At 69.4% G+C, this 113,356-nt stretch carries 103 protein-coding genes, 2 tRNA genes and 3 pseudogenes (1 of these 108 cut by a window edge); 70 read left to right on the top strand and 38 right to left on the bottom strand.

Annotation, left to right across the window (positions count from 1 at the left end):
* Nucleotides 1-1,281, top strand: partial view of a bifunctional FO biosynthesis protein CofGH gene (locus ABZS61_RS10585; protein WP_356417778.1) — the 3' portion only. 1,302 nt of this gene lie to the left of the window's left edge; the window shows 1,281 of its 2,583 coding nt (coding positions 1,303-2,583); its start codon lies off the left edge, out of view; it ends in the stop codon at nucleotides 1,279-1,281.
* Nucleotides 1,282-1,308: 27 nt separating this feature from the next.
* Here the strand turns inward: ABZS61_RS10585 and ABZS61_RS10580 are convergent, their stop codons facing one another.
* On the bottom strand, nucleotides 1,309-2,244 hold the full coding sequence (locus ABZS61_RS10580) for an SDR family oxidoreductase (RefSeq protein ID WP_356417777.1): 936 nt from the start codon (nucleotides 2,242-2,244) through the stop codon (nucleotides 1,309-1,311).
* A gap of 212 nt (nucleotides 2,245-2,456) precedes the next feature.
* Here ABZS61_RS10580 and ABZS61_RS10575 point away from each other — a divergent pair, with 212 nt between their 5' ends.
* Both ABZS61_RS10575 and ABZS61_RS10570 read left to right on the top strand, forming a co-directional pair.
* Entirely contained in the window at nucleotides 2,457-2,930 is a 474-nt protein-coding gene (locus tag ABZS61_RS10575) for a carboxymuconolactone decarboxylase family protein (RefSeq protein WP_356417776.1), read from the top strand.
* A 131-nt stretch (nucleotides 2,931-3,061) separates the two neighbouring features.
* Nucleotides 3,062-4,177: an ADP-ribosylglycohydrolase family protein gene (locus ABZS61_RS10570; protein WP_356417775.1), complete on the top strand. Its 1,116-nt coding sequence runs from the start codon at nucleotides 3,062-3,064 to the stop codon at nucleotides 4,175-4,177.
* Nucleotides 4,178-4,271: 94 nt separating this feature from the next.
* Here the strand turns inward: ABZS61_RS10570 and ABZS61_RS10565 are convergent, their stop codons facing one another.
* The 4 genes from ABZS61_RS10565 to ABZS61_RS10550 form a co-directional block, all read right to left on the bottom strand.
* Nucleotides 4,272-5,855, bottom strand: a complete 1,584-nt coding sequence (locus tag ABZS61_RS10565; protein WP_356417774.1) for a sodium:solute symporter family protein — start codon at nucleotides 5,853-5,855, stop codon at nucleotides 4,272-4,274.
* A 592-nt stretch (nucleotides 5,856-6,447) separates the two neighbouring features.
* Nucleotides 6,448-6,654: a DUF397 domain-containing protein gene (locus tag ABZS61_RS10560; protein WP_356417773.1), complete on the bottom strand. Its 207-nt coding sequence runs from the start codon at nucleotides 6,652-6,654 to the stop codon at nucleotides 6,448-6,450.
* Between the two features lie 257 nt (nucleotides 6,655-6,911).
* A complete protein-coding gene (locus ABZS61_RS10555) occupies nucleotides 6,912-7,769 on the bottom strand; it encodes a helix-turn-helix transcriptional regulator (RefSeq protein WP_356417772.1) in 858 nt (285 codons plus the stop codon).
* A 219-nt stretch (nucleotides 7,770-7,988) separates the two neighbouring features.
* A complete protein-coding gene (locus ABZS61_RS10550; protein ID WP_356417771.1) occupies nucleotides 7,989-8,702 on the bottom strand; it encodes a GPP34 family phosphoprotein in 714 nt (237 codons plus the stop codon).
* 164 nt (nucleotides 8,703-8,866) lie between these two features.
* On the opposite strand from ABZS61_RS10550, the gene ABZS61_RS10545 reads away from it, so the two are divergent.
* The 3 genes from ABZS61_RS10545 to ABZS61_RS10535 all read left to right on the top strand — a co-directional run bounded on the left by ABZS61_RS10545 (nucleotide 8,867) and on the right by ABZS61_RS10535 (nucleotide 14,766).
* On the top strand, nucleotides 8,867-11,707 hold the full coding sequence (locus ABZS61_RS10545; RefSeq protein WP_356417770.1) for a D-alanyl-D-alanine carboxypeptidase: 2,841 nt from the start codon (nucleotides 8,867-8,869) through the stop codon (nucleotides 11,705-11,707).
* Nucleotides 11,708-11,927: 220 nt separating this feature from the next.
* Complete coding sequence (locus tag ABZS61_RS10540; RefSeq protein WP_356417769.1) at nucleotides 11,928-13,748, top strand: MFS transporter; 1,821 nt, start codon at nucleotides 11,928-11,930, stop codon at nucleotides 13,746-13,748.
* Between the two features lie 130 nt (nucleotides 13,749-13,878).
* On the top strand, nucleotides 13,879-14,766 hold the full coding sequence (locus tag ABZS61_RS10535) for an adhesin (protein ID WP_356417768.1): 888 nt from the start codon (nucleotides 13,879-13,881) through the stop codon (nucleotides 14,764-14,766).
* A gap of 18 nt (nucleotides 14,767-14,784) precedes the next feature.
* Here ABZS61_RS10535 and ABZS61_RS10530 read toward each other — a convergent pair whose 3' ends face one another.
* The gene (locus ABZS61_RS10530) at nucleotides 14,785-15,534 is read right to left on the bottom strand and encodes an ATP-grasp domain-containing protein (protein WP_356417767.1); all 750 of its coding nucleotides are present in this window, start codon (nucleotides 15,532-15,534) and stop codon (nucleotides 14,785-14,787) included.
* Nucleotides 15,535-15,618: 84 nt separating this feature from the next.
* Between ABZS61_RS10530 and ABZS61_RS10525 the strand changes: the two genes are divergently transcribed.
* Nucleotides 15,619-16,512: an aminoglycoside phosphotransferase family protein gene (locus tag ABZS61_RS10525; RefSeq protein WP_356417766.1), complete on the top strand. Its 894-nt coding sequence runs from the start codon at nucleotides 15,619-15,621 to the stop codon at nucleotides 16,510-16,512.
* Between the two features lie 4 nt (nucleotides 16,513-16,516).
* On the opposite strand, the gene ABZS61_RS10520 is transcribed toward ABZS61_RS10525, so the two are convergent.
* Complete coding sequence (locus ABZS61_RS10520; RefSeq protein ID WP_356417765.1) at nucleotides 16,517-17,017, bottom strand: GNAT family N-acetyltransferase; 501 nt, start codon at nucleotides 17,015-17,017, stop codon at nucleotides 16,517-16,519.
* A gap of 266 nt (nucleotides 17,018-17,283) precedes the next feature.
* Between ABZS61_RS10520 and ABZS61_RS10515 the strand changes: the two genes are divergently transcribed.
* Nucleotides 17,284-17,718 carry a hypothetical protein gene (locus tag ABZS61_RS10515; RefSeq protein WP_356417764.1) on the top strand — a complete coding sequence of 145 codons (435 nt, stop codon included), beginning with the start codon at nucleotides 17,284-17,286 and terminating at the stop codon, nucleotides 17,716-17,718.
* 57 nt (nucleotides 17,719-17,775) lie between these two features.
* Here ABZS61_RS10515 and ABZS61_RS10510 read toward each other — a convergent pair whose 3' ends face one another.
* Nucleotides 17,776-18,153: a helix-turn-helix domain-containing protein gene (locus ABZS61_RS10510; protein WP_356417763.1), complete on the bottom strand. Its 378-nt coding sequence runs from the start codon at nucleotides 18,151-18,153 to the stop codon at nucleotides 17,776-17,778.
* A gap of 106 nt (nucleotides 18,154-18,259) precedes the next feature.
* Between ABZS61_RS10510 and ABZS61_RS10505 the strand changes: the two genes are divergently transcribed.
* Nucleotides 18,260-18,622 (top strand): DoxX family protein, encoded by a 363-nt coding sequence (locus ABZS61_RS10505; protein WP_356417762.1) that lies wholly within the window; start codon nucleotides 18,260-18,262, stop codon nucleotides 18,620-18,622.
* 25 nt (nucleotides 18,623-18,647) lie between these two features.
* On the opposite strand, the gene ABZS61_RS10500 is transcribed toward ABZS61_RS10505, so the two are convergent.
* A complete protein-coding gene (locus tag ABZS61_RS10500) occupies nucleotides 18,648-21,587 on the bottom strand; it encodes a BTAD domain-containing putative transcriptional regulator (protein WP_356417761.1) in 2,940 nt (979 codons plus the stop codon).
* Nucleotides 21,588-21,672: 85 nt separating this feature from the next.
* Between ABZS61_RS10500 and ABZS61_RS10495 the strand changes: the two genes are divergently transcribed.
* Together ABZS61_RS10495 and ABZS61_RS10490 are read left to right on the top strand one after the other, a co-directional pair.
* Nucleotides 21,673-22,026, top strand: a complete 354-nt coding sequence (locus ABZS61_RS10495; RefSeq protein ID WP_356417760.1) for a hypothetical protein — start codon at nucleotides 21,673-21,675, stop codon at nucleotides 22,024-22,026.
* A 200-nt stretch (nucleotides 22,027-22,226) separates the two neighbouring features.
* A complete protein-coding gene (locus ABZS61_RS10490; protein WP_356417759.1) occupies nucleotides 22,227-22,604 on the top strand; it encodes a hypothetical protein in 378 nt (125 codons plus the stop codon).
* 17 nt (nucleotides 22,605-22,621) lie between these two features.
* Here the strand turns inward: ABZS61_RS10490 and ABZS61_RS10485 are convergent, their stop codons facing one another.
* Nucleotides 22,622-23,866: an MFS transporter gene (locus tag ABZS61_RS10485; RefSeq protein WP_356417758.1), complete on the bottom strand. Its 1,245-nt coding sequence runs from the start codon at nucleotides 23,864-23,866 to the stop codon at nucleotides 22,622-22,624.
* A 29-nt stretch (nucleotides 23,867-23,895) separates the two neighbouring features.
* Nucleotides 23,896-24,495 (bottom strand): XRE family transcriptional regulator, encoded by a 600-nt coding sequence (locus ABZS61_RS10480; protein ID WP_356417757.1) that lies wholly within the window; start codon nucleotides 24,493-24,495, stop codon nucleotides 23,896-23,898.
* Here ABZS61_RS10480 and ABZS61_RS10475 point away from each other — a divergent pair.
* The gene (locus ABZS61_RS10475) at nucleotides 24,494-25,027 is read left to right on the top strand and encodes an N-acetyltransferase family protein (RefSeq protein ID WP_356417756.1); all 534 of its coding nucleotides are present in this window, start codon (nucleotides 24,494-24,496) and stop codon (nucleotides 25,025-25,027) included. The two genes, ABZS61_RS10480 and ABZS61_RS10475, sit on opposite strands and share 2 nt — an antisense overlap.
* A gap of 321 nt (nucleotides 25,028-25,348) precedes the next feature.
* Here ABZS61_RS10475 and ABZS61_RS10470 read toward each other — a convergent pair whose 3' ends face one another.
* Complete coding sequence (locus tag ABZS61_RS10470) at nucleotides 25,349-25,585, bottom strand: hypothetical protein (RefSeq protein ID WP_356417755.1); 237 nt, start codon at nucleotides 25,583-25,585, stop codon at nucleotides 25,349-25,351.
* Between ABZS61_RS10470 and ABZS61_RS10465 the strand changes: the two genes are divergently transcribed.
* Complete coding sequence (locus tag ABZS61_RS10465; protein WP_356417754.1) at nucleotides 25,584-26,042, top strand: hypothetical protein; 459 nt, start codon at nucleotides 25,584-25,586, stop codon at nucleotides 26,040-26,042. The genes ABZS61_RS10470 and ABZS61_RS10465 overlap by 2 nt on opposite strands.
* Nucleotides 26,043-26,094: 52 nt before the next feature.
* Here ABZS61_RS10465 and ABZS61_RS10460 read toward each other — a convergent pair whose 3' ends face one another.
* On the bottom strand, nucleotides 26,095-27,438 hold the full coding sequence (locus tag ABZS61_RS10460; RefSeq protein WP_356417753.1) for a lipase family protein: 1,344 nt from the start codon (nucleotides 27,436-27,438) through the stop codon (nucleotides 26,095-26,097).
* Nucleotides 27,439-27,908: 470 nt separating this feature from the next.
* On the opposite strand from ABZS61_RS10460, the gene ABZS61_RS10455 reads away from it, so the two are divergent.
* Together ABZS61_RS10455 and ABZS61_RS10450 are read left to right on the top strand one after the other, a co-directional pair.
* Nucleotides 27,909-28,319 carry a hypothetical protein gene (locus ABZS61_RS10455; RefSeq protein ID WP_356417752.1) on the top strand — a complete coding sequence of 137 codons (411 nt, stop codon included), beginning with the start codon at nucleotides 27,909-27,911 and terminating at the stop codon, nucleotides 28,317-28,319.
* Nucleotides 28,320-28,519: 200 nt separating this feature from the next.
* Nucleotides 28,520-28,936, top strand: coding sequence for a hypothetical protein (locus tag ABZS61_RS10450; RefSeq protein WP_356417751.1), 417 nt, complete (start codon nucleotides 28,520-28,522; stop codon nucleotides 28,934-28,936).
* A gap of 926 nt (nucleotides 28,937-29,862) precedes the next feature.
* Here ABZS61_RS10450 and ABZS61_RS10445 read toward each other — a convergent pair.
* From ABZS61_RS10445 to ABZS61_RS10435, 3 genes and pseudogenes are all read right to left on the bottom strand, one after another.
* Nucleotides 29,863-29,955: pseudogene (locus tag ABZS61_RS10445) on the bottom strand (MerR family transcriptional regulator); the annotation flags it as partial.
* 1,204 nt (nucleotides 29,956-31,159) lie between these two features.
* A complete protein-coding gene (locus ABZS61_RS10440; RefSeq protein ID WP_356417750.1) occupies nucleotides 31,160-31,627 on the bottom strand; it encodes an ArsI/CadI family heavy metal resistance metalloenzyme in 468 nt (155 codons plus the stop codon).
* Nucleotides 31,628-31,683: 56 nt separating this feature from the next.
* Nucleotides 31,684-33,075 carry an NAD(P)-binding domain-containing protein gene (locus tag ABZS61_RS10435; RefSeq protein WP_356417749.1) on the bottom strand — a complete coding sequence of 464 codons (1,392 nt, stop codon included), beginning with the start codon at nucleotides 33,073-33,075 and terminating at the stop codon, nucleotides 31,684-31,686.
* A 136-nt stretch (nucleotides 33,076-33,211) separates the two neighbouring features.
* Here ABZS61_RS10435 and ABZS61_RS10430 point away from each other — a divergent pair.
* Nucleotides 33,212-33,453 (top strand): annotated as a pseudogene (locus ABZS61_RS10430) (metalloregulator ArsR/SmtB family transcription factor); the annotation flags it as partial.
* A gap of 149 nt (nucleotides 33,454-33,602) precedes the next feature.
* On the opposite strand, the gene arsB reads toward ABZS61_RS10430, so the two are convergent.
* Together arsB and ABZS61_RS10420 are read right to left on the bottom strand one after the other, a co-directional pair.
* Nucleotides 33,603-34,733 carry an ACR3 family arsenite efflux transporter gene (gene arsB / locus ABZS61_RS10425; protein WP_356417748.1) on the bottom strand — a complete coding sequence of 377 codons (1,131 nt, stop codon included), beginning with the start codon at nucleotides 34,731-34,733 and terminating at the stop codon, nucleotides 33,603-33,605.
* Nucleotides 34,730-35,038, bottom strand: a complete 309-nt coding sequence (locus ABZS61_RS10420) for a metalloregulator ArsR/SmtB family transcription factor (RefSeq protein ID WP_356417747.1) — start codon at nucleotides 35,036-35,038, stop codon at nucleotides 34,730-34,732. Before ABZS61_RS10420 ends, arsB begins: the two co-directional genes overlap by 4 nt.
* A gap of 94 nt (nucleotides 35,039-35,132) precedes the next feature.
* Between ABZS61_RS10420 and ABZS61_RS10415 the strand changes: the two genes are divergently transcribed.
* The 4 genes from ABZS61_RS10415 (at nucleotide 35,133) to ABZS61_RS10400 (ending at nucleotide 41,083) form a co-directional block, all read left to right on the top strand.
* On the top strand, nucleotides 35,133-35,555 hold the full coding sequence (locus ABZS61_RS10415) for an arsenate reductase ArsC (protein ID WP_356417746.1): 423 nt from the start codon (nucleotides 35,133-35,135) through the stop codon (nucleotides 35,553-35,555).
* A 253-nt stretch (nucleotides 35,556-35,808) separates the two neighbouring features.
* Nucleotides 35,809-36,540 carry a ferritin-like domain-containing protein gene (locus ABZS61_RS10410; RefSeq protein WP_356417745.1) on the top strand — a complete coding sequence of 244 codons (732 nt, stop codon included), beginning with the start codon at nucleotides 35,809-35,811 and terminating at the stop codon, nucleotides 36,538-36,540.
* A 1,483-nt stretch (nucleotides 36,541-38,023) separates the two neighbouring features.
* Entirely contained in the window at nucleotides 38,024-38,833 is an 810-nt protein-coding gene (locus ABZS61_RS10405; RefSeq protein WP_356417744.1) for an ATP-binding protein, read from the top strand.
* 318 nt (nucleotides 38,834-39,151) lie between these two features.
* Nucleotides 39,152-41,083, top strand: a complete 1,932-nt coding sequence (locus ABZS61_RS10400) for a S8 family peptidase (protein WP_356417743.1) — start codon at nucleotides 39,152-39,154, stop codon at nucleotides 41,081-41,083.
* A gap of 146 nt (nucleotides 41,084-41,229) precedes the next feature.
* On the opposite strand, the gene ABZS61_RS10395 is transcribed toward ABZS61_RS10400, so the two are convergent.
* Both ABZS61_RS10395 and ABZS61_RS10390 read right to left on the bottom strand, forming a co-directional pair.
* Complete coding sequence (locus ABZS61_RS10395) at nucleotides 41,230-41,772, bottom strand: GNAT family N-acetyltransferase (RefSeq protein WP_356417742.1); 543 nt, start codon at nucleotides 41,770-41,772, stop codon at nucleotides 41,230-41,232.
* Entirely contained in the window at nucleotides 41,769-42,542 is a 774-nt protein-coding gene (locus ABZS61_RS10390) for a GntR family transcriptional regulator (protein WP_356417741.1), read from the bottom strand. The genes ABZS61_RS10395 and ABZS61_RS10390 overlap by 4 nt, the downstream gene beginning before the upstream one ends.
* A 488-nt stretch (nucleotides 42,543-43,030) precedes the next feature.
* Here ABZS61_RS10390 and ABZS61_RS10385 point away from each other — a divergent pair, with 488 nt between their 5' ends.
* The 14 genes from ABZS61_RS10385 (at nucleotide 43,031) to ABZS61_RS10320 (ending at nucleotide 54,438) form a co-directional block, all read left to right on the top strand.
* Nucleotides 43,031-43,180, top strand: coding sequence for a hypothetical protein (locus ABZS61_RS10385; protein WP_356417740.1), 150 nt, complete (start codon nucleotides 43,031-43,033; stop codon nucleotides 43,178-43,180).
* 118 nt (nucleotides 43,181-43,298) lie between these two features.
* A complete protein-coding gene (locus ABZS61_RS10380; protein WP_356417739.1) occupies nucleotides 43,299-43,607 on the top strand; it encodes a hypothetical protein in 309 nt (102 codons plus the stop codon).
* A complete protein-coding gene (locus ABZS61_RS10375; protein ID WP_356417738.1) occupies nucleotides 43,604-43,891 on the top strand; it encodes a DUF6303 family protein in 288 nt (95 codons plus the stop codon). Before ABZS61_RS10380 ends, ABZS61_RS10375 begins: the two co-directional genes overlap by 4 nt.
* Nucleotides 43,888-44,892, top strand: a complete 1,005-nt coding sequence (locus tag ABZS61_RS10370; protein ID WP_356417737.1) for a DUF2637 domain-containing protein — start codon at nucleotides 43,888-43,890, stop codon at nucleotides 44,890-44,892. Before ABZS61_RS10375 ends, ABZS61_RS10370 begins: the two co-directional genes overlap by 4 nt.
* Nucleotides 44,889-45,227, top strand: a complete 339-nt coding sequence (locus ABZS61_RS10365; RefSeq protein WP_356417736.1) for an RRQRL motif-containing zinc-binding protein — start codon at nucleotides 44,889-44,891, stop codon at nucleotides 45,225-45,227. The genes ABZS61_RS10370 and ABZS61_RS10365 overlap by 4 nt, the downstream gene beginning before the upstream one ends.
* Before the next feature lie 73 nt (nucleotides 45,228-45,300).
* Nucleotides 45,301-46,872, top strand: a complete 1,572-nt coding sequence (locus ABZS61_RS10360; RefSeq protein ID WP_356417735.1) for a hypothetical protein — start codon at nucleotides 45,301-45,303, stop codon at nucleotides 46,870-46,872.
* Between the two features lies 1 nt (nucleotide 46,873).
* Nucleotides 46,874-48,961, top strand: a complete 2,088-nt coding sequence (locus ABZS61_RS10355; protein ID WP_356417734.1) for a hypothetical protein — start codon at nucleotides 46,874-46,876, stop codon at nucleotides 48,959-48,961.
* Nucleotides 48,962-49,150: 189 nt separating this feature from the next.
* Complete coding sequence (locus ABZS61_RS10350) at nucleotides 49,151-49,618, top strand: hypothetical protein (RefSeq protein WP_356417733.1); 468 nt, start codon at nucleotides 49,151-49,153, stop codon at nucleotides 49,616-49,618.
* Nucleotides 49,619-49,702: 84 nt separating this feature from the next.
* The gene (locus ABZS61_RS10345) at nucleotides 49,703-50,428 is read left to right on the top strand and encodes a DNA methylase (protein WP_356417732.1); all 726 of its coding nucleotides are present in this window, start codon (nucleotides 49,703-49,705) and stop codon (nucleotides 50,426-50,428) included.
* Nucleotides 50,425-51,315, top strand: a complete 891-nt coding sequence (locus ABZS61_RS10340) for a bifunctional DNA primase/polymerase (protein WP_356417731.1) — start codon at nucleotides 50,425-50,427, stop codon at nucleotides 51,313-51,315. The genes ABZS61_RS10345 and ABZS61_RS10340 overlap by 4 nt, the downstream gene beginning before the upstream one ends.
* Nucleotides 51,312-51,662, top strand: coding sequence for a hypothetical protein (locus ABZS61_RS10335; RefSeq protein WP_356417730.1), 351 nt, complete (start codon nucleotides 51,312-51,314; stop codon nucleotides 51,660-51,662). Before ABZS61_RS10340 ends, ABZS61_RS10335 begins: the two co-directional genes overlap by 4 nt.
* Entirely contained in the window at nucleotides 51,659-52,918 is a 1,260-nt protein-coding gene (locus ABZS61_RS10330; RefSeq protein ID WP_356417729.1) for a DUF3631 domain-containing protein, read from the top strand. The genes ABZS61_RS10335 and ABZS61_RS10330 overlap by 4 nt, the downstream gene beginning before the upstream one ends.
* A 174-nt stretch (nucleotides 52,919-53,092) precedes the next feature.
* Nucleotides 53,093-53,290 (top strand): helix-turn-helix domain-containing protein, encoded by a 198-nt coding sequence (locus ABZS61_RS10325; protein ID WP_356417728.1) that lies wholly within the window; start codon nucleotides 53,093-53,095, stop codon nucleotides 53,288-53,290.
* Nucleotides 53,290-54,438, top strand: coding sequence for a tyrosine-type recombinase/integrase (locus tag ABZS61_RS10320; protein ID WP_356417727.1), 1,149 nt, complete (start codon nucleotides 53,290-53,292; stop codon nucleotides 54,436-54,438). Before ABZS61_RS10325 ends, ABZS61_RS10320 begins: the two co-directional genes overlap by 1 nt.
* Before the next feature lie 66 nt (nucleotides 54,439-54,504).
* Here the strand turns inward: ABZS61_RS10320 and ABZS61_RS10315 are convergent.
* A tRNA-Arg gene (locus ABZS61_RS10315) sits at nucleotides 54,505-54,580 on the bottom strand.
* Between the two features lie 572 nt (nucleotides 54,581-55,152).
* Here ABZS61_RS10315 and ABZS61_RS10310 point away from each other — a divergent pair.
* The 9 genes from ABZS61_RS10310 to ABZS61_RS10270 all read left to right on the top strand — a co-directional run bounded on the left by ABZS61_RS10310 (nucleotide 55,153) and on the right by ABZS61_RS10270 (nucleotide 68,381).
* Entirely contained in the window at nucleotides 55,153-55,734 is a 582-nt protein-coding gene (locus ABZS61_RS10310) for a hypothetical protein (RefSeq protein WP_356417726.1), read from the top strand.
* A 399-nt stretch (nucleotides 55,735-56,133) separates the two neighbouring features.
* Nucleotides 56,134-56,352: an FxSxx-COOH cyclophane-containing RiPP peptide gene (gene fxsA, locus ABZS61_RS10305; RefSeq protein WP_329210061.1), complete on the top strand. Its 219-nt coding sequence runs from the start codon at nucleotides 56,134-56,136 to the stop codon at nucleotides 56,350-56,352.
* A complete protein-coding gene (locus ABZS61_RS10300) occupies nucleotides 56,349-57,653 on the top strand; it encodes a radical SAM protein (protein WP_356417725.1) in 1,305 nt (434 codons plus the stop codon). The genes fxsA and ABZS61_RS10300 overlap by 4 nt, the downstream gene beginning before the upstream one ends.
* An 8-nt stretch (nucleotides 57,654-57,661) precedes the next feature.
* Nucleotides 57,662-58,723, top strand: a complete 1,062-nt coding sequence (locus tag ABZS61_RS10295) for an HEXXH motif-containing putative peptide modification protein (protein WP_356417724.1) — start codon at nucleotides 57,662-57,664, stop codon at nucleotides 58,721-58,723.
* Between the two features lie 121 nt (nucleotides 58,724-58,844).
* Nucleotides 58,845-60,272, top strand: coding sequence for a TIR-like protein FxsC (locus tag ABZS61_RS10290; RefSeq protein ID WP_356417723.1), 1,428 nt, complete (start codon nucleotides 58,845-58,847; stop codon nucleotides 60,270-60,272).
* Nucleotides 60,269-64,531: an FxSxx-COOH system tetratricopeptide repeat protein gene (fxsT, locus tag ABZS61_RS10285; protein WP_356417722.1), complete on the top strand. Its 4,263-nt coding sequence runs from the start codon at nucleotides 60,269-60,271 to the stop codon at nucleotides 64,529-64,531. Before ABZS61_RS10290 ends, fxsT begins: the two co-directional genes overlap by 4 nt.
* Before the next feature lie 223 nt (nucleotides 64,532-64,754).
* Nucleotides 64,755-65,381: an RNA polymerase sigma factor gene (locus ABZS61_RS10280; RefSeq protein WP_356417721.1), complete on the top strand. Its 627-nt coding sequence runs from the start codon at nucleotides 64,755-64,757 to the stop codon at nucleotides 65,379-65,381.
* Nucleotides 65,378-66,514 (top strand): CU044_5270 family protein, encoded by a 1,137-nt coding sequence (locus tag ABZS61_RS10275; protein WP_356417720.1) that lies wholly within the window; start codon nucleotides 65,378-65,380, stop codon nucleotides 66,512-66,514. The genes ABZS61_RS10280 and ABZS61_RS10275 overlap by 4 nt, the downstream gene beginning before the upstream one ends.
* A 202-nt stretch (nucleotides 66,515-66,716) precedes the next feature.
* Nucleotides 66,717-68,381, top strand: coding sequence for a class I adenylate-forming enzyme family protein (locus ABZS61_RS10270; protein ID WP_356417845.1), 1,665 nt, complete (start codon nucleotides 66,717-66,719; stop codon nucleotides 68,379-68,381).
* 12 nt (nucleotides 68,382-68,393) lie between these two features.
* Here the strand turns inward: ABZS61_RS10270 and ABZS61_RS10265 are convergent, their stop codons facing one another.
* Entirely contained in the window at nucleotides 68,394-69,671 is a 1,278-nt protein-coding gene (locus ABZS61_RS10265) for a M6 family metalloprotease domain-containing protein (protein WP_356417719.1), read from the bottom strand.
* Between the two features lie 266 nt (nucleotides 69,672-69,937).
* On the opposite strand from ABZS61_RS10265, the gene ABZS61_RS10260 reads away from it, so the two are divergent.
* The gene (locus ABZS61_RS10260) at nucleotides 69,938-70,600 is read left to right on the top strand and encodes a TetR/AcrR family transcriptional regulator (RefSeq protein WP_356417718.1); all 663 of its coding nucleotides are present in this window, start codon (nucleotides 69,938-69,940) and stop codon (nucleotides 70,598-70,600) included.
* Nucleotides 70,601-70,792: 192 nt separating this feature from the next.
* Nucleotides 70,793-72,325, top strand: coding sequence for an MFS transporter (locus ABZS61_RS10255; RefSeq protein ID WP_356417717.1), 1,533 nt, complete (start codon nucleotides 70,793-70,795; stop codon nucleotides 72,323-72,325).
* Between the two features lie 73 nt (nucleotides 72,326-72,398).
* Here the strand turns inward: ABZS61_RS10255 and ABZS61_RS10250 are convergent, their stop codons facing one another.
* Entirely contained in the window at nucleotides 72,399-72,911 is a 513-nt protein-coding gene (locus ABZS61_RS10250) for a MarR family transcriptional regulator (RefSeq protein ID WP_356417716.1), read from the bottom strand.
* 168 nt (nucleotides 72,912-73,079) lie between these two features.
* Between ABZS61_RS10250 and ABZS61_RS10245 the strand changes: the two genes are divergently transcribed.
* The gene (locus ABZS61_RS10245; RefSeq protein ID WP_356417715.1) at nucleotides 73,080-73,862 is read left to right on the top strand and encodes a class III extradiol ring-cleavage dioxygenase; all 783 of its coding nucleotides are present in this window, start codon (nucleotides 73,080-73,082) and stop codon (nucleotides 73,860-73,862) included.
* Here the strand turns inward: ABZS61_RS10245 and ABZS61_RS10240 are convergent.
* Nucleotides 73,810-74,391, bottom strand: a complete 582-nt coding sequence (locus ABZS61_RS10240; RefSeq protein ID WP_356417714.1) for an N-acetyltransferase family protein — start codon at nucleotides 74,389-74,391, stop codon at nucleotides 73,810-73,812. The genes ABZS61_RS10245 and ABZS61_RS10240 overlap by 53 nt on opposite strands.
* Before the next feature lie 147 nt (nucleotides 74,392-74,538).
* Here ABZS61_RS10240 and ABZS61_RS10235 point away from each other — a divergent pair, with 147 nt between their 5' ends.
* Nucleotides 74,539-75,540 (top strand): sigma-70 family RNA polymerase sigma factor, encoded by a 1,002-nt coding sequence (locus tag ABZS61_RS10235; protein ID WP_356417713.1) that lies wholly within the window; start codon nucleotides 74,539-74,541, stop codon nucleotides 75,538-75,540.
* 114 nt (nucleotides 75,541-75,654) lie between these two features.
* Here the strand turns inward: ABZS61_RS10235 and ABZS61_RS10230 are convergent, their stop codons facing one another.
* A complete protein-coding gene (locus tag ABZS61_RS10230; protein WP_356417712.1) occupies nucleotides 75,655-76,647 on the bottom strand; it encodes a YafY family protein in 993 nt (330 codons plus the stop codon).
* A 61-nt stretch (nucleotides 76,648-76,708) separates the two neighbouring features.
* Here ABZS61_RS10230 and ABZS61_RS10225 point away from each other — a divergent pair, with 61 nt between their 5' ends.
* Nucleotides 76,709-78,265 carry an MFS transporter gene (locus tag ABZS61_RS10225; RefSeq protein WP_356417711.1) on the top strand — a complete coding sequence of 519 codons (1,557 nt, stop codon included), beginning with the start codon at nucleotides 76,709-76,711 and terminating at the stop codon, nucleotides 78,263-78,265.
* Between the two features lie 111 nt (nucleotides 78,266-78,376).
* Here ABZS61_RS10225 and ABZS61_RS10220 read toward each other — a convergent pair whose 3' ends face one another.
* Nucleotides 78,377-79,123: a DUF6227 family protein gene (locus tag ABZS61_RS10220; RefSeq protein ID WP_356417710.1), complete on the bottom strand. Its 747-nt coding sequence runs from the start codon at nucleotides 79,121-79,123 to the stop codon at nucleotides 78,377-78,379.
* A gap of 122 nt (nucleotides 79,124-79,245) precedes the next feature.
* Entirely contained in the window at nucleotides 79,246-80,301 is a 1,056-nt protein-coding gene (locus tag ABZS61_RS10215; protein ID WP_356417709.1) for a P1 family peptidase, read from the bottom strand.
* A 306-nt stretch (nucleotides 80,302-80,607) separates the two neighbouring features.
* Between ABZS61_RS10215 and ABZS61_RS10210 the strand changes: the two genes are divergently transcribed.
* The 6 genes from ABZS61_RS10210 (at nucleotide 80,608) to ABZS61_RS10185 (ending at nucleotide 86,007) form a co-directional block, all read left to right on the top strand.
* Nucleotides 80,608-81,639 carry an MFS transporter gene (locus ABZS61_RS10210; protein ID WP_356417844.1) on the top strand — a complete coding sequence of 344 codons (1,032 nt, stop codon included), beginning with the start codon at nucleotides 80,608-80,610 and terminating at the stop codon, nucleotides 81,637-81,639.
* The gene (locus tag ABZS61_RS10205) at nucleotides 81,636-83,960 is read left to right on the top strand and encodes a molybdopterin oxidoreductase family protein (protein ID WP_356417708.1); all 2,325 of its coding nucleotides are present in this window, start codon (nucleotides 81,636-81,638) and stop codon (nucleotides 83,958-83,960) included. Before ABZS61_RS10210 ends, ABZS61_RS10205 begins: the two co-directional genes overlap by 4 nt.
* 6 nt (nucleotides 83,961-83,966) lie before the next feature.
* The gene (locus ABZS61_RS10200; RefSeq protein WP_329210093.1) at nucleotides 83,967-84,569 is read left to right on the top strand and encodes a 4Fe-4S dicluster domain-containing protein; all 603 of its coding nucleotides are present in this window, start codon (nucleotides 83,967-83,969) and stop codon (nucleotides 84,567-84,569) included.
* Nucleotides 84,566-85,303: a Rieske (2Fe-2S) protein gene (locus ABZS61_RS10195; RefSeq protein ID WP_356417707.1), complete on the top strand. Its 738-nt coding sequence runs from the start codon at nucleotides 84,566-84,568 to the stop codon at nucleotides 85,301-85,303. Before ABZS61_RS10200 ends, ABZS61_RS10195 begins: the two co-directional genes overlap by 4 nt.
* Entirely contained in the window at nucleotides 85,300-85,713 is a 414-nt protein-coding gene (locus ABZS61_RS10190; RefSeq protein WP_356417706.1) for a hypothetical protein, read from the top strand. The genes ABZS61_RS10195 and ABZS61_RS10190 overlap by 4 nt, the downstream gene beginning before the upstream one ends.
* Before the next feature lie 90 nt (nucleotides 85,714-85,803).
* A complete protein-coding gene (locus ABZS61_RS10185) occupies nucleotides 85,804-86,007 on the top strand; it encodes a hypothetical protein (protein ID WP_351181067.1) in 204 nt (67 codons plus the stop codon).
* Nucleotides 86,008-86,029: 22 nt separating this feature from the next.
* Here ABZS61_RS10185 and ABZS61_RS10180 read toward each other — a convergent pair whose 3' ends face one another.
* The 3 genes from ABZS61_RS10180 to ABZS61_RS10170 form a co-directional block, all read right to left on the bottom strand.
* A complete protein-coding gene (locus ABZS61_RS10180) occupies nucleotides 86,030-86,491 on the bottom strand; it encodes an MscL family protein (protein WP_356417705.1) in 462 nt (153 codons plus the stop codon).
* Between the two features lie 113 nt (nucleotides 86,492-86,604).
* On the bottom strand, nucleotides 86,605-87,195 hold the full coding sequence (locus ABZS61_RS10175) for a hypothetical protein (protein ID WP_356417704.1): 591 nt from the start codon (nucleotides 87,193-87,195) through the stop codon (nucleotides 86,605-86,607).
* A gap of 349 nt (nucleotides 87,196-87,544) precedes the next feature.
* Nucleotides 87,545-87,739, bottom strand: coding sequence for a hypothetical protein (locus ABZS61_RS10170; protein ID WP_356417703.1), 195 nt, complete (start codon nucleotides 87,737-87,739; stop codon nucleotides 87,545-87,547).
* Between the two features lie 323 nt (nucleotides 87,740-88,062).
* Here ABZS61_RS10170 and ABZS61_RS10165 point away from each other — a divergent pair, with 323 nt between their 5' ends.
* Together ABZS61_RS10165 and ABZS61_RS10160 are read left to right on the top strand one after the other, a co-directional pair.
* Nucleotides 88,063-91,314 carry a GH92 family glycosyl hydrolase gene (locus ABZS61_RS10165; RefSeq protein ID WP_356417702.1) on the top strand — a complete coding sequence of 1,084 codons (3,252 nt, stop codon included), beginning with the start codon at nucleotides 88,063-88,065 and terminating at the stop codon, nucleotides 91,312-91,314.
* A gap of 244 nt (nucleotides 91,315-91,558) precedes the next feature.
* Nucleotides 91,559-91,735: pseudogene (locus ABZS61_RS10160) on the top strand (IS30 family transposase); the annotation flags it as partial.
* A 75-nt stretch (nucleotides 91,736-91,810) separates the two neighbouring features.
* Here ABZS61_RS10160 and ABZS61_RS10155 read toward each other — a convergent pair.
* The 4 genes from ABZS61_RS10155 to ABZS61_RS10140 all read right to left on the bottom strand — a co-directional run bounded on the left by ABZS61_RS10155 (nucleotide 91,811) and on the right by ABZS61_RS10140 (nucleotide 96,379).
* Nucleotides 91,811-92,665 (bottom strand): S-methyl-5'-thioadenosine phosphorylase, encoded by an 855-nt coding sequence (locus ABZS61_RS10155; RefSeq protein WP_356417701.1) that lies wholly within the window; start codon nucleotides 92,663-92,665, stop codon nucleotides 91,811-91,813.
* An 88-nt stretch (nucleotides 92,666-92,753) separates the two neighbouring features.
* Nucleotides 92,754-93,107 (bottom strand): FmdB family zinc ribbon protein, encoded by a 354-nt coding sequence (locus ABZS61_RS10150; RefSeq protein ID WP_356417700.1) that lies wholly within the window; start codon nucleotides 93,105-93,107, stop codon nucleotides 92,754-92,756.
* A gap of 66 nt (nucleotides 93,108-93,173) precedes the next feature.
* Complete coding sequence (locus ABZS61_RS10145; RefSeq protein ID WP_356417699.1) at nucleotides 93,174-94,454, bottom strand: MFS transporter; 1,281 nt, start codon at nucleotides 94,452-94,454, stop codon at nucleotides 93,174-93,176.
* Nucleotides 94,455-94,795: 341 nt separating this feature from the next.
* A complete protein-coding gene (locus tag ABZS61_RS10140) occupies nucleotides 94,796-96,379 on the bottom strand; it encodes a potassium/proton antiporter (RefSeq protein ID WP_356417843.1) in 1,584 nt (527 codons plus the stop codon).
* 243 nt (nucleotides 96,380-96,622) lie between these two features.
* Here ABZS61_RS10140 and ABZS61_RS10135 point away from each other — a divergent pair, with 243 nt between their 5' ends.
* Nucleotides 96,623-99,367 carry a penicillin acylase family protein gene (locus ABZS61_RS10135; protein ID WP_356417698.1) on the top strand — a complete coding sequence of 915 codons (2,745 nt, stop codon included), beginning with the start codon at nucleotides 96,623-96,625 and terminating at the stop codon, nucleotides 99,365-99,367.
* 58 nt (nucleotides 99,368-99,425) lie between these two features.
* Here ABZS61_RS10135 and ABZS61_RS10130 read toward each other — a convergent pair whose 3' ends face one another.
* Nucleotides 99,426-100,007: a 5-formyltetrahydrofolate cyclo-ligase gene (locus ABZS61_RS10130; protein ID WP_356417842.1), complete on the bottom strand. Its 582-nt coding sequence runs from the start codon at nucleotides 100,005-100,007 to the stop codon at nucleotides 99,426-99,428.
* 104 nt (nucleotides 100,008-100,111) lie between these two features.
* Between ABZS61_RS10130 and galU the strand changes: the two genes are divergently transcribed.
* The 7 genes from galU to ABZS61_RS10095 all read left to right on the top strand — a co-directional run bounded on the left by galU (nucleotide 100,112) and on the right by ABZS61_RS10095 (nucleotide 105,612).
* Nucleotides 100,112-101,014 (top strand): UTP--glucose-1-phosphate uridylyltransferase GalU, encoded by a 903-nt coding sequence (gene galU / locus ABZS61_RS10125; protein ID WP_356417697.1) that lies wholly within the window; start codon nucleotides 100,112-100,114, stop codon nucleotides 101,012-101,014.
* Nucleotides 101,015-101,019: 5 nt separating this feature from the next.
* Entirely contained in the window at nucleotides 101,020-102,330 is a 1,311-nt protein-coding gene (glp, locus tag ABZS61_RS10120) for a gephyrin-like molybdotransferase Glp (protein WP_356417696.1), read from the top strand.
* A 131-nt stretch (nucleotides 102,331-102,461) separates the two neighbouring features.
* Entirely contained in the window at nucleotides 102,462-102,962 is a 501-nt protein-coding gene (gene moaC, locus ABZS61_RS10115) for a cyclic pyranopterin monophosphate synthase MoaC (RefSeq protein ID WP_356417695.1), read from the top strand.
* Complete coding sequence (locus ABZS61_RS10110) at nucleotides 102,959-103,531, top strand: MogA/MoaB family molybdenum cofactor biosynthesis protein (RefSeq protein ID WP_356417694.1); 573 nt, start codon at nucleotides 102,959-102,961, stop codon at nucleotides 103,529-103,531. The genes moaC and ABZS61_RS10110 overlap by 4 nt, the downstream gene beginning before the upstream one ends.
* 17 nt (nucleotides 103,532-103,548) lie before the next feature.
* The gene (locus tag ABZS61_RS10105) at nucleotides 103,549-104,169 is read left to right on the top strand and encodes a GNAT family protein (protein WP_356417693.1); all 621 of its coding nucleotides are present in this window, start codon (nucleotides 103,549-103,551) and stop codon (nucleotides 104,167-104,169) included.
* 124 nt (nucleotides 104,170-104,293) lie between these two features.
* Nucleotides 104,294-105,451 (top strand): gephyrin-like molybdotransferase receptor GlpR, encoded by a 1,158-nt coding sequence (gene glpR, locus ABZS61_RS10100; RefSeq protein ID WP_356417692.1) that lies wholly within the window; start codon nucleotides 104,294-104,296, stop codon nucleotides 105,449-105,451.
* Nucleotides 105,452-105,538: 87 nt separating this feature from the next.
* A tRNA-Ala gene (locus tag ABZS61_RS10095) sits at nucleotides 105,539-105,612 on the top strand.
* A gap of 90 nt (nucleotides 105,613-105,702) precedes the next feature.
* Here ABZS61_RS10095 and ABZS61_RS10090 read toward each other — a convergent pair.
* Nucleotides 105,703-106,026, bottom strand: a complete 324-nt coding sequence (locus ABZS61_RS10090; RefSeq protein WP_356417691.1) for a hypothetical protein — start codon at nucleotides 106,024-106,026, stop codon at nucleotides 105,703-105,705.
* A 350-nt stretch (nucleotides 106,027-106,376) separates the two neighbouring features.
* On the opposite strand from ABZS61_RS10090, the gene ABZS61_RS10085 reads away from it, so the two are divergent.
* Entirely contained in the window at nucleotides 106,377-107,162 is a 786-nt protein-coding gene (locus ABZS61_RS10085; protein ID WP_356417690.1) for an SAM-dependent methyltransferase, read from the top strand.
* Here ABZS61_RS10085 and ABZS61_RS10080 read toward each other — a convergent pair.
* Nucleotides 107,159-107,647, bottom strand: a complete 489-nt coding sequence (locus ABZS61_RS10080; RefSeq protein WP_356417689.1) for a GNAT family N-acetyltransferase — start codon at nucleotides 107,645-107,647, stop codon at nucleotides 107,159-107,161. The genes ABZS61_RS10085 and ABZS61_RS10080 overlap by 4 nt on opposite strands.
* A gap of 49 nt (nucleotides 107,648-107,696) precedes the next feature.
* On the opposite strand from ABZS61_RS10080, the gene ABZS61_RS10075 reads away from it, so the two are divergent.
* Nucleotides 107,697-108,512 (top strand): exodeoxyribonuclease III, encoded by an 816-nt coding sequence (locus ABZS61_RS10075; protein WP_356417688.1) that lies wholly within the window; start codon nucleotides 107,697-107,699, stop codon nucleotides 108,510-108,512.
* A gap of 4 nt (nucleotides 108,513-108,516) precedes the next feature.
* On the opposite strand, the gene ABZS61_RS10070 is transcribed toward ABZS61_RS10075, so the two are convergent.
* On the bottom strand, nucleotides 108,517-109,161 hold the full coding sequence (locus ABZS61_RS10070) for a MerR family transcriptional regulator (protein WP_356417841.1): 645 nt from the start codon (nucleotides 109,159-109,161) through the stop codon (nucleotides 108,517-108,519).
* A 169-nt stretch (nucleotides 109,162-109,330) separates the two neighbouring features.
* Here ABZS61_RS10070 and ABZS61_RS10065 point away from each other — a divergent pair, with 169 nt between their 5' ends.
* The 4 genes from ABZS61_RS10065 (at nucleotide 109,331) to ABZS61_RS10050 (ending at nucleotide 112,966) form a co-directional block, all read left to right on the top strand.
* Nucleotides 109,331-110,851: an NAD(P)/FAD-dependent oxidoreductase gene (locus ABZS61_RS10065; RefSeq protein ID WP_356417687.1), complete on the top strand. Its 1,521-nt coding sequence runs from the start codon at nucleotides 109,331-109,333 to the stop codon at nucleotides 110,849-110,851.
* A complete protein-coding gene (locus ABZS61_RS10060) occupies nucleotides 110,848-111,789 on the top strand; it encodes an alpha/beta fold hydrolase (RefSeq protein WP_356417686.1) in 942 nt (313 codons plus the stop codon). The genes ABZS61_RS10065 and ABZS61_RS10060 overlap by 4 nt, the downstream gene beginning before the upstream one ends.
* Nucleotides 111,786-112,670: an SDR family oxidoreductase gene (locus ABZS61_RS10055; protein WP_356417685.1), complete on the top strand. Its 885-nt coding sequence runs from the start codon at nucleotides 111,786-111,788 to the stop codon at nucleotides 112,668-112,670. The genes ABZS61_RS10060 and ABZS61_RS10055 overlap by 4 nt, the downstream gene beginning before the upstream one ends.
* Nucleotides 112,671-112,756: 86 nt before the next feature.
* A complete protein-coding gene (locus ABZS61_RS10050) occupies nucleotides 112,757-112,966 on the top strand; it encodes a hypothetical protein (RefSeq protein WP_356417684.1) in 210 nt (69 codons plus the stop codon).
* Nucleotides 112,967-113,356 lie beyond the last annotated feature (390 nt).

The following is a 113,356-nucleotide window of genomic DNA, read 5'->3' as shown; positions in this document are numbered from 1 at the left end:
CGCACCATCGACACCGAGGGCCGCACCGGCGACCGCCGCAACGACTTCGACGAGGTGTACGGGGACTGGGAGGCGCTCCGCGAGGCCGCCGCCCCCGGCATGGTCCCGTCCCGCATCGACACCGACGTACGCCAGGCCCTGAGCCAGGCCGCCGCCGACCCGACGAAGCTCACCGACGACCAGGCGCTCGCCCTGCTGCACGCGGACGGGCCGGCGCTGGACGAGCTGTGCCGGATCGCGGACGCCCTGCGCCGTGACGTGGTCGGTGACGACGTCACGTACATCGTCACCAGGAACATCAACTTCACCAACGTCTGCTACACCGGCTGCCGCTTCTGCGCCTTCGCCCAGCGTCGTACCGACGCCGACGCGTACACGCTCTCCCTGGACCAGGTCGCCGACCGCGCCGCGCAGGCCTGGGACGTCGGCGCGGTCGAGGTCTGCATGCAGGGCGGGATCCACCCGGACCTGCCGGGCACCGCGTACTTCGACATCGCGCGGGCCGTGCGCGAACGCGTCCCCGGCATGCACGTCCACGCGTTCTCGCCGATGGAGGTCGTGAACGGCGCGACCCGCACCGGCATGTCCCTCCGCGACTGGCTGATCGCCGCCAAGGAGGCCGGGCTCGGCTCGATCCCCGGCACCGCGGCCGAGATCCTCGACGACGAGGTCCGCTGGATCCTCACCAAGGGCAAGCTGCCCACCGCCACCTGGCTGGACGTCATCAGGACCGCCCACGAGGTGGGTCTGCGGTCCTCCTCGACCATGATGTACGGGCACGTCGACCAGCCCCGGCACTGGCTCGGCCACCTCCGTACACTGGCCCGCCTCCAGCAGGAGACCGGCGGCTTCACCGAGTTCGTGACGCTGCCCTTCATCCACACCAACGCCCCGGTCTACCTGGCCGGAATCGCCCGCCCCGGTCCCACCGACCGAGACAACCGGGCCGTCACGGCAATGGCCCGGCTGCTCCTCCACCCGCACATCACCAACATCCAGACCAGCTGGGTGAAACTCGGCACCGAGGGCGCGGCCGAGATGCTGCGCTCGGGGGCCAACGACCTCGGCGGCACGCTGATGGAGGAGACCATCTCCCGCATGGCGGGCTCCAGTTACGGCTCGTACCGGTCCATCCAGGACCTCGTCGCCATCGCCGACCTCGCGGGGCGGCCGGCGAAGCCGCGTACGACGCTGTACGGCGAGGTGCCCGAGGAGCGCATCGAGGCCGCGGCGGCGTCGGACGGGCACCTGCCGGAGCTGCTGCCCGTGCTGGAGGGCTGATGCCCTTCCGGTCGGCGTACGGGTCCGTCACCGGTATCCCGTCGCGTCGGCCGGCCTGCCCGCATCGACGACCTCGACCAGATAGCGCCAGCAGTCGGGGCGGGAACCGTCGAGGTCGGTGAAGCCGTACTCCTGGGCGAGCTGCCCGCTGGACAGCGACTGTCCGTTCCAGCGGGCGAGGCGGGCGTCACCGGCCAGAGCGGCGACCGCCCGCCCGACGTACGACGGGCCTTCCGAGACGCAGAAATGCGGCACCTCGGTCAGTGCGTCGCGCCAGTTCTCCTCGGCCACGCCGAAGGCGTCGAGCATCATCTCCGAGCGGAGCCAGCCCGGGGTGAGTGCCACCGCTGTCCCGCCATGGGGCTCCAACTCGTGGGCCAGCACGAACGCCATGCGCAGCACGCTGTTCTTGACCAGGTCGTAGAAGTATGAGTTGCGATAGTTCGCCCCGTTGTACGCGGCCGTCCCGTCGGTCATCTCGACCACGAGACCGCCCGGCTGCCGCACCAGCAGGGGCAGCACGAAGTGGCTGGTGATCGCGTGCGTCTCCACGCCCAGCCGGAGCAGGCGCAGTCCGTCGTCGAGGTCGTGCTCCCAGACCGGCTTGTCGAACGCGAACAGCCGCTCGCCGCCCCAGACGTCGTTGACGAGCACGTCGATCCGCCCCTGCTCGGCGTCGATGCGCTCGGCCAGCGCACGGACCTGCTCGGGCACCAGGTGGTCGGTCGGCACGGCGATGCCGGTTCCGCCCGCGGCGGTGACGAGCTCGGCGGTCTCCTCGATCGTCTCGGGCCTGTCGTACTCCGAGCGCCGTTCCCGAGTGGTGCGGCCGGTGACGTAGACGGTCGCACCTGCCGCGCCGAGCTGGACCGCGATGCCGCGGCCGGCGCCCCGGGTGGCCCCCGCGACCAGGGCGATCCTTCCTCGGAGTGCCGGTTCCGATGTGGTCGATGTGTCGGACATGAATCCCCTTGAGGTCCTGATCTGCCGGTGATCTGCCTGTACGGCCCGGTCCGGACAGGTCATCGAAGACCGGAGGAACCATCCTCGACGCGAAACCCGACACCTTGTGTCCTCATTCTTCGGTGTCCGGCATCACATTCGGGCATGTCACATCCCGTCGGGCCGAATCCGTCACAGGGGTGCAGACATCAGCAACGGCACAGGAGTACACGATGAACGCTCGCCTGAACCTTTTCGGCAACCCGGACGTGGCCACCTTCCTGAAGCACATCAACTCGGCGGGGAAGGTGATCTCGGACTCGCCGCTGCCGGCCGCGACGCAGGAACTGGTGAAGATCCGCGCCAGCCAGATCAACGGCTGCGGGTTCTGCACCGACATGCACACCAAGGACGCCGCGCACGCGGGGGAGACCCCGACGCGGCTCCACCTCGTCGCGGCCTGGCGGGAAGCCACGGTGTTCACCGACGCCGAGCGCGCCGCCCTGGAGCTGGCGGAGCAGGGCACCCGCATCGCCGACGCGGCCGGTGGCGTCACGGACGAGGCCTGGGCGAACGCCGCCAAGCACTACGACGATGCACAGCTCACCGCACTGGTGTCCCTGGTCGCCGTCATCAACGCGTACAACCGGATCAACGTCATGGTCCAGCAGCCCGCCGGTGACTACCAGCCCGGGCAGTTCGGATAACCCGGACAGTGCGGCGCCCCCGGCCGGCGCCGCACTCTCCCTACATACCGTTCCAGCCCTGAACCAGCTCTTCCAGTTCGATTACAGTGCTTGCGCAGTCGCACGCCGGTGAACGGACGGGAAGGGGCACGGTGAACACAGGGACCACAGCTGTCTGGGGCCGTGCAGAGCAGCAGGACTTCCGCAGCCGGGTGCGAGGGTCCCTGCTCGGCGGCGCCATCGGCGACGCGCTCGGGGCGGGTGTCGCCGGGCTCACCCTGGAGCAGATCCGCGCGGCCCACGGTGTGGACGGCATCGTGGACCTCGTCCCCGCGCACGGCAGGCGCGGGGCCGTCACCGCCGTCACGCAGCTCACCCTCTTCACCGTCGACGGGCTGATACGCGCCCAGGTCCGACGTGACACCGGCGCCTGGCACCCGCCCACCGACGTGCACCGCGCGCATCTGCGCTGGGCGGCCACACAGAGCGCCTGGGGGCCCGACGAACGCCGCAAGGACAACGGCTGGCTCGCCCGGGAGGAGTGGCTGTACACACGCCGCGCACCCAACCGGGAGTGCCTCGTCGGTCTCGGCGACGCCACCATGGGCACGCTCGCCGTGCCCAAGAACCCCTCGGCCCGTGACTCGGCCGCCCTCACCCGCTCCGCGCCCTTCGGGCTGCTCGTCGGGTGGGAGTCGCACCTCGTCCTCCAGCTCGCCGTCGAGTGTGCTGCCCAGACCCACGGCCACGCCACCGCCCAGTTGGCCGCCGGAGCCCTCGCGGTCCTGGTCCACGGGCTGGCGCGCGGCGAGACCCTGGACGGTTCGGTCCAGCACGCCCTCGCGCTGCTCGCCGACCGGCCGGGCAACGAGCAGGTCTCCGAAGCACTGCGGCAGGCCCTCGGTTCCGTACGGCAGGGCATTCCCGGGCCGGCCCTCATCGAGGCGCTCGGCGACACGGACTCCGCGGAGGAGGTCCTCGCCGTGGCGCTGTACTGCGCCCTGGTCGGCGAGGACGTACGGCACGGGCTGCGCCTCGCTGTGAACCACTCGGGGCCGTCCGCGGCCACCGGAGCCGTCTGCGGGGCCCTTCTCGGGGCGCTGCACGGCGAGACGGCGCTGCCGCCGGCCTGGCTGGCCGAACTCGAGGGGCGCTCGACCGTCCTCGAACTCGCCGACGACTTCGCGATGGAGATGACCCAGGGGCCCGCCCTGCACAGCCCGACCGCGGTCGCTCCCGGCTGGCTGACCCGCTACCCGCGGGACTGAGGGGAGCGGGAAGCGCGCACGACAGGGTGCGGACAGCAGTGGGCGGGCGCCGCCGCGCCCGCCCACCGTTCGTGCGTCCCTGCCGGAACGACGGTCAGTCCTTCACCGCCTCAGGGACCGCCGTGCCGTCAGGGCCTGTCTTCTGCGCCGGAACCGCGGCCGCGCCGGCTTCGCCGTCCGGGCCCCCGCCATCCGTGTTGATCATCTCGATCAGCGCGTCGCGCTCCGGGGTGTCCTCGGGCTTGATGAACCCGATGACGATGTAGAGCACCAGCGAGATCGCCAGCGGCAGCGCCACCTGGTACTGCAGGGCGACGTCGGTCTTCACCGAGCCGTCGAAGTTGTAGTTGGTGAGATAGAACGCGAGCAGGCCGGCTGCCCAGCTCGTGAGCGCGGCCGTCGGCCCCGACCTGCGGAACCTGCGCAGCAGGCCCAGCATGAACGGAATGGCGATCGGGCCCATCAGACCGGCCACCCACTTGATGACGACCGAGATGATGTCCTTGAACGTCGGCGAGTTGATCTGCGTCGCCAGTGCCATCGACAGGCCGAGGAAGGCGAGCGTGGACAGCCGCGCGGCCAGCAGACCGCTGCGGTTGCTCCAGGTGCGGGCCGCCTTGGAGAAGACCGGCGCGATGTCCCGGGTGAAGACCGCCGAGATCGCGTTGGCGTCGGAGGAGCACATGGCCATCGTGTGCGAGAAGAAGCCGACGACGACCAGGCCGAGCAGACCGTGCGGCAGCAGCTGCTCGGTCATCAGGGCGTAACTGTCCGAGGCATCGGGCTTCTTGGCCTCGACGAGCAGCGGTGCCACCCACATCGGGAAGAACAGGATGACCGGCCAGACCAGCCACAGGATCGCGGACAGACGTGCCGAACGGGTCGCGGAGCGTGCGGAGTCCGTGGCCATGTAGCGCTGGGCCTGGTTCCACATGCCGCCGTTGTACTCGAAGGTCTTGATGAACAGGTACGCCAGCAGGAAGGTCGTGGTGTACGGGCCGGCCGTCGGGTCCGTGTGCCCCTCGGGCAGCTTGTCCCAGACCGTCCACAGGGAGCTGAAGCCGCCCAGCTCGTTCATGACGATCACCAGCATGGCGATCCCCGCGAAGAGCTGGATGATGAACTGCCCGAGCTCGGTGAGTGCGTCGGCCCACAGCCCGCCGACCGTGCAGTAGACGGCCGTGATGGCGCCGGTGATGAAGATGCCCTGGGTCAGGGAGATACCCGTGAAGACGGAGAGCAGCGTGGCGATGGCCGCCCACTTGGCGCCGACGTCCACGATCTTCAGCAGCAGACCGGACCAGGCCAGGGCCTGCTGGGTCTGGACGTTGTAGCGGTTCTTCAGGTACTCGAGCGGCGATGCGACGTGCAGTCGCGAGCGCAGCCGGTTGAGCCGGGGTGCGAAGAGCTTCGCGCCGATGCCGATGCCGATGGCGATCGGCAGCGACCAGGTCACGAAGGACGTGACGCCGTACTGGTAGGCGATGCCGGCGTAGCCGGTGAACATCACCGCGCTGTAGCCCGACATGTGGTGCGAGATGCCCGACAGCCACCACGGCATCTTGCCGCCGGCGGTGAAGAAGTCGCTGACATTGTCCACGCGCTTGTGCGACCAGAGTCCGATCGCGACCATCACACCGAAGTATCCGATGAGCACGGCCCAGTCGAGACTGTTCATGTGCCCCCTCCAGGGGTCCGCCTTGTGAACGGGAACGCACTTCGTCAGTACGGCCGTTCAGCGGGGCCCCCGTGCGGGAACGGGGACTTCGGGGATTGAACCGCCTGTTCGGGTCCTCGGTCAAGGTTTTTCGTGATCAGGGATGTGAACACGGATCAGTAAGGCGAACGATTTTACTTGTTCTTGACCTTGCGGGGCGTTGTAGTGACCGTGACCGCGGCCACACGATGAGCGGGCACTTCGTCAGGCTGTGCAGAGACAGGACCGAAGCAGGAGCGCAGAGAACGCAGAACGACCGCACGGGATGCGGGTCCCGTGCGGCCGGAGAAGGAGGAGAGCTGAAGAACCGGGGTCCGACACGCTGAAGGTCTTGCATGCCGAAGGCCTTCGAGCGCTGACGTGCGTGCTGACGTGCTGTACATCGATCGGCCGCGCGAACGTGGGGGCGGCCGAGACGTGGAAGCAGGTCGCGATGTGGAGCGGGCCGAGGCGTGGAGCGGGGCCGAGCCCCCTCGGCCAGGACGGCGGACCAGTCGAGAGGGCTCCTGTCAGTGGTGTGCGGCGACCGGCGCAGGCACCGGTCGGGCGCCGGTCAGGCGCCGACGGCACCCTCTGCCACATCACGCACGAACGCGTTCCACGCACCGGGGACGAAGGTGAGCGAAGGGCCCTCGGGGGCCTTCGAGTCGCGTACGGCAATGGCCTGCGTGACGGGGGACTTGACCTCGACGCATGCTCCGTTGCCGCCGGAGTACGACGACTTCGTCCACATTTCCGTAGCACCCTGAAGAATAGCCATGTTCACTCCGGTTCAGAGAGTTGTGTGAGGGACACCAACGTCGTTCCTGTTGGCGTGATCGACGCTACTCGCCAACATCGCTGAGTGGCGCGGCCGTTCACTCGACCGGATGGCATATTCCATGCAGGTCTTCCGGGGTGAGGCGGTGGCGGTGTATTCTCCCGCCGCCCCCTCCCTTACATCCCTGCATCTCTCGCAAATCAGACTTTGTGGCCGTGTCTGATTCCGGCGGGTCCCCGGTGGGGCCCGATGGTTGTTCAGCGGGTGTACTCCTTGGCGATGCCGCTGATGAATTGGCGGGTCTGCTCCACATTCAGCGCCTGGGCCCGCAAATGCTCGTACATGACGCTGTATCGCTGCACGTCATTCGCTTTCTCCAGATACAGGTCACTGGTGACGCCTTCGATGTACACCACGCTGGAGTCCGCGGCGTCCGGGAATTCCAGAATGGCGTACTGCCCGTTGATGCCCGGATGTGCTCCCATTTCGAACGGCAGCACCTGCACGGTCACGTGCGGGAGTTGAGACTGTTCGATGAGGTGCTCGAGCTGCTCGATCATCACCTGCTTGCCGCCGACCAGCCGGCGCAGCGCGGACTCGTCGATCACCGCCCACAGCCTCAGGGGGTGTTCGGGGGCGTTGATGCGGTCCTGGCGCCTGGCCCGGACGTTGACCCGCTTCTCGATGTCGGACGGCGGTGCCTCGGGGAGTGCGCCGGTGATCAGCGCCTCCGCGTACTGCCTGGTCTGCAGCAGGCCGGGGACGACCTGGGGCTCGTACACCCGGAGCGATTCGGCATCCGTCTCCAGGCCGATGTAGACGCTGTACGGGATGTCGCCGAACGCGTGCCACCAGCCCTGCTGACGGGAGTCCTTGGCCATCTGCATGAGCGAGTCGACGACCCGGTGGTCCTCGACCTCGTACACACCGCAGAGGTCCCGGACATCGCGCTGGCTGATCGAACGGCGGCCGTTCTCCAGGCGGCTGATCTTCGACTGGGAGACCAGCAGCCTCTCCGCCACCTCCTCGGCCGTCATGCCCTTGATCTCGCGGAGACGGCGCAATTCCTGGCCCAACCGGCGTCGCCTGACGGTGGGATTGACGTTGGTCGGCACGGAAACGGCACCTCCGGCTATGCAGCTGTTTGTAGCTGTGCGTATCTACTGCTCAGCAGATTGCCACCCCTGGCCGTGGGCGCGCTGGAAAACGGCCACACACAAGCGCGCGGGGCAGCCGGTGGATCCGGCTGCCCCGCGCGTGGTGCGGCTCCCGAACCGGGTCTGTGGGGACGTCGGTGCGGCGGTATTCGGTTCTCCGCGCAATGCTCCGCGCGGTCAGTGCACGGAGGTGTGCGCCATGCTGCCGCGATGCGCTTGCGGCTGCAACGGCACGCCTGCCGCTTGCTGATTACGGCGCGGCTGTACGGCCACGCCGTTCTGGACGTCCATCACGGCGTGCGCCACGAGGCCGCCCATGGGGTCGTGTCTGATCAGGTCCCGGAGCCGGGAGCGCGAAGAGCGCCCCTCGTTCCCGGGGTACAGGTGCTTGCCGAGTCCGACCGCATGGGCCAGCGCGGCGAGCGCCGCGGTCCGCGGGTCCGGCGGTACACCGGTGCGGATCGCACTGTCCAGCCGGTTTCTGATGTCCCGGCTGATTGCCGTGTCCGTCGCCTGGTAGCGAGTCGTCGGCAGCACTCCGCACATCTGGCCCGCCACGGCATGCACCATGCCGCACCGCTCCAGATGAGCGAGGTAGATCTGGCGAAGCCCCAGTCGGGGTCCGCCGATCCAGTGGACGGCCCGGACCGGGCTGCCGCGACGGCGCAGCAGTTCCAGTGCGGAGTCCAGAGTCGGATCTCCTGTCGGCCGTGGCATCACCACGGCGATACGATCCCCGTCAGGGGCTATCCGTCCTGCCAGAGCCAGCTCTACTAGCTGTGCCCCGGCCAGGCCGAGGTCGAGCGACTGCGGCTGCGCTGTGGTACCCGTGGTCGGGTCCAGAGCGAGCAACAGAAGCTCCTCCGGAATTGTTCTGCGGCTCCTGCCCATCCATGCCTCCCCGCGTGGATGAATGACAGGGTGACCCCTCTCACATTGGTCTGTCGAGGGCGCCTGGTTGCTTTGTGAGGGAACCGTTAGGTATGTCGTTCTCGTCTAGCGGCCCAGCCAAGGGTTCACACAGGACACTGGTAGATGGTTCGGACAGTGCGGGCATGTCCCCGCGGCGCATGAAGGAGGCATCGGTGGCGGGCGAGTCCCCCGACAATTCGGAGCAGCGGAAGTCGTCGGGGACGACTGAGGGACGCGATCCGCGTCTCGCCGTGTTCCGCGAACCGGACGCTGCGGCGGAGACCGGGAGTACGACGGGCACCGCGACGGACACCGCGACAGCGGTCTTCCGCGCGCCGTTCCCCGCGGATGCTGCCGACGATCCGGCCGGTGCGTCGGGCGATGCGTCTGCGGACGCGTCTCCGGACGGGGTCGCGGACACATCGGCGGCTGCCGGAAGCGAGACGGATGCGGCCGCAGCGGACGCTCAGGACTCCGCCGGCTCCGGGGCCGGTGCGGGCTCAACGGGCTCCGTGGAGGGCGTGAAGGCCCCTGTGGAGGACTCCGAGCCCTCTGAGGCGGCCGAGGACGTCTCTGCGGCTGACGGGGCGGCTGTGCCCCCCGGGACGGACGAGGCGGGTGCCGCCGAGACCGAATCCGCGCTCGAGGACTCCGCCGACGCCGGGGCTTCGGACGACGAGGACTCCGACGCCGATTCCGCACCGGCCTCCGAGACCGGTGCGGGCAGCGATGCCGGGTCGGAGGCGCCGACCGAGCCGTCCGAACCCGAACCCGCGCAGGAAACTCGCACCGAAGCCGAAGCCGAAGCCGAAGCCGAAGCCGAAGCCGAAGCCGAAGCCGAAGCCGAAGCCGAAGCGGACGTGGAAGCCGAAGCGGACGTGGAAGCCGAAGCCGAAGCCGAAGCCGTTTCCGGGGCCGACGCCGAGCTGGAGTCCCGCTCCGAGGCCGAGGCTGACGCCGACGGCGCCTCGGGAACCGCTGATGAGACTGCCTCCGAGCCCTCCTCCGCGGCCGAGCCGAATGACTCGCGGCTGCGCGCCGCCGTCGCGGCGTGGGTCGCGAGCGGGGGCGACGAGGACTCGGCGCCCAAGGACTCCGCGCCGGAGGGCTCGGAGCCCGAGGACTCCGCGCCCGAGCCGGACGCGAAGCCCGCATCGGGCGAAGCGTCCCAGGCGGTGACCGGGTCGGACACGGACGGGGCGGCGGACGTCAGCGCCACCTCCGACGCGCCCCGGGTGCCCAGGACCCGAGCGGAGGCCACACCCGAGAAGTCCGAGAAGGCGGAGACGTCCGACAAGGCCGCGCAGGGCGAGGAGGCCGAGTCCGAGGACCCGGCCGTTCCCGCGGAGCCCGCTGAGGACAAGCGAGGAATCGATCAGCCGACCACCGCCTTCAAGGCGCTGCGGCCCGGCCGCGTCGACCAGCCGACGACCGCGCTGAAGGTCCCCCGGGACACGGAGAGGGAAGCCCCCGAGGCCCCCGCCGAGCGGACCAGCACGTTCGTACCGCTGCGGTCGGACGACGCGGGCCCGCCCCCCGCACCCGCCCCCCGCCGGTCCGATGCGTCCGCGTCCGCGCCCCGCATCGGACCCACGGTCACCCCGGACCTCACCCCGGGCCGCACGGCTGATCCCGGCCGTCCGGCCGGCGCCGTCCCCGGGCTCACCGAGGCGGAGCGCACCCGGCAGCAGCCCATGCCGCCCCTGCCACCGCTCGACCTGCTCGCCGAGCTGACGAACACCCCGCCGCCCCCGCAGACCCCGGTCCGCACGGCGGTCCGGCGGGTCAAGATCTGGACGCCGCTGCTGCTGCTCGTCGTGATCGTCTTTGCGATCGCGCAGGCGGTGCGTCCTCTTCCCGATCCCACGCTGGAGCTCTCCGCCGACCCCACGTACACCTTCGGCGGCGAGAAGCTGGATATGCCGTGGCCGGAGGAGGGCCAGGGCGCCGTGGAGGTCGAGGGCGTCGGCCCCATCGGCTCGTACGGCACGGAGAAGCCCGCTCCGATCGCGAGCATGGCGAAGGTGATGACCGCCTACGTGATCCTGCAGGGGCACCCGATCACCGGCAAGCAGACCGGTGATCAGATCGAGGTCGACAAGCAGGCCGGTGACGAAGCGAGTCTCGAGAACGAGTCGCGGGTGGCGATCAAGGAGGGTGACAAGTACACCGAGCGCCAGATGCTCGAGATGCTGATGATCCCGTCGGGGAACAACGTGGCCCGGCTGCTGGCCCGCTGGGACGCCACCACGGAGAAGGCGTTCGTCGAGAAGATGAACGCGGCGGCCGAGGACCTCGGCATGACCAACTCGACCTACACGGACCCGAGCGGCCTCAAGTCCTCCACGGTGTCCACGCCCGCCGACCAGATCGCGCTGGGCAAGGCGGTCATGAAGAACGACGTCTTCCGGGAGGTCGTGAACCTCCCGCAGGCGGATATCCCGGGTGTCGGCCGGATCTACAACAACAACTACATCCTGCTGGAACCCGGTGTCAGCGGTATCAAGACCGGTTCGTCGACCCCGGCGGGCGGCAACCTGCTCTGGACGGCCGACACCGTCGTCGACGGCAAGAGCCGCCGCATCATCGGCGCCGTCATGGGGGCGAACCTCGAGGGCACGCTCGACGCGAAGCTGGAGCGCGCCCGGCAGAACAGCCTCAAGCTGATCAGGGCCGCCCAGAAGGGTGTCGACTCCGCCACCGTCGTCAAGAAGGGCCAGGTCGTCGGGTACGTCGACAACGGCTTCGGCGTACAGACCCCCGTGGTCGCCACCAAGGACCTGAAGGCGGTGGGCTGGGGCGGGCTCGAGGTCGATCTCAAGATGACCGACGGTGGCACGGCCCCGGCGCACACGGCGAAGGCGGGCACGGTCGTCGGCGAGCTGACGGTCGGTACCGGCCCGGGGAAGGTCTCGGCCCCCGTCGCCCTCCAGAGCGAGATGACGGAACCCGCCTTCGGCGACAAGCTGACCCGGATCACCTGACGGCAGTCCTGCCCGTGCCCCTGCACTGCCGCGCACGACGGCGGGCAGGGGCACGGAGCCGGAGGTACGGGGCAGGAATGGGGCAGCGCGGAGAAAAACGTGCGTGCTAGCGTCCCGGAAGCAACGGTCGGGCGCCGGGACGCGTCCTTCCGGGTACGGATGAGGCCCGTGCAGTACATCGACGGTTCGGCTGGCCCGGGCGAGGACGGGGAGAGTCGCAGTGACGACGGCTGAGCCGACACGGGCGAACGACAGTACGGCTGCCGGAGATCTGCGGGTCCGGATTCCGGCTCCGCGCGACGGCCGGGACGGGCCCGACACGTCCGTGCGGGACCGCCTCCTGCGCCACCCGGTCCTGCTGACGACCGCGGTCGCGGCCCTCGTACACCTGCTGTGGTTCTTCTTCTTCGCGAACAGCGGCGGCGACATCGCCGCCCAGGACGCCTGGGCGGAGTTCGTCGGCCGCCACCCCGGCACCGCCTACAACCTCGCTTGGTACGGGGGCGTCCACCCCGTCTCGTACAGCGTGGTGTCGCCCTACCTGATGTCGGTGCTCGGCGTCCGGACGACGATGATGGTCGCCGGTACGGTCTCCTCGGCGCTCACCGCGCTGATCCTGGTCCGGGTGCCGGCCGTCCGTAACCCCCTCGCGTGTGCGCTCGCCGGTGCGTTCGCGTACCTGTGCAACGCCCTGAGCGGGCGGGTGACCTTCGGGCTCGGCATGATGTTCGCGCTCGGTGCGGTCGCCGCGGTCTTCTGCTGGCCGCACCGGTGGCGCTACAGGCGGTGGGCGAAGGCAGTTGCCGCCGCGCCGCTCGCCGCACTGGCGACTGCGGGCAGCCCGGTCGCCGGGCTCTTCCTCGGTGTGGTCGCCGCGGCACTCTTCCTGAACAAACGGCGCCCCGGGGCGTACGCGATCGGCCTGCCTCCCGTCGTGGTCGTGGTCCTGTCCGCGTGGATGTTCCCCTTCTCGGGTACGCAGCCGATGTCGATCGGGACGCTGTCCCTGCCGTTCCTCTTCGCCGTCCTGGTGTTCCTCCTCGTGCCCCGGGACTGGACCACCGTGCGCACGGCCGCAGCGGTGTACGGCGTCGGCACGCTGCTGACGTTCGTGATCGACTCGCAGATCGGCTCGAACGTGTCGCGCATGGCGATGCTGTTCGCCGGTGTCGTGCTGCTCGCCGCCCTGCCCTACACGGCGCCGCGCACCCGACGCTGGTACGCGCTGGTCATCGCCTTCGCGGGCCTGAACTTCTGGATCGGTTTCAAAGGCGTCGACGACATCGTCCGGACCGCTCCGGCCGCGTCCTGGAACCGCGAGCTGGCCCCTCTGATCAACCAGCTCCAGAAGGCCGGGGCGGAGCGGGGCCGGGTCGAAGTGGTACCCGCCAGCAGCCACCGGGAGGCTTCGGCGCTCGCGCCGTACGTGAATCTGGCCCGCGGCTGGATCCGGCAGGCCGACATGGAGCGCAACCCGCTCTTCTACGACGACACCCTGAACGCCGTGAACTACCGGGAGTGGCTCGACCGCTGGGCCGTGCACTATGTCGTCCTGCCGACGGGGAAGCCGGACTCCAACGGTGCGCTGCAGGAGGCGGAGCTCGTCCAGAAGGGCCAGCCGTATCTGAAGGCGGTCTGGAGCGACGCCAACTGGAAGCTGTTCCGGGTCCTGGACCCGGTGCCGCTCGCGGATCCGCCCGCGACGGTGGAGCGGGCCGGCGACGACGCGCTGACGATCCGGGTGCAGTCGGCGGGCCGGGTGCTGATCCGGATTCCGTACTCGCGCTGGCTCGCCGTCGTGGACGACGAGGGCAAGGGTGTGGAGCGTCCGCAGGAGACGGCGGCCTCCAAGCAGCGTTCGGAGGAGGACGACGAAGCCCCGAAGGACTTCACCAACGCGCACGGCTGCCTGATCAAGGTGGAGGAGGACCCGGACGGCGACGAGTGGACGGAGCTGCTCGCGCCGCGGCCCGGGGTCTACCGGCTTGCCGCGCCGTACCAGCTGAAGCCGGGCACACCGTGCCCGGAGGAACTGCGCTGACGGGCTCGCGCCAGGCGCCCGGCCGAGCAAATAGTGCGGGAACTCTCCCTCTGCGGGCGCAGCACTGGCAAGGTGTGCTGCCATGAGGTGCCAACATTGCGGGGGCGAACACATAGGTCCGTTGCCGGGGATGGTCTGTCCCCGGTGCGGTTCAGTGGCGCGTTCGGCCGGGAGCGGTTCCTGGGTCGCCCAAGAGACCCTGATGGGCCGGGTCTCCACCCTGCCCAGGAGGCGGAAAGTCCTGCTCGCGGCCGGAGTTGTGGTCGCGGCCGGAAGTCTGGCCACCGCCGTGTCGCTGCTCGCGACGGGGGGCGGAGGGGGGCGCCCGGAGGCTGCGGGCCGGGCCGGCGCCGTACCGGCTCCGATCGGCGGCGGAGCTCCGAGCCGGATCGGCCCGGGAGGCGACGAGAGCCCGGACGCCCCCGTGACGGAATCGCCGAGCTCTCCGGGCTTCCCGGAATCCTCGGGACCTGCGGGAGATCCGAGCAGTCCTGGGGAGGCGGGCGGGTACCGCTACACCGCTTGGGCGGGCCCCGGCTGCACGACGGGCGACTACGCCGAACACGGCCGTTTCGAGAACGGCGACGCGGGCTGGTACACCGTCGAGTCGGGTGGTTTCAAGGACAGTTCGTGCGACGGCCGGTTCAGTGCGGTCCCGATGTCCGGCAATCCGACCGAGGACCGGGGCGGCAGTGCGGTCTGGTCCTGGTATCTGGGCGAGGGCTTCAGCCAGTGCACGCTGACCGTTTTCGTGCCGACGAGCGTCCGCGACAACGATGTGGCGGGGAACCCCACCGTGTACCGGGTTCTCTCCGACCCCGGCGACGCGGACTCCGCCTATACGGGCTTCGCCGTGCGGCAGCCGGAGCACCGGGGTGAGCCCGTCGACGTGAAGAGCTACCCGGTCAAGGGCGACACCTTCGCCGTCCAGCTGATCGACCGGGGCCGGGACTGGGGCGATACGGACCTGGTGGGCGCGCACCACGCGGCGGCCCAGTTGAAGGCCTCGTGCCGCTGAGCCGGGCCGCCGTGCGGGTCACCGCACGAACGCGCTGTCTCGTGCGCTGAGTTGGGCGACCGGACCGGCGGCCCGGAGGACGACGTCCAGGGCGCGGTCCGGATCGGAGGCGTAACAGCCGCTGGCCCACGCCGCGTTGGCCTCCACGACGGCCCACTGCCCGCCGTCGGTGATGCCGGCGTCGACGACGATCGCGGACGGCAGCGTGTGTCCGGCGGCGGCGAGCAGCTCGGCGCCGAACGCGAGCGCCCCGGCCGGCAACGGAGCCGGGCGGAGCCGGCCGCCCTCGGCGTACTGGCTTCCGCAGACCACGTGGCCGTCGAGCAGATACAAGCGGTATTCGGCGGCGAACACGATGACATCGCTCACCAGCACCACGGTCCCGGGATCGACCGCGTCCGGTCCGGGCAGCCGGGACCCGTCCGCGTACACCAGGGCCGGAATGCTCTTGTCGTTGGGCGACTTGACGAACGCGGGGCGGCGCAGCCCGTACGCCTCACGGATGGGCACGGCCCGGATCTCACGCCGGGTGAACGCCGCGGGCAGCCGGGCCAGCCAGTCGGCGGGGGCCTCCAGCGGCGCGATGCCCAGCGCGGCTGCCACGGCGTCGGCGAACGACGGTCCGGCATGCAGATGGGCTCCCCCGTCGCCCAGCCCCTCGGGCACGTCGAAGTCCGGCAGCTGCACGGTCGGCATGCCGCGCCGCCGGGCGGTGTCGCCGAGGGTCCGCGCCGAGGCGGTGAGACGAGGGGGGAGTACGAGGGTCATGGGCACCGATCATTCAGCAGCGCCCACGTGTCGCCCACCGGATTTCGCTTGACGCTCGCCGCCGCAGCCCGCTTGCATCGCCTGATGCACGTCAATGAGGTGAAGACCGACGCGGCGCTCGTACGCCGGCTGCTCGCCGCGCAGTTCCCCACCTGGGCGCATCTTCCCGTCGAGCCGGTCCGCGCCGGCGGGACGGTCAACGCCATCTACCGGCTGGGTGCGGACATGGCCGTGCGGCTGCCCCGCATCGAGGGCGGGTCGAGGGACGTGGCCACGGAGCACCGCTGGCTGCCGCACCTCGCCCCGCACCTGCCCTTCGCCGTACCCGAACCGCTGGCCGAGGGCGCGCCCGCCGAGGGCTATCCCTGGGCGTGGTCGGTCTGCCGCTGGCTCGACGGCGAGAACCCCGAGGCCGGCAGCGGATCCGTCCGGCTCGCGGCCGAACTGGCTCATTTCGTCGGTGCGTTGCGGAGTGCGGACGCGGAGGGCGGCCCGCCCGCGTTCCGCAGCGAGCGGCTCGACTCGCGCGACGCGGCCACCCGGGACGCCCTGGACGCACTGCACGGAGTCATCGACACCTCCGCGGCGGAAGCTGCCTGGGAGGAGGCTCTGCGCGCCCCCGGCCGACAGGGTGCCGCCACCTGGGTCCACGGGGATCTCCAGCCCGGCAACGTCCTGATCTCCGGCGGCCGGCTGGCTGCCGTCATCGACTTCGGGTGCATGGGACTGGCGGATCCCGCGGTCGACCTGATCGCGGCGTGGTACCTGCTGACGGCCCAGGCGAGGCGGGCCTTCCGCACGGCACTGGAGGCGGACGACGCGAGCTGGGCGCGGGGCAGGGGCTGGGCGCTGTCGATCGCGCTCATGGAACTCTCGTACTACCGGACCACGAACCCGGTGATGGCGGCGACCGCGCGGCATGTGGTCGGCGAGATCCTCGACGACCACAGGCCGGCTGAGACCGGCTCGACTGCGTGAGCACTCACACGGCGCGCTCCATGCACACCAGATCGTCCCGCTCGTCCCAGGACTCGGTGACGGCGAAGCCGAGCCGTTCGTACAGGGCGATGGCGCCTGTCCGCCACTTCCATACGGACAGCCCCACCGTGGTCACGCCGTCCTCCGCGCATCGCGCGAGCGCAGCACCGATCAGCTCCGAGGCGATGCCTCGGCCCCGGAAGGACGGGAGGGTCCAGAGCCGCTTGACCTCGGATCGGTTCTCGACGGGCGCAGTCACCACCAGGCAGCCCACTGTGTCGCCCCCGCTCAGTGCGACCAGCACGACATCGTTCGCGAACGCGGTCCGCGGATCCAGGATCTCCGCTCGATAGCGGTCCGGCAGCGCTCCCGCATCGGGAACGGCCTCGCCCTTCTCCTCCTCGGTCCGCAGGTGGTAGGCCGCCAGCAGCCCGGACAGTCCGGCCTCCGCGGACGGGCCCCTTCCGGGCCAGGGAAGGATGGCAAGCTCGCGTCGTTCAGTCATGAACCCAGCATCACGGGACCGGTACCGGGGACCGGACGGCGGATGGGGACGGCGGACGGGGGGCCGTCACGGGGTGCCCGTGGAGGCCGGGGGAACGCGTGTGCCAGGGTGTGCCGACAGCTCACGCCGGCCGGGCCTCGCGAGGTGGTCCGGCCCGCGGCTGATTCCCCGGTTCCGGGCCCCGCGGTGGCGTCCGGGGCCGGGCTGCCGAACTCCGGCGGGATTATCCCGTCCGGTCCGGCATCCAACCTCGTAGGAGTACCCCCGTGAACGCAAAGCGCCGTCGATTGCTGCTGGCCGCCGTCGACACCGTGCTCGAGCCCGAGGAGCGGGTCGAGGTGACGTCCATCGTGAACCTCAGTTCGGTCTCCGTGCGTCGGACAGCGGCGTTCGCGGCGGCTTCGGCGATCATGAGCGGTGGTGGCATGGCCGTGGTCCCGGTACCGGTCCCGATGTATCTGGCGATGACCGACCGCCGCATCTTCGTCTTCCGGGCGAACCCGACGTTCGCCCGGCCCGAGGAGCACCTGATGACGATTCCGCGCGCCGGTCTCGTCCGCTCGGAGATCAAGGAACGGCTGCTCAACTCGTCCTTCGTCGTGTCGTCGCCGGACAACGAGCAGGGCTTGAAGATCGTCTTCCCGCTCGCCGGCCGCAAGGAACGGAACGCGATAGCGGCGGTCCTGCCCCTGGCAGGCTGACCGCCTCCCCGGAACGGGGCCTCACGGAAGAGGCCGGCGGCCGGGCGGAGTGACGCCTCAGGGATGCCCCGAGTCGTAGTCCGCCTGGCTCAGCTCGATGCCGGGGTTGTTGTCGACGGCCCACTCGGCCAGCTTCACCGCGGGTTCGATCAGCGTGCGGCCCATCGCGGTGAGCTCGTACTCGACGCGCGGCGGGACCTCGGGGAACGCCGTGCGGGTGACGAGGCCGTCGCGCTCGAGGTGCCGGACCGTGCGGGTCAGCATGCGCTGCGAGATTCCCGGGATCCGCTGCTGGAGCTCGGTGAAGCGCATGCGCTCACCGTCGAGGGTCGCCACCACCAGCAGGGTCCACTTGTCGCCGATGCGGTCCAGGATTCCTCGGATCGCACGGCCGCCGTCGCCGCGGATGAGGCAGCTGTTGCGGTACTTCGACATCGGCGCCCCTTGTTCGCAACGCACACCGGTGTGCCTTTTGTAAGGCTTTCCATAGTCACCGATCATGTGCTTGCTTACAAGTCGTCACCATGACGGAGGACCGAAGATGGAGATCGCCTACTGGATCGTCGCAGGGCTGCTGGGAGTCTTCTACCTGTATGCGGGCGGCAAGAAGGTCGCGCAGACCAAGGAGCAACTCGCGCCCATGATGGGCTGGGTGGACACGGTCCCGATGCCGCTGGTCCGGAGCATCGGAGTCGTCGAGATCCTGGGCGCCGCCGGCCTCGTGCTGCCGCCGCTCACGGGGATCGCACCCGTCCTCGCGGTCCTGGCCGCGCTCGGCCTCCTCGTGCTGCAGGTGCTGGCAACGGGACTGCACCTGTCCCGGGGCGAGGTCAGGGAAACCGGTCTCAACGTCGCCCTCGTCGTGCTGGCCGGTGTGGCCGCATGGCTCGCCACGACCTGGTGAGGTCCCCCGGTGGCCAGGCGTACGTTCAGCGCCGCGGTGCGCGGGATTCGTGCACGTCGAGCACGGCCTGGAACTGCCGGCGCGCCTCCAGCACGTGGCCGGTCGCCAGGTAGGCGTGGCCGAGACGGCTGCGGATGTCCATCTCCAGCCAGTGGTAACTGGGGTCGGTGAGCGGGGACAGCAACTGGTGCTGAAGGAGAGCCTGGTGGTGGAGTGCGATGGCCGCGCTCGGGTTTCCCTCGCCCCGCTCCGCCGTGCCCAGCCGTGTCAGGCTGCGTGCGCAGAGGAAGACGTCCCCGACCTGCTCACCCAGTTCGACCGCCTGACGGAACCGGCTCCTGGCCTCACCGTAGTGGCCGAGGCGGAGGTGGACGTCGGCGGCGCAGGTCAGGGTCCTGCCGAGGACGCGCGGCCTGCCGTCCCTCTCGGCGTGCGTGTGGGCGTCGGCGAAGCAGGCCAGCGCCTCCTCGTTGCGTCGCCGGAACTGGTGGGCGAGGCCGAGGGTGACGAGTGCGATCGAGGCGATCCAGTCGTTGCGCAGGGTCCGGGCCAGGTCCACCGCCGCCGTGAGATGGCGCATCGCCCGGTCGTCCTCTCCCACGCTCAGGTCGACGGCCCCCAGCGCGGCGAGAGCCCGGGCCTCCTCGAACGGGTCGTCGCGGCGCCGGCTGAGGTCCAGTGCCTCGGTGATGCTGGTGCGGGCCCGCCGGTACCGGCGCTGGTACACCCCGGTGTAGCCCAGGCAGTTCCGCAGCGCGGTGGCCATCCGCTCGTCCGTGGCCTCGTCCGCGTGCGTGAGGGCGATCTCCAGGGCTGTCCGGCTCTCGTGGTAGCGGCCCTGCCGTACGAAGTAGTCGACCAGCGCCTCGGCGATCCAGCAGGCGTAGTCGGCCTCACCGAGGGCGGCGGCGTGTCCGACGACGTCGGCGAGCTCTCCACCGGCCGCGTCCAGCCAGGTCTCCGCGTCCTGCCAGTGCTCGAACGGTGAGTCGGCGGGCTCGAACGGTGAGCCGGCGGGCTCGGGTCCGGTGGGGAAACCGGCCGGGCCGAAGTCGCTGGTGCTCCTGGCAGCGTCCAGGAAGAGGCGGAGTGCGGCCCGGCGTGCGGTGACGGCCTCGGCGGGCTCGCCCTCCGCGAGGCGCCGTGCGTGCACGCGGACCAGGTCGTGCAACCGGTAGCGGCCCGGGCGGGAATGCTGCAGAAGGCTCGTGTCGACGAGGCCTTCCAGGATCCGCTCGGTGTCGAGCGACGATCCGTCGAGCATGGTCGCCGCCGTCAGCACGTCGAACTCGACCGTCGGCGCCATGCCCAGGGCGCGGAACCCGCGCTGCTGCTCGGGTGCGAGCTGGTCGTACGAGAGGCGGAAGGCGGCCTCCACGCTGCGGTTGCCGACGCTCAGTTCGCCGAGCCGGTGCTCGTCGCCCGCCATGCGGCTCACCAGGTAACCCACCGTCCAGGCGCCGCGGTTCTGCAGCCGCGACCCGGCGATGCGCAGGGCCAGCGGCAGCCCGTCGCACAGCCCCACCAGCTGACGCGTCGCCTCCGGCTCGCTGCTCGTGCGGTCCTCCCCGATGATGTGCGTGAGCAGGGACACGGCGTCCCCGCTCCCCAGGGGTTCCAGGGTGATCCGGCGGTCGGCGTCCAGTTCCGCCAGCCGCCGCCGGCCGGCCACCAGCACCCTGCTTCCCGCTCCTGCGGGCAGCAGTGGGCGTATCTGGTCGGCGTCCAGGGCGTCGTCCAGCACGAGCAGCAGTCGCAGCGGGCTGGTCGTCGCGCGCCAGACAGCGGTGAGTTCTTCGAGGTCGTCCGGCAGCTCACCCGTGGCCGCGCCGAGCGAGCGCAGCAGGCGCTGCAGCGCTCGTTCCGGCACCTGCCGCCGCTGTGTGCTGTGCGCGCGCAGGTCCACGAACAGGCAGCCGTCCGGGTACCGGTCGCTGAGCTCACGGGCCGCGCGTACGACGAGCGCGGTCTTGCCGACCCCGGCCGCACCGTCCACCGTCATGATCGATACGGATCCGGGCGGAGCGGGCGCGATCAGCTGTGCCAGCGCCGCCTCCCGCCCGATCAGATGGCCGGCGTCGCCCGGCAGGTCGTTCACCGTGCGGCGGAACGAGGGCTGGGCTGCGGGAGCGGTGGAACGCCCCGTGGCCGGTCCGAGGAGGCGGTCGTCGTCCTGGTGCAGCACGGCGTCGTACATCCGGCGCAGTTCCTCGCCGGGATCGACGCCGAGTTCGTCGCGCAGGCGCCCCCGCATGCCCTGGAAGGAGTTCAGGGCTTCCGCCTGGCGCCCGCTTCCGTACAGGGCGCGCATACGCAGCGCCAGTACCGACTCGTTGAGGGGGTCGGACGTGGACAGCGCGGCGAGTTCGTCCAGCGCGTCGGGGGACCGGCCGAGCAGCACCAGGCACTCGAGCCTCTCCAGCCGGAGCGAGAGCCGTCGCTCCAGCAGCCGGCGGCGCTCCGCCTGCGCGCGCTGTCCCGGCAGGCCGGTCAGGGGCTCGCCACGGAACAGGGCGAGCGCCTCGGAGTACCGGTCCATCGCGGTGCTCACGTCGCCGGACACCTTCGCCCGCCGCGCCCTGCCTGCCCGTTCGTCCAGCTCGGTCACGTCGAGCCGGACTCCGTCGCCGCCGAAGCTGTACCAGCCCTTGCCGCTGCGGATCACCGATCCCGCCGGTCCGGCGCCCGTCACGTCGAGTGCCTTGCGCAGTGGGTGGATGTGGCTCGGTAGAACCTTGTGGCCGGATCCCGGCACCTGCCCGTCCCACAGGTCGTCGAGCAACTGCTCATGGCTCACCCGCGTGCCCACGCGCAGCACCAGCGCGGCGAGCACGGCCCGGCGCCGGACCGGTCCCAGGTCCACCGGTGTTTCGCCCCGCCAGGCCAGGAGTGGCCCGAGCAGGTCGATCCGGAGCTCTTGAGGAGTTCCCCCGTCCACCGAGAAGCCTCCGCTCACGTACGTCATCGGAATTTCATCAGCATTGCAGCACCCCTGGCCATGGTGGCGTGTACGAGATCGCACAACCCGCACAACTGAAGGGGGAGTTGCAGTGACCGAAGTGGAATTGGTGGCCACCGCGTTCGCGACAGGGGCGGCGGCAGGGCTCACGGGCTCCGCCCGCGGAACCGTCCACGACCTCTACGCCGGGCTGAGGGAAGCGGTCCGCCGGAGGCTGGCCGGGGCCGCGGCCGGGGCAGAGGGAATGAGTGGGGGCGGCTACGGCGTACGGGTGCTGGACGCGTACGAGACGGACCCCGATGTGTGGCGGACCCGGTTGCTCCAGGTGCTGGCGGGTTCCGGCGTGGAGGCGGACGAGGAGATCCTCGCGGCGGCCCGCGCCGTGCTCCGCGCGGAGCGCCCGACGGGGCGCATCCCCGTGCCGGACAGCCCGGTCTGTCCCTGACCGGGACGACCTCTGCGCAGAGCTGCGACTCAGCGGCGGAAAGCGTGATCGTTCAGCGGCTTACCGGCCGACGGCAATGGCGAGAGGGTGGTCGCCGGTGCAGTGAGCGAAGAGGGGCGTGAGGCCGCGTGCGGCGCAGGGAGCAAGGCGTTGAATTCCGGGTCGGTACCGCGCAGTCGGCTGTGCCGCTCGTCCTGGGGATGGCCCTGGCGACAGGCTTGCTCTGCCTGGGTCTGCGGTGGACGGCCGACCCGATGACGGCCGCGGAACTGCGCGACTGCGCGTACGCGGCCGGAGCGGGCGTCCTCGGCGCCATGGTCCTGACCCGCTCCACGGGTGTACGGCTCACCGTCGAGCACCTGGTGACGTTCTCGCCCTTCGGCCGACGGGAGCGCCGTATCCGCTGGGCGGACGTCTCGGGCATCGACGTACGCCGCACCTTCGGGGTGTCGTCGGTGAACATCTCCCTGGTCACCGGCGAACGCCTGACCCTGCCGGCTCCGATGTCCTTCCTCGATCGTCGTTTCGACGGCCGGGTGGGGGAGTTGGCCCGCTGGTGGGAGACCCACCGTCATTGAGTGTCAGCCTTCCGGCGTCAGCGCCCGTGCCGGGGACCGACCGCGGGGACGCGTGGCGAGTCACGGTGGGCCCGCCGGATCCCGGTGTGCCCGACGAAGGCGGCGGCGAGCAGCACGGCGAGGGCGGTGAGCGAAGTCCCCTGCCAGCCGATGGCTGCGAGGAGGGGCGCGGCCAGTGCCGTACCGATGGCTCCGACGATGAAGTAGAGCACCAGGTAGACGCTGCTGAGGCTGCCGCTGCGGTCGGGGTCGATGGCCATGACACGGCTCTGGTTGGCTGCCTGGGCGGCGAAGCAGCCGGCGTCGAAGAGGGCGAGTCCGAGCGCGGTGACCGGCGGGGTGTCCAGGCCCGTGGCGAGCAGGGCGGTCCCGGCCGCGGCGACCAGCATGCCGGCGGTGATCACCATGCCGGGTGAACAGCGGTCGGCGAGCCGCCCGGTGAGCGGGAGAAGGGCGAAGCCGAGGATGCCCGCCAAGCTGTACAGCCCGATGTCGGTGGCGGTCAGCGAGTGGGGAGGCCGGCCGAGCGCGAGGACGAGAGTGACCCAGACGAGGTTGAACGCGAAGTACCACAGGCCGCCGGCGGCCACCGCACGGCGCAGGTCGGGGTGCTGCCGCAGCAGGAGGGGGAGCGCGCCGAGGGCGGCCAGGTACCCGTGGCGCAACGGTGGCCGCTCGGACGGAAGGAGCGTCGAGGCGGCGAGCGCGCCGAGCAGGGCGAGCGCGGCGAAGACGAGCAGCATCTGTCGCCATCCGAGTACGTCGGCGAGGGTGCCTCCGACCAGACGGCTGAGCAGGATGCCCGCCGACATTCCGGCGGCCACGGTGGCCACGGCGGCGGCGCGGCGTTCGGGCCGGGCGTGGCGGCCGACGATGCTGCCGGCCTGGGCCGCGACGCCGGCTGCGGCTCCGACGAACACGTAGGCGGCCAGGAGCCCGCCCGCGCCGGTGGCGGTCGCGGCCGCGACGAGGGCGGCGGCCAGAGCGGTGAGCTGGCCGGCGATCAGGCGGTTGGGGGCGAGACGGTCGGCCAGGGGAAGCAGCAGCGCGAATCCGCTCGTACAGCCGATGAGCGCGGCGGTCGGCACGAGGCCGATCACGGAGAGCGGGACGCCGAGCCGGGCGGCGACGTCGGTGAGCGCGGGCTGGATGGCGTAGTTGTTCGCGATCGCCGTCCCGGCGATCGCGGCGAGGAGGAACGTGCGGCCTCGGCTCATCCCGCCGGGTACGGCCGTCGGCCCCGGGTGTGTCCCGTCGGTCATGGCCGTCGGTTGCCGGCGTGTCCCGTCGGTCATGGTCGCTGGTCCCGGGTGAGGACGACGGCGTAACGACACTCGGCGTCACTGTTGTTGGCGAAGACGCAGGGGGTGGGCTCGCCCAGTTCGATCGTGTCGCCCGTGCCGAGTTCGTGCACGGCGTCGCCCTCGTGGAAGGTCAGGCGCCCGTCGAGCACCCAGACGACCTGCCGGACGAACGCGAAGGCCGCCGCCGGATAGGGCACCCGGGCGCCGGCGGGCAGGCGGATCTCGACGATCTCCGCGGGGAAGTGCGGTCCGGTGATCTGACGGCGCCGGTAACCGGTGGCGGGATCGCGCCACTCGGCTGCGTCGGCCGCGCGGCGCAGCCCGGCGGTTCTGCCTGCTGTCCCGTCGGTGGTTCCTTCGGCGAGGGCGAGCAGGGAGGAGACGCTGAGCTGGAAGGCGGCGGACAGTTTGCCGAGCACGACGGCGGTGGGGCTGCTCTCGCCGCGCTCGATCCTGCTGATCATGGCCTGGGAGACGCCGGAAGCCTCCGCGAGCTGGGCGAGGGTCCACCGGCGGCGGTCCCGTTCGGTACGGACGCGGGCAGCGATCAGACCCACCAGAGCATGGCTGTCTATCATGTTGGACATGAATCCAATATACGAAACCACCAGGGCGGTGGTGGTCCGACCGGCGTACTCCGGCGACGCGGAAGCCGTCCTCACCATTCGTAACCATGCGATCGAGCACTCGACGGCCCTGTGGACACAGACCCCGCAGTCTCCTGCCGAAGGGGCCGCCTGGCTCGCCCTCCACGTGGAGCGCGGATCGGCGGTCGTGGCCGAAGTGGACGGCGAGGTCGCCGGGTTCGCCGTCTACGGCCGGTGGCGCGAACTCGACGGATTCCTCCACACCGTGGAGGACTCGGTCTACGTTCGCGAGGGCAGGCACGGGCTCGGCGTCGGCACTGCGCTGATGACCGCTCTCATCGCCTCGGCGCACGAGGCCGGCCATCGCGTCATGATCGCGGATATCGAGGCCGGCAACGCCGCGTCGATCCGGCTGCACGAACGGTTCGGGTTCCAGCACGTCGGCACGGTGCGGGAGGCCGGAATCAAGTTCGGGCGGTGGCTCGACCTGACGATCATGCGGCTGCCCCTGAACCCGGATTCCGAGTCCTGACGGGCGGGGCGGCATAGCCGGCACTACCTCCGAGCCGGAGCCGGAGCCGGAGCCGGAGCCGGAGCCGGAGAGCCCGAGCCGGAGTTGGCGCAGGATCGGGCCGCGGAAGTCGAACGGTCCGCGCGACCGGCGGACCCAGTTGACCACTGGAGCACGATCGTTACCCGTTCCCTCTCCTGTGGCGCGGCCTGCCCAGGCTAGGTTCGCGACGCACCTCAAGGGCGGAACGTCAGGGGGAGACGGCATGCGGCTCAGACGCGGCGTCATCACAGGCATGACCACCGCGGCCCTACTGGCCGTCGCGGCCACCGGCTGTGACGATCAGGACGCCTCGCGAAGCCGCTCCGGACCCGCCGCGTCCACGGCTGCCGCCGCCCCGAGTTCCTCGTCGACGCCGGATTCCTCCTCGGCCCCGGAGCGAAGCGGTTCCCCCGATCCTTCGGCGCCCTCCTCGCCGAGTCCCGAGCGGACGGCCACCAGCGTGAACGGCGCGCCCACCTCACCAGGTCCGGCGCCCGCGGCCGCCACCGCGACCCCCGTGCCGACGTTGCTGTCCATGTCCATGGCCACGCCCGGCGGCAGAATCGGCCTCGTGCGCGGCGGAGCGCCTCAAGAACTGACGTTCACCCTCCGCAACGGCAACAGCCGCGCGTACAGCCACCTGCGCCTGGTCTTCCAGATGGAGATCCTGGTGGACGGAACCCCGGCCGCCGAACGCCCTCCGCAGGACGGATTCACGCTGGAGCGGTGGGACCGGACGACAGGGACGTGGCGCCGCGAGGAGCTGCGGATCGCCAACGACGCGCCGCCCCACAGCTCGTACACCGGCGGATTCGCCCTGGCCCGGGACGCCGTGCGAAGCGAGCGGTACCGCTTGCGCGCACTGGACGCCGGGCCGGTCGGAAGCACCCCGCTGATGGTGAATCTGATCGACACCGGCGCACCCGAGGGAGCACCGCTCCACCGGGTACGCCCTGCGTCGTTCAGCATTCCCCACACCACGCGCCGGGGCTGATCGCGGCAGCCGGGCCGTGGGCGGCGGGGCCGCGCTGCGGCGGCCCGGCCGGTCACTTCGCGACGGTCGGGATCTCCGGCGCCAGTGAGTTGCCCGCGGGAATCCTGCCGCAACTGGTGGGGGCGGTCCTGCCCGCGAAGCGGTCGTCCATCCAGGACATCGCGCGCGGCGCCCAGTACAGCATGGAACCCACGTGGCTGAGCAGGTTGTACTGCTCGTACTTGATCGACTTGTTGCCGGTGGCGCAGTACTGCCGGGCCAGCGCCCGCACGTCGCCGGCGACCATGACACCGTCCCCTGTGCCGATACCGGCCGGGTTGCCGAGCGTGCCCTCGAGCACGCCCGCGTTCCCCTGTCCGATGAGCCCGGGGACGGTCGGAGTGGCGGCCTGACCGAGGTTGATCTTGTTGACCGCATCGACGAAGGCGGGAATGGAGTTCGGGTCCTTGTACTCCGGTTTCGTCATGTCCTTCCAGGTCATCCCCGGGTAGCGGCCCAGCGCATCGACGATCGAGCCGTATTCGAGCTCCTCGTAGACCTTGAGGCCCTTCTCGCTGAGGTACGGCTTGATGTCGATGCCGTACGAGCGCGTGACGCCGATGACCGCCATCGGGATCACGCCGTTCCACACCAGGGCGCCGTCGACGTACTTCAGGTTGTGCGCCGGATCGACGAGCAGCCCGCCCTCGGTGAAGCCGACCAGCTGCCGGTTCACCTCGGGGGCGTACTCGGGGGCCAGGGCCGCCGCCCAGTTGGTGGCGATGGCCCCGCCGGAGTAGCCGAACAGGCCGAACCGCGTGGCGCTGTTCAGGCCCGTCCCCTCGGCGCGCGTGCTCGCGCGGATCGAGTCGAGCGTGTTCGTCCCGTACCCCGGGCCGGCCGCGAAGTCGGCGCTCTGCCCCTCGGTGTCCGGGATGACGACGTCATAGCCCCGGAGGAGCAGGGGCGCCAGAACGATGGTCTCGACGTTGGCGATGACGCCACCGAGGGAGACGTCGCCGGCGATGGCCCGGGAGGGCCCGTCCTCCGGGTCGAGGGAGTCGTAGAACGACTGGTACGACACGGCCTTGCTGCCGTCGCTGCGGTGACCGCGGACCACCGTGGTCACGTTCGCCGAGGGCCGGCCCTGGGCGTCGGTCGAGCGGTAGAGCAGCTGGATGGCCTTCACCGGCGTCGGGATGCCGACGATGTGGTAGTCCAGCGTGCGCTTCTTCAGTACGTCGCCGGGCCGGTACGAGGACAGCGGCTTGCTGCCGTCGTAGCGGTAGAACGGGTCGGACGCCGTGGCGTTCGCCTGTTCCCCCGCGGTGGGCGCGGCCATCGCAGCCGGCGCCGTACCGACGGTGAGGGCGGTGACGGCGGCGGTGGCCAGCAGGCTGACGGTGATCCGGTTCATGACTCCCCCGATGCGTGCAGCAGGACAGGTGTTATTACTCCGCGGTAAGTTACTGGTGGTAAACGTCGCCTGTACATAGGCGCGTCAACAGAGCTTTCAGGTCCGGCACCGGAGCGGGGCCGACGCACCCGCTGTCGGACGGCCGACCGCGCGGTGGAGGCCCAAGGCCTGAGTCGATGCGGCAGGGCGGCGGCCTGATGTCAGACGTGAATGCCACGGGCCCCGGCAGGATTCGACGTTCTGACTCCCGCTTTTTGGGCGAGTTGGGGCGAGTTGGGGCCTGACCTGTGGAACGCGGACCTCGGTGCCTGCTGACCATGACTTCCGCCGGCAGCCCCAGTTCCCCGTGAGCCCCCGATCGATCTGACGCGGTCGGGCACGGGGGACTTGTGATCCGTGGCCGCCTTACTCATGCAGAAGTGAGTACGTGGACTCTCGTCGCTTCCAGGGTGAGCCGGGACGCTTGAGCCATGTCGCAACGACCTCTGAAACTCGTCCCCCAGCTGATGGCGATCCTCGCGCTGGCTGTGATGACGCTAGCCGTGTGGGCTGCCTGGCTGGGCTGGGACCAGCACCGTGACGTGCAACCTGATGGTTCGGAGACCGGCCCGTACGAGGCGTGGCAGGTGATCGGGCTGGTGCTGACGTTGCTGGCGCCGGTGTACTGGGCGGCATCCCGGCGCTACATCGCGGGCGCCGTACTGGGCGTCACGGCCGGCCTCACCGTCGCCGCCTTCTACGACTGGTCGGACGACTCGAGCGGCTTGTTCCTGGTCGGCGTGGTGATGGTCATGGTGGGGAGCCTCGTCGTGACCGGAGGCGCTTCCGCCGTGATCGCCTCCGTGAGAACAGGGGTCGCCCCAGCTCGACAGCCGTCCTGAAAGCCGTCGTCGCAGCGATGTGACAGCGCGGCTCACTCCCCACACCCACCGCAGGTGGGCGGCCCCTGACCAGGTAACTCGGTCAGGGGCGTTCTTGTGCGCGTCGCCCGCCGACGACCGTTGTTCCTGGCTTTCCCGTCCGAACGCGGCACGTACGGGCTCGTCACCGGCGTGGTGGGCGGCTCGGCTAACCTGCGCGAGTGCGTGCCGAAGAGATCTCCACCTGGATGGTGGACCGCGATGCTTCCATCAGCACAGTTGCGCTTGCTGCGGCGTTCGACGCCTATCTCTGCACCCTCCCCTGGGCGGGGCAAGGCATCGACTGGCGGGGGCTGCCGTGCCGGTCCCTCGCGCTCGACGGCGTCTCAGACGATGAGGCAGTGTGTTGGGCAAGAGCAACGCCGCTGGGAACCCATGACCACGTCCTGGTGATCGATTCTGCGACCGAGCCCGGCGTCATCTGTGCATTCGATGATGCCGTCCGTGACTTCGAGTTGCTGTCGAACCGCCCAGAGCTCTACATGTGCGGCTTGGACCAGTCTGGTGGGTCCCCCGAGCCGAGGTTTGAGCACTTCATCGAGCGCCGTTCGTTCATGACCCTCAACGCAAAGCTGTGAGGTATCGAGGCAAGCCAGAGGCTCCCTTGTGTCTGGTTGGCGACCTTGGCCAACCGGGCGGAACCCTCGTCCAACGGTTCGCCGACGTACGGCACCGACCGCCCCGGTCGGGGCTTGTTGGTGTCAGCCGTGGATGTCACTGCGGACGTCTGGCCCGCCTCGGCGCGCGGGAGGCCCGGCCGACGACTCCACATCCGGCCGATGAGAGCGCGTCCGCGCACACACGTCCTCCCCAGTCCTCTCGGCTCTTCGGTGCTTGAGCGCCGCCCCGTCCCGCCTACGGAATCGGTTGCAGTGACCTCAGGACGTGCGGCGATACTCCGGCATGAGCAGATTCGCGCAGGTCATCGTGCTGGCAATAGACGCGGAAGAAGTCATGAAGCCACTCACTCAGGATGACGAGAAGCGCACCTGGCGAGGCCGGTTCGTGCCGATAGAGGGCCAGTGGCCGGGCCCTGGCCCTGGTTGGGCTACGGAGTTCGAACGGATGCGACCGCGGTTTGGGCTACTGCGACATCTGGAGTCTCTCCCGTGGCCCTGCCCAGAAAGTGTGCAGGTCCTGATCCACGACCAGGACGACGAATGCTTCGGTCTCTGGATGATCCATGACGGCAGGCTGGTAGAAGTACCTCTTCCCCGCACGGAGCGATTCCATGAACTGGCGCCGCCCACCGAGGAGTTTCCGCCTGACCCGGGCTGCCTGCTCCGGACCGACCAGGGCCGTGACCTGCCTGAGCAGACTCCGAGTGACCGCCGGGATCTGAGATCGGCTTGGTAGAGACGCGAAGCCTGATCAGCATTGCGACCGTGCTGACCACATGGCAACGCTCATTGACCCACCATCCACCCCAGCTCCCATCCCGTCCGCCGCCTTCGACCCACACACCGTGGAGCGGGCGTGGTTGAGGGCGTCAAAGTGGAGCGCGCCGGGTGGTGCCGAGCATCTCGGCGGCCCGGCCCATGGCGCAGGCGGGGTAGGCGTCGTCATCGAGACGCCCGAAGGGGTCGTCTGCCGTCACCTCTCGGTGGAACACGTTGAGGGGCCCGGGTGCCATCTGGCACCCGGGCCCCGAAGGAACTCCTACACCATCTGCCGGCCCTGATGCTGCACCGGCCTTCTGTGTCCGCCCGCCCGACCTGAGCTCTGTCGGGGGTGCGGGGATCGCGGTTGCGTGACCGGAGACCACCTCACTATCGATGTCCTGCGGTACCCGGACTCGCGTGGCGTCCGGGCGATCCTGATGGCGCCTGGTCCCTCCGTTCTTCCCTCGTTGATCAATGTTTACCAAGCGGGGGACTGCGTACTGCTGTTACTGCTGTGGCCTCTCCTGGCGCCACTTCCGGCAGCCAGCCCCGTTGCCCATCCTGCGTCTGCTCTGGCTTGGAACCCCACTGCCGAACCTCCCGGTGCGCGCGCCCGCAGCCGACGCCTTCACCGAGGTGCTGCTCACTACTTCACTGCGGATCCTGCAACCACTGCGGTACTGCCCGTGGCGGCCCCTGATGACTTCGGGCCACCCGGTCCGGTCGTCAGTCCCGTCGCCGTCCTGCTACACCCCTGGCTTCGGAACTCCACCACCGCACCGTCCTGCGCACTGCACTTTCTTTTTCTGCTGCCCGGCAGTTCGTCTCTGCCAGGCCCTGCGGTCTGTCTGGGTTACGAGAGAAACCATAGCCACACCCCCACCCAATGTCTACTCCCGCCGGTATAGGTTTTCGTGTCCTCGGTGGAGAGGTAATCGATGCTGTTCGGACTGTTTGCTGCCGTCTCAGGATTTGCAGCACGGGTAGGGCTCGGCACTGCGGCCAGGTCCGGCCCTCTCCGCATCCGACGCCAAGGCCGCTGTCCGGCTCGCTGCCGGCCGCTCTGTCCACGCCGGTACCAGCGGCCAGACCTTGCGTGCAGGGCACGTCCCAGCGTTTGCCCTGCGCCGCCGAGGCCGAGTGCCATGCTGCCTGGCCCGCCGTGTACCCGCGCGGGCGGAAAGGGTGAGGGCTGTGGCGAGCATCCAGAAGGCCCGGCTGCGTGAGACCGCGGTCGCGGAGCCTCGGGCGTGCGGAGACGGTGGCGGCGCGGTCGGCCAGAGGGCCTTGAGTGCGAACGCGTGGGCGGGAATGGTCGCGCCGGCGAGGACTACCGCACGTACCGCAAGACGGGCAGTACGGCGCGGGGCCACGACCGGTCCCCCGTGCCGGTCGTGGCCCCGCGGGCATCGAGGTGGGTCACGGGCAGCAGCCACCGGCATCGGCCGGCGCGGCCGCGCCTGCTTCGGTGACGGCCGGGCCCGCGCAACAGGTGCTGTTCTTCCGCTTGGCCATTGAGCCGGCATCTGCCTTGACGACGTAGACCTCCCACGGTTCCTGGCCGGGGCCATGCACCCAGACCTTGTCCTGGAGGGCGTAACAGCAGGTGGTGTCGGTCTCGATGTCGGTCGCCAACCCTTCGTCCTGGAGCCGGGAGGTGGCGGAGCGGACTGCTTCGGCGGTGTCGACTTCGACGCCGAGGTGGTCCAGCCGCGTCTCCGTGTCCGCTGTGCCCTGGACGAGGACCAGCTTGAGCGGTGGGTCGGCAATGGCGAAGTTGGCGTACCCCTCGCGCAGTTTGGCTGGCTCGGTCGCGAAGAGCTTGCTGTAGAAGGCGATCGAAGCGTGGAGGTCGGGGACGCGCAGAGCGAGCTGTATGCGTGACATGACGTTCCTCCTGACACAGGGGAGCGCCCCGGCCGGGGTGGCCGGTGCGCGGTGGTTCAGGACCCGCAGCACCCGCCGGACGCCGTGTCCTCAGAGGCTGCGACCGGCACGGAGATGCCGGCGCCGATCTGCACGAGGGCGGGGTCCGGAGCGCAGCAGCCGCCTTCGTCGACCTGGGCGGCGGCGGGGTCGTCGAAGAGTCCGGCGCCGCCGCACACTCCGGTCTCCGGGAGGGTGAGTTCGACACGGTCGGCGGACTCGGTGTCGCCGGCGATGGCGGCGGTGACCGAGCGGACCTGCTCATAGCCGGTCATGGCGAGGAAAGTGGGGGCGCGGCCGTAGGACTTCATGCCGACCAGGTAGACGCCCTGCTCGGGGTGGGACAGCTCGCGGTGGCCGTGGGGATAGACCGTGCCGCAGGAATGCTGGTTCGGGTCGATGAGCGGGGCGAGTTCCACCGGCGCCTGCAGACGCTCGTCCAGGTCGAGGCGGAGCTCGGACAGGAACGACAGGTCGGGGCGCAGGCCCGTCAGGACGATGACCTCGTCCACCGGATCGAGGCGCCGGCCGTCCTCGCCGACGAGGGTCAGACGGTCGTCGAGGGTCTCGACGACTTCGGTACGGAAGCCGGTGACGGCGTCGGCGTATCCGTGGTCGACTGCGGCCTTGGCGGCCAGGCCCAGGGCCCCGCGGGCGGGGAGCTGGTCGGCGCTGCCGCCGCCGAAGGTGGAGCCGCTGATGCCACGGCGCAGGATCCACACCGAGTGCGTACCGGGGGCGTCCTTCGCCACGTCGGCGAGGGCGGCCAGGGCGGTGAACGCGGAGGCGCCGGAGCCGATGACGGCGGTGCGCTTTCCCGCGTACCGGGCCCGGACCGCCGGGTCCTTGAGGTCGGGGATGCGGTAGGAGATGCGGGCGGAGGCGGCGTGTTCGCCCAGAGCCGGGAGGCCGTCGGCGCCGATGGGGCTGGGGGTGGACCAGGTACCGGACGCGTCGATCACGGCACGGCCCAGGATCCGCTCCTCGGCGCCGTCGGCGCGCTTGATGCGGATGGTGAACGGCTGCTGCTCGCGGTCGGCGTCGACGGTCCGGTCGCGGCCGAGGCGGGAGACGCCGGTGACGGTGGCGCCGTAACGGACCTTGTCCCCGAGGGCATCGGCGAGCGGCTGGAGGTACTGCCCGGTCCAGTCGGCGCCCGTGGGGTAGGCGCCCCCTTCGGGTTTGGCCCAGCCGGTCGGTGCCAGGAGCTTTTCAGCGGCCGGGTCGGTCAGTTCGCTCCAGGTGGAGAAGAGCCGCACGTGCGACCAGCCGCGTACCGCGGTGGCGGCGGTCGGCCCGGCTTCCAGGACAAGCGGTTCGATGCCTCGCTCGACGAGGTGCGCGGCGGCCGCCAGCCCGGCGGGGCCTGCGCCGATGACGACGACCGGAAGGTCTGCAGCGGTGGTCATGGCGATGATGTCCTCCGGGAGAGGCGACCACATCGGGCCGCTGTTTCGATTGCTGTCTATGTCTTCACCTTGGCACTTGCATCGATGAGTGTCAACATAGACACATGTCGAATTCGGGTGGGTGCAGCGTCCGGTCCTGGACGCTGATGCTGTGGTGCCGTGCTGCCCCCGATCACTGCCGCCGAGTTGTCACCAGGCGACGCGGAGAAAGTGGCCGCGATGTTCAAGGCGCTGTCCGACCCGGTGCGGCTGCGGCGGTTCTCCAGGGCCGCCTCGCATCCCGGTGGCGAGGCGTGCGTGTGCGACATCCAGGACGTCGGCGTTTCCCGGCCGACCGTGTCCCACCATCTGAAGAAGCTGCGCAAGGCAGGGCTCCTGACCTCCCATCACTTCCCGAAATGACGAGCCATGTGAAGGGCTATCTCACACTCCGGGGTGCGATCCGGGCGTGTGCCGCGCTCCGTGTCCCTGGCAGATACCGAAGGTGGGGCTGTTCGTCCCTGCGGCGCGGCAGTCGAGGCAGTGCATCAGGATTCTCCTCCTGATGTGTTGAGGGCTGCAGGGGCGAACTTCTTGCGCCAGGCCAGTGCCACGTACACGAGCCCGATCAGGACGGGGACCTCGATCAGCGGACCGACCACACCGGACAGCGCCTGGCCGGAGGTGACGCCGAAGGTCGCGATGGCAACTGCGATGGCCAGCTCGAAGTTGTTGCCTGCCGCGGTGAACGCGAGGGTGCTCGTACGGTCGTAGGCGAGGCCGATGCCCTTGCCGAGGAGGAAGGAGCCGAAGAACATGATCGCGAAGTACACCAGCAGGGGGAGGGCGATGCGTACGACGTCCAGGGGCTGAGAGGTGATCGTCTTTCCCTGGAGTGCGAACAGGACGACGATCGTGAACAGCAGCCCGTACAGCGCCCAGGGGCCGATCTTGGGCAGGAACTTCGTCTCGTAGGACTCGCGGCCTGTCTTCTTCTCGCCGATGCGGCGGGTGAGGAAGCCGGCCAGGAGCGGGATGCCGAGGAAGACGATGACGTTCAGCGCGATGTGCCACACGGGGACGTCGAGGCCCTGTCCGTCGCCCAGGCCCAGCCACTGAGGCAGCAGGTCCAGGTAGAACCAGCCCATCACACCGAACATGATGATCTGGAACACGGAGTTCAATGCGACGAGGACGGCAGCAGCTTCGCGGTCGCCGCAGGCGAGGTCGTTCCAGATGACGACCATCGCGATGCAGCGGGCAAGGCCGACGATGATCAGTCCCGTGCGGTACTCGGGCAGGTCGGGCAGGAAGATCCACGCCAGGGCGAACATGACGGCGGGGCCGACGGCCCAGTTGATGACCAGCGAGGACACCATCAGCTTGCGGTCGCTGGTCACGCGGTCGAGCTTGTCGTAGCGGACCTTGGCCAGCACCGGGTACATCATCACGAGCAGGCCGATTGCGATCGGCAGGGAAATCCCGCCGACCTCGATCTTCGCCAGCGCGTCGTTCATACCCGGGACGAGGCGCCCCAGGCCCAGACCGACAGCCATGGCGATGAGGATCCACACCGCGAGGTAGCGGTCAAGGGTGGAGAGCTTCTTGACGATCGAGTCGTCCGCTGCGGCCTCCGGCGATGTGCCGGTGGGGGCGGTGGTGGGCTCGGCGGAGGTCACGGGCAGGCCCTCTTGTTCTCGGAAGCGGTGCGAGCGGACTCGGCGAGGGCCGCGAACTGCTCGGAGAGGCCGGCGAGGATCTCGGGGCGCAGCTTGTAGTAGGTGAAGCGGCCGCACGGCTCGGTCTCCACCACGCCTGCTTCGCGCAGGACCTTCATGTGGTTGGACAGGTTGGTCTGCTTCGCGCCGGTCTCCTCGACCAGGTGCGTCGTACAGAGCGTCTCGCGCGCCAGCAGGGTCACGATCTGGAGGCGGAGCGGATCGCCCAGCACCCGAATCAGATCAGGATCGACTGAAGTCAGCATGCGCTGATACTGTCACATCACCGCTTGGTGATATCAGCGAGGGCTGAAGTCATGGGTGGTTGGTCCCGCAGTGCGAGGAGAGGGAACGATCATCATGGCCGAGTCTTCCGGCAAGCCATCCGTCCTGTTCGTCTGTGTCCACAACGCCGGACGCTCCCAGATGGCCGCCGCTTGGCTGACTCACCTGGCCGGGAACCGCGTCGAGGTCCGCTCCGCCGGCTCGAACCCCGGCGACGCCGTGAACCCCGCCGCCGTCGAAGCGATGGCCGAGGTCGGCATCGACATCTCGGCCGAGACCCCGAAGATCCTCACCGTCGACGCGGTCCGCGAGTCCGACGTGTGCATCACGATGGGATGTGGTGACACCTGCCCTGTTTTCCCGGGCAAGCGTTACCTCGACTGGAAGCCGGAAGACCCGGCCGGTCAGGGCGTGGAAGCCGTCCGCCCCATCCGCGACGAGATCAAGGCACTGGTCGAGGGACTGATCAAGGAGATCGCTCCGGAGGCTGCGGCGTGAGCGATATACGCGATGTCGACACCATCGGCTCCGGCCCCGCCGGCTGTACCGCCGCCCGTTGATTTCAGTGTCAGTTGTCGATGTCAACCCCCGCTGGGAAACGGCTCTTCACGAGGGCTGGGCAGGTGTCTCGCACGGTGCGTGCCTGTGATTCGGTGAACTGGGGGTGCCCGGGAGTAGTGGAACGGTTTGGTGTCCCACTGCGTCGTTCCTCTCCGGGGCACGGTGGTGGTGTTCCGGAGAAGGGGACCGGGTGTATACGGGCGACTTCGCCAAGTGGGCGAGGCGGTTTGAGGACGAGCGTGAGCGCAGACGCGCGCAGGGTGATCCGGACTGGGGGCAGAGCGCGACGCTGCATCCGGCGGTGTGGGCCAGCATCCAGCGCTTCCAGGTCGGCGAGGACGGGGACGGCGCCAACCTCATCGGCAAAGCGGACCAGGCCGGCGACGCCGACTATGCGCAAGCGGTTCGGCTCTTCATCGCCGAGGAGCAGAACCACGCCCGTCTACTTGCCCGGCTGCTGGCTGCGGGGGGTATGCCGACGCTCACCGGCCACTGGAGCGACGTGGTCTTCGTACGACTGCGGCGTCTCATGGGCCTGCGTATGGAACTGCTGGTGCTGATGACCGCGGAAGTGGTGGCGCTGCGCTATTACCGGGCCCTGCGCGATGGCACCGACGACTCTCTCACTGCGGACGTGGCGGGACGGATCCTGGCCGACGAGCAACGCCACGTCCCGTTCCACTGCGAGCGGCTGCACGACTCCCTGGCGAAACTGCCCCGCGTAACGCGCCGCCCAGTAATGGCCCTGTGGCGGCTTCTTCTGCTCGCGGTCTCTCTCGTCGTCGCCGCCGACCACGGTCCGGCATTGCGCCGACTCGATATCGGGCGCCTGCGATTCGTGGTCGATGTCATGACGTCGTCCCACGCGGTGGTCCTCGCAGTGCTGGTGCCCCGCCCGGATTCAGGGACGAGCGCGGGCTGACGACAGACCGGCCCACCGCTTCCTGCGACCTCTTCAGGGGCGAGGTGGGGGGCATCGGCGTCTGACCTGCGGCCGGCCGGCGGCGCTAGTCGGCGGCAACTCTCCTTGCAGGCTTCCGCAGTTCTCCGGGAAACCCCGCCCGATCCGGCGCAGTTGTGGCACGCGGAGCTTCTGATCCGTAGCTCTGACCGGATCGGTCGGTGACGTCACACCTGTCGCTACGGGCCGCAGTGAGCCACCTGCGGCCGGACGCGGTTGCTCTGGTTGCGGTACTCCGCTGCTGTACAGCAGCGAGGCGCCGTCGCGCCTCCTGGGCCGGGCCGCTGTCGGTGCCACTTGCTAGATTGCCTGGTGGATGGAGACCGGTCAGAGAACCTTCGAGGTCCGCGGTCAAGGGGGGTGGGCACAAAGGTCCCCGGGAGCCACCTCGGGACTATGTTGCAGGCCGTAGATCCCCACCCCCCTCATCCTTCATGAGGCTTGACGTGATCACGCGAAAGGGCCAGTTCGAGAGGATCAAGCCTCCGAACTGGCCCTTGGTGCTGTGCCCCCGGCAGGATTCGAACCTGCGACACCCGCTTTAGGAGTTCGACCAACCGAGCGGCCCGCCTGCCTATCAAGCCCAGGGCCGGGTGTGGCGAGTGCCTCCGAAGCCGTCCAGGGCAGGCTCAGTGTGCTGACGTTGCCGTCAGAGGCTGCCGTCACGGCCTCTTCGTCCCGAACGCGATCAGCGGCCTTCTTGTCCTCCCCCAACCATCTCGTTGGCCTGGCAGTTGGTCGTGGGTGTCGTCCGTGGACGTCCAGTGCCGTCTTAAGCCGTTCTTGCTCGTTGGCCCCCGTTTGGCCCCCAGAGTTCGTCAATCGTAGGGGCGCTTCGCTCCGGCTGTCGCTGGGAGCCGCGCCGTGAGTCCCAATGCTCAGTGGGGCCGGGCAGGTCGGTCTCTGGGCCCTGCCACGACCTGGTTGTCGCTGACGACTCAATCGGCTGCGGTCATGGCGGGATCGACCTCCGGAGAGGGCAGGGTCCACGCGACAGCCTCACTAGCGCGTCTCACTGCTGAGATTGTCAGTGGCACCCGCGAGACTGGTCTTATGCCGCACGTGTGGACTAATCTGTCGCGCGTGGAGAGTGATTAGTCCACCAGGAGCTACTGTGGGAGCCATGCTAGAGAAGGCAACTATCCAAGCAGTGGACGAATATGCGCAGTATGAGAAGGATCTAGTCCATCTAGCTCGCGTCGCGATGGCTGGGCGAGCACAAGACGTACAGACGCTTGTGCAGCGCATGGCGAGGCGGTACCAGCAAAAGAATGCGTCCCTGGCTGACTCCTTGCGGGATCTCCTCCGCTCGGCGCCTGGCCCTTCCTCGCCCATGAGGGGCTTGGGTAACGCAGCGTCCGTCCCCCTCGACGGCGACAGCCGACTCCCCTTGATCCGCGCCGATCAGCTAGGGCCGGCAGTACCCCCCGTCCTGGCGCCGCACGTGAAGACCCAGATCGAGCAGCTGCGCGATGAGCACAGGGCCGCCGAGCGCCTTGCCAGGTCCGGTCTAACTCCCAGCCGCGCGGGGCTCTTCACGGGGCCGCCAGGTGTGGGTAAAACACTGGCTGCGCGCTGGCTAGCCAGTGAACTCAGGCTTCCACTGCTAGTCCTTGATCTTTCCTCGGTCATGAGTAGCTACCTGGGACGTACGGGCGGGAACATTCGGAAGGTACTTGACTACGCCAAGTCAAGCCCATCGGTCCTCTTGCTGGATGAACTCGATACGGTCGCCAAACGGCGTGATGACGCTGCCGAGGTGGGAGAACTCAAGCGCCTGGTCACGGTGCTTCTGCAGGAGATCGACGATTGGCCCGCAACTTCTCTCCTGCTCGCCGCAACCAATCATGGTGACCTCCTGGACCCGGCGGTGTGGAGGCGCTTCGATGTGGTTGTCAACTTCCCCCTTCCTGGCCCCGTTGAGCTGGAGGAAGCGCTGCGCCATTACTGCGGTGACGAGCCACTCGAGGGCATCGGGTTCTTGGTTCGCGTGCTGACTGGCTCGTCGTTTGCTGATGCCGAGCGCCTAGTAATGTCCGGGCGCCGAAGGGCTGCCCTCACTGGCGAACGCTTGTTCGAAGTGTTGCTGCAGCTGGGGCACGATCGTCTTCGGCACCTTGATCAAGCCGAACGCCTTCATATTGCCCTTGATCTGGTGCACGATGGGGAGCTATCACAGAGGAGAGCGAGCGAACTGACCGGCGTTAGTCGCGACACTATCCGCCGCCACCAGCGCGAAAGGCAGCCAGACTAATTTTAATCAGGGGGGACAATGTCTGGAGAGCGTAATTTCCTTCTGGGGCACGGTGAGCGACTCGTGTCCCCAGTCCAAGTGCGACCTGGTGGAGGAGAAACAAAGTATCCCTATTCGCCAGATGAAGCTTGGGAACGCCTACGGCCCCAATTGGAAGTAGCCGTTCGTGATCTAGACGCACTTCCCTCGGAAGCCTGCCCCAACGATAAAGCCGTGGGAATTGTTACACTTCACCCACAGTTTATCGCGAAGGTGCATCACCCAGGCGTTTTCCTCAGGGAATCCGGGCTTGCATATATCGGGTCGCGTGGGGCCATCGTGACTCCCGACAAGTGGACACGCCAGGGTGAGCCGGCAGCCTTGGAAACTACAGAGCTCTTTGTCGCCGGAAAGCGATCGAATTTCCATGCCCTCCTGGAGCGCTGGGGCGATGGGCGAGGGATCCCAGACAACTCACAAATTCGAGTGGTTGAATGCCTCCGGGCTCCGTCGGTCACGGACAAGAAGCGCGGCACGAGGGAAGTTGCGCAAGGGGAAATGCTTTTCGAGGTAGGCCTGCACCTGCCAAGCTCTGATAGCGAGAAGATTCTTAGTTCGTTCGAACACTACGCAGAAACTTGCGGCGCGCACGCGGATATGGATCGCAGAATCCCGGTGGCGGGACTGGTTTTTATGCCGGTTAGCGCATCTCGGGATGAGCTTGACAGGCTCAGCAAATTCGCGTTTTTGCGGGTAGTTCGCCCGATGCCAAAGCTTCGGACAATGCACCCTGTTGAACGCAGCATGATCGTCCATGACGTGCCAGCGGCACCGCTCCCCGCGGAAGGCCCGATCGATTCGTCGATTCGTATGGCAATTTTTGATGGAGGATTGCCTCGTGATAGCCCAATGTCTCAGTGGGCTAAATCATTTGATTCTGCGGGCGTAGGGCCGGAAGTGGCCGAATGCCTCGGCCATGGCCATATGGTTACGTCTGCGGCATTGTTTGGCAGCCTGAAGCCAGGGGAAGCAGCGCCACGACCGTTTAATAGCATTGACCACTATCGAATTCTGGATGGTCAAGAGGAAGAGTCGTATTCCCTCTACAACACTCTCGAACGAATTCGAGATGTATTGGAAGAGAAAAACTACGACTTTGTGAACCTTAGTCTGGGTCCTGAGCTCACCATCGAAGACGACGAGGTGCACCCGTGGACGGCTGTTCTCGACGAGTACCTGTCTGACGGACAGACATTCCTCTCCGTGGCTGCAGGGAATAATGGCCAGGCGGACCGGCTTTCTGGGAATGCGCGCATCCAGATCCCTTCGGACTGCGTTAACGCTTTGGCCGTCGGATCGGCTACTAGCAACCGTGCAAATTGGGACCGGGCAGAGTACAGCGCCATGGGTCCCGGACGTTCGCCTGGCATGGTGAAGCCGGATTTGCTGAGCTTCGGTGGGTCAAGCTACGAACCATTCCACTTTGCGTCACGTGCAAGTGGCGGAAAGCTGGAATCAGCTATGGGGACTAGTTTCGCTTCTCCTGCCGCGCTGAGAATGGCGGCAGGAATCAGGGCGCACTTCGGTGGTCACATTAAGCCCTTGGCTCTTAGGGCGCTTCTGGTGCATTGCGCAAACAGGGGCGATGTGCCAATCGAGGAAGCAGGGTGGGGGCGCATTCCTGATGAGATCGAGGAATTTGTGGTGTGTCCCGATAATTCGGTTCGAATCCTTTACCAAGGTTCGATCGAAGCCGGGCAAAGTGTGCGCATGGCCATCCCGTTCCCTGAAGAGGTGACTGAGGGAATGGTCACTGTGAGCGCTACATACTGCATCAGTAGTGCTACAGATTCACGCACGCCCAGCACTTATACCGGAAGCGCAATCGAGCCGGTGTTTCGTCCTCATGCGGAAAAGTTCAGCAGAGAAGACAGTATTCATGCTGCCACCAGGTCATTTTTTCAGGATGGTGACTACATTCCTGAAGACGCACTCAGGAAGCGTGCGCATAAGTGGGAGACTACGAAGCATAAGTCAATCAATCTTCGAGCTTCATCCTTGCTTCGCCCAGTGTTCGACGTAAGACATGTCTCACGTGTTGAATTGATGGCTGGGGAACAGAGAGAGAAGACGGATTACGCCCTGGTCATCTCTTTGTCGACCACTAAGGATTCCGATATTTACAATAAGGTAGTGCGGGCTTACAGCGGCAGCCTGGAGATTCTGCAGCCGCAGGTGGACGTACCGATCGCCGTGCGTCCTCAGCGTTAACACTGCGGCTAATCTGCCTCCTGACCCGTTCAGAACTCTCAGCCCTAGCTCGGCAGAATCAGAGCTAGGGCTGGGGCCACCAAAGCAGAGATTCTTCGGTGCTGCAGGGCGACGTCCGGGCGCAGGTGATTCGGTGACTTGAGGCGTCAGACGGCGACGTCTAGGAACCCGTGGTCAGTTGGCGCCGCCGGACGTTGTGCAAGCCACCCGGACACTCGCGGCCCGCCGTTCACTGCGCCGCCCTCGCGGACGGTACGGACGTGCTCGAACCCGTGCAGGAGGTAGTAGCGCTGTAGCGGTTCGTTCGTTGTCCACGCGTCGAGGCGGAGCCATTCTCCTCCGCCTCGATAGGTGCGGTCGCACGCCCAATTGAGCACCTGGCCTCCCAGGTCCTGACCGGAGTGTGTCCGACCCACAGTCAGCTTGGTGACGAAGAGGGATGGCTCAGCCAACTCCTCGTCCGTCCACAAGCCCTCTTCCGCCTCCGGCGAGAGGGTGATGGTGGCGGCGGTGACGTCGCCGTCCATGACCATGAAGACGGAACCCGCCTCGATGGCGGCGGCGAGCCGCTCGGTGGGGTAGGGGCGTTGCCACTGATCGCTTCCAAGGCGCGAGAGCCAAGCCGCAGCCTCCTCGCGAAAGGCGATGAGTGTGGCGACGTCGCCTGGGCGGGCTGGTGTGATGTTCACTGAGAATCGATCTCGTTTCGGGCCGACTGGTCGCCGATCTCGTAGTTCATCCGGTTCAGGTCGCCCCGGAACGTCGTGATGGTGCAGCGGATGGGGCGCTCTGCCGAGTACCCCGTGCGCATCCAGAGCAGTACGGGTACTCCCGCGCCGATCTCCAACAGGCGTGCCTCGTCTGGCGTCGGCATGCGGGTCGAGATCTCGTCGAAGTACCCCACCTGCTCGGTCCCGCGTGCGGCGAGGTAGCGCGTGGTGCCCTCCTCGATGTCGCCGGGCTCGGCAAGTCTGGGAGCCTCGTCTGCGAGCCAGGCGGGGTAGTACGTGGCCTGAGTCGACCACGGCACGTCATCGACGTACCGATGGCAGAACCGCAGGACCGCACGGGACTGAGCATCTACCTTCAGCCGCTCTGCGACTTCGGCCGGCGCAGGCAGGATTTCGACCCGGAACATCTGGTGGGGCCGTCGGCCCGCGGCGGTTACGTCGGTGCTGTACGCGTCACCGTTTTGCGGGAAGTCCAGGTTCTCGAACCGTGAGGCGTTCAGCTCGAAAACTTCATGCTTGGACACCTCGTACCCAAGCCCCTGGCTTGAGGAGACAAGGCCCTGCGTTACCAGCAAACCGAGTCCGGACCGCACGGTGTTCCGCGACGCGTCGAAGCGAGCTGACAACTCGCTCTCCGAAGGAAGGCGGGACCCAGGCGGGTAGGTCCCGTTGTCGATCTCGCGGCGGAGGGCATCCGCGACTTGCCGGTACTTCGGCTGCTTGCTCATTCCCCCATGATGGCGCACTCGCTCAACTTGTTGGTACATGTGGACCTCAATCGCTTGACTCCTGACGGTCCGTGGGTGCACCATCACTGCATCAACTTGTACCAACAAGTTGAGCAAGCGGTGCAGCTCCGATAAGAGTGCCTGCTTGGGCGTTACTCCTCGGCCTTCGGGCTGTGGATTGCACGACCCAGGAGCCCTGCACTGGCCGGGGGGAGGGTGCCGGACAGCCGTTCGCCGAGAGGCGGGCGGTCCCTTGTCAGTCCGGACGGCAGGTCTCTGCCTACAGCGGGGCCCTAGCGACCTGTTCCTTCAAACGGCAGGCGCGTCCCCGGAAGAGACCACCTGAACTACTAAACGCCGCAGCTCACGCTGCGACCGGTTGCCTCCTCCGCCCGTCCGGCCCGTTCTGCGGGCTGTACGGGCGGGGCTGAGGGGAGCCGCCGGGGCATCCGGCCGGGTCCACCCCTTCCACCTCATGAGGAGTTCGCATGTCCGGCAAGCAGCCGAAGAGCACGTCGACCGACCTCACCACTCCCAAAGCCGTCGCCCGGAGCCAGAAGGTCTACGACCGGATCACCTCCGGCAAGTGCAAGAACGCCGTCGCCGAGCTGAACGCCACCCACGGCAAGCGCGGCTGACCCGTCCACTTCCGGGCTGCCTGCCATGGCGGGCAGCCCGCCCCATGACGGCGCGGCCCCGGTGTCTCACCACCGGGGCCGCTTTTGGGCCGTCCACCGTCAAAGGAGAACACGACCCATGAAGATGATCGTTGCTGGTCGCGAGCCTGTTACCGCGACTGAGTTCATTGAGCTGGCTCTGGGGATCGATCTGGAGCTGTTCACCGGTTCGGCCACGGAGTCCGCGGTGGAGCGGGCTGCGCGGTTGGACGTTGCTCACGAGGTCCTCGCGGACCTGCGGGAGAGCGACCCGGAGACCGCGGCTTACGCCGCGTCGCTGCTGCGGACGCTGCCGATGAAGTCGCAGCCCACCGGCCGGCGCCCGCGCCGCAGGGCCCGCCGTCCGGCCGCGACGGGCATCACCGCCGGTCCGGCGGTGGCCGCATGAAGACGTTCACCGCGCAGATGTCCAACCGTGGTGGCCGGTGGCGTCTGTACGTCGTGCTGATGGACGTTCCGGTGTCGCAGTGGCCGGAGCATGACTTCGGTCCTACGCCCGTCGTGCCCACGGTGGGTGAGCGTTCACGGGTGCTCGCCGCACTCGGGTTCGTGTTCACGGATGGCGCCGAGTGGGAGTGGACGGAGTACGGCAAGACGAACGGCGACGACGCGTCGCCGGTGCGGCTGCTGGCTTCGATCCGGGTGCGTTCACGGGACGGGGGCATGCCGTGAACAGCGTTCAGATCCGTTCAGCGGAAAGGGCACTGTCCGTCGGGACGTGGCTGATCGTGGCCGGAGCGATGCTCTTCTCCATCCTCACAGTGACCCCGCTCATGGAGCGCCACACCCCCGTCGGATGGAAGTGGACCGCCCCCATCCTGCCCCTCGTAGTCGATGCCGCGGTTGTCATCGTGGTCCGGCTCGATGCCGTCCTGGCCCGTCTCGGTGGGCACGGCGGCAGGTGGCCGGTGGTCCTGCGGTGGATGACCGGCTGCATGACACTGGCCCTGAACGTGGCCGACTCCGCGTTGAAGAAGGAGCTGGTCGGCGTGGCCGTGCACGCGGTCGCCCCGCTCCTGCTCATCGTCACCGCGGAGACGGGTCTCGCCTACCGGCAGGCCATTACCGCCGCGCTGACCGCTCAGGAGGCCCGGCAGAAAGCCGAGCAGGCAGAGCGCGAGCAGGCAGCCACCCAGCGCCGTGAGGCGGCCGAGCGCCGGGACCGTGAGGATCGCGAACACGCGGCCCAGTTGGTACGTGAACAGCGCGACCATGAAGCCCTGCTCACCCGTGAACAGACAGCGCGGGAGGACGCTGCGCGACGTGAGGAGCGCGAGCGGGCCGAGGCCCGGGAGCGTGCCGAGCAGGAGACTCGTGAACGCCGTGAACGTGAGCGTGAACAGCAGCAGGTCGAGCGTGAACGCCTCGAACTAGAGGCGGCCCAACGCCGTGCTGGAGCGCGCCGGGAGCACGAGGAGCGTGAACGCCGTGAGCAGGCCGAGCGGCAGGAGCGCGCCGAGCGTGAACGGGCCGCGCTCCTGGCGGCCGGCCCCGCCACGGAGAAGCAATCCGAGGAGAAGGCCCGGGCAACCGCCCGGTCCGCGTTCGAAGCAGGGCTTGCGGTGCGGGCCGCGGCCGAGCTGACCGGCTGGTCGATCGGCTGGATCTCTGCCCGCTACCAGGAACTGCGCGACGACTCCACAGCCCGGGCGCTTGAGGGCGCGAGCCAGTGAGTTCCCTGCCGGTCTACCGGTGGCGCCTCGCGCCGCCCGGCTACGCAACCTTCCGGCAGCTCCGTGCCCAAGGTCTGCGGCCGGGCGGGCAGGACGTCGCCGCCGTGCTCGAACGTCCTCGGAAGCGCCGGGGCCCCTTGGTCGCCTACCTCTACCGCGTCGACCGTGCCAAGCCAGTACGGCCAATGACTCCGGCCCGGTGGGCGGCACTGGGCAAGGCGAATGCCGCTCAGCAAGTCTGCTCGAACTGCCGCCAGGACGCCGGTTATCGCATCCCGCCTTCGCTCGGCATGTGCGTGACCTGCGCCTACCCCGAAGAACAGTGCGCCGCCTGAAAGTTCGCAGGGCCCGGCCCTCACCACCACAGATCCGGCCGGGCCCCTAACTCCGTGAAGGAGTGCACTCAGCATGACCGACACCACCATCACCCCGGTAGTGGCCCCCGCGGCTGCACCGGACATCCCCGCCCCGATCCTCGAGCAGAGGCCCGCACCGGCCACGGCTGAGGTGGAGCACACCCCGGGCGGCTGGCCGGTCGTCCCGCTCGCGGTGACCGGCACCAACGCCACCACCTCCCTGCTCGCCGCAGCAGCCTTGGTTGGAGGCCCGGCCGCCCTGGCCCTCGCCGCCACCGGCGCCGTCGTTCTCGGCACGGCCGCAGCGACCCGCAAGCACCGCGCCAACAAGAAATCCCCCAAGCCCACCGGCCGAACGTCGCGCGCTGCGGCCGGAACCGGATCGGCCGGCCGGAACGCCCGTCACGGCGCATCCGGTCGGGTGCCGGGCCAGACCCGTAACGGCAACGCCGGCACCAGTAAGACCGCAGGCCGCGGCCGAGGAAAGTCCGGCCGAAGCGCTGCCGGTTCCCTGCTGGGGACGGGCAAGGCGAGCCGACAGAAGAACGGCCCCGGCAGCCCCGGAACGACGCCGACTAAGCACGGATCTGCTGGAGCTCCGGGCCAGTCTCGGGGTCGTGCGGGGCAGGTCAAGGCGTTGCGGGACTCGGCCCGCAAGTCGCCCCCGTCGCGGGCCGCCCGCCGGTCCGCGACCGCTGGGGCACGGCGCTCCCTCGCGGATGCCCGCCGGGGTGCCAAGACGGCGGCCCGGTCGGCGTCCATGGCTCGTAAGGGTCCGATCGGCCGGTCCGTGAGCAAGGCCGCGGGCAGGATCGGTGCCGTCAAGGGCAGGGCGATCGAGCGCAACCGACAGGCACGCGACCAGCGGACCGCCCGGCAGGTCGCTGCTCAGCGGGGCGACGTGCGTAAGGCACCGGCCAGGAAGAAGGCCCGCAAGGCCCTGTGGCGTTCCGCGGCGCGGTTTCAGGGGCGCCGACTGTTCGCCGCGCTGCTCGCCGGAGCTCTCGGACTGGTCGGGATGGTGAGCACCCCGCTGGGTCGGAAGCTCCGTTGGGCCTGGCTGCAGTACCCCGGGCGCCGCCTCTACGCCCGGATGACCCGCACCGCCGGAGAGCAGCGCAACGACCGGGATGACGCCATACGCGCCGCCCTGCAGGACGACGAAGCCGCCGCCGACCAGGAGGCGACCGAGGACACCGACCAGATCAGCGACACGGCACAGCGCCCCGCGGGGCTGACGCCGGCAGCACCCACCACCAGTGCGAGTGAGGGAGAGAACGTGTCTGGCTTCCGGTTCGAGGAGTACGCCGCGGAAATGGAGTCCGCGGCAGGTCAGTACGACCCCGAGGACGCCATGGAGATCCTGGCCATGGTCGAAGGGCTCCCGGCCGCGCTCACCAGCGTGGCGAATGTGATGCGGGTCCTGGCCGAGCGGGCCGACTCGGAGTTCCCGCTGGAGAAGGCAGTCGCGGACGGCTTCAACGACATCTTCGGCGCCCTCATGGCCGCCGTCGCCGTCGCCGAGGACATGGGCCCGCTGTTCCGCCAGTCCCACGAACAGGACATCGCCCGCCACGAGGACCCGCGCAACGGATCCGAAGCCGAGAAGGGATGGAACGTCTGACATGACCACCACCACACAGGCCAGCACCGGGCCGGTGTGGGACTGGGCTGCCGGTCACGGACCCGTGACCGGCGCCCTGTCCGCCACCACCGGATGCCTCGCCGTCGCCACCACCGGAGCAGCCACCGGCATGCCCGCGGGCTGGGTCCTCACGGTCGGCGCGGCCGGGGCGATCGGCCACACCATCAGCAGCCTGCGCGAACGCCTGGCCGCCCGCACCATCGCCATGCGCTCCGCATCCTGGCTGGTTGGCGCCGGATGGACCACCTGGGCCATGACCACCGGTCCCCTCACCTGGGCCGCCCTCGGATCGCTCGCCACGATCGGCGTCGGCATCGGTGCCGCCGCCCGCTCCACCCTCCTCTACGAAGAGGCCCGCGAGCTGGAAGCCATCGCCGCCGATGAACGCCAGGTCAACCGTGAACTGTCTGCCGAACGTCGCGCGATCGCCGCGCAGTGGGTGGACCGCGTGCAGCGGGTCTGCAACATCACGCTGCGGGTCCTCGCGGTGGAGATCTGGCCCACCGGTACCGGGTTCACGATCGACGCCGAACTTCCCCCGGGCGGCACCACGTACGACCGGATCGCGCAGCACTCCGCCGCGCTGTCTGCGGATGCGAGGCTGCCTCACGGCTGCACCGCGGTTGCCTCGCAGGGCATCCACCAGGGCCGGGTGTTGATCGATGTGACCACGGTCAACGTGCTCTCCGAGGAGCGTACTTACCCGTCGAACTACAGCCCGTTGTCGATCTACACCGGGATCCCGTGGGGGTACCGCACCAATGCCGAAGAGATCTGCGTGTTCCTGCGCGAGCAGTGCGCGCTGGTCGTCGGCCCCACCGGGTCCGGGAAGACCAACATGGTCCACGTCATCCTGGCCGGGTTCGCCCGCACCACCAACGTGCTCACCTGGGTGATCGACCTCAACGCCGGATCGGCCGGCCTGCCCTGGGTCCGCCCCGCCCTCGACACCAACGGAGCCCCCGTCGAAGGGGTCCGGCCCGGCATTGACTGGCTGGCCTCCACCTACGAGGAGGCTGTACTGATGCTCGATGCGGCCCTGGCAATCGGGCTGCGCCGGAAGGTCGCCTATCAGGACCTCATGGCAGAGCGGAACACCGACCAGCTCCCCATCAGCGCGAAGATCCCCCAGATCATGCTGGTCGTCGACGAGGGTGCGGAGATCCTGACCAGCACCGACCGGTCCATGAAGGAACTCGCGAAGAAGATCCTCGAAGTGATCCGGATGCTGCGCGCCATGGGCGTGCGCACCGTGCTCACCGCGCTGGGTGCGACCGGGTCTGTGCTCGGCAACCTGATGATCCGCCGCGAAGCCAAGGCCCGGGTCTGCCTCACCGGTGGTGAGGTGGAAGGCATGGACCTCAGCAAGGTCTTCCCCGGGGCCCGCGGGCTCCGCGTCGACCAGGCTCCGTTCAAGGGGGCAGGGTTCATGGGGACGCCGGAGTCTGCGGCGGCCCTGTTCAAGAACTGGCGGATCCTGCCCAACCAGATCCGCGACATCGTCCACGCCACCACCGACATGCACCCCACCCTGGACGACGTGTCCACCAAGGCCGCGGGCAGCGCCTACGCCTCCCGGTGGGATCCGGAGCGCACGGCATGGATGCGGGACACCGCCACCACCTCGGCAGCCGCAACCGAGCAGGCCGGTCCACCCGCTACGGGCGGACTGAACCTCTCCGCGCTGCGGACCGGTCAGGAGTCGCCGGAGGAGGCGTTGGCCCGGAAGTTCCGCGAGCAGATCGACGCAGAGTTCGCGACGTTCTCACAGCCCGGAACGAACACCGACCAGCCAGCCACGGGCGGGCTGAACCTGTCCGCGCTCCAGAGCGAGGACAACGCCGCCCGGCAGGCCGCCCTCGGCCTGCTGCTCGCCGCCGGGCCGGAGGGAACCGGGGCGTCGGCGATCGCCCGTGCACTCGCCGAGGAGCACGGAACGACCCGGCAGACGGTGGTCGGCTGGCTCAAGACGTGGACCGAGGACGGCACCGCCGTCCGAGTCGGCGCCGGTACCAAAGCCCGCTACGTCCACCGCCACCACGCCCCCGACAGCCCCGCCGAGGGCTGACCGCTTGTCGCTTGTCGTCATCGGTTCGAGAAGGGCCCTGGATGACTCCGTGCGGGCCGGAAACGGCTTGTGACCTGCAAGGCGACAAGCGACAAGACAAGACAAGCGACAAGCGACACGACAAGCCAGCACGGGCGACACCCCCCTCACATCCCGGGGTGTCGCCCGCGCTGCTGAAGGAGCCCCGTCGTGCATGAGACCGCGTACGAGATCACCACCCTCACCCCCCAGCAGCCCACCGGACACCCCGCGATGCTGCCCCACGAGATCCCGCCCGGAGTGCAGATGGTCACCCTCCCCGGCGGCATCCGCACCCTCGCCTACACCCCGACCCAAGCCCCGCCCCCGCCGCCCGTTCCGGTCTCACAGCCGATACCGACATGGGCCAAGACCACCGCCCTGCTCACGCCGACGATCGGCGGGGGCGTCGCCGCCGCGGGCATCGGAATCTCCTACGCAGCCCCGGGACTGATCGCCATGAGCCAAGCCCTCTGGGCCGCCGTTGCCCTCATCGCCGCCGCAGCCGTAGGCGTCCCGATGCTCCTGCGGCTCGGCCGCACTGCGGCCGGCACCGGCCGGAGCACGATGCACATCACCCAGAACATCAGCGCGAGCGGCATGTTCGGCAAAGCCAACGGCACCATCAACCACCGCTGACGAAGGCGGCCCCCGAACTCACGCCAATGAAAACGGGGCCGCCCTCTTCCAGCACCTCACTCATGAGAACTGGAGACATCCAGCATGACTCAACCTGTCCCGATCCGGCGAGACCCGGGCCACCGGCCCCGCTTACTGGATCTCTTCTGCTGCGCCGGCGGCGCAGCCATGGGCTACCACCGAGCAGGGTTCGAGGTGACCGGCGTGGACATCGCCGACCGCCCGAACTACCCCTTCACCTTCCACCGGGCCGACGCCCTCGAATACCTCGCCGCCCTGATCGCGTCCGGCGAGATTCGGCAGTTCACGGCGGTGCACACCTCCCCTCCTTGCCAGGGCAAGTGCGCACTGACTGTGGGCACTAACGCGTCACAGGGGTGGGGCGGCACCCACGAGGACCTCGTAGCACCCACCCGCGAACTCCTGGACGCATCCGGTCTCCCGTACGTGATCGAGCAGCCCAACGGCCGGGCCGAGATCCGCAAAGACCTGTGGTTGTGCGGGGAGATGTTCCACCTCGGAGTACTGCGCCACCGCAACTTCGAACTGGGCCACTGGAGCACTTCGCAGCCGGCGCACCCGAAGCACCGCGGCTACGTGCGCGGCCACCGGCACGGCATCTACCGCGAAGGGCCCTACGTCGCTCCGTACGGCAAGGGTGGGGGCAAGGCGACGGTCCCGGAGATGCAGCAGGCCATGGGCATTACCTGGACCGACATTCGCGAGGAACTGACCGAGGCCATTCCACCCGCTTTCACCCAGTGGATCGGAACCGCGTTCCTGGCTCGCACCATGGAGGTGGCGGCATGAGCACACACCTTCTGACCGCAGCCTTGGACGCGGCCGAGCGTGACTGGGCGGTGTTCCCTCTACGTCCCGGCGGCAAGCCGCCGGCCCTGCACGGAGAGGCATCCTGCCCCCGCACCGGGGACTGCGCTGTTGGCCACCGCAAGTGGGAGCAGCGCGCCACCACCGACCCCGACCGCATCCACCGGGCATGGGCTGCGGGCCGGTTCAACATCGGTATCGCGACCGGCCCGTCCGGGCTGATCGTCGTCGATCTGGACATGCCCAAACCCAACAGCAGTGCGGACACGCCTTGCGGCGTGACGACCTTCAAGGCGCTCTGCGAGCGCGCCGGCCAGACCGTCCCGACCACCTACCGGGTGCGGACCGCGAGCGGTGGAGAACACCGGTACTTCACCGCCCCGGTCGGAATCCGGCTCGGCAACACCGCCGGGTTCCTCGCTCCACCGATCGACACCCGGGCCTGGGGTGGCTATGTCGTCGCCCCCGGGAGCACCGTCAACGGGGGGGCGTACGAGGTGCTCGACTCCGCCCCTGTCGCACCGCTGCCCGGATGGCTGCTGGACGCTCTCAAGCCCGTAGAGCGCCCCACAGAGCCCCTCCGGCTGTCCCAGCCGAAGAGGGGCAGCCGAGCGGCGGAGACCGCGCTGGAACGGGAAACCGCCCTCGTGGCAGGCACCGCCGAGGGCAACCGTGAAGCCCAACTCTTCAAGAGCGCCCGCAAGGTGGCCCGCTTCGTCGGATGGGGCGACCTCACACGCCACCAAGTAGAAGAGGCATTTCAGAGGGCAGGTGAGGCGGCCGGACTCCCGGCATCCCAGTGCCGCGCCACCCTGCGCAGCGTCCTGAACTGGTCCCAGCGCACCTGCCGGCCCCGGGAGACAACATGAGCCCTCGGTCGACCCCTCCTCTGAAATGCCCGCCCTCCACCCCTACCGGTCCCGGCATCGCCGAACCGGCCCTGGGTGCATCCGGCAGTGGTGCGCCGAGGGCCGTCGCCGAAGGCGTCCCCGTTGCTGTTCTCACTGACCTGCGCATGGTCACCGTGACCGGCATCCAGCCCGGTCTGAGCCTGCGTGGGCTCGACCGCAACGAGATCCCCGTCGCCGACTGGCTGTGCACCTGCGGCCACCACGAACGCGCCCAGGGACGGCGCGCCGTCATCGAGCTGAACACCCGCGCAACCGTCGGTCACTGCCCCCACACCACTACCCAGACCAGGAGGACCGCCGCATGACCGCGACGCTCACCCCGCCCATCGACGGTGCTGCCCTCCTCGACGAGGTGGAAGCCTTCCACCGTCGGTTCAACGTGTTCCCCACCGAACACGCCTACGTCGCCGTAGCCCTGTGGGACGCGCACGCCCACCTGATGGACGCTCTCGACGGCACCGCCCGCATCGCCTTCCTCAGCCCTGAACCCGGCTCCGGGAAGTCACGAGCCCTGGAGATCATCGAAACCCTCACCCCCCGCGCGGCGACCACCGTCAATGCCTCCGCGAACGCTCTGTTCCGGCTTGTCTCCGCAGACGAGGGAACACCCACCCTTCTCTTCGACGAGATCGACACCGTTTTCGGGCCCAAGGCGGGCGGGAACGAGGAAGTCCGCGGCTTCCTCAACTCCGGCTATCGGCGCGGGGCCAAGTCCCTGCGCTGCGTCGGAGACGGATCCGAGCAGAAAGCAGCCTTCTTCCCCTCGTTCTGCGCGGTCGCCATGGCCGGACTCGGCTCCCTGCCCGACACGATCCTGACCAGGTCGGTCATCATCCGCATGCGCAAGAAGGCCCCAAACGAGAAGTGCGAGCCCTACCGGCGCCGCGTCCACGAGAAGCAAGGCCACCTCCTCCGGGACCGGCTCGCAGACTGGACTGCCACGCTGCACGACCAGGTTTCCGACGCGTGGCCCGAGATGCCCGAGGGCGTCACGGACCGGCCGGCGGACGTGTGGGAACCGTTGCTCGCGGTCGCCGACGCTGCCGGAGGGCACTGGCCGGGCCGGGCCCGAGTGGCGTGCATCGAGCTCATCAAGTCTGCGGCCAGCAACGACGAAGCTTCCCTCGGTGTGCGGCTGTTGACCGACTTGCGCGACAAGGTGTTCTGCGGCGTCGACAAGATGCCCACCGCGGCCATCCTCGAAGTCCTTCTCTCCCTCGACGACGCTCCCTGGGATGACCTGAGTGAGGACGGGCAGGCCATCAAGCCGCTCACCGCCCGACGGCTGTCCAAGCTCCTGAGCCAGTACGTGCGGCCCGACAACACCCCGATCAAGCCCAAGGGCATCCGGGTGGGCAGCACCACCCCCAAGGGCTACTACGCCGAAGACCTCACCGACGCGTGGAACCGCTACTGCCGCCCCAACCCCCAGGAATCCGCAACATCCGCAACATCCGCAACACCGCAGGTCAACGAGGGTGAATCTGTGGCGGAAGGCCCTTCCGGGACCCGCCACATGTTTGCGGAATCCGCCACACCCACCCTCCGCAGCGTGGTCTGACACCACCCACCCGATAGGTGCCGCCGCGCCCACGTGCGGCGGCACCTATCCGCAACAGAAACAGCATCCGCCACAGATTCAGGCCGCTGACCTGCAATGTTGCGGCGTGGCGGATGTTGCGGATCCCCCAGAGCGAAGAAGGCCCCGGCATTTGCCGTCCTCTTGGAGGCCGTAGTGAGTTCAGTGCTGCCCACCACCCACAGAGCACTCACCGTTCCCGAAGTCATGGAGGCCCTGCGTCTCAGTCGCTTCAAGGTCTACGACCTCATCCGCTCGCGCGAACTCAAGAGCATCACCATCGGCCGAGCCCGCCGTATCCCTGCCGAATCTCTACGCACCTTCATGGAAGCCAAGCTGGAGGAAGCCGCCTGATGGCCCCGAAGAAGAGGAACCCCAACGGCGCCGGCAGCATCTGGCGGCGCAAGGACGGGCGGTATGAAGCCCGCGTCTACGTCCCTCAGTCCGACGGCACCCGCAAGCGCAAGACCGTGTACGGGGCCACCTGGGAGGAATGCGACACCAAGCGGCAGGAGTTGGTTCTGCGCGACCGGCAGGGCATCCCGACCCCCACCAGGTCGGCCAAGCTCTCCGAGTGGCTGCCCTACTGGCTGGAGCACTACGTCCAGTCGCGTCGCAAGCTCAGCACTCTGGACAAGTACGAAGCGCACGTCCGCCTATATCTGATCCCCATGCTCGGCACCAAGCGGCTGGAGACGCTCAGCGTCGCCGACGTGCGCCGGTTCATCGCCCGGGTGCAGGCCGCCCAGACAGCGGCCACGGCGAAGGAAGCCCATCGGGTGCTGCGTACGGCGCTCACGGCGGCGGTCCGCGAGGAACTGATCACGCGCAACGTCGCCTCCCTGGTGGAGCCGCCCCGCGTGAAGCAGCGGGAGATCAGCCCGTGGTCACTGAAGGAGACCCTGTCCTTCCTGGAGGCCGCGCGCCGCGACCCGCTGTATGCCGCGTTCATGCTGGCCATCTGCATGGGACTGCGGCGCGGTGAACTGGTGGGCCTGCGCTGGACGGACGTGGACCTGGACAACCGGGTGCTGCACGTCCGCCACCAGACCCAGCGCCGTCGGGGCACGCTCTACGACGACGACCCCAAGAGCAGGCGCCGCAGGGTCGTGCCGATGCCCGCCCTGTGCGTCGCACCGCTGCGCTGGCACCGGCTGAAGCAGCGGGAGACGTTCGCCGATACGGGCGTCACATGGTCCGAGGGCGGCTACATCTTCGCCACGCGGAACGGCCGGCCGGTGGAGCCGCGGAACGTCTACCGCTCGTTCACGCGGGTTGCTGCCGGTGCCGGTCTGCGGGTGGTCCGGCTTCACGATGCCCGCCACGGCTGCGCCACGCTGCTGACGGCGGCCGGCGTCGCGCCGAGGGTCATCATGGAGATCCTCGGTCACAGCCAGATCAGCATCACGATGGACGTGTACACCCACGTCGTTCACGACACTCAGCGGGAGGCGATCAGCCACATGGACCGCCTGCTCAAGCGCCGTCTGCCGGGTGCCTGAGGCGCGACTGCCGTCAAATGGTGCCGTCAAAAAGGCCCGGACCTTGATCGGTCCGGGCCTTTTCCCTGGTGCCCCCGGCAGGATTCGAACCTGCGACACCCGCTTTAGGAGAGCGGTGCTCTATCCCCTGAGCTACGAAGGCGCGGGACCGGCAGGATGTCTTGCCGAAAATCCAGTAGATGGATCTTCGCCAAGGCTTGCAGGCCCGCTGGTCAGGCGTGGCGAACTGTCTTGTGCGATCTTGCTCGTGCAGACAGGTGGGACGTACCGACGACCGACCAGGGACAGCCTAGCGGATCCGCGTCCGCAGAGGGCTTCTGTATGGAGTTAGCGGCGTCGGAGGTGGGCGGCAGGGGTCTGGCCTGCCGTTTCCTCCGGATTGGCGCGATGCCGCCGCAGGTGGCGAGCGGCTTGGCCGGGGCGGCTCGACTGTTCCGAGGAGCCATCGCTCACGCGATCTTGGGGAGTGGTGACCGGACGCGGATCCTGGCGGGTGATCTTCAGGTCGGCGGGGAACGAGGGCGGGAGCGCCTGCGTGAGCGACGCGGAACGGGCCGAGATCCGGGGTGGATGGGGGACTGGGGTGGGGAGCCGGCATCCCCGGAAGCCTTCACGGCAGTGACCGATCGGGAACGCGCTGATGTCCTCATGCGTGAGTGCGGGCAGGCGCATTCGGCGGGACGTACGAGCATCGAAAGTGAGGCGGAGGTGGCCTTGAGTGAGGAGATCGAGGGCGCGGCCGAGGAGTTCGAGCGTTCGGCGAACCGGCTGCGGAGCGAACTGAGGGCCCTCGCGGCCGCTGTCGCGCCCGGGGTGGAGCCGGCGGTCGAGGAGCGGATTCAGGAGCGGCGCACCACGCGCGGGGCGATGGGCAGCCAGTTCACGGTGACGATGACTCCGGTCGGCGCTTCCTGTACCGCTGCGGCTGCCTCCGACGCCATGGCCGCGGCAGGCTGGTGCTCCTTCGAGACCGGCGAGGGTCCTGGCGGGCCCTCGCTGAAAGCGCGGCGTGACGGGTTCGAGGTGGGTCTCTTCAGCCGGCCGTCCGGTGATCCGGTCATCTGGGGAAAGGCGCCCGTCGTGTGGTTCCACGACCGCTGGATACGTCCCCCTCGCGCGGCCGGGCCGCAGACGTCGGCGCCCGGATACCGGCTGTGCCGCCTGTGTGACGGTTGGGGCACATGCGGCGAATGCGAGGGCTTGGGCTTCGTGGACGGCAGCAGGTGTGTGGAGTGTGGTCTCGCGATGGACTGCTCCTCCTGCGGGGGCAGCGGTCGGGAGCGTCTGGGCAGCTGACCGCTTCGGTGTGTCGTGCCGGCGGCTGCGGGGTGGGTCGAGAGGTGGCGGGATGTGCGGCAGGAAAGTCGGGTCCGTCTATTTCCGGTAATGCGTGGGGCGTAAAGCCATTTGGTCGCTTCCTCTGTTGAATGATTTGACCGGATCGAAAGAAATAACCATAAAAGAACCCTTGGGTCCGCCGCTCGGGTTGTCCGCCGCGCCGGGAGCGAGGCCGGTTCCGAGAGGCTGCTGAATGGGTGTGCGGACCGGGCCGAGGCCCGTCAGCGAGGTGTGGGGCGAGGGGTGTTGGGCCGTCCGTGGTGGGTGTACGGGGACAGGGGCGCGGGCGGGCCGGCACAGGTAAACGATCACTGACGCTCTGTTATATGCTCGCGCGAAAAGCGATGGCAGGGGAGCATGAAGTCAATCAATTCCGCCCCGCTGGTCTCGGTCCTGGCAGATGTCAGCGGGCTGAGTGACGCGGAGCTGGCCGAGCTGCCGGACACCGTATTCGCCGACATGGTGTCGCGGCTCAGGGAAGAAGTGCTCACCCCCTCCAGCGAGCCGGTGTCCGCGTTCACTTCGGCGCTCGACCCTGCGGCCGGGGAACGGGAGCGGACCCGCGAGCGGTCATGACGTTCCGCCAGTTCCTTCTCAAGTTGCATACGCGCTGCAACTTGGCATGCACGTATTGCTACGTGTACGAGGCCGCTGATCAGAGCTGGCGGACGAAGACGCGGCGGATGGAACACCCCACGGTGCGGCAGGTGGCCGCCCGGATCGCCGACTACCGGAGGGCTCCGAGGGGCGGAACAGGTGCGGAGCGGGCCGGTGGACCGATCTCGGTGATTCTGCACGGTGGTGAGCCCCTGCTCGTCGGGCACCGGCATCTCGACGGGACGCTGGAGATTCTGCGCGAGGCGCTGGAAGGCACCGGCGAGGTCGCCTGGGGGATGCAGACCAACGGGGTGCTGCTGGGCCAGGACCCGGAGCTGATGCGGGTGCTGCGCCGGTACGGAGTGCGCGTCGGGGTCAGCCTCGACGGGACGGCCGCGGGCCATGACCGGTACAGGAAGTTCGCCGACGGGCGAGGCAGTCACGGGGCTGTGGCCCGGGCGCTGCGCATCCTCGGCGACCCGGCGAACCGGGAGCTCTTCAGCGGGGTGCTGTGCACCATCGATCTCGACGCCGACCCCGTGGAGACCTACGAGGCGCTGCTCGAGTTCTCGCCGCCGCGGATGGATCTCCTGCTCCCGCACGGCACATGGGACGTTCCTCCGCCGGGCCTTGCTGCACGGCGCGTTCCACCGGGCAGGCCGCCCGGCCCGAGAGATGGCCCGAGAGATGGCCCGAGAGATGGCCCGAGGGACGGCTCGGGAGCCGGAGCGCGGGACGGGGTGCGGGACGGGGTGCGGGACGGTCCGGCGGAGACCCCGTACGCCGACTGGCTCTGTGCCGTCTTCGATCGCTGGTACGGGGCGCCCCGGCGGGAGACCGGAATCCGGCTCTTCGAGGAGTTGATCATGTTGCTGCTGGGCGGCCGGGCGAGCAGCGAGATGGTGGGCAACGGCCCGCTGGATCTCGTCGTCGTGGAGACGGACGGCTCGCTGGAGCTGGCCGACAGCCTGAAGGTGTCCTACGACGGGGCGGCCGCCACTCCGCTGGACGTGTTCCGTGATCCGTTCGCAGTGGCCGAGGCGCATCCGGCCTTCCACGGCCCGGAGCTGCCGCCCGTCTGTTCCTCCTGCCCGCTGGTGGCGGTCTGCGGCGGAGGGCTGTACGCCCACCGGTACAGCCATGGGTCCGGTGATCCGTTCGCGCATCCCACGGTCTACTGCGCGGACATGGCCGCCTTGATCGGGCACATCCGGCGCAGGCTGGAGCGTGATCTGGCCGGGCTGAAGGAGCGCCGGCCGGCCGGTTCGGCGGCCCGGTGAAGGGGCAAGTGGCCGCGCCTGCCCGGCACCTGATTTCGCGCGAGACCTTCCTGGCGCTGGCCCGGGGGCGGGGAGGCGCATCTGCCGTGGCCGTCCTGCGGGCCGGGCAGCTGAGCAAACGCAGGCTGCTGCTGAGTGCGGTGCGCCGGGTCGCGGAAGAGCGTGCGCCGCGTGTGGTGCGGCAGATGCGGCTGGCGGAGACGTACGACCGGATCGAGGAGTTGCGCCAGGAGTCCACGGAGCGGTGGGAGTCGGTGCTCCTCCATCCTTACCTGGACCTGTGGGCGGCCGGTGCTCTGCGCGCGCTGTACGCGGAGACCGGCGGCAGCGAGGCGGACCCCGCGCCGGTCGGGCTGGCCCGGCTGCTGGATCCGGGCGGCCCGGTCCTCCAGGTGGAGTCGAGGGGGCGCTGTCTCACTGTGCGGATCGACGATCGCGGCCCGTACCGGGAGGCGCACGGTGACCCGGTGCCGGGGCCCCTCGACGGCGCGACGGTGCGCCGCTGGGAGGAACTGCTGTCCGATGCCTGGCAGTTGCTCGTCGAGCGACATCCCTGGTACGCCGAGGCCGTCGGCGCCGGGGTGTCCACCCTGGTGCCGCTCCTGCCGAAGCCCGACGGCACGGCGGTGTCCTCGGTGGTGCGACGCGGATACGGCGCGGTGGGCGTGTCCCTGCCCGTCGACGCCGAGAGGCTCGCCCTGGCGCTGGTCCATGAGTTCCTGCACATCCAGCTGGGGGCGCTGCTCGATCTCGTACCGCTGCACGGGCCGGACTCGGGGGCGCGCTATCACGCGCCGTGGCGCACGGATCCGCGCCCTGCGGGGGCTCTGCTTCAGGGAACGTACGCGCATCTCGGGGTCTCGGACTTCTGGCGGGTGGAACGGGGCAGGGGGCGCTGGACCGGGCCGCTGACCCGGAATTTCGCCGAAGGGCAGTACAGCCACTGGCGCGAGCGGACCGCCGAAGCCGCGCGGACTCTTCTGGGCAGCGGTGAACTCACCGACGAAGGAGAGCAGTTCATCGAAGAGCTGGGCCGTACCATCGGCGACTGGGACAGAGATATCGACTGAACGGCGTCCTGCCGGCTCCGTAACGGCACTGTGTACCGTCGAGTTCTGGCCATAACGTGACCGTGGGCACAGTCCGAGTGGCCGCGGGCAATAACTGGCCGTTTCCGAGGGTATTCAGTTGGTGCCGGGGCACTGTGGGCCTGCGTTCAGCAGATCGAGTCGTGGGGGCGCGGTGGGGCCGTACTTCTTTCTGAGCTATGCCAGGACCGATGACCAGGACGCTTATGTGCGCCGGTTCTACGACGACTTATGTGCGCAGATCATGGAACTGGCCGGTAGCGCGGTCCGGTTGCCGGTCGGATTCCGGGACAACAGTTCGATCCGCATCGGTGAGCACTGGAGCGAGCGCCTGGAAAGCGTGCTCGGCATCTGTCATTCGATGGTGGCGCTCTACTCGCCCGACTATTTCCGCAGCGAGTGGTGTTCGCGTGAGGCCGGAGTGATGATGCGGCGCGCGAACCAGTACTTCGCGCGGACACAGAAGGGCTCGTCGGCGCTGATCCCCGTGCTGTGGCGTCCCGTCGACATACCGTCCGAGGTCGCGCACATCCAGTACGTCACCGACGGATTCGGTTCCTGGTACGCCGATGCCGGGCTGCAGCGGCTGCTCCAGAAGGATCCTGCGGGCGAGGACTACCGAAACGCCGTACGGCTCGTCGCGCAGCGCGTTCTGTACGTCGCCGAGCGCGAGAAGCTGCCCGTGGCCAACGGCATCCGGCTGGCACAGGAACCCCTGTCGTTCCCGCCGCGCACCGCACCCACCAGGCCGGGCAGCACCGTTCAGTTCTTCGTGGCGGCCGGCACCGCGGACACGCTGCCCGAGGAGCGCAGGGGCGCCCCCTACTACGGCCGTGCGGGGCTCGACTGGAATCCGTACCACCCGCAGGAGGAGTACCCCATCTACCAGGTGGCCCAGCGCCTCGTGACGGCACAGGGGTACGGCACCGCCTACCGGGAGGTGCGCACCGGGCTCACCCGGCAGCTCAATCAGGCCTGGCGCGACGACCAGGTGTCGATCCTGCTGGTGGACGCGTGGAGCGCGCCGGTGTCGCCGTACCGCGAGCAGCTGGAGCAGTTCGACCGGACGGAGCATCCCGCGACCGGCGTCCTCGTTCCCTGCCATCCCCGGGAGGAGGGTGAGCGAGGGGAACTCTGGCGTGGGGTGACCGAGGTCTTCGAGCGGAAGTCGTCACGCGGTACACAGGACAGGCAGTTCCAGGTCCGTGTCAGTGCCACCGACTTCAAGCAGGCCCTGGGGCGGATGGTGTCCTCCGCGCAGAACAACCTGATACGCAAGCGTCATGCCCCCGTGGCGCCGGGCGCGGGCGAGCAGGGGACGGTGTCCGCGCGCCCGATCCTGCGGGGACCGAGCAGCGGAACGGGTAGCGGAACCGGCAGCGGGCCGGGCAGCGCTCCGCCGCGGGTTCCCGGGCCGGCCGGTGGAACGCCACAGGCCGGCCCTCCCGCTGACCGGCCGGTGAACCGGCCTCGCAGGCCCGGCGGGCACGGGCCGCTCGACTCTCGTGGTGACGGAGGCGCAGGGCGATGACCAGGGACGGTTGGGACGGTTCGGCGAGCGGGGACGCTTCGGGCGGCTGGGACGACGGAGACACCTTCGGAGGTGCGGAAGGCCTGCGGGTGGTGGGAACTCCCACGGGCGCCGGGGGGTTCAAGGCTGCTTCGGGGGTGGCCGGTGCGGGGTCCGGTGAGGGTGGTGCGCAGGTGCCGGGCGCGAGGTCCGCGGCCGACGGTGCCGCGGTGCCAGGTGAAAGGTCGGGTGCGAGGCAGGGAACGGCCGGCACCGGCGGGTACGGGACCGGTGGGCAGGACACCGGCGAAAGCGGCACCGGCGAACCCGGCACTGTCGTGACGTTCTACTCGTTCAAGGGCGGGGTCGGCCGCACCATGGCCCTCGTCAACACCGCTTGGATCCTCGCCAGTAACGGCCTGCGCGTCCTGATCATCGACTGGGACCTGGAGGCGCCGGGACTCCACCGCTACTTCCATCCGCTGCTGGTCGACCCCGAGCTCGGCTCCACCAAGGGCGTCATCGACCTCATCCGCGACTACTCCATGCGAGCCTCCGGGCCCGGACCCGAGCCCCTGCCCGGAGGGCGCGTCGACTGGGACCGCTGGTTCCGCGACCACTCCGATGTCGATGAGTGCATCGTCGGGGTGCGCATGGACTTCGCCGACGACGGGCGGCTCGACTTCCTGCCCGCAGGTCTCCAGAACGACGGATACTCCGCGGCCGTCTCCACCTTCGACTGGGACCACTTCTACACGCAGCTGCGCGGCGCCGAATTCCTCACGGCACTGCGCGACGAGCTGAGCGAACGCTACGACTACGTCCTGATCGACAGCCGTACGGGACTGTCCGACACGGCAGGCATCTGCACGATCCTGCTGCCCGACGTCGTCGTCGACTCCTTCACCCTGAGCGCCCAGTCGATCCAGGGTGCCGCAGCCGTCGCCGAGTCCGTGCGGGCCCAGGCCACGATGCGCCCCGTCCGGATCCTGCCCGCCCCCATGCGCGTCGAGTACGCCGAGCAGGGCAAGCTGGAGGCAGGCCGCGACCTGGCCCGCAGCAGGTTCCAGTCGTTCCTCGGCTCCATGACCCGTGAGGAACGCGACCTGTACTGGGGCGACGTCGAGATCCCCTACCGGCCCTTCTTCGCGTACGAGGAGATCCCCGCCCCCGTCGGTGACCGGCCCCACCAGGGCAACAGCCTGCTGGCCGCGTCCGAGCGGCTCACCGGCCGGATCACCGACGGCCGGGTCACGAAGCAGCGCCCGATGCCGGAGACGATGCGGCGGGCGCTGCTCGCCTCGTACGAGCGGACCAAGGCGCCCATCCCCTCCGACATCTTCCTCAGTTACGCGCCTGCGGACCGCATGTGGGCGGAGTGGATCGGCGCCCGGCTCACCGCGACCGGCTACCAGGTGGCCCTGAGCGGCTCGGCCGAGCACGCGGGCGCCGACACCATGACCGACGTACGTCTGGCCCTGGCCGGATCCGGCCGGATCGTCGTGCTCCTGTCGCCCGACTTCGTCCGGCTGCCGCACGCCCACGAGCTGTGGAAATCCGTGTCCTCCCGGGATCCGGAGGCCTCCCAGCGGATGCTGATCCCCATCCGGGTCCACGACGCCCCACTGCCCGCCCCCTTCGCGGGCCTGGTGGCCGTGGACTTCGTCGAGCGGGACCAGGAAGAGGCGGAGCAGGCGCTGCTGGCGGCCGTGGGCCGGCCGGACAACGCCGTGGCAGGCACCCTGCGGACCCCCGGCAGGACGGCTGCCGACGAGGAGAGCGGACCGCGCTATCCCGGAGTCGTTCCCCGGGTCTGGCACGTGCCTTCGCGCAATCCCTCCTTCACCGGCCGTGCCGGGACGCTGGAGCAGATGCGCAACGGCTTCGCGGCGAGCGGGCTCCAGGGCGGTCCGCCACAGGCCGTGTTCGGGCTCGGCGGAGTGGGCAAGACGCAGGTCGCCATCGAGTACGCGCACAGGTTCGCCGCCGACTACGACGCGGTCTGGTGGATAGCGGCCGGTCAGCCCGGCCTCGTACGCCAGGAACTGGCTGCACTCGCAGTCGAGTTGGGTCTACCGGTGGGTGACGACGTGGCGACCACGGCGGCCGCGGTGCTGGAGGCGTTACGCCAGGGGCGGCCCTACCGGCGCTGGCTCCTGGTCTACGACAACGCCGAACGGCCCGAGGAACTGGCCCCGTTGATCCCGGCAGGCCCCGGCCACGTCCTGGTGACGTCGCGCAACCGGGCGTGGGTGGCACTCGCGGTCCAGGTGGAGGTCCATGTCTTCACCCGGGACGAGTCCGTGCGACTGCTGCGGCGGCAGAACCCGAACCTGACGGACACCGAGGCCGGCCAGGTCGCCGAGGCGCTCGGCGACCTCCCGCTCGCCGTCGGGCAGGCGGCGGCCTGGCTCGAGCAGTCCGCCATGCCCGTGGAGACGTATCTGCGCCTGCTGGAGACCCAGTTGACGCAGATGCTGGAGCAGGAGCCGCCCACGAGCTATCCGCGCTCGGCGGCAGCCACCTGGCTGCTGTCGCTCGCCGCGATGCGGGAGGCGACGCCCGCAGCCGCGCTGCTCCTGGAGATCTGCGCGTTCTTCGGCCCGGACCCGATTCCGATGTGGACGCTGTACGGCAGCCGTACGGCGGAGCTGCTGGAGCAGTACGACGACCGCCTGGACGATCCGATGCGGATGGGCAGGCTGTTCACCGACATCAACCGCTACGGCCTCGCCCGTACCGATCAGGGCGACCGGACCATCAGCGTGCACCGGTTGGTGCAGGAGGTGCTGCGCTCCCAGGTGCCGCGTGAGCGGTGGGCCGAGATGCGCGCCCACGTGCACGCGATCCTCGCCGAGGCCAATCCCGGGTACGCCGAGGACCCCGCCTCGTGGGGGCGGCACGCGGCGCTGCTGCCGCACATGGCCCCGTCGCGGGCCTTCAGCAGCAGGTCCGCGCGGGTGCGCCGCTGGGTGGTCGACGCGGTCCGCTACCTGTGGCGGCGCTCCGATCACAGCGCCGCCCTGGAAACGGCCGAACGAGCCCTGGGCCTCTGGGTTCCCGTCTTCGGGGACGGCGACTCCCTGGTGATCCTCATGCGGTGCCAGCAGGCCAATGCGCTGAGGTCCGCCGGAAAGCTGGCGGAGGCGCACGCGCTGGGCCTGGAGGTGTGGGAGCAGGCCCGTGAGTCACTGGGCGAGGACGACGAGTACACCCTGATCGCCGCCGGGAACCTGGGCGCCGACCTGCGTAGCACCGGTGCCTACACGAAGGCGCGGGACATCGACCGGGAGACCTACCGGGTCAGCCAGCGGGTGCACGGCCTGCGGACCCCGCGCACGCTCAGCGCCGCGAACAACCTCGCGGTCTCCCTCTTCCTGTCCGGGGACCGGCAGGGCGCCCGCGAGCTCGACCGGTACGTGTACGAGACCCGGCGCGAAGTGCTCGGCGCCACCCATCCGTACACGCTCACCTCCGCCAGCAACTACGCACGGGACCTGCGCGAGACGGGCGCGCCGGAGCAGGCGCTGAAACTGCTCCAGGAGACCGTGGCGGCCTTCCGGGAGCGGACCGGCGACAAGCACCCGGAGACACTGAGCGCGGCCCGCAACCTCGCGGCGGTGCTGCGCCGCACCGGTCAGTACGAGGCGGCTAGGGCGCTCAGCGCCGATATCTACGACACGTACATGAGCGTGCTCGGCCCCGACCATCCGGACACCCTCTCGGCGGCCACCAATCTGGCCTGTGCGCTGGTGGCGACGGGGGACGCGCAGGGGGCACGGGCACTCGCGCAGGACGCCCTTGACCGGCATCGCACCCAGTTGGGGGAGCGGCATCCGTTCGCACTGGCCTGCGCGAACAACCTTGCCGTGTACCTGCGCCTGACCGGGGCGCGCGATGCGGCGCTGGCCATGTCACGCAGAACCCTCCAGCAGTACCGGGAGGTTCTCGGCGCCGCCAATCCGTACACGCTGACGAGCATGATGAACCACGCCACCGATCTGGTCACCAATAACAGGACGGCTGAGGCGGTAGCGCTGGAGCGCGAGGCGTACGCCGCCTTCGTCCGCATCCTGACAGCCGATCACTACGACGCGATCGGCTGTGCGTCGAACCTGGCGCTGGACCTGCGGGCGACCGGAGCGACGGACGAGGCGGCGGCCCTGCACCAGGACGCTCTGGAGCGGGCCGCGGCGACCATGGGGGCGGAACATCCGACGACGCTGGCGGTGCGGGCGTGGGGGAGACTCGACTCGGACATCGAGCCGCCCGCTCCCTGACCCGGCCGGTTCCTGACCTGGCCGGTTCCTGACCTGCCCGGTTCCTGGCCCGTCCGCTTCGTGACCTGGCCGCTCCCTGACCCGCTTGCTTCCTGGCCAGGTCACTTCTGGCCCCGCCCGGTCCGGGACACTTCTGACTCCGGGCGCCCCGACCGTGTCACATGTGACATGCATCACAGGAACTGCGGGGCGTGGGCGGACAAGTCAGGAGGTGAACTACTCGATGCATGCCCGCATCCGCGCGGGGGACCCGGAGGCGTTCCGCGAGCTGTTCCGCGACCATGCCCAGCTCGTCTACCGGCATGCGGTGCGGACCACGGGGGACTGGGACGCGGCCGAGGACATCGTGTCGCTGACCTTTCTGGAGGCGTGGCGGCTGCGCGGGAAGCTGCGGGACGAAGGTGACAGTCCGCGGCCCTGGCTGATGGGGATCGCGGTCAACGTGCTGCGCAACACGGGGCGTGCGGCCCGGCGGCATGAGAGGGCGCTGGCCGGACTGCCCCGGCGGGACGTGCTGCCCGACTTCGCCGACGAGTTGGTCGGGCGGATCACGGACTCGGAGGAACTGGCCGCGGCGAAGACCGCGTTGGGGCAGTTGCGAAGGAGCGAGCGCGAGGTCTTCGCGCTGTGCGTGTGGTCCGGACTCGGTTACGCGGAGGCTGCCGAGGCGCTCGGGGTGCCGGTGGGCACGGTGCGTTCCCGGCTGTCGCGGGCGAGAACCCGGCTGCGCAAGCTCACGGACGGGGAGTTGCGCCGTCTGCGGAGAAAGAGGGAACCGGTCGGGGCGGGCGGACAAGTACAGGGTGACCGCGTAGATGCGGTCCGGTCGAACGAGGAGAGAAGCCGATGAATCGCACCCCTTGGCGGCGGCGCCGGGAGCCGCTCGACCATGTGGAGTCGGCGGCGCTGCTGCCGGCGCCAGGCGATCCGGTGCTTTCGCACGACCGCCTGACCACGCTCGAGGAGCACCTGATGAACGAGATCCGCCAGGCGCAGGACCGGAAATCGGCCGAGGCGCAGCCGCAAACGGTGGCCTTTCTGCCGACGCGCTCTCCCGAGCCGAAGCGCCATACCGGCGGCCGCCGGCTCGCGCTGATCGGGGCGGCCGTAGCGGTCGCCGTGCTGGCCGGGGCGATCGGAGTCGGGCAGCTGACGGGGCAGGAGGCCGTCGATGCCGCCGGTCCGCCGGAAGGATCGGTTCCCGCTTCGGTGGTACAGGTCGCGCAGGGCACGACGGAAGGGCTGAGCAGCACGGTCGACCGGATCTCCGTGGCGGCTGTGAAGGAGAAGCTCCCCGAGCCCGGGCCGGGGCAGTTCATCTACATCAAGAGCCAGGTTTCCTGGCTGTCGATGTCGCAGAACGTGGACACCGGGAAGAACGAGACCTATGTGCAGAAGCTGCATGCCCGCCAGGTCTGGTTGTCGCCGGACGGCCGCAGGGGCTGGCTGATCGAGCCGGGCAACGGCACGACGTCCAGGGGCGGGATAACTCTCGACGACGAGGGGGAGGCCCTGGAGCCGAGCATCGGCTCGCCCAGTTACGACTACCTCAAGACGCTGACCACCGACCCCGACGAGCTGCTGAGGAAGATCTACGAGGAGACGAAGGGACAGGGCAACGGCCCCGACCAGCAGGCCTTCACCACGATCGGTGACCTGGTGATGGAGCAGGTGATGCCGGCGGAGCTGACGTCCGCGCTGTACCGGGCCGCCGCGAAGATTCCTGGCGTGGTGGTGGTGGACGACACGACCGATGCGGTGGGACGGCACGGGATCGCCATAGCCCGGACCGATGAGACGGGCGGCGCCCGCACCGAGTGGATCTTCGACCCGAAGACCTTCAGCTACCTGGGGGAGCGCACGGTGCAGATGCGAGACATGGAAGGGGTCGAGGCCGGCACGGTGACCGGGCACACGGCGATCACGGAGCGGGCGGTCGTCGATGCGATGAAGGAGCTCCCGGGGGCCAAGGGCAAGGTCTGACCTGGCCGAAAGGGTGAGGAGGGCGGGGGCCGGGGGTCGCTGTTTCTTGACGGGGGCGGGACGCAGGCATAGCGTCGCCGGGTTGCTGAGACAGTGCTTGGAGAGGTCGTCCGTGCCACACACCGACCCCACCCCCACCCCCACCCCTTCGCCTTCGCCCGCGCCCACCCACGAGCAGCCGGCCCGTGCACGGGCCGAGGCGGTGCTGACCGCACCCGGTGCCCCCTTTGCCGTGGTCCGCGCCGAGCACGGCCCTCTCGTCTACGCGAACGGGCCCCGCACACTGCGCGAATTCGTGGAGACCACCTGGGCCTTCGGCGACCAGCCGTTCCTGATCGCGGGTGAACGGACCTGTTCGTACGCGGAGTTCTTCGCCGGCGCGTCCTCGCTGGCGCTGCGGCTCTCCGAGACGTACGGGCTCCGCCCCGGAGACCGGGCCGTGATCGCGATGCGCAACCACCCCGAGTGGCAGATCGCGTTCTGGGCGGCGCAGCTGGCCGGGCTCGTCGCCGTGCCGCTCAACGCATGGTGGACCGAAGGCGAGTTCGGCTACGCCCTCGACGACTGCGAGCCACGGGTGCTGCTGGTCGACCGGGAGCAGCTGCCGAAGGTGGCGGCCTGGGGGGAGCAGGCCGGGGCGCGCTTCGTCGTCTTCCACGACGAGGCACTCGGGGAGGAAGAGCTGCCCGACAGGGCCGAGCGGTACGCGGACCTGCCCGCCCCCGACCCGCTGGCCGCGCCTCCCGAGGTGGAGATCCGCCCGGAGGACGATGCCACGATCATCTACACCTCAGGCACCACGGGGCGGCCCAAGGGTGCCGTCGCCACCCACCTCGCCCAGGCGGGTGCCGCGCTCAATCCCCGCTACCAGGCCGCCGCCTCCGCGCTGGGCCGCGGGATCATCCCCGGGCAGGGGCCGGCTCCGGTCACCCTGATGACGTTCCCGTTCTTCCACGTCGCGGCGTTCACCAGCCTCTACGCGGCGATGGCGGCGGGCGGCACCCTCGTCCTGATGCGCAAGTGGGACCCCGAGGAGGCCCTGCGGCTGATCCGTGAGCACGGGGTCACGCACTACGCCGGAGTGCCGGCCACCGCGCTCCAGCTCCTGGCCGGAGCGGAGCATGCGGGTGACGGGCTGGAGAGCCTGCTGATGCTGAACACCGGCGGGGCGGCAGCTCCGCCCGACCTGGTCGCGCAGCTCACCGCCCGGCACGGTGAGCGGATCGAGCCGCGCAACGGCTACGGACTGACCGAGACGAGCGGGGGAGTGCTGGCCAACTTCGGAGCCGCGTACCGCGCCCACCCGGAGAGCGTCGGCACCCCGACGCCGGTCACCGAGGTGCGGATCGCAGGTGCCGCGGGGGAGGAGCTGCGGGAGGGCGAGGTCGGCGAGCTCTGGCTGCGCGGTCAGTCCTTGGTCCGCGGCTACTGGCGCGACGAAGCGGCGACGGCCGAGGCGTTCAGCGGCGGCTGGTTCCGTACGGGGGATCTCGCCGTGGTCCGGGACGGGCGGGTCGCGGTGGTCGACCGGATCAAGGACATGGTGATCCGGGGCGGCGAGAACGTGTACTGCGTCGAGGTCGAGGCGGCGTTGCACGACCACCCCGATGTCGAGGACGCGGCGGTGCTCGGCGTCCCGCACCCGGTGCTGGGCGAGGAGGTCGCGGCGGTCGTCCGGCTGCGGCCCGGCGCCGAGGCCGGCGTCGAGGAGCTACGGGCTCAGGTGGCCCGGAGTCTGGCCGCGTTCAAGGTTCCGGCCCATGTCCTGGTGACGCACGAACCGCTGCCTCGGAATCCGACCGGGAAGATCCTCAAGAGGGAGCTCCGGGAGACGGTCAGGGAGCATGCGCACAGGAGCGAAGGCTGAGCGCAGCGGGTCTCAGGGCCGGGTGATCCGGACCTCGTAGTTCTCGTCGGCGTCCTTCGCGACGACGGATATGCGTATGCCGTTGGGCCGGTCGGTGAACACCTCGCCGGGCTCGAACGGGGCGTCGGAGAGTTCGGCGTGGACATTGGGCCGCCGGGTGCAGCCGCCGCTGTCCTCGGTGCTGTCCGCGACGGACACCGGCCCCTGGCCGGTGTCGACGTCGGAGCTCACCTTGTAGATGAGTACACCGGGCCTGCAGACCGCTTCGTCGTTGCCCGCCGGGGTGCGGACTTCCACCGCGTATCCGGATTCGGCGCTCAGCGGCACGAAGGCCAGCTTGGTGCCACCGGTCGTGGCGAGCGGGCCGAGGGTGTGCTCGGTGGTTCCGGGCATGGCCGCGCACCTGATCTGGCTGCTGTCGAGCCAGCCGAGCTTCCACTTGTGCCAGCCCAGGAGGTCGTTGTTGGCGCCCCAGTCCTCGGACATGATGTCCCAGTGGCCCACGGAGCCGCCGCCCTCCATGGTGTACAGGTCGGGCAGCCCGAAGACATGGCCGTTCTCGTGGGGCAGGACCCGGTAGCCGGTTTCCGCGTACGAGCCCGACCCGTCGTCCTGGCGGCTGTAGACGAAGGACGTGTTGGCGAGCGGGACCCCGTCGGCGAGCGGGGCGTCGTCGTTCCCGGAGAACGTGACCGACAGGACGGTGTCCAGCGCGGAGGGGCCGGCGTTCGGGGTGACCAGGACGTTGACCAGGTCGTACGCGGAGAAGTCCACCTTCGGGTCCGCTGTGCTCACGAGGTCCTTGACGAGCTTGCGGTAGCCGGGTTCGTACGGTGAGCCCCGCTCTATCCCGTACGCCGAGAACGGCTGCGGCATGCGCAGCCAGTCCTTCACGGGGGCTTCGGGCACGTAGGTGAGGCGCCCGTAGGAGCTGGTGCGGAACCAGTCGGACGTCTGCGGGAAGAACTCCGAGAGCCGGTCCTCGGCCGGTTCCATCGCCTCCGCGTCCGGGAAGTCGATCATCAGGTTGAGAGCCTTGATCTCTCCCGTGGAGCGCGCGTATCCGGGCGGTGTCGGCATGCCCTCCGACATCTGCACGCCCATGCCGGCAGGGATCCGGCACGGGGCGAGGCCCGGTCCCCTGGGCGCGGACACCGGTCCTGCGGAGGCGCGGTCGGGGTCGGGGAGCGTGGAGCTCGCCGACGCCACGGTCGCGATGACGAGAGCCGTTGCTCCGGCGAGGGCGACGGTGCGGCGGTACCTGCGTATCCGGTGGCGGGGCTGCTGCATAGGGCGCCTTCGGGAGGTCCGCGGCAGTCGGCCGGCCCTGACTGCACTCTGGCGATCAGCCTGTGCCGGGTCCTGCGGGTCCGCTCGTTGGGTGCGCCGATGGAGGGGTTTTCACCTCTGCGATACCTGTGACGCAGGTCACATTCGCTCGGGAAATAACCGGGGATCCTTTCCCCGTTTGCATGGGTGTCCCCGGCGAAACGGGGACGTGGTCCCCGGTTAGTCCGAGGGGCCGCCCACACACCGAAATGGGAAGGGCCGCCGTCGTGGAGACCGTCGCCGAAACCGCCACCTGCGCCGTGCAGCGTCGTACGGCCCGTCCGCGGGCCGACGCGCTGCGCAACCGGGAGCGGATCGTCGCGGCCGCGCGCGAGATGTTCGTCGAGTTCGGCCCGGACGTGCCGCTCGACGAGGTCGCACGCCGGGCCGGGGTCGGCAACGCCACGCTCTACCGGAACTTCCCCGACCGGGCCGCGCTGACCCATGAAGTCGTCCTCGCGGTCACCTCCCGCACCACCGAACGTGCACAGGAGGCTGTCGCGGCGGAATCCGATCCGTTCGCCGCGCTCAGCCGCTTCGTGCACGCGGCGGCCGACGAACGGATCGGCGCCCTGTGCCCGATGCTGTCGGGCGGCTTCGACAAGGACCATCCCGAACTGCTCGCCGCCCGCCGAGGCCTCGAGGAGGCCGTCGAAGGGCTCGTGGAGCGCGCCATGTCCGCAGGGCGGCTGCGCACCGACATCGCCGTCGGTGACGTACTCGTCGCCCTCTCCCAGCTCACCCGGCCGCTGCCAGGCATCGCCTGCCCGGACATCGACCGGTTCACCCACCGCCATCTCCAGCTCTTCCTGGACGGTCTGGAAGCCCCGGCCCGCTCCGAACTGCCCGGATCGGCGGCGACCTTGGAGGACCTGCGCCGCAGGCACTGACGCCGACGGCACATCAGACTCACGGGGCCCCAGCGGCCGACAGAACACACAAGGAGCAGGTCGGGGCCTGACCAGCAGGCCCGACCGCCGGCACGGTGCGCCCTTTTCCCTGCGCCGTAGGCCCGTTCCGCCGACCCACGACCCTTCACGACGACTCTTCGCGTCCACGCGCGTCCTTAGGTGGCTACTCCCATGTCCAAAACAGCCGACACGCTGCTTCCGGATCCCAGTCGCTGGAAAGCACTGGCCTTCATCGCCCTCGCCCAGCTGATGGTCGTCCTCGACGCGACCATCGTGAACATCGCCCTGCCCTCCGCCCAGACGGACCTGGGCATCTCCGAGGGCAACAAGCAGTGGGTCATCACCGCCTACGCGCTCGCGTTCGGTGGGCTCCTGCTCTTCGGCGGACGCATCGCCGACCTCTGGGGGCGCAAGCGCACCTTCGTCGTCGGCCTGCTCGGTTTCGCCGCGGCCTCCGCGATCGGTGGTGCCGCGCAGGGCGAGGCGATGATGTTCGGCTCCCGTGCCCTGCAGGGTGCCTTCGGCGCGCTGCTCGCACCGGCAGCCCTGTCGCTCCTCGCGGTGATGTTCACCGACGCCAAGGAGCGCGCCAAGGCCTTCGGTATCTACGGAGCCATCGCCGGCGGCGGTGGCGCGGTCGGCCTGATCCTGGGCGGCTTCCTGACCGAGTACCTGAACTGGCGCTGGACGTTCTTCGTCAACATCCCCTTCGCCATCGTCGCCGCCGCAGGTGCCTACTTCGTCATCCGTGAGCCGGCCGGCGGCCGCAACCGCTCGCCGCTCGACATCCCCGGTGTCGTCCTGTCCACGCTGGGCCTCGTCTCGCTGGTGTACGGCTTCACCCGCGCGGAGTCGGCCGGCTGGTCGGACTCGCTGACCATCGGCATGTTCGTCGCCGCCGCCGTGCTGCTCCTGGCCTTCGTCGTCACGGAGTCGCGCGTCAAGTCCCCGCTGCTGCCGCTGCGCGTCCTGACGGAGCGCAACCGCGGAGGGGTTTACCTCTCGCTGGGTCTCGCCATCATCGCGATGTTCGGACTCTTCCTGTTCCTGACGTACTACCTGCAGGTCGCGAAGGGCTACTCGCCGGTCAAGACCGGCTTCGCGTTCCTGCCGATGATCGCGGGCATGATCGCCGGTTCCACGCAGATCGGCGCCCGGCTCATGACCCGGGTCCCGCCGCGGCTCCTGATGGGCCCGGGCTTCCTGGTGGCGGCGATCGGCATGCTGCTGCTGACCCAGCTGGAGATCGACTCCTCGTACGCGGGCGTCATCCTGCCGGGACAACTGCTGCTCGGCCTCGGTATGGGTACGGCGTTCATGCCGGCCATGTCGCTGGCCACGCACGGCATCGAACCGCGTGACGCCGGTGTGGCCTCCGCGATGGTGAACACCTCGCAGCAGGTCGGTGGCGCCATCGGTACGGCGCTGCTCAACACGATCGCGGCAGGTGCCACGACCGCGTACATCGCCGACCACGCCGCAGGTGCGTCCGACCCGAAGCTGCTGCAACTCCAGGCCATGGTGAGCGGATACGCCAGCGCGATCTGGTGGGCGGTCGGCATCCTCGCCGCTGCCTCGGCGATCGCTCTGACGCTCATCAACACCGGGCGCCCGGGCACCGGAGCCACCGGTTCCACCAGCGGTTCGGCCGAAGGCGCGGACGGCGTCGAGGACGAGTTCAAGATCCCGGTCGTCGCACACTGAGCCGGCACGGGCGCCACGGGGTGGCGCCCGAAGCCGCCTGATATCCGGTCCGGATCATCTGCCCTGGCTCCGCTCAGCGGAGCCAGGGCAGATCCGCGTCCGTGTCCTCCGGCTGCAGCCCGGTGGCGATGACCTGCATGATCTCGCCGAGGTTCCGTACCTGTTCGGGGGTGAGCCGGGCGAACATCGCCTGGCGCACGGCGTCGACGTGGCCCGGCGCGGACCGCGCGAGCATCTCGTAGCCGTCGTCGGTGAGGACCGCGTTCTGGCCGCGCTTGTCCTGGGGGTGTTCCTCCCGGCGGACCCACCCGCTCTTCTCCAGCCGGGCGACGGCGTGCGAGAGCCGCGAGCGGGTGATCTTGGCGTCCTTGGCCAGTTCGGTCATCCGCTTCCGGCGCCGGGGAGCCTGGGAGAGCTGGACGAGCAGTCCGTAGTAGATGTGCGGCATGCCGGCATCGCGCTGCAGCTGGCGGTCGAGGTGATCCTCCAGGAGCGTGGTGGCGTGGAGGTACGAGCGCCAGACGCCCTGCTCTTCGGTGGTGAGCCAGCGGGGCCCGCCGGTGGATGCCGTGGTCATGTACGTCACTCTACGACCTTTTCTTGAAAGTTTAACTAGATAGAGCTAAGGTCTCCCGGAGTTGGAACTTGAAGGTTCAAGCAAGTGATCCGTCGAGTCCCCGGTGCCTGTGGCAGGTATCCGCCTCCGGTGCCTGTAGACAACACATACCTTGATCGGCCGAGGAATGGGAGTGCCATGACTGACACCGCGGAGCGCATGCCCGCCCTCTACCTCTCGCACGGTGCACCGCCGCTCGCCGACGACCCCCTCTGGCCCGGCGAACTGGCCGCCTGGTCGGCCGGGCTGCCGCGGCCCAAGGCGATCCTGATGGTCTCCGCGCACTGGGAAGAAGCCCCACTCGCCCTCGGCGCCACCGAGACCGTGCCACTCGTCTACGACTTCTGGGGTTTCCCGGAGCACTACTACCGGGTGCGCTACGCAGCCCCAGGGGCCCCGGCGCTCGCGGACGACGTCCGCAAACTGCTGCGCGGTGCGGGCACGCCGGTCCAGGACATCGCGGACCGCGGCCTCGACCACGGGGCGTACGTACCGCTGGTGGAGATGTTCCCGGGCGCGGACATCCCCGTACTCCAGATCTCCATGCCGACCCTGGACCCGCAGAAACTGATGGACATCGGGCGCAAGCTAGCTCCGCTGCGCGACCAGGGTGTACTGATCGTCGGAAGCGGCTTCTTCACCCACAACCTGGCGGCGCTGCGCCACCCGGGGGGCGGGATCCCAGGATGGTCGGCGGAGTTCGACGACTGGGGGCACAGGGCGCTCCAGGCGCAGGACATCGACGCGCTGCTGGACTTCGAGAGCAAGTCGCCGGCGGGCCGGCTGGCCCATCCGCGTACCGAGCACTTCGCGCCGCTGTTCGTGACGCTGGGTGCGGCCGAGGGAGAGCTCGATCAGGGGCGCAGCGTCATCGAGGGCTTCTGGATGGGTCTGGCGAAGCGCTCGGTGCAGTTCGGCTGAGGATCGGCTTCTCGTACCAGGACACGTCCCAGTAGCGGCCGAACTTGCGGCCCACCTCGGTGTACGTGCCGACGTGGCGGAAGCCGAAGGCGTCGTGCAGTCGTGCGGACGGTTCGTTCGGCTGGGCGATGCCTGCGTAGGCGCGGTGGATGTCCTCGCCGGCCAGGGCCTCGAACAGAGCCTTGTACAGGAGTGTGCCGATGCCGCGGCCCGTGGCGCCGGGTGCGCAGTAGACGCTCACCTCGACCGACGTGCTGTACGCCGCCTTGGGGCGGTACGGGCTGCTGGTGGCATAACCCAGGACCCCGGTCGCGTCGTCAGCCGTGGAGGCCTCCTGGGCAACCAGGAGGCGGTACGGGCCGTCTTCAGGGTGGGAGCGCAGCCACGGCAGCCTCTCGTCCGGAGTGAACGCAGCTGTATCGAAGGTGAGCGCCGTCTCACGGACGTAGTGGTTGTAGATGTCTGTGAGGACTTCCAGATCGGCCTCCGTGCCGGGCCTGACCTGCACTCCTGTCGATATATGTGGCATCGGTCCTCCTGCTGGGGCCGACAGGGTACTGCATGATCTCGAAAGCGAACGGTCGCGGTGGGAATTCTGTCCGGATTCCAGTCGTTGTTTCCATCGGATGCAGGGCACTCGAAAGGGTGTCGCGACCTACTGAGTAAGGGAGCACGCATGGCAACCCGTGCCGTCGCCCGACGTTCGTCCGCCACCAGCGGCGGGACCACCCGGGCAAGCAGCGTTCGCGCCGTGGGCGGGGAGATCGCCGATCGCGACCTGGTCGGCATGTACCTGGACGAGATCGCTCGCACGCCGCTGCTCGACGCCGCCAAGGAGGTCGAGCTCTCGCAGACGATCGAGGCGGGCGTCTACGCCCAGCAGATCCTCGACGGTGATGTGGAGAGCGAGGCCGGCGGAGCGAAGCGCAAGGAGCTCGAGGCGCTGGTCGCCGAGGGCGAGCGCGCCAAGGACATATTCATCCGTTCCAACCTCCGGCTCGTCGTTGCCGTGGCCCGGCGCTACCCGCGAGCGGGTCTGCCGCTGCTCGACCTGATCCAGGAGGGCAACGCGGGCCTGGTGCGCGCGGTCGAGAAGTTCGACTACGCCAAGGGCTTCAAGTTCTCCACGTATGCGACGTGGTGGATCCGACAGGCCATCACCCGTTCGATAGCAGACCAGTCCCGCACGATCCGGCTCCCCGTCCACCTCGTGGAGGAGCTCGGCCGGATCCGCCGGGTGCAGCGAGAGTTCAACCGCGAGCACGGCCGCGACCCGGAGCACTCCGAGATCGCAGCCGAGCTGGATTCCAACGCCGAGCGCGTCGGCAACGTCCTGGACTGGGCCCGTGACCCGGTCAGTCTCAACATGTCCGTGGACGACGACGGTGACACGCAGTTCGGTGACCTGCTGGAGGACACCTCCGCGGTGTCGCCCGAGCAGTCCGTGATGACGCTGCTGCGCAGCGAGGAGCTCGAGGACCTGATCGGCAAGCTCGACAACCGCACCGCCTCCATCATCCGGATGCGGTACGGAATCGAGGACGGCCGTGAGCGGACCCTCACCGAAGTGGGCAAGCAGCACGGTCTGACGCGGGAGCGGATCCGCCAGATCGAGAAGCACGCACTACTCGAATTGAAGCGAATGGCTCACGACACGGGCTTTGACGCTGCGGCGTGAGCCAATAACCCGTAACCTCCCAATCAAGCCGGTTCGCACCGGCCCGACGACCGGTCTCCTACCGGTCCCATGAGCTGAGTCCCGGCGCCCACCCCCCCCGGCGCCGGGGCTCATTCATTTCTTCTCCGCCCCGGGCCCGGCCGCCGACGACGCGCGGGTCAGGCGGGCGCCCAGATCGCTCAGGTACGTCACCAGTGACGAGGGCCCGTGCGTGGTGAACTCGCAGTTCACCAGGGCCAGCCGCAGCGCCACCCACTCCAGTGAGTCCGAGGAGACCGAGCGCAGCCGGCAACTGTGCTCACCGGTCGGCTCCGGAACGCCGAGCGACGCGGGCAGCCGCGCCGTCACGAAGTCCGCCGGGGCCCTGAACGTCACGTCGATGCGTAGATCCGGCTGCATCCGGGACATCGACCGGGCGAAGAACTCGGCCGCGTCCCCGCTCTCGGTGGGCAGTTCGCGCGGGGTGAAACGGGCCCCCGTGGCGAACGGGTCGCTCACCCGGTCCACCCGGAAGGTGCGCCAGTCCTCACGGTCCAGGTCGTAGGCGACGAGATACCAGCGGCTGCCCGTGCTGACCAGCCGGTACGGTTCGACCTGCCGTTTCGACGCGGTGCCGTCGCCGGACCGGTAGGCGAAGCGCAAGCGCTCCCGTCCGGTGACCGTCGAAGCGATCACCGTCAGCGTCTGCGGGTCGATGGTGGATCCGTCGCCGCGAGTGAGGGGCACGGTGGCCTTCTGCAGGGAGGAGACCCGGTGGCGCAGCCGTGAGGGAAGGACCTGCTCCAGCTTGGCAAGCGCCCGTACGGACGCCTCGTCGACGCCCTCGATGGCATGCCCTGCTCCGGCCCTCAGCCCCACCGCGATGGCCACCGCTTCCTCGTCGTCCAGCAGGAGCGGGGGCATGGCCGCGCCCGCGACCAGGCGGTAGCCGCCGATGGAGCCGCGCGACGCCTCGACCGGATAGCCGAGGTCGCGGAGGCGGTCGATGTCACGGCGGATGGTGCGCGGGCTGACATCGAGGCGCTCGGCCAGCTCGCTGCCCGGCCACTCGCGCGGTGTCTGGAGGAGCGACAGCAGATTCAGCAGTCGTGCCGGGGTATCCGTCATGGATCCAGGATGCCGGTCCATCAGGACACGACCTGACCTAATGGGTCAGTAGTTTCTTCCTATGACTTCTTCCGAATCCCTGCCGTCCACGGCGGCCGGCCCCGCAGCACCCACGGAGCCGGTGGCGCCGGCGGACCGGCGCCGCTGGCTCGCACTCGCCATCGTCATGACCGCCGCCTTCATGGACCTGGTCGATGTCACGATCGTCAACATCGCCATCCCGAGCATCACGCGGGACACCGGCGCCTCGTTCTCCTCGATCCAGTGGATCACCGCCGGATACGCCCTGGCCTTCGCGGCCGGCCTGATCACCGGCGGCCGGCTCGGTGACATCTACGGCCGCAAACGGCTCTTCCTCATCGGCATCGGCGGCTTCACGATCGCCTCGGCCCTCTGCGGCTTCGCGGCGAACCCGGAGATGCTGGTCGCCTCCCGCATTCTGCAGGGCGGCATGGCCGCACTGATGGTGCCGCAGGTGCTGTCGATCGTGCACGCCACCTTCCCGGCACACGAGCGCGGCAAGGTCTTCGGCCTCTTCGGTGCGATCGTCGGGCTCGGCGCGGTCTCCGGGCCGCTGCTGGGTGCGCTGCTCACCGAGTGGAACCTCTTCGGTCTGCAGTGGCGGCCGATCTTCCTGATCAACCTTCCGGTCGGCATCGCCGGGCTGATCCTGGGGCGCAAGTTCATCAGCGAGTCCAAGGCGCCGAAGGCACTCCGTCTCGACCTGGTCGGGGTGGTCCTGGTGACGCTGGGCCTGCTCATGCTGCTCTATCCGCTGACCCGCGGTCGCGACCTGGACTGGCCGGTGTGGGGGCACGTGTCGATGGCTGCCAGCCTCCTGGTGTTCGCGGGGCTCATCGCATACGAACGGCAGAAGGCGCGCAAGGACGGCTCGCCGCTCATCGAACTGTCGTTGTTCCAGGTCAAGAGCTTCGCCGCGGGTGTCGCCGTGCAGCTGACCTTCGGTATCGCCCTCGGCATCTTCTTCCTGGTCTGGACGCTCTACATGCAGATGGGCCTCGGCTGGAGTGCGCTGCGGGCCGGTGCGACCGGGATCCCGTTCTCGATCGCCGTCTCGGTGGCCGCCGGTATCTCCGTACAGAAACTGGTACCCCGCTTCGGCCGCAAGGTCCTCCAGGCGGGCGCGCTGCTGATGATCGCCGGGCTGCTGCTCTACATCGGGGAGGCGGCGCGGTACGGCATGGGCATCACGGCCTGGCAGATGGCCGCGCCCCTGGTGATCATGGGCGTGGGCATGGGGCTCATCGTCGCTCCGCTGACGGACGCGGTGCTCTCCGGGGTGCCGAAGGAGCACTCCGGATCGGCTTCCGGACTCATCAACACGGTGCAGCAGATGGGCACCGCCCTGGGGCTCGGCCTCGTCTCGGTCGTCTTCTTCGGATCGATCAGCGACCGGCTGGCCCCGGAAGCGGTGGGCCCGGCGTTCGTGGACGCGTTCCAGGATTCGCTGTGGTGGGTGGCCGGAGTCCTCGCGGTGATCTTCGTGGTGATGTTCGCCCTGCCGGCCAGGCCGCAGGTGCACCTGGAGGGCGGCGGAGAGCCGGCGGACTCGGCACCGGATGACGGCATCTCCAAGGAGCCGGCGCTGACGAGCTGATCCCGTCGATCCCGTGACGTCGACGGCGGCCCGTACCTCCCCGGCCGGGGAGGTACGGGCCACGTGCGTTCATCCGTGCCGCTCGATCTGCCTGCCTGCAACGGGCGCCGGTCAGCAGATCCGTGTGCGGCTCTCCATGGCACGACGTGCGGATTCCTCGTCCCCGTAGACCTCGCACATGTGGCGGCCGTCCGGCGTGGCCGTGTGCTCGACCTCCCACAGACTCGTCTCGCTGCCGTCGAGGAGCAGGAAGGCGTGCTCGTAGAGCGTGAAACCGGCGTCCCGTCCCTCGACACGGCACTGGCGTCCGAAGATCTGCGTGATGTGGTGGGCGAAGGCGGCCCGGAGCAGCCCGGCCGTCTCGGCGCCCGGGTGGTCGCTGTTCTCCGCGCGGCGCAGGACGCGGCGGGCATGGTCCGCCGAATTGTCCGGGGCGTACATACGGGGCAGCGGGACCGGGGGCGCCGCCATCAGCAGCGTCAGGACCTCCAGGTCGGACTGGAGGCTCTCGTCACCGAAGGCCGGGGTGTCCCAGAAGCCTCCGGCCAGTCGTGCGGCGGCGATCCGGGCATCGCCCTCGTCGTCGTACAGCTCGTGTCTGCGGGGGGATCCGGTGTCCCGGCCGCTGCCGTGCACCAGCTCCCACAGGGTCAGAGCAGTGCCGTCCGAGAGCAGGTAGGTGTGCCTGTGGGTCTCGCGGTGGAGAGCCGCACTGTGGTGGGACGAATGCAGCGCGCTGCTGTGCGCAAGCGCCGTCCCGAGCCGGTCGATGGTGCTGTCGGACAGGTCGAAGGAGTTGAGGGCGCATCGCAGGAGTCGCTCGAGGTGCTGCTCGGTTGTCTCGTACGGATCGCTCAAGGTGCTGTCTCCAGGCCGTCGCCGCGCGTTACTTGATGCGTGCATAACGTAGTCCCTGGGTCTGACATCGTGACCGGGGTTCGCAAAAAACGTACCGCGCACGCAGAAAGTTCCCGGCCTTCTCAGACGGTGCCGTAGAGGTCGCCGTACGAGGGGAACGCACCCCCAGGGCCGTCGACGCCCCGAGCCGCCCGTACGGCCTTCACGATGGCGCGGGCCAGCACGTCAGCGCCCGCTGCCAGGATGTCGTTCAGCTCCGCCACGGGCTCCGGAGGCAGCGGAAACCGTCCCGTCGACAGGGCGAACACGGTGTCCCCGTCACTGAGCAGGTGGACCGGCCGCACGGCGCGCGCCATGCCGTCGTGCGCCGTGCCTGCGAGCTTCTGCGCCTGGGCGCGGGTGAGGTCGGCGTCGGTGGCGACGACGGCGATCGTGGTGTTGAAGGGGCGTCCTGCCTTCGTCTCCCGGAGCTCCTCCAGGCGCAGCCGGGCGGCCGCATGGACCTCCGGCGCAGGGTGCACCGAGGGCTCGCCGGCGCCGTACTCCCCGTACAGCACTCCGGTCCGCGGATCGACCACGGAGCCGGCCGCGTTCACCGCGACCAGGGCGGCGACCGTGGCACCCGAGGCCAGACGCACGCTCGCCGTGCCGACGCCCCCCTTGAGCTGTCCGGCCACCGCGCCCGTGCCCGCACCCACTGTGCCCTCGGGGACCGCCGCCCCCGGCTCCGATGCCGCGGCCGCCTCCACCGCGGCGCGGCCGGTCGCGGCGTCGGGCCGGGCACGCCAGTCACCGCCCCGGCCCAGGTCGAACAGGCAGGCGGCGGGCACGACCGGAACCACGTGGGCGGGGTCGGGGCCGACCCGGACCCCGCGCCCCTGCTCCTCCAGCCAGACCATCACCCCGGACGCGGCATCCAGCCCGTACGCGCTGCCGCCCGTGAGGACCACCGCGTCGATCCGCTGCACCAGATTGCGCGGATCGAGAGCGTCCGTCTCCCGTGTGCCCGGGCCGCCACCGCGTACGTCGACGGCGGCGACGGCGCCGCCCTCGGGAGCCAGGACGACGGTGGTCCCGCTCAGCGCGCCCTCGCCGGGAACCCGGGCATGGCCGACACGGATCCCGTCGACGTCCGTCAGCGCGTCCAGCGGTCCCAAGAGGCGTGGTTCCTCGGTCATTCCGGGCTCCTCGTGATGTGCGGCGGTGCCGTGTCCCGGCGAACGTACCGGTGATCGCGGGGGAGAGGGAACGAGCGGACGCAGTCGGTCCGTGGGCCGGGGCCACACGGGCGACTCCCTCATCCTGCGGATGCTCATAACAGGACCAAACGCGCCATACAGCCCTACGGTGGCCGGGTGACCGAGCCACCAGAAGAGCCCGCCGCACCCACGCAGTCCGACCCCGGTACCCACACCGGTGATCCCGGCGGGGCGGACGGCCGGACCTCGGGTCCCGCCTCCGCCGTCGCCGCGAAGGCGGCGGGAATCGTCCCGCGGTCCCTCAACGCCCGGGCGGCCCTGGCCGGTGTCGTCGTCTCCGTCCTGCTGATCCTCGCGATCGTGCTCGGCAGCCGTCTGCTCCACAACTTCGACTCGGCGCTCCTCCCGTACGCCGTGGCCACCGTCTTCCTCGCCTTCGGCGTCGCCTACCGCTACACGGTCTGGATCTCCGCCCCCGGCGCACGCCGCCTCTTCACCCGAGGCTGGGGCAGCCTGTTCTCGGCCGAGAACTTCCGCAAGGCTCCCACCGCCCTGCCGAAGATGATCGCGACCTACCTGGGCTTCCAGAAGTTCCTCGGTGCCCGGTCGCACGCCCGCTGGGCCGCCCACCAGCTGATCTTCTGGGGCTGCATCCTCGCCTCGCTGATCACCTTTCCGCTGACCTGGGGCTGGTTCACCTTCACCTCGGGCAGCGGCTCGGGCCCCGGCTACGAGATGCGTATCTGGGGCTTCAAGATCCTCGGCTTCGACTCGCTGAACATCCTCGGCTGGCTGATGTTCCACGGCCTCGACATCGCCGCCGTCATGGTCATCCCCGGAGCCGCCTACTTCCTCTGGCGCCGGATGAAGGACCGCGGCGCCATCACCGGTCAGCGCTTCGCCTACGACATGGTGCCGCTGCTCGCCCTGATCGTCGTCTCCGTGACGGGTCTGCTGCTCACCTTCTCCTCGCTCTTCCTGCACGGCGGCGGCTACGAGTTCCTGGCGATCCTGCACATGGTGTCGGTGGTCTTCACCCTCATCTACATCCCGTTCGGGAAGTTCTTCCACATCGTGCAGCGCCCGGCGGCGGTCGGGATGCAGCTGTTCAAGTACACCGGCCGCCAGGACGACCAGGTCTTCGCCTGCCGCCGCTGCGAGGAACCCATCGACACCGGGCCGTACGTCGAGAACCTGCGCGGCACGATGCGCGACCTCGACCTCGGCTTCGACGCATGGGCCGAGTACTGCCCGCGCTGCAAAAGGGTGCTGCGGGGCAGCGCCTACCTCTCCCAGGTGAAGAAGGGCTTCAAGTGACCGCGGATCCACGCGCAGCCGACCGCCGTACGGCCGTGCCCCTCGACCCCTCCCTCGCACCTCCCGGCACCCGCGGATTCCGGGACGCCGGAGGCATCCCGGCCGACCGGTGGCACGCCGACCAGGACGGCGAGACACTCGTCCCCACCCACTGCTGCTTCTGCGGCGTCCAGTGCGGGATGTATCTGCGCGTGGACCGGGGCGGCAAGGTCTTCGGAGTCGAGCCCCGCAACCACGACATCAACCGGATGCGGCTCTGTCCCAAGGGCATCAGTGCCTACCAGCAGGTCAACCACCCCGACCGGCTCACCGCCCCGCTCATGCGCCGCTCGCGCGACGAGGACTTCCGGGAGGTCTCCTGGGACGAGGCGCTCGACTTCACCGTCTCCGAGATCAAGCGCATCCAGCAGGCCCACGGAAATGACGCGTTCGGGCTTCTCGGCGGTGCCAGTCTCTACTCCGAGAAGACCTACCTCGTCGGCAAATTCGCCAGGGTCGCGCTCAGGACCCGGCACGTCGACTACAACGGCCGGCTCTGCATGGTCAGCGCCGCCGGCGCCAACAAGCTCGCCTTCGGCATCGACCGGGCCGGCAACCCCTTCTCCGACATCCTGCTGACGGACTGCCTCCTGATCGCCGGCTCCAACGTCGGCGAGTGCTTCCCCGTGCTGACCCAGTACGTCTGGGGAGCCCGGGACCGCGGCGCCACCCTGATCGTGATCGACCCGCGCGAGACGGCGATCGCCCGCACCGCCGACATCCATGTCGCGCTCAAACCGGGCACCGACTCCGCCTTCTTCAACTCCGTGCTCAGCGTGATCATCGCCGAAGGCCTCACCGACGAGACCTACCTCGCGGCCCACGCCACCGGCTGGGACGAGGTCCGGGCCAAGGCCGCCGAGTACCCGCCGTCCCGCGCCGCCGACATCTGCGGCGTCCCCGCGGAGCAGATCGTCCAGGTGGCCCGTGCCTTCGCGAGGGCGCCCAAGGCCATGGCCTGGCACGCCCGGGGCATCGAGCACCACTCGCAGGGCGTCGAGAACTGCCTCACCGTGATCAACCTCTGCGCCGCCACCGGCCACATCGGCAAACCCGGCGCCGGCTACGGCACGCTCACCGGGCAGGGCAACGGACAGGGCGGCCGCGAGCACGGCCAGAAGTCCGATCTCCTCCCCGGCGGGCGCTCGATCCGCAACGAGGAACACCGGCGCCAGATCTGCGAGATCTGGGGCATCGAGGAATCCGAACTCCCGGCCGCCGGAACATCGATGATGGAAATGGTCTGGCAGATGCAGCGCCGCGAGATCCGCGGACTGATCGGCATCTGCAACAACCCCTTCGTCTCCCTCCCCAACTACCGCGTGGTCAAGGAGGGCTACGACGCCACGGAATTCCATGCCCAGTTCGATTTCTTCCTCTCCGAGACCGCGGCCAACGCGCATGTCGTCTTCCCCGTCACCACCTGGGCCGAGGACGAGGGCGTCATGGCCAACGCCGAAGCCCGTGTGGTCAAGCACAACAAGGCGCAGGACCCTCCCCCCGGTGTACGGACCGACACCTGGGTGATGTGCGAGCTCGCCCGGCGCCTGGGAGCCGGCGACAAGTTCGCGTTCGCCGACTCCCGGGCGGTCTTCGACGAGCTGCGGATCGCGTCCGCCGGGACCGTCATCGACTACTCCGGCATCACCTACGAACGCCTGGAGGAGACCGGCGGCATCGCCTGGCCGTGTCCCTCGACCGACCATCCGGGCACCCCGCGCCTCTTCGAGGACGGCAGGACCTACCACCCCGACGGCAGGATCCATATGCAGGTCGTCGAATGGCACCCGCCGATGGACCCGTACGACGACGAGCACCCCATGTCCCTCACCACCGGACGCACCGTCGCCCACTTCCTCTCCGGCAACCAGACGCGCCGGCTGGGCGCCCTCGTCGAGCAGACCCCGCGGCCCTGGGCGGAGGTCCACCCCTCGCACGGCTTCCGCAACGGCGAACCCGTCCGCGTCGTCACCCGGCGCGGCAGCGAAGTCTTCCCCGCACTGGTCACCGAGGCGATCCGCCCCGACACGGTCTTCATCCCGTACCACTGGCCGGTTCCCACCTCGGCCAACGCACTCACCATCGATGCCCTCGACCCCCGTTCCAAGATCCCCGAGTACAAGGTGTGCGCCTGCCGGATCGAGCACGCCGAAAAGATCGACGAGGTGCCCGCGCCCCCCGTCGCACCCGGCCACGTCGCCTACCCCGAGACCCAGGTGTCCCGGACCGACCCGCTGCCGCCCACGTCTCCGCAGGGCCGTGGCACCTCGGACAGGAGCTGAAGCCGCATGATGGGCAGAACGATCTTCATCGACCCGGGGCGCTGCATCGGCTGCCAGGCCTGTGTCTCCGCCTGCCGGGAATGCGACTCGCACCGCGGCAAGTCGATGATTCACCTCGACTACACCGACGAGGGCAGTTCGGTCGCCTCCCTCCCCACGGTCTGCATGCACTGCGAGGACCCCGTGGCCCCCTGCGCGGAGGTCTGCCCCGCCGACGCGATCCTGGTCACCGCGGACGGTGTGGTGCAGCAGGCCGACACCACCCGCTGCATCGGCTGCGCGAACTGCGTCAACGCCTGTCCCTTCGGCGTCCCGAAGATCGACCTCCAGGCGAAGCTGCAGATGAAGTGCAACCTCTGCTACGACCGCACCGCTTACGGACTCGCCCCCATGTGCGCCACCGTCTGCCCGACCGGAGCGCTCTTCTACGGAACCCTCGAGGAGCTCCAGGCCGAGCGGCCCGGTGTCCAGGTCGCCGACACCTTCGTCTTCGGCGAGAGCGAGGTCCGCACCGGTGTGGCCATGGTCGTCCCCGCCGACCGGGTCCAGTGGCCCGTGCCCGGAGGCCTTCCCGTCGTCGAGATCAACGGAAAGGACGTCCGCCGATGAGCGTCACCGAACAGCAGCCCGGCAGCGACCGGAACTCCGGCGGCGACCCCCGCGAGGCACTCCACGACCGGATTGCCGCCGACTCGCTCACCACCCGGCGCGACTACCTCCGGATCGTGACCACCGTCTCCGGCGGCCTCGCGCTCGGCGGACTGGGGGTGGCGGGTGGGATCCTCCACCGTCACGGGGACGAGGAGGACGGCAAGGCCCCCAAGCCGAAGCAGATCGCCACGCAGCTGCTGCCCGGCCAGTCCCTCTCCTTCCGCTACCCCGGGGAGGAGGACCGTGCAGTCGCCGTACGGATGGACGACGGCACCCTCGTCGGCTACTCCGCGATCTGCACCCATCTCGCCTGCGCCGTTCTCTGGCGCAACGACCGGGGCCCGGAGGGGGAGCTCTACTGCCCCTGCCATGAAGGCGTCTTCGACGCCCGGACCGGCGAAGTCACCGCGGGGCCGCCGCCCCGCGGACTGCCCAAGGTGGTGCTCACCGAGCAGACCGACGGCAGCATCTGGGCCGTGGGTACCACCCGTTCGGGCGAGAGCGTCGAGGACGGGCTGTGCCGTCAGTTCGGCGAGGACCGTCCGGACCTGGCTGCCCGGATCGGCTGTCCCGGAGTCAGCGGCGGCGTGGAAGCACCACCCCCGGCGGCCTCGTCGAGTGCCGGCGTGCCGGGCGCCGAGCCGTCCGGCAGCGCCACCGGAGGGACCGGAGCCACGGGCGGGCGGTCATGACGAACCCCCGACAGCCCTCGGAGCGCCCGGAACCCGGTGCCGACCAGGAGGCCTCCGGGCACCGGTACCCCGAGTACCAGCCGGGCAGCGCCAGCCCCGAACTGAACCGACCCGTACGCGAGCGCTACCCCCAGATCCGCGCCACCAGCGGTTACGGCGACCCGCGGGTGCGGCACACCGGCCCCGGTCCCGGAGCCGGCACCGACCAGGAACCCGAGCGTTCCTCGAAGCTGACAGCCCGGTTGGCTCTGGCCATGACCGTGGTCGTCGGGCAGCTCTGGGGTCTGACGGTGCTGATCGACGAATGGATGGAGGGCAACACAGGAACAGCCTGGTGGGGCGCGGGTTTCCTCGGCCTGTCGTTCCTCGTCGTCCTCGGCCTGTGGCTGCTCGATCCGAAGGACCGATGAGACGCGAACCGAAGGACCGATGAGACGCGGGCCGAAGAACCGGTAAGGCCGGCTATGAACGGCCGGAGAGCGTCGCCGTACCCTGGACGTATGAGTACCGCCCCCGCCTCCGGACCGCGAGAGTCGAAGCCGTCGCAGGAGCCCAGGCCCAAGCCGCCTCTGATCTTCGACGATCCCCTGGACACGCAGTCCGCGGACGATACGGACCAGGGGTGGGGCGAGCGGGCTCCTGCCGGTGGCAGCGCCGCCGATCTGGCCCGCTTCCTCGACGAGAAGCCGCCCCACCACGTGTGATCCGGCACGTGCGACCCGGTTGCTACGCCTGGTTGCGCCGGGATACCAGAGCGTCGCGGATTTCCTTCAGCACCTCCAGTTCGCTCACCTCCATCGTTTCCTGAACGCCTTCCTTGGCAGCCTGAGCGGCTGCCCGCCTGGCGAGGTACTTCGCCATCGGCATCACCATCAGGAAGTAGACGACGGCGCCGGTGATCAGGAAGCTGAGTGCGGCGCTCAGCACCGAGCCCCACAGGATCTCGATCCCGTCCATTTTTCCGGTGTCCGGATCCACGACACAGGGACCTTGGAGACAGGAGCTGTACTTCTCCAGGTCCTGGGTGCCGAAGGCCCCCACCAGCGGATTGATGATCCCCTTGACGACCGCGTTCACGACGTCGGTGAATGCGGCACCGATGACGACGGCGACCGCGAGGTCGATCACATTGCCGCGCATCAGGAAGGCTTTGAAGCCGTCCAGCAGACTGACCTTCTTGTTGCTCACGGATGAGCCCTCCTCTGGGTGTGCCGTACGGGGAGCGAACTGCCCCGCCACATAAGGCGCCAGAAGGTTGCACTGTCCAATCGGACACTTCCTGCGAGTGAGTTGACGGAAGATCAGTGCTGGTCGGCATGGGACACCACCACCGCGAGACGACCCGAAACGCCGGCGCCCGCCAGGGCCGCCGCGGTGTCCCGTTCCACAGACAGGACCACCAGGGCGCCGCTTCCCGCAGGTGTCGCGCCGTCGCCGTCCGTCCCCGGGTATCCGTGCCCGGCGCCTTCCATGGCGCGCGGCACGTCCTCCACCTGTACGTCCTTCGCCACCACCCGGGCAACGGGGTCTCCGTCCTGCGAGGCGATCACATCGACGCGGTCGCCCGCACGGAGCAGCCGCACCGTCGCCGCATCCGCGATCCGTACCGCCGCGGACACCCGTCGCACAGGACGCCGCTCCGGGGCCGGCGGCGCACTGCCCGCAACGGCGACGCCGCCCGCACCCGGTGTGCCGGTGCCCGAGGCGCTCAGGCCCGAAGCGGCGAGGGCGGCAGAGGCCAGGGCGAGTCCAGCCGCCATCGCGCGGCGCTGTCCGCGTATCACCCGGCGCAGCCGTCCGGCACGGCTGCCGCGTACGCGCAGGGGGGCGAACGGTGGCACCCCGAGCGGTGCGGGGGGAGCCGGACGGGTATCGGGAACGGACGGGAACATGGCAAACACCACCTGCGGTGAAGGAAATCCGGAGCGTGAGGGGCGTCCGGCGGCGACAATGCCGGACGCCCCTCACCATTCACCTTCCGCAGGAATCCGGCCGCGGCCTGTGGAAAACCCACACGTTGTGGATAACCCCGGTACCCGTACGAGCCGTGACCAGGCAAGCCGACGGGGGTGTCATGGCTCTGCTGGCTACGGCCACCCCGCCGGGTCCGGATCGAGCTCAGGCAGCTCGATCCGGCGAGCTACGTCCGCCCTCCGTGTGCCGTCGAGTGGCGCATCCGCACCCGCTGAACCCGGATCGTCCCGCGCCAGATTCCCCGTCGACTTCGACGGATGAAGGGCTTCACTCGAAAGCCTCGGCCGGGATGCGAGCCAGGACCCCTGTGCCGTCACGGTCGAGCGGGCGGCCGAAGAGGTCGCCCATCGGCTTGAGCTGGATCCCGACGACTGCGCCGTGGCCCGGTGTGCGATCCGGCGGTGCGACGGGATCCAATTCCGACTGATCGACGACGTTCTGACGGCATCGGGCATCGGGCATCCGCAGGTACACCGCCGGCACATCCTGCGCTCCCGGCTACCCACCGACGACGAGGCGAAGCGGCGGGAGCTCGCGTCCGACGCCACCGACCCGATCGCCGGACACGTCGCGGTAGGACGCGGGGCACCACATTCTGCGAAGTCGATCCATCGCGTCAGGATTTGACCCCCGCTCAACCAGTGACATCCGGGGCGGTCGGGGGTTACGGTGCCAACGAACAGTGTGACAACGTTGTCATTGTGTCAGGACTCGAAGGGAAATACCCCATGCGGTTTGCTTTCAGACCGTTCCGTCCCCGTGCTTCCGGTATAACAGCCGGTCTGATGGCCGCCGTACTCGTGGGTGGTGGAGTGGTCGGCATGGCCCAGCCTGCCGCCGCCGCGGACGCGGAACCGATCGATCTGGTCAATCCGTTCGTCGGAACCCAGAACTTCGGCAACACCTTCCCCGGGGCGAGCGCGCCGTTCGGCATGGTCCAGGTCAGTCCGGACACCGGCGGCCAGGGCGGCTACGACTACAAGCAGGACTCGATCTACGGATTCAGCCAGACGCACCTTTCCGGCGTCGGCTGCGGTGTCATGGGCGAGCTGCCCATCATGCCGACCACGGGCGCGGTCGACTCCGTGGACCCGAACGCCTACCGCTCCCCGTACAGCCACGACGACGAGCAGGCCAGCCCCGGTTACTACCGGGTGGGGCTGAAGAAGTACGACGTCGACGCGGAACTCACCGCCACCGAACGCACCGGGTGGCAGCGCTACACCTTCCCCTCCACCGGTTCGGCCAACGTCCTGTTCAACACGGGCAAGGCCAACCAGTCCGTGCTGGACTCCGAGGTGCACGTCGTCGGCGACCGCACCATCGAGGGCAGGGTGCACGCCGGGGGCTTCTGCGCCGGACACGACGAGCACACGGTGTACTTCAGTGCCACCTTCGACCGGCCCTTCAAGGCCTACGGCACGTGGGACGGCGCAGACCCCGAGCCCGACACCCGCGATGCGGAGGGGAGCGGCCAGAAAGGCGCCTGGGTGACCTTCGACGCAACCACCGACCGGGACGCCGTCCTCAAGGTGGGGCTGTCCTACACAGGTGTGGAGGGCGCCCGTAAGAACCTGGCCGCGGAGACCAAGGAGTCCTTCGACTTCGACGCCACGCGCAAGGCGTTGCAGGACACCTGGAAGAAGCAGCTGGATTCCATCCGGGTCGGCGGAGGCGCGGCGGACCGGCAGAAGGCCTTCTACACCGCGCTGTACCACAGCCAGCTGCACCCGAACCTTGCCGGTGACGTCGACGGCCTGTACCAGGGGTTCGACGACAAGACGCACACGGCGAAGGACTACACGCCGTATCAGAACTTCTCCCTCTGGGACACCTACCGGCCGCAGAACCAGCTTCTGCAGATGCTGGAGCCGAAGGTGGCCCGGGACGTCGCGCTGTCGGTCGTCGCGGCCGGCCGGGACGGCGGCTGGCTGCCCCGCTGGGCGCTCGCCAACAGCGAGACCAACATCATGACCGGTGACCCGGTCACCCCCTTCCTCGTAGAGGCCTGGTCGAAGGGTCTCCTCGCCGGACACGAGGCAGAGACCTACGCGTTGCTGAAGAAGAACGCGACCAGCACCCCGCCCGCCGACTCGTCGTACAACGGACGCTCGGGCTCGGAGTACTACACCGAGCGCGGCTACATCCCGTCAGGTCTCGAGCTCGGCAAGGACTGTGCGGACAAGGGCGGTGACAACGACTGCAAGCACCCGGCGTCGGCGACGATGGAGTACTCCGCCGCCGATGCGTCGCTCGCGCTGATGGCCGACCGGCTCGGACACAAGTCCGACGCCCGGATGTTCGCCGCGCGCGGGCAGTGGTACCGGAACCTGTGGGACTCCTCGATCCAGCAGTTCCGGCCGCGGACGGCCGAGGGCACCTGGCTCACGCCGTACGACCCGGTCGAGGCGGCGCACCAGTTCCACGAGGGCGGCGCGTACCAGTACCAGTGGCTGGTGCCGCAGGACCCGGCTGGTCTCGTCAGCCTGATGGGCGGCCGGAGCGCCACCGAGAAGCGGCTCGACTCCTTCTTCGTCCACGACAAACTGCTCACCGACCCGGCGGGCACCGCTCGGAACGACTGGATCTCGCAGCCGTACGACTACTACGGCAAGTCGACGTACAACCCGAACAACGAGCCGGATCTGCACGCCCCGTACATGTACAACTGGGTCGGCGCTCCGGCGAAGACCGCGACCGTGGTGCGTGCGGCGATGACGCTGTTCACCGACGGGCCGGACGGGATGACGGGCAACGACGACCTGGGCACCATGTCGGCCTGGTACGTCTTCTCCTCGCTCGGCCTCTACCCGACGATGAGCGGCGGCGACTTCCTGGCCGTGTCCAGCCCGCAGTTCGCGTCGGCGACCGTCCGGATCGGCAGCTACCCCAAGGCACGCGGCACCAAGGGCCAGGGCGGCACGCTGACGATCGGGGCACCCGGAGCGAGTGACACGAAGCGGTACGTGCAGAGCGTGGCCCTGAACGGCCGGGACGTACCCCAGACCTGGCTGAGCTGGAACAAGCTCGCGCACGGCGGAACCCTGGCCCACCGGCTCGGGACCTCCCCGTCCTCCTGGGGCACGGGCAAGGGCGCCCAGCCGCCATCCGTCAATCAGGCGTCCCCCGACAGCCGCAAGCACGTCGACGCGTCGCTGCGTCCCGCCTCCGCGGTCGTCCCCACTGGCGACACCGCGCAGACCGCGAAGTTCACGCTGGACGTCCTGGGGCAGGCACCCGGCAAGCTGAACGTGTCGGTCACGGCGAAGGTGCCCAGCGGCTGGAAGGCCACGACGGCACTGCGTTCACCACTGGTGATCGATTCCGGACACCTTCCGGTGCAGAAGAAGGTGTCGCTCGACATCACCGTGCCGCCGGGCGTCGCCGCCGGGTCCTACCCGGTGGAGGTGAAGGTCGCGGGCCGAGGGGCGAACGCGGTCACCCGCAAGGCCACCGTCGCGGTGGGAGCCGCCACGACCTGCGCGAGTGAGACGAACGGGCAGTGCGCCGTGAATCTGCGCGCGGACCTCAACCACGACGGCACGGCCACGGTGGCGAACTCCGACGAGGGCGACTTCGACGGGCATGGCTGGAGCTATGACGGCGACCTGCTGCCCAAGGCGGGGCCGGTCACATGGGACGGGGTGACGTACGACGCACCGGACCCCACCGGCACGGCGAACAACTTCCTCGAAGCGCGCGGGCAGGCCCTCCTGCTGCCCGCCGGACAGCACAGTGCGCTGCGGCTCGTCGGCTCGGCGCACAACGGTCCTGTCACCACCACACTGACCGTGCACTACACGGACGGCAGCAGCACCGAGGCACCGGTGACGTTCGGCGACTGGGCGGGCTCCGCGCCGGTCGGCAGCACGGTCGTCCTCGACATGCCGCACCGCATCAAGCAGGGCAGCGGTGTCGACGGGCCGTCCATCCGGTTCTTCGGCACGGCCGCCGAACTCGACGGGGGCAAGACGGTCCGTTCGGTCTCGCTGCCGGACGACTCCCGCGTCGAGATCTACGCGATCACGCTCGCCTAGAAAGGGACGGTGGACCGCCGGAACCCATGCCGGCGGTCCGCCGTCCCCTCGGCGCACCCATCTGACCCGTGAGCGGGCGGCGTACGTCCAGCTCATGCAACAGGGCCGGCAGGGAAGCCTGTCGGATCGCCGGGATCGAGTGCGGACGTGCGAGGAGTGGCCGCATCGGCCGCCACGCCTGTAGAGGCAATGAGAAGGCGACGCCCCCGATCCATCAGGAGGCGTCGCCTTCGTCGTGCCCGTCCCCCGCCCCGAGCCGGGGAAGAAGAACGCTGCGCCGAGGGACTTCATCCGGCGTCACCTGGACCTGCGGTCGAGCCCCGAGCAGATCTGCCAGGCTCTGCGGTCCCGGTTTCCCGACCGGCCGGAGATGCACGTGGCCCACGAGACGATCTGCCAGGCCCTCTACGTCCAGGGCCGGGCTGCGACCTGGTCGACGGCTGCCGGGTTCACCGGGGTGACGTCGGCGGCCTCAAGGCAGCTCGATCCCGGGCAGCTACACCCCGGGCAGCTCGATTCCGGTGTCGAGTCCGTCCAGCGCGCGCACGCACGCGCAGTCGCGGTCCTTGTTCGCAGGCAGCGCGGCCACCGCGTCGAACAGCACCGACCGCAGCCGGTCGACGTTGGCGGAGAACACCTCGAGCACCTCCCCGTGACTGACGCCCTCGCCGGCTTCGGCCCCCGCGTCGAGGTCCGTCACCAGGGTCATCGTCGTGTAGCAGAGCCCCAGTTCACGGGCGAGTACCGCCTCCGGATGCCCGGTCATACCGACCACCGACCAGCCCATCGCCGCATGCCAGCGTGATTCCGCCCGGGTCGAGAAGCGCGGCCCCTCCACCACGACCAGGGTCCCGCCGTCCACCGGCTCCCAGTCGCGCCCCCGTGCGGCAGCGAGTGCTGCCCGGCGTCCATGAGGGCAGTACGGGTCGGCGAAGCCGAGATGCACCACGTTCGGTTGGGCTCCGTCCGCCCGGGTCTCGCCGTCGTAGTACGTCTGCGTGCGGGCCTTCGTACGGTCCACCAGCTGGTCCGGTACGAGCAGGGTCCCCGGCCCGTACTCCGGGCGCAGCCCGCCGACGGCACACGGGCCGAGCACCTGGCGTACGCCGACGGAGCGCAGGGCCCAGAGGTTGGCGCGGTAGTTGATGCGGTGCGGCGGGAGGTGGTGGCCACGTCCGTGACGCGGGAGGAACGCCACCCGGCGGCCCGCGATCTCGCCCAGGAAGAGGGAGTCGCTCGGAGCCCCGTACGGGGTGTCCACCCGGACCTCGGTCACGTCCTCGATGAAGGAGTAGAAGCCCGATCCGCCGATGACACCGATATCCGCTGTACCCGTTTCTGCGTTCACCATGCGGTCACACTAACCGGGCGGACACGACCGGGACCCCGCCGAGTGGATCAGCGGGGTCCCGGTGAAGCGTGTGGTGCAAGCGGGCGGTCTAGGCGGCCGATGTGCCGCTCGACGACGACGACGCCGACGAGGACGCGGACGACGAAGAACTCGACGCGGCGGGCTTCGAGTCCGACCCCGACGACCCCGACGAGGACGTCGACGTGGCGGGCGCGGAACCGGATGCCTTCGCGGGCGACGTCGCCGGCGTGCTGCTCGACGAGGAGCCGCGGCTGTCGTTCCGGTAGAAACCGGATCCCTTGAAGACGATGCCGACCGCCGAGAACACCTTCTTCAGGCGTCCCTCGCAGTTCGGGCACACGGTCAGGGCATCATCGGTGAACTTCTGCACCGCCTCGAGGCCCTCGCCGCACTCGGTGCACTGGTACTGATAGGTCGGCACTTGCTCCTCCTGGCACTCTCACTCAGTGAGTGCTAACGACGTTCCATAGTGACGTATTCCGAGCGATCAGTCCACCGTGACCGGCTCGCGGTGACCGATCCCACGTGCCACCGTCCGTCCCCGGTACCTCGGTGTCAGCCTCGAGCGCAGGGCCAGCAGGGTTGCCAGCGCCAGCACCGTTCCCAGCAGCGGCACCACGAATCCGGTACTCGCACCGTGGGAGTCCGCGAGCTGTCCGGCCACCGTGACCGCGGCCGCCTGGCCGAGCGCCACAGCGCCCGTCAGCCAGGTGAAGGCCTCTGTCCTGGCCGATGCCGGCACCAGCGCCTCGACCAGCGTGTACCCGCTGATCAGCGCCGGAGCGATGCACAGGCCGACCAGCAGCCCCAGACCGGCCAGCAGCGGCACGGAGTGCACCGCCCAGAGCCCGGAAGCGGTCAGGGTCAGGGCCACATAGCCGACGATCAGCCGGCGACGCGGACTGCTCTTCCAGGCGATGGCCCCGCAGGCGATCCCGGCCAGCATGTTGCCGGCCGCGAAGACCCCGTACAGCAGCCCGTTCACTCCCGGCCTGCCGATCTCCTCGGAGAACGCCGTCAGCGAGACCTGCATTCCGCCGAAGACGGCGCCGATCCCGAGGAAGGTGATGGCGAGTACCCGGACCCCCGGTACGGACAGTGCGGAGCGGTGCGGCTCGGCGGCGGTCGCGGCGTCACGGGGTGCGGGCTGGGTGGAGCGCTGGGCGGCGAAGAGAACTCCGCCGACCAGTGTCAGGGCGGCCTCGGCGATCAGCCCGGCCGCCGGGTGCACGCCGGTGCACAGCGCCGTCGCGAGGACGGGGCCGACGACGAAGGTGAACTCGTCCGTCACGGACTCGAAGGCGGCGGCGGTCGACATCAGCGGGGACGCGGGACGCCCCGGGGCGGCCCCGAGCCGGGCCGCCCAGCGGGCCCGGACCATCGGCCCGATCTGCGGGATGGAGGCCCCGGTGGGTACGGCCGCCAGGAAGAGCACCCACAGGGGTGCGTGCGCCAGGGCGAGCCCGGTCAGGACGCCCACGGACAGCGAGTGCACGAGAACGCCGGGCAGGAGCACGGCGCGCTGGCCGAAGCGGTCGGCGAGCCTGCCGCTCTGCGGGGCGAACAGTGCCATCGAGACACCGGAGACGGCGGCGACAGCGCCCGCGCTGCCGTACGAACCGGTGGTGTGCTGGACCAGCAGCACGATGCCGATGGTCAGCATCGCGAAGGGCTGCCGGGCCGCGAAGCCCGGGAGGAGGAAGGTCCACGCACCGGGGGTGCGCAGCAACTGCCCGTAACCGGGGCGGTCGGAGACCGTGGATGCCACGGTCCTTGCCTTTCTGCCGCCTGGTAGCCGTGCTCCCGGGTACCGCGGCACCCGGGGTGCCGCGGCTCGTGCGGGAGCTGCCGAGAGCTGTCCTCTTCGCGCGGAACTGCGGTAGATGCCGGGCGCTCGCTCCAGAGATGTCAGGGAAGCGAAAAGGACGCCACGACCGCCATACGGTCGCGCCAGCTCTGCATCAGACAGAGGTGGTCGATCAAGACTGGTCGATCTATGTGGTCGATCTGGATCAGATCAGGTGGTTCTTCGGTAGCAATCCTTCATCTTACAGGCTGTATGTCGTATGTGCCTGTGATTGCACATGAGGTACGCGTCACCACCTACGATCAGTGGCGCGTCCGCGTGTCCTCCTGTGTGCCGCCCTTGCCCGGTCCGCCCTTGCCCAGCCTCTTCGCGAGCTTCATCACGTGCGGCACCTCCATCCCCAGGGACCCGTGGTCCCGGGGGACTGCCGTGCCCAGCCAGCCGGCCAGCTTGCCGCCCTCCCCGACCGCCCGCAGCCGTGCTTCCGCCGCGTCCCGTACCGGGTCGGTCGCCACCACCAGCAGCTCGTCCCCGCGCCGCAGCACGGTGGACGGCGCGGGCACGAAGCTCTTCCCGTCCCGTACGACGAGGGTGACAGCGGCCCCGGCGGGGAGTCGCAGCTCGCCGACCTCGACTCCGTGCATCTTCGACTTCGCCGGGATCGCGACGGACAGCAGGTGCCCCCGCAGCCGCTCCAGGGGTGCCGACTCGATGCCCAGGTCGGCGGCCTCGGACGGATCCTCGCCGATCTTCAGTGCCCTGGCGAGCCAGGGCAGTGTCGGCCCCTGGACGAGGGTGTAGACGACGACGAGGACGAAGACGATGTTGAAGATCTTGGTGCTGCCCTCGATCTCGGACACCATGGGAATGGTCGCCAGGATGATGGGTACGGCGCCGCGCAGCCCGGCCCAGGACATCAGGGCCTTCTCGCGCCCCGGCAGCCGGAACGGCGCCAGGCTGATGAAGACCGACAGCGGTCTCGCGACCGCGGTGAGAACCAGCCCCACGACCACGGCAGGCCAGAAGTCGTCGCCCAGATCGTGCGGGGTGACCAGCAGGCCGAGCAGGACGAACATGCCGATCTGCGCCAGCCAGCCGAGCCCGTCGGCGAAGCCCCGGGTGGCCGGCCAGTGCGGCAGTTTGGAGTTGCCGAGGACCATCGCGGCGAGGTACACGGCCAGGAATCCGCTGCCGTGAGCCATGGCGCCCGCGGCGTACGCGGACACCGCGATGGCCATCACGGCGATCGGGTAGAGGCCGGACGCGGGCAGCGCGACGTGACGCAGCCCGAAGGAGCCGAGCCAGCCCACCGCGACCCCGATGGCCGCGCCGATGGTCAGCTCCAGGGCTATTTCGCCCACCAGCACGTACCAGTGCTCCACGGGGCCGACCGTGGAGAACGCCACCACCAGGATGACCACCGGGGCGTCGTTGAAGCCGGACTCGGCCTCCAGCACGCCCGTGATCCGGGACGGGAGCGGGACCTTGCGCAACACGGAGAAGACGGCCGCCGCGTCGGTGGAGGAGACGACCGCACCGATGATCAGTGCCTGTCGCCAGTCCAGGCCGACGAGATAGTGTGCCGCGCTCGCGGTGACGCCCACGCTGATGCCCACCCCGACGGTCGACAGCATGGCTGCTGCCGGCAACGCGGGTTTGACTTCTTTCCACTTCGTGCCCAGTCCGCCCTCGGCGAGGATGACGACCAGGGCGGCGTAGCCGATCACCTGGGTCAGCTCGGCGTTGTCGAACTTGACGTCGAAAATGCCGTCCTGACCCATGGCGATCCCGATGCCGAGGTACAGGAGCAGGCTGGGGAACCCGCTGCGGGACGAAATGCGTACGGCCGCGACGGCGACCAGCAGGACGAGTGAGCAGACGAGCAGAAGTTCGTTGAGATCGTGGACAGTCAGGGTCCGTTCCTTCCCTGCGTACGCCCTCCGGATCGACCTCCGGGGGCCAGTACTTCGTTACCTTACCTAATCTTTAACGTTTTCTTGACGCCTTCGAGTGTTCGTGCGAGCAGTGCGCAAATGGATGCATCCCCATACCGCGTCCGAGTGGCTTCGGCGGGGCGCCTATGGTTGCTCCTGCACTCCCAGGACCACCCTGCCCCGCGAAGGACAGCGATGCCCGCCAACACAACCGCCCCTTCCGGTTCTTCCGATGCGAAGAAGTCCGGCAGGAAGAAGGGGCGACGCGCCCGCCTGTTCGTGATCGTCCTGGTGCTGGCGCTTGTCGCGGGTGTCGGGTATAGCGCGTTCTGGTCCGTTTCCACGGTTCGGGCCTCGTACCCGCAGACGACCGGTTCGATCGAGCTCAAGGGTCTTACCGGCAACGTCGACGTCAAACGCGACAGTTACGGGATCCCGCAGATCTACGCGGACTCCGACAGCGACCTCTTCCGCGCCCAGGGCTTCGTCCACGCCCAGGACCGCTTCTGGGAGATGGACGTACGCCGTCATATGACGTCCGGGCGGCTCTCCGAGATGTTCGGCTCCGGCCAGGTCGAGACCGACTCCTTCCTGCGCACGCTTGGCTGGCGCAAGGTCGCCCAGGTGGAGTACGACACGATGCTGGACGAGGACACCAAGAAGAACCTCCAGTCGTACGCGGAGGGGGTGAACGCGTATCTGGCCGGCAAGGACGGCAAGGACATCTCCGTCGAGTACGCCGCCCTCGGCCTGACCAACGACTACAAGCCCACCGAGTGGACCCCGGTCGACTCGGTCGCCTGGCTGAAGGCGATGGCCTGGGACCTGCGCGGCAACATGCAGGACGAGATCGACCGCTCGCTGATGACCAGCAGGCTCAGCGCGAAGCAGATCGAAGAGCTCTACCCGGCCTACCCGTACGACAAGAACAAGCCGATCGTCCGGCAAGGTGCCGTCTCCTCGGTCACCGGCACGTTCGAGCCCGACGCCGAGCCGTCGGACAGCATCGGTTCGAACACCCCCGAGGGTGCGACCGAGGGCCTCAACACCCAGCTCTCCGCGCTCTCCGAGACCCTCGACGAGATCCCGGCGCTGCTGGGACCCAACGGCAGCGGCATCGGCTCGAACTCCTGGGTCGTCTCCGGCCAGTACACGACGACCGGCAAGCCGCTGCTGGCCAACGATCCGCACCTGGCGCCGCAACTTCCCTCGCTCTGGTACCAGATGGGGCTGCACTGCCGGGTGCCTTCGGAAACCTGCCGGTACGACACCGCCGGTTACACGTTCTCCGGGATGCCCGGTGTGATCATCGGCCACAACGCGGACATCGCCTGGGGCTTCACGAACCTCGGCGCGGACGTCACCGACCTCTTCCTGGAGAAGGTCTCGGGCGACGGCTACCAGTACGACGGCAGGACCAAGCCCTTCGTCACCCGCGAGGAGACCATCAAGGTCGCCGGCGGCCGCAGCCGGCACATCACCGTGCGCGAGACGAACAACGGCCCGGTGGTCTCCGACCGCAGCGGCGAGCTGGAGAAGGTCGGCAAGAAGGCGCCCGTCACCAACTCCGCCCCGGACCGCGGCGACGGCTACGCGGTCGCGCTGAAGTGGACCGCACTGGAACCCGGAAAGTCGATGGACGCGGTCTTCGAGCTGAACCGGGCCAAGGACTTCAAGACCTTCCAGGCGGCCGCCGAGCACTTCGAGGTCCCCTCGCAGAACCTCATCTACGCCGACGAAGAGGGCAACATCGGCTACCAGGCCCCCGGCAAGATCCCGGTTCGCAAGACCGGTAACGGCACGGTGCCGAGCCCTGGATGGAACTCGGAGTACGGCTGGGAGAAGAAGCCGGTCCCCTTCAAGGAACTGCCGTACGAGTACAACCCGGAGCGCGGCTACATCGTCACCGCCAACCAGGCGGTCATCGACGAGAAGTACCCTCATCTGCTCACCGAGGACTGGGGCTACGGCGCCCGCAGCCAGCGGATCAACGATCTCATCGACTTGAAGATCGAGGGCGGCGGGAAGATCTCGACCGACGACATGCAGACCATGCAGATGGACAACCAGAGCGTGATCGCCGCGAAGCTGGTGCCCTATCTGCTGAAGATCAACATCTCCGACAAGAACGTCCGCGAGACGCAGAAGCTGCTGGAGAACTGGGAATACCTCCAGGAGCCCGACTCGGCGGCGGCCGCCTACTTCAACGGCGTCTGGCGCAACATCCTCAAGCTGGCCTTCGGCAACAAGCTCCCCAAGGAGCTCCGCGCCGAGGGTGACTGCCTGAGCGTGCCGCCCGCCTCCGGCACGGGCCCGGTGGACGAGCAGGACAAGCTCGTACGGGAATGCGGTCAGCGCGCCCCGGACGCCGCCCAGCCGGACGGCGGCGACCGCTGGTACGAGGTGGTCAATTCCATCCTCGAGGACAAGGACAACGAGTGGTGGAAGGCTCCGGCCAGGGGCCGCGAAGAGTCGATCGACGACCGTGACGAGCTCTTCGCCCGCGCCATGGAAGACGCCCGCTGGGAGCTGACGGCCGAGCTCGGCAAGGACGTCACCACCTGGAGCTGGGGCCGGCTGCACCAGCTGACCCTGCGCAACCAGACGCTCGGCACCGAGGGCCCCGGCCTTCTGCAGCGGGCCCTCAACCGAGGCCCCTGGCACCTCGGCGGCGGCGAAGCGGCGGTCAACGCCACCGGCTGGAACGCGGCGGGCGGCTACGACGTCATCTGGGTCCCGTCGATGCGGATGGTCGTCAACGTGGGGGAATGGGACAAGTCCCGCTGGATCAACCTGACCGGGGCCTCCGGGCACGCGTTCAGCGCTCACTACACCGATCAGACCGACAAATGGGTCGACGGAGAGCTGCTCGACTGGTCCTTCACCAGCAGGGCGGTCGGGCAGTCCACGGTCGACACCCTGACGCTCAAGAAACCCTAGGCGGCACTCGGGGAACGCCGGGCCACGCCCAGGAACCCCCGGCAACGCCACGGATCACCTAGGCAGTGAAGCGCCGCGCTCCGGCCGGCGTGACCACGGCATCCACGGGGTGGTCGTGCGGTTCCTCCGGAACCTGCGCGACCACCTCGTCGTCGTACAGCAGGACGACGAGGGCGGGGTGGGCACCGGCGGCCGACAGCCGGGCCAGTACCCGGTCGTAGCTGCCGCCGCCCCGGCCCAGCCGCATCCCGCGCCGGTCCACCGCGAGCCCGGGCAGCAGGACCACGTCGGCGTCCAGGACCGCGGCCGGCCCCAGGCGTGCTCCGTCCGGTTCCAGCAGCCCTCGGCCTGCGGGCAGGAGGTGTTCAGCGCCCTCGTACGCCGCCCAGTCCAGGTCGTTGTCGGCCATGAGTACCGGCAGCAGTACCCGTACGTTCCGCGCACGCAGCGCGTCCAGGAGCGGGCGGGTCCCGGGTTCGCGACCCACGGACACATAGGCGGCGACGGTCCGGGCTCCGTCGAGCTCCGGAAGAACGAGTGCGGCGGAGGAGAGAACCGCGGCGGCGTTCTCGACGTCCTGAGAGGTCAGAAGCCTTCGCGCGGCGAGCAGTTCGCGCCGCAAGGGCGCCTTTCCGGACATGTCGTGGTTCAAGGGTGCTCGCATAATTCTCGTATCGGGTTGTATGAGTGCGAAGTTAACCGGACGCTCATCTTCCGCCCATACGCACCCGTTAGAGTCTGCACATGACTCAGTCGCGCCCCAGGATCAGCAAAGCCGTCATCCCGGCTGCAGGTCTCGGCACCCGGTTCCTGCCGGCCACCAAGGCCACTCCCAAAGAGATGCTGCCTGTCGTCGACAAGCCCGCCATCCAGTATGTCGTCGAGGAGGCCGTCGGAGCGGGCCTCTCCGACGTACTGATGATCACCGGTCGGAACAAGCGTCCCCTGGAGGACCACTTCGACCGGAATTACGAGCTGGAGTCCGCGCTGACCCGCAAGGGAGACGCCGAACGGCTCTCCAAGGTCCAGGAGTCCAGCGACCTGGCCACCATGCACTACGTCCGCCAGGGTGACCCGCGCGGCCTCGGCCACGCGGTTCTGTGCGCCGCGCCGCACGTCGGTGACCAGCCGTTCGCCGTGCTCCTCGGCGACGACCTGATCGACCCGCGCGACCCGCTGCTCGCCCGGATGGTGGAGATCCAGGAGCGTGAGGGCGGCAGCGTCATCGCGCTGATGGAGGTCGACCCGTCGCAGATCCACATGTACGGCTGCGCGGCCACCGAGGCCACCGCCGACGGTGACGTCGTACGGATCACCGGCCTGGTCGAGAAGCCCGACCAGGCCGATGCGCCCAGCAACCTCGCCATCATCGGCCGCTATGTCCTGGACCCCGCGATCTTCGACATACTCCGTCACACCGAGCCCGGCCGCGGGGGCGAGATCCAGCTCACCGACGCACTGCAGTTGCTGGCCGAGGACGAGAAGTCCGGCGGCCCGGTGCACGGCGTCGTCTTCAAGGGCCGCCGCTACGACACCGGTGACCGCGGCGACTACCTGCGTGCCATTGTCAGACTCGCGTGCGAACGTGAAGACCTGGGCCCGGACTTCCGGACCTGGCTCCGCAGTTACGTCAACGAGGAGTTGTAGACAGCTTGAGCACCACGATCTGGTCGGTGGACGAGCACCTGGACGACATCCTCGCCGCGGTGCGGCCGTTGGAGCCCATCGAGCTGCAGCTGGCCGACGCGCAGGGCTGTGTCCTGGTCGAGGACGTCATGGTCGAGGTTGCTCTGCCGCCCTTCGACAACAGCTCGATGGACGGATATGCCGTCCGGGTCTCCGATGTCGAGGGCGCCAGCGAGGAGTTCCCCGCCGTCCTGACCGTCATCGGCGACGTCGCGGCGGGCGACGGCGGACTCGCCGACGGCCGGTCGGTGGCCCCGGGCGAGGCGGCCCGCATCATGACCGGCGCCCCCCTGCCTGCCGGCGCCGACGCGGTCGTCCCGGTCGAGTGGACCGACGGGGGTACGGGCGGCGGCCCGGCCGAGTCCATGCGCGCCCACAGCGACGCACCGGAAGGGGCGAGCGGCGAGGTCCGTGTGCACCGCCCCGCCGAGGCCCGCGCCCACGTCCGGGCCCGGGGCAGCGACGTCCAGCCGGGAGATCTGGCACTGCGCGCGGGATCGGTCGTCGGGCCGCCGCAGATCGGGCTGCTCGCCGCGATCGGCCGCTCGACGGTGAAGGTGCGGCCGCGCCCGCGCGTCGTCGTGCTCTCCACCGGCAGCGAGCTGGTGCAGCCCGGTGAGGAGCTGACCGGCGGCCGGATCTACGACTCCAACAGCTTCGCGCTGACAGCTGCCGCACGGGACGCCGGGGCCATCGCCTACCGGGTGCCCGCGGTCGCCGACGACGCGGAGACCTTGCGCGCCACGATCGAGGACCAGCTGATCCGCGCGGACATCGTCGTCACCACCGGCGGCGTGAGCGTCGGGGCGTACGACGTGGTCAAGGAAGCCCTGTCCTCCGTGGGTGACGAGGACGACCCGGGCAGCGGCATCGACTTCCGGAAGCTGGCCATGCAGCCGGGCAAGCCGCAGGGCTTCGGCTCGATCGGCCCCGACCACACCCCGCTGATGGCGCTGCCCGGCAACCCCGTCTCCTCGTACGTCTCCTTCGAGCTGTTCGTACGGCCGGCGATCCGGACCCTGATGGGACTGCAGGATGTCCGCCGTCCCACGGTCCGTGCCACGCTGAGCACGGACAAGGCGCTCGCCTCGCCGTCCGGCAAGCGGCAGTTCCTGCGGGGTACGTACGACTCCGAGGCGGGCACCGTCACCCCCGTCGGCGGTTCCGGATCGCATCTGATCGCCGCGCTCGCCCAGGCGGACGCGCTGATCGTGCTGCCCGAGGACGTCACCTCCGCGGAGCCCGGCGCGGAGACCGAGGTGATCCTCCTCCGCTGACTTCCGCGCGGTGGCGGTACGGTATCTGGCGCTGTGCCTTACCGGGGGAAGCCCCCCGGACCCCCGGCCCGCCCGCACGTGTGTGTGCGGGCCGAGCGGGCAACCGGCGCCCTACCGCTAGGCGGAGTGAGTTGAGTACGCAGAACAGGCTGACGCACATCGACGAGGCGGGCGCGGCCCGCATGGTCGATGTGTCGGAGAAGGACGTCACGGCGCGCGTCGCCCGGGCCAGTGGCCGGGTCCTCGTGTCGCCGCGTGTGGTGGAGCTCCTCCGGGGTGAGGGCGTCCCCAAGGGCGACGCGCTCGCGACCGCGCGGATCGCCGGAATCATGGGGGCCAAGCGCACCCCGGACCTGATCCCGCTCTGTCATCCCCTCGCGGTCTCCGGTGTGACAGTCGATCTGAGCGTCGCGGACGACGCCGTGGAGATTCTCGCCACCGTGAAGACCGCCGACCGGACGGGGGTCGAGATGGAGGCGCTGACCGCCGTCTCGGTCGCCGCGCTGACGGTGATCGACATGATCAAGGCGGTCGACAAGAGCGCGGTGATCACGGACATCCGGGTGGAGGCGAAGTCGGGCGGCAAGTCCGGCGACTACCGCCGCCCCGCGCCGGAGGGGGCGGACGCATGACCGCGCCCGACAACGAACCCTCCGGCACCGTTCCGGAGACGGCCGGTCCGTCCCCGTCCGGAGCCGCGCTCACCGCCCCCTACGCCGCGCTCGTCGTGACCGCGTCCAACCGCGCATCGGCCGGCGTCTACGCCGACAAGGGCGGCCCGATCATCGTCGAGGCGCTCACCGGTCTCGGCTTCGCCGTGGACGGCCCCCAGATCGTCCCGGACGGCGACCCCGTCGAGGCGGCCCTGCGGGCCGGCGCGGCAGCCGGCTATGACGTGATCCTCACCACCGGAGGTACGGGCATCTCGCCCACCGACCGGACCCCGGAGGCCACTCGGCGTGTCGTCGAACGCGAGATCCCGGGCATTGCCGAGGCGATCCGTGCCGAAGGCCGGGACCTGGTTCCCACCGCAGCGCTCTCGCGGGGCCTCGCAGGTATCGCGGGCGGCACCCTCATCGTGAACCTGCCCGGTTCCACCGGCGGGGTGCGCGACGGCCTCGCCGTCCTGAGCAGGCTTCTGGTGCACGCCGTCGACCAGGTGCGCGGCGGCGATCACCCCCGACCGGGGAGCTCGAACTGAACGTCCCGACCTGGCCGGTGATCCTGACCGACGGCGAGATCACCCTCCGCCCGATAAAGCTGCGTGACCAGCGCGTCTGGCGTGAGGTCAACCGGCGCAACCGTGACTGGCTGCGCCCCTGGGAGGCGACCGTTCCGCCCCCCGCGCCCGGCGCCCCGCTTGCCCAGCGCCCCACCTACCGTCAGATGATCCGTCATCTGCGCTCCGAGGCGAACGCGGGCCGGATGCTGCCCTTCGCCATCGAGTTCGAGGGACGTCTCGTCGGGCAGCTGACGGTGGCCGGGATCACCTGGGGATCGATGTGCTCGGGCCATGTCGGCTACTGGGTGGACCGGAGTGTGGCGGGCCGCGGCGTGATGCCGACCGCGGTGGCGCTCGCTGTCGACCACTGTTTCCGCACCGTCGGTCTGCACCGGATCGAGGTGTGCATTCGGCCGGAGAACGGCCCCAGCCGGAGAGTCGTGGAAAAGCTCGGATTCCGTGAGGAAGGGCTGCGTCCCCGCTATCTCCACATCGACGGTGCGTGGCGGGACCACCTGATCTTTGCCCTCACCGCGGAAGAAGTCCCTGACGGGATGCTCCGGCGTTGGCGCAGAGTGCGGCCCGCGGCGCCCCGCACTCCCGGGGAAATGAAATAAGTGTTCGAAATTGATCGCTCTCTGAGCGCTAACGAACCCACTCGCGTCGACTGCTGATCTGAACAATCGCAAAAAAAGTCCGTGATATCAGCCGGATCGAGCGACACACCGGGCCAATTGGCGGATGCCGCCGTGCAAACCCCTCTACGGTGTGAGCGTGAGCAGCAGCGGCCTCATCTACGCAGTCATTGTCGGGGCCTGGGCCGCCTACTTGGTGCCGATGTGGCTCCGCAGGCAGGACGAGCTCAATGAGGCCCGTCCGACGGAACGCTTCAGCACCGCCATCCGGCTGCTGTCCGGACGGGCGGCGATGGAGCGCCGATACGCCAAGGAGCTGCGGGAGCGCGATGCCGAGGAGGCGCCCGGCGACGTCGACCCGGACGCCGTCACGGACCGATTGGGTTCCGTGGACGTCCGGGCCTTTTCCGCGCCCCCGGCGCACACGGAAGCCCGGTTGCACGACCCGGTGCGCGAGCGTCCCGACCCGGAGCGCCGCGCGCAGGCGGCGCGGCCCGCGCCCGTACAGCGCGCGCGTACGTCGAGTGCGGAAGCCGAGCGCGAGCGCCGGGCCCGGCGCTCGAAGGTACTGGCGCGCCGTCGGCGTACGACCATCGTCCTGTTCCTGGCGTTCACGCTCGGCGCGATCGTCGCGGCGGTCGGCGGACTCCGCTTCCTGTGGGCGCCCGCCGTCCCGGCCGTGCTGCTGAGCACGTACATCGTGCATCTGCGCGCCCAGGAGCGGCGCCGGTTCGCCTTCACCATGGACCGCCGGCTGGCCGAGGTTGCCGCACAGCGGCTCCGCGAGAACCGCCCCCGCAGGCACCAGCCCGCGGCGACGGCTCCCGCCGAGCCCGACGAGGAGCCCGAAGGGCGCGACTCCCATCCGGTGCCCGCCCCCACGGTCTCCCCGCAGGAGGCCGGCCGCCGCGCCCTCGTCGAACAGACGGACCACGCGGAGTGGGTGGACCAGCAGCGCGAACGCGGGCCTGCCCAGGGCGACAGCTGGGAGCCGGTCCCGGTCCCCCTCCCGACCTATGTCACCGCCCCGGTGGCCCCGCGGGCCACGGGCGGCGTGGAGGTCGGCGACCCGGACACCTGGAGCGCGGCCCGCTCCAGCACGGCGGAGCCCACCCCGACGGGAACGGCGCACCCCGCCGAGCCCGCGGCGGACCCGGCGCCACGCCGACGCGCCAACCAGCCCCGCCGCACCCGGGACCGGGGCCGGACGCCGCTCTTCGACCAGTACGACGACGGGGACCGGCCCCGTGCGGCCAACGAGTGAGACCGGCGGCGACACCGACTCGGCTGACCTGCGGCATACGGATTTCCGAGCACCCCGGTGGGGGTGCTAAAGTTTCACTCGTTGCAAGGGCCTGTGGCGCAGTCTGGTAGCGCACCTCGTTCGCATCGAGGGGGTCTGGGGTTCAAATCCCCACAGGTCCACCGCACAGGCGGAATCCCGTCCGATCACTTCGATCGGGCGGGATTTCGTCGTTTCTGTGCGGGGCGCGACGGCCGGGCCGACGGGGTCGTTCAGTGTCGCGGTGCCGAGTGCAGGACATCGCGTGGGGCCGGCGTCTCCGCTCCGGCTCCCGTGAGCGTGACCTTGCCGGAGTGAACGGTGTCCAGTTGCCCGACCTGCCGGCCGTACCACTCGATGGCGGTCAGCAGGAACCCTGGCGTTCCCGGGCCGACTGCGGAGCCCGGGTGCCGGAACACCATGCCCAGCCGTGCCGTCCCCTCGACGCAGCGGACCACGCACACGAGCACGTCGTCGGCCGTGCCGGTATCGCCCGGTGTCACGGACTCGATGGAATCGATGCTCAGGGCCGCCTTCTCCGGCACGTCGTCCAGCACGTCGGTGTGCCTCCTCGACGAAGTGCGCGAGTTGTTCGGGGGTGAGCTCGGGAAGATCGTACGAGGATCTTCCGGATTGCCGTCGATGGCATCTGCGCGGATGTCGGGACGACAGTTCCGCCGGACTCGGCTCGACCGGCCGTTCGGCCTCCCGCGCGATTCGACCGGACGGGACTTCTTCGTTTCAGGGCCCTCGGCGGCATGTGAACAGAATGTGATCCCGGAACGCGCGCGTACCTGTTCGCTTAGGGTCGGTCTTGTTCACCTGGCCGCCCGGTGACCGCAGTTGACGGTTGCCGCGCTTCTTGGCGAGCGCTCAGTATCCGCGATTGCTTACGGAGGAGCGTCCTGTGACGGCCGGTATGCCCAGCTCTCGGATCGACACCAGCAAGCCCCATCCGGCGCGCGTCTACGACTGGCTCCTGGGCGGCAAGGACAACTACCCCGTCGACCAGGCGGTCGGGGAGAAGCTGCCTGCCGAGGCGCGGGCCAACGCGGCGCGGAACCGGGCCTTCATGCACCGTGCTTCCGACTGGCTGGCCCAGCAGGGCATCGACCAGTTCCTGGACATCGGCACCGGGATACCCACTTCCCCGAATCTTCATCAGATCGTCCAGGCCGTCACGCCGCGGGCCCGGGTCGTCTACGCCGACAACGACCCCATCGTGCTGCGCCATGCGGAAGCGCTGATGGTCGGCCGGTCCGAGGGGGCGACCGAGTACATCCACGCGGATGTGCGGCAGCCGGCGGCGATCCTCGAACGCGCAGGTGAGGTGCTGAACTTCGGTCGCCCCGTCGCGTTGTCCCTCATCGCGCTGATGCACTTCCTGCCCGATGACCAGGACCCGTACGGCATCACCAGGACGCTGGTCGGCGCGCTGCCGTCAGGGAGTTACCTGGTCCTCTCGCACGGGACGGCCGATCAGCACCCGGAGCTCCGGCAGGAGACCGAGTCCGCCTACCGCAAGGGTGAGATCTCGTTGCGTATGCGGACGCGCGGCGAGGTCGAGCCCTTCTTCGAGGGGCTGGACCTCGTGGAGCCGGGGCTGGTCTCGGCGACCGAGTGGTACCGGGAGCAGCCCGCTCCGGTGTACGAGCGGAGCGGGTTCTACGTGGGTGTGGCGCGGGTTCCCTAGGACGGCTGCTGCAGCGGCTTGGCCATGCAGATGCTGCTCTCGTACGTCCGGTAGTGGCCGAACTTCGAGCAGGGCGTGTAGCCGCTGGAGGTGTAGAGGGCGATCGCCTCCTGCTGCTTGTCGCCGGTCTCCAGGACCATGCGGGTGCGGCCGGCGGCCCGTGCGTCGGCTTCCAGGGCGGCGAGGATCCGCCGGGCCAGGCCGTTGCCCCGGCCTTCGGATATCACGAACATCCGTTTGATCTCGGCGTCGCCGTCGGAGTAGCACTCCGCGTTCCGCTCCTGCGAGCGCCAGCCGCCGGTGGCGAAGGGCGTGCCCTGGTCGTCGTAGGCGAGCAGGTACAGTCCGCGCGGCGGATCGAACATGGTGGCGTCGAGCGGTGTGATATCGCCCCCGTCCCCGTAACGCTCGGCGTATTCGAGCTGCACCAGGTCGTTGAGTTTGACGGCGTCGGGGTGGTCGAAAGGCCGAGGCTGGATATTCATGCGAGCCATGGTACAGGTATGCACTAGCGGCTATCGGTACTGTGCCGGGATGCTCACCGTAACCAGTGTGAATGTGAATGGGCTCCGCGCTGCCGCGAAGAAGGGCTTCGTCGAGTGGCTGGCGCAGACGGAGGCCGACGTGGTCTGCCTCCAGGAGGTCCGGGCCGAACCGCAGCAGCTGCCCGAGGAGGTGCGTGACCCCGAGGGCTGGCACACCGTGCACGCCCCCGCAGCGGCCAAGGGGCGCGCAGGTGTGTCCATCTACACGCGCCACGCCCCGGAGCGGGTCCAGACCGGGTTCGGTGGCTTCGGGGACCCCGGGAGCGAGGAGTTCGACGGCAGCGGCCGGTACGTCGAGGTGGACCTGCCGGGTGTGACGGTCGCGAGCCTGTATCTGCCGTCGGGTGACGTCGGTACGGAGAAGCAGGACGAGAAGGAGCGCTTCATGGCTGCCTTCCTGCCCTACCTGAAGGGCCTCAGGGTACGGGCGGCCGCCGAGGGGCGTGAGGTGGTCGTGTGCGGCGACTGGAACATCGCCCACCGGGAGGCCGACCTCAAGAACTGGAAGTCGAACAAGAAGAACTCGGGCTTCCTCCCCGAGGAGCGGGAGTGGCTCACCCGGGTGTTCGACGAGGCTGCGTACGTGGACGTGGTCCGGGCGATGCGCCCGGACGAGGAAGGGCCCTATTCCTGGTGGTCCTACCGTGGGCGGGCCTTCGACAACGACGCGGGCTGGCGCATCGACTACCAGGTGGCGACCGGTGGCCTCGCGGCCCGCGCGGTGAAGGCCTGGGTGGAGCGGGCGGCCACGCACGGCGAGCGGTGGAGCGACCATGCGCCGGTGACGGTCACGTACGAGCGGTAGCCGTTCACTTCTGCGGAGTGCTGCCGGGGCCGTCCTCGCTGCGCAGCCGCCGGTCCAGGGCCATGGACATCTCGGCGTCCACCACCGCGTGGGCGAGGCTGCGCATCCGGTCCGGTTCGGTGCCCGCGGCGTGGGTGTTCATGACGCGGACGAAGAGATCCGCGAGCGCGTCGGCGTGCTCGCGGACCAGGCGGCCGGAGGAGAGCACCGCGGCGAGCGGTACTCCCTCCCGTACGAGCTCCGAGGAGGCTTCCAGCAGGCGGCGGCTGATGTGCACGATCTCGTCGCCGTCCGTGGCGAGGTAGCCGAGGTCCAGGGCCGCGGCGAGATTCTCTGCCGTGGCCTCGTCGCTGAAGTAGTCGGCGAGTTGCTCGGGGGTGAGCCGGACCGGGGTCTCCTCGGTCGGTTCGCCCAGGCCCAGCACCTCGGCGACATCGCGGCCGCTGTCGAAGGTGGTGGCGAGGTCGGCGATGCCGTTGAGGGTGTGGCCGCGTTCCAGCAGGCCCGTGATGGTGCGCAGCCTCGCGAGGTGATGGTCGTCGTACCAGGCGATGCGGCCCTCGCGGCGAGGCGGCTGGATCAGCCCGCGCTCCCGGTAGAAACGCAGGGTGCGCACGGTGATGCCGGCCTCCTTGGCCAGCTCGTCCATGCGGTACTCGCGGTGCTCGCGTCCTTCAGCCACACCCGCACCCTATGTTGTACCGCCGGTAACTTTCCTTGGTGCGACCCCTACCCATCGGTACGGTCCTGCTCTACCCTCCCAACAATGCCAGTGATTGCTGGCAGAGTCGTGGGACGTACCGCGGGGAGGCGGCAGCATGGCCCAGCACGAACACGTTCGAGTGGCGGTGATCGGATCCGGATTCGGGGGCCTCGGGGCCGCTGTCCGGCTGCGCCGTGAAGGCATCACCGACTTCCTGGTCCTGGAGCGGGCCGGCTCCGTCGGCGGCACCTGGCGCGACAACAGCTATCCGGGCTGCGCCTGCGACGTACCGTCCCACCTCTACTCCTTCTCGTTCGCGCCCAACCCCGACTGGCCGCGCACCTTCTCCGGGCAGGAGCACATACGCGCCTACCTGGAGCACGTGGCCGACACATTCGGACTGCGCCCGCACCTCAGGTTCAACCACGAGGTCACGGTCATGCGCTGGGACGGCGACGAGCTGCACTGGGTGATCGAGGCGGCCAACGGTGCCACCGTCACCGCCGATGTCGTCGTCTCCGCGACCGGTCCGCTCTCCGACCCGAAACTCCCGGACATCCCAGGGCTCGCCGAGTTCCCCGGCAAGGTCTTCCACTCGGCCCGGTGGGACCACGACTACGACCTCACCGGTAAGCGCGTCGCGGTGATCGGCACCGGGGCGTCCGCCATCCAGATCGTGCCCGAGATCCAGCCCAGGGCGAGCAGGCTCACGCTCTTCCAGCGGACCCCGCCCTGGGTCATGCCGCGCATGGACCGCGCCATCAGCGGGGCCGAGAAGTGGCTGCACCGCACGCTCCCGTTCACCGGCACCGCGCGCCGCGGACTGCTGTGGGGCATCCGGGAGTTGCAGGTCGGCGCCTTCACCAAGCACCCCGACCAGCTGGGCCTCGTGGAGCGGATAGCCAAGGCCAACATGGCGCGGGCGGTCAAGGACCCGGAACTGCGGGCCAAACTGACCCCCTCGTACCGCATCGGCTGCAAGCGCATCCTGCTCTCCAACGCCTACTACCCGGCGCTCGCCCAGCCGAATGTCGACGTGGTCGCCTCCGGCCTGGCCGAAGTGCGGGGCTCCACCGTCATCGCCTCCGACGGTACGGAGACCGAGGCGGACGTGATCATCCTCGGTACCGGCTTCCACGTGACGGACATGCCGATCGCCGACCGGGTCGTCGGCGCCGACGGCATCACGCTCGCCGAGTCCTGGAAGGACGGCATGCAGGCGCTGCGTGGCGCCTCCGCGGCGGGCTTCCCCAACTGGATGACTGTCATCGGCCCCAACACCGGGCTCGGGAACTCCTCCATGATCCTCATGATCGAGTCCCAGCTGAACTACATGGCCGACTACCTGCGCCAGCTGGACGTCCTGGGCGGACGCGCCGCACTCGGCGCACGGACCTCCGCCGTGGGCGCGTGGAACCGCCGGGTCCAGGACCGGATGAAGCGAACCGTGTGGAACACCGGAGGCTGCACCAGCTGGTACCTGGACTCCACCGGGCGCAACACCACGGTCTGGCCGGGGACGACGGCCGAATTCCGGCGGGCCACGCGCTCGGTCGACCTCGGGGAGTACGAGGTCATCCGGCCGCCCGCCACCAGTACCGCGCAGAAGTCCGTCACCGAGGAGGTCGCCCGATGAGCCGGCTGCTGCACCGATCGGACATCCCGCCCGTGCCCGTACGCGAACTGACCGCACTGTCCGCCGACGGTGCGCGCATCCACGTCGAACTGCACGGACCCGACGACGCCCCCGCCGTGGTCCTGGCGCACGGCTGGACCTGCAACACGCACTTCTGGGACGCGCAGGTACGTGACCTGGCGGCCGACCACCGGGTCGTCGTCTACGACCAGCGGGGCCACGGCCGCACCCCGGAGGCGGGTGCGGACGGGTACGGCACGCAGAAGCTGGCCGACGATCTGGAGGCGGTGCTGATGGCCACGCTCGCACCGGGGCAGAAGGCGGTGCTCGCCGGGCACTCGATGGGCGGGATGACGCTGATGGCAGCAGCCGGGCGGGCCTCCGTGCGCGAGCACGGGGCGGCCGTGCTGCTGTGCAGCACCGGCAGTTCGCGGCTGACGGCCGAGTCGCTGGTGCTGCCGATGCGGGCAGGCGCCCTCCGCACACGGCTGACCGGGAAGGTCCTCGGGGCGCGGGCGCCGCTCGGTCCGGTCACGGCGGTCTCGAAGGCGATCCTCAAGTACGCCACGATGGGCCGCGGTTCGGCCCCTGAGCGGGTCGACGCCTGTGCCAGGATCGTCCACGCGTGTCCGCGCAAGGCCCGTGTCGCCTGGGGGCACGTGCTCGCGGAGCTCGATCTCCAGTCGGGCGTAAGGGAACTGCGACTGCCGACCGCGGTGATCGCGGGCACCGACGACCGGCTGACGCCGCCGGTGCACGCGCGGGCCATCGAGGCGGCGCTGCCCCAGAGCCTCGGGCTCACGGAACTGACAGGTATGGGCCACATGACGCCGGTCGAAGCGCCCGAGGTGGTCACCGCGAAACTCCGGGAACTGGTGGCCGAGTACGTCACTGCGGACAGTGCGGCGCAGGCCGTGCGCGAGGAGGAGGTCGCATGAGCGGCAGGCGGAGTCTCGAAGGGCAGGTCGTGGTCGTCACCGGCGCGGCCCGCGGGGTGGGCGAGCTGCTGGCCCGCAAGCTCTCGGCGCGCGGCGCCACGCTGGCACTGGTCGGGCTGGAGCCGGACGAGCTGAAGAAGGTCTCGGAGCGGCTGCACGGGGAGAGCGACCACTGGTACGCGGATGTCACCGACCACGAGGCCATGGCCCAGGTCGCCCGCGAGGTCAAGGAACGCTTCGGAAAGGTCGACATCGTCGTCGCCAACGCCGGGGTCGCCTCGGGCGGTCCGTTCGTGGACTCCGATCCCGTCGCCTGGCGGCGGGTCATCGAGGTGAACCTGATCGGCGGCGCGGTGACGGGCCGGGCGTTCCTGCCGGTGCTCATGGAGAGCCGCGGGTACTTCCTCCAGATCGCCTCGCTGGCCGCGATCACCCCGGCGCCGATGATGAGCGCGTACTGCGCGTCCAAGTCGGGCGTGGAAGCGTTCGCGCACAGCCTGCGTGCGGAGGTCGGCTACCGGGGGGTGAAGGTCGGGGTCGGCTATCTGTCCTGGACCGACACGGACATGGTGCGCGGCGCCGACGAGGACGACGTCATGCGGGAGTTGAGGCAGCGGCTGCCGTGGCCGACGAACCGTACGTATCCGCTGGGTCCGGCCGTGGACCGGATCGTCGCCGGTATCGAGCGTCGCTCCGCGCATGTGTACGCCCAGTGGTGGCTGCGCGGGATGCAATCGGTGCGCGGGTACCTGCCCATGCTGATCGGGTCGGTCGGGCAGCGGGAGATGAAGCGGTTCGGGCCGCGGCTCGACGGCGTCAGCAAGGGGCTCGTGGGGGCCGGCGGCGAGGCGGACAGGGCGGCGCGGGCCGAGCGTCAGTGATCGAAATGCGATGAATGTCCGGGTGTGTAAGTCTGAGCGAGGCCCCACCGGGGCCGACCCCACGCACCCACATAGGAGTGAACAGCATGGGCATCGCAGACCAGTTCAAGGACAAGGCGCAGGAGCTTGCCGACCAGGCCAAGCAGCAGAAGAAGGCCGGCGGCCGGCGGGACGAGCGGCACGACCGCCCGTCCGACGCCGACGAGCAGCGTGCGGACCGTGCCGCCGGTCAGCCCGGCGCGCGGGAGCGGGCGCAGGGCGCGTCGGACCAGGCGCGCGAGCGTTTCGACCGTTGACGTGAGCTCGGCGGCGCGGGGCGTCTGACGCGTCTGCGTTGCTGCGTTGCTGTGAGGGGCGCACCCGGAGGACCGGGTGCGCCCCTTCTGGGTGCGCGGGGCTTGTCCCCTACCCGCCCCTTCCCGAAACCGTGGGCTCCGCCCCCGGGGCCCCGGGTCCTCAATCGCCGGACGGGCTCAAGAGATGCCCTCAAGCGCCGGGCGGGCTGGGGGTGGCCGGGCTCAAGAGATGCCCTCAAGTGCCGGGCGGGCTGGGGGTGTCCGGGCTCAAGAGATGCCCTCAAGTGCCGGGAGGGCTGGGGGTGTCCGGGCTCAAGAGATGCCCTCAAGTGCCGGGAGGGCTGGGGGTGTCCGGGCTCAAGAGATGCCCTCAAGCGCCGGGAGGGCTGG

This window comes from Streptomyces sp. NPDC005566 (assembly GCF_040605575.1).
Classification (GTDB): domain Bacteria; phylum Actinomycetota; class Actinomycetes; order Streptomycetales; family Streptomycetaceae; genus Streptomyces.
Note: the sequence above shows the minus strand (reverse complement) of the source record. Positions and strands in the feature narration are given on the sequence as shown.

Coding starts and splice junctions, on each gene's coding strand:
- ABZS61_RS10580 (WP_356417777.1), bottom strand. CDS start 2,244: ATGTCCGACACATCGACCACATCGGAACCGGCACTCCGAGGAAGGATC.
- ABZS61_RS10575 (WP_356417776.1), top strand. CDS start 2,457: ATGAACGCTCGCCTGAACCTTTTCGGCAACCCGGACGTGGCCACCTTC.
- ABZS61_RS10565 (WP_356417774.1), bottom strand. CDS start 5,855: ATGAACAGTCTCGACTGGGCCGTGCTCATCGGATACTTCGGTGTGATG.
- ABZS61_RS10560 (WP_356417773.1), bottom strand. CDS start 6,654: ATGGCTATTCTTCAGGGTGCTACGGAAATGTGGACGAAGTCGTCGTAC.
- ABZS61_RS10550 (WP_356417771.1), bottom strand. CDS start 8,702: ATGGGCAGGAGCCGCAGAACAATTCCGGAGGAGCTTCTGTTGCTCGCT.
- ABZS61_RS10545 (WP_356417770.1), top strand. CDS start 8,867: ATGTCCCCGCGGCGCATGAAGGAGGCATCGGTGGCGGGCGAGTCCCCC.
- ABZS61_RS10535 (WP_356417768.1), top strand. CDS start 13,879: ATGGTCTGTCCCCGGTGCGGTTCAGTGGCGCGTTCGGCCGGGAGCGGT.
- ABZS61_RS10530 (WP_356417767.1), bottom strand. CDS start 15,534: ATGACCCTCGTACTCCCCCCTCGTCTCACCGCCTCGGCGCGGACCCTC.
- ABZS61_RS10525 (WP_356417766.1), top strand. CDS start 15,619: ATGCACGTCAATGAGGTGAAGACCGACGCGGCGCTCGTACGCCGGCTG.
- ABZS61_RS10520 (WP_356417765.1), bottom strand. CDS start 17,017: ATGACTGAACGACGCGAGCTTGCCATCCTTCCCTGGCCCGGAAGGGGC.
- ABZS61_RS10510 (WP_356417763.1), bottom strand. CDS start 18,153: ATGTCGAAGTACCGCAACAGCTGCCTCATCCGCGGCGACGGCGGCCGT.
- ABZS61_RS10505 (WP_356417762.1), top strand. CDS start 18,260: ATGGAGATCGCCTACTGGATCGTCGCAGGGCTGCTGGGAGTCTTCTAC.
- ABZS61_RS10500 (WP_356417761.1), bottom strand. CDS start 21,587: ATGACGTACGTGAGCGGAGGCTTCTCGGTGGACGGGGGAACTCCTCAA.
- ABZS61_RS10490 (WP_356417759.1), top strand. CDS start 22,227: ATGGCCCTGGCGACAGGCTTGCTCTGCCTGGGTCTGCGGTGGACGGCC.
- ABZS61_RS10485 (WP_356417758.1), bottom strand. CDS start 23,866: ATGACCGACGGGACACACCCGGGGCCGACGGCCGTACCCGGCGGGATG.
- ABZS61_RS10475 (WP_356417756.1), top strand. CDS start 24,494: ATGAATCCAATATACGAAACCACCAGGGCGGTGGTGGTCCGACCGGCG.
- ABZS61_RS10480 (WP_356417757.1), bottom strand. CDS start 24,495: ATGTCCAACATGATAGACAGCCATGCTCTGGTGGGTCTGATCGCTGCC.
- ABZS61_RS10465 (WP_356417754.1), top strand. CDS start 25,584: ATGTCCATGGCCACGCCCGGCGGCAGAATCGGCCTCGTGCGCGGCGGA.
- ABZS61_RS10470 (WP_356417755.1), bottom strand. CDS start 25,585: ATGGACAGCAACGTCGGCACGGGGGTCGCGGTGGCGGCCGCGGGCGCC.
- ABZS61_RS10460 (WP_356417753.1), bottom strand. CDS start 27,438: ATGAACCGGATCACCGTCAGCCTGCTGGCCACCGCCGCCGTCACCGCC.
- ABZS61_RS10455 (WP_356417752.1), top strand. CDS start 27,909: ATGTCGCAACGACCTCTGAAACTCGTCCCCCAGCTGATGGCGATCCTC.
- ABZS61_RS10440 (WP_356417750.1), bottom strand. CDS start 31,627: ATGTCACGCATACAGCTCGCTCTGCGCGTCCCCGACCTCCACGCTTCG.
- ABZS61_RS10435 (WP_356417749.1), bottom strand. CDS start 33,075: ATGACCACCGCTGCAGACCTTCCGGTCGTCGTCATCGGCGCAGGCCCC.
- ABZS61_RS10420 (WP_356417747.1), bottom strand. CDS start 35,038: ATGCTGACTTCAGTCGATCCTGATCTGATTCGGGTGCTGGGCGATCCG.
- ABZS61_RS10415 (WP_356417746.1), top strand. CDS start 35,133: ATGGCCGAGTCTTCCGGCAAGCCATCCGTCCTGTTCGTCTGTGTCCAC.
- ABZS61_RS10390 (WP_356417741.1), bottom strand. CDS start 42,542: ATGAGCAAGCAGCCGAAGTACCGGCAAGTCGCGGATGCCCTCCGCCGC.
- ABZS61_RS10385 (WP_356417740.1), top strand. CDS start 43,031: ATGTCCGGCAAGCAGCCGAAGAGCACGTCGACCGACCTCACCACTCCC.
- ABZS61_RS10380 (WP_356417739.1), top strand. CDS start 43,299: ATGAAGATGATCGTTGCTGGTCGCGAGCCTGTTACCGCGACTGAGTTC.
- ABZS61_RS10375 (WP_356417738.1), top strand. CDS start 43,604: ATGAAGACGTTCACCGCGCAGATGTCCAACCGTGGTGGCCGGTGGCGT.
- ABZS61_RS10360 (WP_356417735.1), top strand. CDS start 45,301: ATGACCGACACCACCATCACCCCGGTAGTGGCCCCCGCGGCTGCACCG.
- ABZS61_RS10355 (WP_356417734.1), top strand. CDS start 46,874: ATGACCACCACCACACAGGCCAGCACCGGGCCGGTGTGGGACTGGGCT.
- ABZS61_RS10345 (WP_356417732.1), top strand. CDS start 49,703: ATGACTCAACCTGTCCCGATCCGGCGAGACCCGGGCCACCGGCCCCGC.
- ABZS61_RS10340 (WP_356417731.1), top strand. CDS start 50,425: ATGAGCACACACCTTCTGACCGCAGCCTTGGACGCGGCCGAGCGTGAC.
- ABZS61_RS10335 (WP_356417730.1), top strand. CDS start 51,312: ATGAGCCCTCGGTCGACCCCTCCTCTGAAATGCCCGCCCTCCACCCCT.
- ABZS61_RS10330 (WP_356417729.1), top strand. CDS start 51,659: ATGACCGCGACGCTCACCCCGCCCATCGACGGTGCTGCCCTCCTCGAC.
- ABZS61_RS10320 (WP_356417727.1), top strand. CDS start 53,290: ATGGCCCCGAAGAAGAGGAACCCCAACGGCGCCGGCAGCATCTGGCGG.
- fxsA (WP_329210061.1), top strand. CDS start 56,134: ATGAAGTCAATCAATTCCGCCCCGCTGGTCTCGGTCCTGGCAGATGTC.
- ABZS61_RS10300 (WP_356417725.1), top strand. CDS start 56,349: ATGACGTTCCGCCAGTTCCTTCTCAAGTTGCATACGCGCTGCAACTTG.
- fxsT (WP_356417722.1), top strand. CDS start 60,269: ATGACCAGGGACGGTTGGGACGGTTCGGCGAGCGGGGACGCTTCGGGC.
- ABZS61_RS10280 (WP_356417721.1), top strand. CDS start 64,755: ATGCATGCCCGCATCCGCGCGGGGGACCCGGAGGCGTTCCGCGAGCTG.
- ABZS61_RS10275 (WP_356417720.1), top strand. CDS start 65,378: ATGAATCGCACCCCTTGGCGGCGGCGCCGGGAGCCGCTCGACCATGTG.
- ABZS61_RS10265 (WP_356417719.1), bottom strand. CDS start 69,671: ATGCAGCAGCCCCGCCACCGGATACGCAGGTACCGCCGCACCGTCGCC.
- ABZS61_RS10255 (WP_356417717.1), top strand. CDS start 70,793: ATGTCCAAAACAGCCGACACGCTGCTTCCGGATCCCAGTCGCTGGAAA.
- ABZS61_RS10245 (WP_356417715.1), top strand. CDS start 73,080: ATGACTGACACCGCGGAGCGCATGCCCGCCCTCTACCTCTCGCACGGT.
- ABZS61_RS10240 (WP_356417714.1), bottom strand. CDS start 74,391: ATGCCACATATATCGACAGGAGTGCAGGTCAGGCCCGGCACGGAGGCC.
- ABZS61_RS10235 (WP_356417713.1), top strand. CDS start 74,539: ATGGCAACCCGTGCCGTCGCCCGACGTTCGTCCGCCACCAGCGGCGGG.
- ABZS61_RS10230 (WP_356417712.1), bottom strand. CDS start 76,647: ATGACGGATACCCCGGCACGACTGCTGAATCTGCTGTCGCTCCTCCAG.
- ABZS61_RS10225 (WP_356417711.1), top strand. CDS start 76,709: ATGACTTCTTCCGAATCCCTGCCGTCCACGGCGGCCGGCCCCGCAGCA.
- ABZS61_RS10215 (WP_356417709.1), bottom strand. CDS start 80,301: ATGACCGAGGAACCACGCCTCTTGGGACCGCTGGACGCGCTGACGGAC.
- ABZS61_RS10200 (WP_329210093.1), top strand. CDS start 83,967: ATGATGGGCAGAACGATCTTCATCGACCCGGGGCGCTGCATCGGCTGC.
- ABZS61_RS10195 (WP_356417707.1), top strand. CDS start 84,566: ATGAGCGTCACCGAACAGCAGCCCGGCAGCGACCGGAACTCCGGCGGC.
- ABZS61_RS10190 (WP_356417706.1), top strand. CDS start 85,300: ATGACGAACCCCCGACAGCCCTCGGAGCGCCCGGAACCCGGTGCCGAC.
- ABZS61_RS10185 (WP_351181067.1), top strand. CDS start 85,804: ATGAGTACCGCCCCCGCCTCCGGACCGCGAGAGTCGAAGCCGTCGCAG.
- ABZS61_RS10175 (WP_356417704.1), bottom strand. CDS start 87,195: ATGTTCCCGTCCGTTCCCGATACCCGTCCGGCTCCCCCCGCACCGCTC.
- ABZS61_RS10170 (WP_356417703.1), bottom strand. CDS start 87,739: ATGCCCGATGCCCGATGCCGTCAGAACGTCGTCGATCAGTCGGAATTG.
- ABZS61_RS10165 (WP_356417702.1), top strand. CDS start 88,063: ATGGCCGCCGTACTCGTGGGTGGTGGAGTGGTCGGCATGGCCCAGCCT.
- ABZS61_RS10155 (WP_356417701.1), bottom strand. CDS start 92,665: ATGGTGAACGCAGAAACGGGTACAGCGGATATCGGTGTCATCGGCGGA.
- ABZS61_RS10135 (WP_356417698.1), top strand. CDS start 96,623: ATGCCCGCCAACACAACCGCCCCTTCCGGTTCTTCCGATGCGAAGAAG.
- ABZS61_RS10130 (WP_356417842.1), bottom strand. CDS start 100,007: ATGTCCGGAAAGGCGCCCTTGCGGCGCGAACTGCTCGCCGCGCGAAGG.
- galU (WP_356417697.1), top strand. CDS start 100,112: ATGACTCAGTCGCGCCCCAGGATCAGCAAAGCCGTCATCCCGGCTGCA.
- ABZS61_RS10110 (WP_356417694.1), top strand. CDS start 102,959: ATGACCGCGCCCGACAACGAACCCTCCGGCACCGTTCCGGAGACGGCC.
- glpR (WP_356417692.1), top strand. CDS start 104,294: ATGCCGCCGTGCAAACCCCTCTACGGTGTGAGCGTGAGCAGCAGCGGC.
- ABZS61_RS10080 (WP_356417689.1), bottom strand. CDS start 107,647: ATGAATATCCAGCCTCGGCCTTTCGACCACCCCGACGCCGTCAAACTC.
- ABZS61_RS10075 (WP_356417688.1), top strand. CDS start 107,697: ATGCTCACCGTAACCAGTGTGAATGTGAATGGGCTCCGCGCTGCCGCG.
- ABZS61_RS10070 (WP_356417841.1), bottom strand. CDS start 109,161: ATGGACGAGCTGGCCAAGGAGGCCGGCATCACCGTGCGCACCCTGCGT.
- ABZS61_RS10065 (WP_356417687.1), top strand. CDS start 109,331: ATGGCCCAGCACGAACACGTTCGAGTGGCGGTGATCGGATCCGGATTC.
- ABZS61_RS10060 (WP_356417686.1), top strand. CDS start 110,848: ATGAGCCGGCTGCTGCACCGATCGGACATCCCGCCCGTGCCCGTACGC.
- ABZS61_RS10055 (WP_356417685.1), top strand. CDS start 111,786: ATGAGCGGCAGGCGGAGTCTCGAAGGGCAGGTCGTGGTCGTCACCGGC.
- ABZS61_RS10050 (WP_356417684.1), top strand. CDS start 112,757: ATGGGCATCGCAGACCAGTTCAAGGACAAGGCGCAGGAGCTTGCCGAC.